We start from the raw sequence: 83,561 nt of genomic DNA, 5'->3' as shown, positions 1-83,561 counted from the left end.
AGTCCCACCACCCCGCACGACCACTGAACCCGCCCCTCCGCACAACCACTGAACCCGCCCCTCCGCACAACCACCGCCCCGACCCGCCACCCCGCGACCACCACCCACTTCGCACAACCACCAACCCGAGCGAACAGAACGTGTGACCGGGGCTCACGCGGTGCGGAGGGGGCGCTAGGCTGGAGCGGCCGGGCCACCCTGAACCGCGGGTGGCCTTCGTCGCTTTCCTAGAGAAGCCACGGCTGCGTCGCACGACGCGACCAACAGACCGGTGGCGAACAGATCGGTAGGCCCGGGAGATTCGGGTAAGGGGCATCTTCCGCCCTGAGGAGACGGCCGAGAAGATGCGGGGCCGCGAGAGGGCGGCCGGCGAACCGGACGGGTGAGCCGTCCGAGCATGTGACAGAGGACAGAAGTGAACAGAGAAGACGGGCGCGACGGCACGGGCCGTGGCGATGACAACCGCGATGAGAGCAGGGACCGATCCGGGCGCACCGGCGGCTTCCGCCCTGATGAGAGAAGCGGCGGCTCCGCAGGCCGCTACGGGGAGCGGCGTGACGCCCCCCGGGGAGATCGCGGCGACCGTGGCGAGCGCTCGTTCCGTTCCGACCGGCGCGGCTTCCGCGACCAGGGCCGGGGCGGAGGCTCCGGCGACCGTGACGCGCGCGGTGGGGGACGCTCCTACGGCGATCGCGACGGGTTCCGGAGCGGCGGTTCCCGGGATCGCGACGACCGCGGAGGTTACTCCCGCTCGGGCGACCGCGGCGGTTACGGCGACCGGGACAGGCCCCGCGCCTTCGGTTCCCGTGATGACGGCCGGGATCGGCGTGAAGGCGGTCCGGCCGACCGGCGGCCGCAGCGGCCGTTCGGCGAGCGCTCCTCTGGAGAGCGGTCCTACGGCGACAGGGATGCCGCTCGTGGTGGCTACGGTTCCCGCGGCCGCGATGACCGTCCCGGCCGTCCGCCCCGTTCCGGGGACCACAGCGACCGGCCGTTCCGGTCCGGGGACCGCGACGACCGTCGTGATCGTGGTGACCGCGGCGACAGGCCGTTCCGCTCCGACGACCGCCGTGACCGGCCGTTCCGGCCGGATGACCGGGGAGACCGCCCGTTCCGTTCCGGCCGGCCCTTCCAGTCGGACGACCGACGGGAGCGGCCGTACCGTTCCGACGACCGCGGCGACCGGCCGAGCCGGCCGGGCTTCCGCGAGGGCGGCGGGCGTGACGGTGGCGGCTTCGGCGGCGACCGTCCGCGCGGACAGGGCGGCGGTTTCGGCGGCAGGTACGGGTTCCGTGACGGCGCGCGCGACGGCTCCCGGGGTGGCTTCGGGTCGCGTGACGAGCGGAGCGACCGTGGCGGACGTCCGTCCGGCGAACGCCGCGAACGCTTCGACCGCGGCGACCGGCCTGACCGGCCCGAGCGGCGCTTCGAGGGTGGCGACCGGCCTGACCGGCCCGAGCGGCGCTTCGAGGGTGGCGACCGGCCGCGCTTCCGTGAAGGCGGCGCGCGTGACGGCGGTCGTCCGTATCGTGACCGCGACTCGGGTGCCGAGCGCGGCGACCGGCGGTACGGAGAGCGGGACAGCTTCCGAGGCGATGACCGCCCCCGGCGCGACGGCGACGACCGCCCCCGGCGCGACGGCGACGACCGGCCGCGTCGCTCCTACGGCGACCGCGACGGTTCTCGCGGCTTCCCCCGCCGTGACCATGGCGACGAGCGCGGCCGCGCCGGTTCCTACCGCGACCGTGAGGGGTCTCGCGGGTACGGGGACCGGGACGGCGGACGGCCCAGTCGCGGCCCTGGCGAGGGCGGACGTCCGTTCCATGAGCGTGGCGCAGGCTTCGGCGAGCGCCGGCAGCGTCCCTTCTCGGACCGAGGCGATCGAAGTGACCGAGGCGATCGGGGCGATCGCGGCGATCGCGGCGATCGCGGCGACCGTGGTGGCCGTCCCGCTGGTGGCGACCGCCCACGTCCGTTCAGCCGCGACGACGATCGGGGCGGCAGCCGTACCCGGTACGGCAAGCCGGCCGACTCGAAGCCGCGTGAGGAGATGCCCGAGCTGGAGGCGGACATCACGCCGGACGAGCTCGACCGCGAGGCCCGGGCCGAGCTGCGCTCGCTTCCGAACGACCTCGCCGACCTGGTGGCCAGCCACCTCGTGGCGGCCGGTCGAGCGCTGAGCGACGACGATCCCGAGCGGGCCTATGAGCACGCGAAGGTCGCCCGCCGCTTCGCCGCGCGGATCGGCGTCGTCAGGGAGGCCGCCGGCATCGCCGCGTACCACGCGGGGCAGTACGCCGAGGCCCTCGGCGACCTCCGCGCAGCCCGGCGGATGAACGGCTCGGACGAGTACCTTCCGGTGATGGCGGACTGCGAGCGCGGCCTCGGGCGTCCCGAGCGGGCGCTGGACCTGGTGCGTTCCCCGGAAGCCGAGCGTCTGAATCGGGCGGGCAAGATCGAGCTGGCCATCGTCGAGTCCGGCGCGCGCCGCGACCTCGGCCAGCACGACGCCGCCGTGATCACGCTGCAGCGTCTTCCCGAGCTGCGCGACCCTCAGCCGAAGCCCTGGTCGGCCCGGCTGGCCTTCGCCTACGCCGACGCCCTGGCTGACGCCGGGCACGAGGCCGCCGCCACGGACTGGTTCTCCCGGGCGATGACCTTCGACGAGAACGGCGAGACCGACGCGGCCGAGCGGTACGCCGAGCTCACCGGCGGCGTGATCGATGACATCGAGGACATCGAGGAGGATCACGACGAGGAGCTCGACGACCTCGGCGACGAGATCCCCGAGGACGTCGAGGACAAGCTCGTCGAGGACCTTGTCGAGGGCGCCGACGACGATCTCGACGACGATCTCGACGACGATCTCGACGACGCGGACGCGGCCGAGGATCTGGACGACCTCGACGAGGGCGACGAGGGCGACGAGGACGAGGTCGACGACCTCGAGGACGCAGTGGACTCCGAGGACGCCGACGCCGAGGACGCCGAGGCCGACCTCGCCGGGCAGGCTGCCGCCTCCCCGGCGGGCGAGACCGAGGACGAGGACGTCGCCGGCCAGGCCGATGAGGACACGTCCACGGACAGCGGCGACGAGCCCGAGACGACGGTCGACGCCGGTGGCCGTTCCGACAAGGACGAGGACGAGGAGGCCGAGACGACGAGCGCGGCGACGACCGGTGTACCGGCCTTCGGCCCCGCGTTCATCGAGCCCGACTTCGGCGACGTCCTGGACGACGCCGCCGACGATCGGACGAAGCGCCAGCCCTGATCGGCCTGTTTCAACGCGAGCGGTTCCGTACGACACCACGCCGTGCGGGACCGTTCGCGGACGGAATATGCGGTTTGCCGCGTCCGGCGCCTGTCGGTCGGCCGTGTCTTGTGACGAGGGCTCGAGGTGTGGCGTCAGGCGTCGGGGACGCGGTCGAGCCAGTGCATGATGCCCGCGACGTTGGACGGCGCGCCGCTGAGCAGCTCGAACTGCTCGGCCGTCGTCTCGTCCGCCCGTAGCGCGGCGTACCGTTCCCGCGTGCGGTCGCGGACCATGGCGACGGCGTGGTCCAGGTCCAAGCCTTCCGAGCGGGCCTGCTTGGTGAGGTCCACCCAGACGCGCAGTTCCTCGGCCGATCGTTCGAGCGTCGCGGGCACGTCGTCGACCGGCCCGTAGTGACTGAACAGCAGCCGCTGCGGGCCGAGCGCCGAGAACAGCGCGATCGAGTCGAGGGCGACCCCGAGGTCGAAGTCCGGCGGCGGGGTGGCCGGCCGCAGGTCGCCGGTCTCGGGGAGGTAGACGCCGGCCGCGTCGCCCACGTACAGGTCGCCGGTGAGCGAGTCCAGCAGCCCGACGTGGTGCTTGGCGTGGCCGGGGGAGTAGTGGCTGGCCAGGGTCCGGCCGTTGCCCAGGTCGATCGCGCCGGTGTCGCCGAGGGCGCGGATCCGCGCGGCGTCGGTGGGGGCGAGGCTGCCGAACAGCGTGTCGAGCTTGTCGCCCCACACCATCTTCGCGCTGGCCATGAGGCGTGAGGGGTCGGCCAGGTGCCGGGCGCCCTTCTCGTGGACGACGATCTCGGCTGAGGGGAAGTATCCCGCGATGTCCCCCACGCCGCCCGCGTGGTCGAGGTGGATGTGCGTCACCACGACGGTCGCCAGGTCGTCCGGGCCGACGCCGAGCGAGGCGAGGGCGTCCCTGACGACGGGCGCCGAGGTCGAGGTGCCGGTCTCGACGAGGCAGGGACGGTCGCCCAGGATCAGGTAGCCGGCGGTGATTCCGGAGTACCCGGCCATGCGGGTGTCGATCTCGTACACGTCGCCGCCGAGCGGTGTCACGTTGTCCACAGGCCACCTCGAGGTCGGTCCGGCATCCACAGAATGTCGTTCAGGTCGTCGACGCTCCAGCTTAATCGCCGACAGTGATCTCCTACGTAGGAGAGGAGATCACATGCACCGCAACGAGGTGGTGCTGGTCGGCCGGCTGTCGATGCGTCCCCTGCACCGGGAGTTGCCGAGCGGCACCCTGCTCACCCAGTGGCGGCTGGCCGTACGGCGGCCGGCCGGTCGCCCGGGACATCAGCGTTCGGACGCGATCGAGTGCGCCACGTTCGACGACGGCGTGCGGGAGATGCTCCTGGGCTGGGAGCTCGACGACGTCGTCCAAGTGGAGGGGGCGATGCGCCGCCGGTGGTGGCGCGGCGGCAGCCGCTACGAGGTCGAGGTGAGCACCGCCCGGCGCCTCCACGCCGCCGCCCGCACGCCTCCCGGCGAAACAGTGAAACCGGGCGCGGACCGGACGGCCGAGGTCGTGCCGGTTGTGCCGTTTGTGCCGGCCGAGCCGGCCGAGCCGGCCGACGTGCAGGCGCCCCGCCGCCCGGAGAGGGACGAGGATCTCGAGGTTTCCCGAATCGCCAACGCTCCGACACCGGACGAGGACGAAGGGTAAGGTCCATGGCTGTGGCGGAGACGGAGAGCAGGGTCGCGACGCTGGAGCGGGTGGCGGGCAAGCTGCTCCTGAACGGCGAGCACACGGGCGTGCGGCTGGAGCGAATCGAGGTCGGCGTGACCGATCTCGGCGATCGATTCGGCGGCCTCGACAAGAGGATCAGCGATCTCGACACGAAAGCAGACGAGGTCGTCACGAAGACCGCGGTGGTCGAAACGCGTCTGGGCAGCGTTGAGACACGGCTCGCCGGTGTGGAGTCGCGCCTGACGGGCGTTGAGACGCGTCTCGACGGCGTGGAAACCCGTATCACGGGCGTTGAGGTGCGGCTCGACGGCGTGGAATCGCGCCTGACGAGCGTTGAGACGCGTCTCGACGGTGTGGAGGCCCGTCTCACGGGCGTCGAGACGCGGCTCGACGGTATGGAAACCCGCCTTACGGGCCTCGAGACGCGGATGGGTCAGCTCGAAACCCGGATGGGAGATCTCGAAACCCGGATGGGCGATCTCGAGACGCGGATGGGCGATCTCGAGGACGCGGTGAAGGAGCAGACCAGGGTCGCGGACGCCCGTCACAAGGCCATGGTGGGCATGATCCAGGAGGTGCTCGACCGGCTGAAGGAACGCTGAGCCGCTGCCGACGTCCGGGTCACTCCGCGGCGAACGTCCGCATGACGAGCCCGGTCCGGGGCTTGGGGCCGAACGAGGTCGACTTGCGCGGCACCCGTTCGCCCTGGGCCGCCACGGTCAGGACGTCCGCCGTCGACAGCGGGTTCATCAGCACGGCCGTCCCGCCGTGCCGTTGAGCGAGCCGTACGGCGGCGAGGGGGTCGTGGTGCACGACCAGCACCGTGTCCTCGCTGTCGTCGATGCCCCAGACCTTCGGCAGCAGGAACAGCGTGAGGATGGACGTGGGCAGCGCCCGCCACCGCGCCGAGCGGCCAGGTGGCATCGCCCGTTCGACCTGCAGGGGGTCCGGATCGGTGAGCAGGTGGGAAGAACCCTCGCCGGCGAGCACGAACGCCGGCCCCGTCGCCGTCGCGAGGCCCGCCAGGGCGTCCTCCAGCGCGGCGAACTCGTGGACCTGCCAGGCGCCCTTGGCCCGGGCCGCCGCCTCCTCCAGGGGCAGGGCCGGGATCACCCGGTGGATCGCGCGCAGCTCCGGCGGGTAGTGCGTGGAGTCGACGAGGTAGGCGAGGCCGTAGTCCCAGGGCCCCGGGCCGAGGTGATCGGTCCGGAGGGCCTCGTACGTGGCGTAGCGGTGGTGGCCGTCCGCGATCAGGGCCTGCCGGTCGCGCAGGTCCTCGCCCACCGCGGCGATCTCGTCGGGATCGGTCAGCGCCCACAGCCGGTGATGGACGCCGTCCCGGGTCCGTACGTCGATCTGGGGGAAGCGCTGCGCCGCCACGTCGTCGACGAGGCGCGAGGCGGTCCCGCCGCCTTCGTACAGCAGGAAGATCGGTTCGAGGTTGGCCTGGGTGGCGCGCATGAGCGCGAGCCGGTCGGCGACCGGGCCCGGCATGACGTTCTCGTGGGGCAGCACCGACGTCGAGCCGACCCCCAGCGCGCCGATCAGACCACGCTGCAGGAATCCCACGCCGCTCTGCTCGTACACGTACAGCGCGGGCAGCGAATCGACGGTCAGCACGCCCGACGCCAGCCACTCGCTCAGCTCGGCCCTGGCTTCGCCGTAGTGCCCGGCACCGGGAAGGATCAGGCGCGCCACGTTGTTCGGATGACGACTGAGCAGTTCGCGGAATTCCTCGGGGGAGATCAGATCGTACGGTGGAGAGGTGACGGCGCCCAGATCGTCCACCGCGAATCGGACGCCACGGAACGGACGCAGCACCAGTCCCGTCCGTTCAGAACTCTCCATACCGGGCATGTTGCCATAAGGCCCGGACTCCCCGATGCTGCGGTGCCCGGTTCTTGATGAAATCGGATTGCAGGAGGGCTTACCCGATGATCCAGGGACGAAACGACGCGTCCGACTCCTCACCCGATCCGGGCGGCACGCCCTCCGGCGACGTCTACGACTGGTTCCGCCGCGGCACCAAGCTTCTGGAGGAAGGCAGTCCGGCCGCGGCGGCGGCAATTCTGGAACGGGCCGCGCAGGCCGAGCCCGAGTCGCGCAGCATTCGAGAGGCGCTGGCCCGGGCTCAGTTCAATTCCCGGCAGTACAACGAGGCCGCCGGCAGTTTCCGCTGGATAGTGGACGCCAATCCCGTCGAGGACTACGCGTATTTCGGGCTGGGCCTGGCATTGTGGCGTAGCGGCGACATCGAGGCAGCCCAGGAGCCGCTGGCGGTCGCCGTGGCGATGCGGCCCGACCAGCGGCACTACGTGTCGGCCTTGAAGCAGGTCCAGGCGACATTGCGCGCGAGGCGGGCATGACCCAGACCCTGGTCGACGCCTACGACACCCTGCTGCTCGACCTCGACGGCGTCGTCTACCTAGGCCGGCGGGCCGTCCTCGGCGCCCCCGAGGCGCTGGAGCAGGCCAGAGCCAAGGGCGCGAGGCTCGCCTTCGTGACGAACAACGCGTCCCGTACGCCGGGCGCCATCGCGCAGCACCTCACCGACCTCGGCGTCCCGGCCGGTCCCGAGGACGTCGTGACCTCCGCCCAGGCCGCAGCCCGCCTCATCGCCGAGCACGTCCCGGCCGGGTCCGCCGTGCTCGTCGTCGGCGGCATGGGCCTGCGCACGGCCCTGCGCGCCCACGGCCTGCGACCCGTCACGACGGCCCTCGACGAGCCCGCGGCCGTGGTGCAGGGCATCTCCGACACCCTGTCGTACGGGCTGATCGCGGAGGGCGCCCTGGCCGTGCGACGGGGCGCGTGGTTCGTCGCGGCCAACGGCGACGCCACCATGCCCACCGGGCGCGGCGAACTGCCCGGGAACGGGTCGATGAGCCGGGTGATCGCCACGGCCACCGGCATCGAGCCGGTCGTCGCGGGCAAGCCGGAGCCGCCTCTCCACCGCGAGTCGATGATCCGCACGCACGCCCGGCGGCCGCTCATCGTGGGCGACCGCCTCGACACCGACATCGAGGCGGCGACCCGCGCCGGGGTGGACGGCCTGCTCGTCCTGACCGGGGTGACCACCCCGCTCGACCTGCTCACCGCCGCTCCCCACCACCGTCCCGCCCACATCGCCGCCGATCTGGGCGGCCTGCACGCGGCCCCCGCGGAGGTGCGGCGCGAGGGCGGCGGCTGGTCGTGCGGCGGCTGGACGGCCCGGTGGGAGGGCCGGCAGCTGACACTGGACGGCGGCGGCGACCCCGTCGACGGGCTGCGTGCCGCCTGCGCGACGGCATGGGAGGCCGCGGGGGACGGCCGGGCCGACGAGGACGCCGTGAAGCCCGCCCTCACCGTCATCGGCCTCTGACCACGCCTCACTAGACGTCCCCGGACCTCGGCCCGCCGCCGGCTCCGGGGACGTCCGCACGTGGTGTGACGGGCGCACCCCTGCGTGGGCATGGGGAGGTGTGCGGAAGGCCGCTCGGTAGTGTGCTGTGGCTCAGCAGGAGGCACGGAGGATCGCCCCAGTCGCCCTGAGATGCCCTGCACCGCAGCGGGCGGGTTCGTCGAGGTCGATCGTGACGGGTCGCAGGCCGTGGGCGCGATGGGGCCGCCAGGAAGCGTCCGGCATCCCCGGAGGGCCGGCCGGGACGCGCGGAGGTCTCAGAGGAGTTTGCGGAGGCGGAGCAGGTCGCCGAGGCTGGCGTCGATCTTCACGCGGCCGCCCAGCAGGGCGCGGGCCATGTCCAGCTCGCCGTTCACCATGGAGATGAGGTCCTCGCTGCTGAGCGTGAGCTTGACCTCGGCGGGACGGCCGTCCTCCGGCGGCACGTCCTTGAACGGACCCAGCCCGTCGTGGTGGATGCGGCCGTAGAAGGTGACGCCGAGGTCGGAGATCCGGCAGGCGAGCCGGCGCTCGACCACGTGCTTCGCACGGTCCTCTTCGCTGATCTCCTGGAAGTGCTCGACCAGCTTCTCCAGCGCCGCCCTGCATTCCTCGACGGTCGCCATGCACCTGCCCTTTCCTCGCGATCCCCGGCCATGCCCTCTTTCTACCGACAGTAGCTTTCCACGAGACCGGCGCGCGAAATCCGCAACCCCGATGTGGAACAAACGGCGGGTCGCGGGCTGTTGGCCGCCCCAGGAGGCCGGGTTCGCGCCCCATCGTCCCGGAAGACGTACGGCAAGGGCCCGGAGGGCGGCGCGAGTGTCGGTGCCGTCCGATAGCGTCAGGGCGACCGGCAAGTGAGCGACGGCGACGGCGTCATGGGAAGGGGACCGATGACGGACAGCGGCATCGAGGCGGCCGAGGAACGCGAGCCGGGTCCTGGCTCGGCCGCCGGCGGCGTTCCGGGCCCTGTGAGCGTGCAGGCGGCGCTGGAGCCGCTTGGACGGCTCGGCCGGACGCCGGTGTCCGGTCACGTCGCCGTCTTCGAGGAGGTCCTCACCGGCCTGGAGGCGGTCCTCGCCTCGGTCGACGAACCCGCCGAACCCGCCGAACCCGCCGAATTCGCGAAGCCCGTCGCCGAGGGGCGCGCCGCTTCGGGTGTGGAGGTCGTCCGGTGACGAGGCTGCCACGCCCCTCGTCCCGCCTCCGTACGTCCGGAGGTCGGGGGTGAAGCGCGTCCGCCTCGACAGCGAACTGGTGCGCCGGGGGCTCGCCCGATCCCGTGAGCAGGCCGCGCAGCTGATCGAGGACGGCCGCGTGAGCGTCGGGGGGCGCGTCGCCGGCAAGCCGGCCACCCAGGTGGACACCGCCGCCGCGATCCTCGTCGCCGAGACCTCGGAGGGCCCCGACTACGTCTCCCGGGGGGCGCACAAGCTGCTCGGCGCCCTGCGGGCCTTCGAGGGCCTGACCGTCGAGGGCCGCCGCTGCCTGGACGCGGGTGCCTCCACCGGCGGCTTCACCGACGTCCTGCTCCGGCACGGCGCCGCCCACGTGCTCGCCGTGGACGTCGGGTACGGCCAGCTCGCCTGGTCGCTGCGCACCGACGAGCGCGTCACGGTCATGGAGCGGGTGAACGTCCGCGACCTGACGCCCGAGATGGTGGGGGAGCCGCCCACGCTGATCGTCGGCGACCTGTCGTTCATCTCACTCCGCCTGGTGCTACCTGCGCTGGTCGCCTGCGCCGCGGACGTCGCGGAGTTCGCCATGCTGGTGAAGCCGCAGTTCGAGGTCGGCAAGGACCGCGTCGGCGCCGGTGGCGTCGTGCGGGACCCGGCCCTGCGGGCCGAGGTCGTGCGCGACGTGGCCACGGCGGCCCAGGCGCTGGGCCTCACGGTCAAGGGCGTGACCGCGAGCCCGCTGCCCGGGCCGTCCGGGAACGTGGAGTACGTCCTCTGGCTCGGGAAGGGGACGGGGCACCTCGCCGTTCCCGATGTCGGAGAGGCCGTCGAGCGGGCGGTCGCGGAGGGACCTCGATGACCCCCACGCCCTTGGTCACGCGGACACCGGTGCGGGTGCCCGGGCCGAACGCCGCCGACGGGACGGCGGGCGATCGGTGCGAGCGGCTGGACCGAGGCGACGGGCGCGAGGGGCCGCGGCCGGCGGCGTCCACGAACTGGAGACGGTGAGCGACGGGTGAACATCAAGCGGACGATCCTCGTGACGGCGCACACGGGCCGCGAGGCGGCCGTGCTGAGCGCCAGGCTGGTCATGAACCGCCTCATCGACGCGGGCCTGAACGTCCGGGTGCTCGACGACGAGGCGGAGGAGATCGGCTGCGCCGGGGCCGACGTCGTCCCCGACCACGTCTCGGCTCTCGACGACGCCGAGCTGATCATCGTCCTGGGCGGCGACGGCACGCTGCTGCGGGCCGCCGAGCTCGCCCGCCCCGCCCGGGTGCCGCTGCTCGGGGTCAATCTCGGGCACGTCGGCTTCCTCGCCGAGGCCGAGGTCGAAGACCTCAACGTGGCCGTCGACCGGGTGGTCGAGGGCCGCTACGAGGTCGAGGAACGGATGACGATCGAGGTCCTCGTCCGCCTGAACGGCTCCGTGGTCGCGCAGACGTGGGCCCTCAACGAGGCCAGCGTCGAGAAGGTCGACCGCATGCTGGAGGTCGTCGCCGAGATCGACGGCCGTCCGCTGTCCCGCTGGGGGTGCGACGGCGTGATCTGCGCGACGCCGACCGGCTCGACCGCGTACGCGTTCTCCGCCGGCGGGCCGGTCGTGTGGCCGGAGGTCGAGGCGCTGCTGCTGGTGCCGAACAGCGCGCACGCCCTGTTCGCCCGGCCGATGGTCGTCTCCCCGCGGTCCACGCTGGCCGTCGAGATCATCCCGGAGACCAGCCCGGCGGTGCTGTGGTGCGACGGGCGCCGCCGCTTCGACATCCCGCCCGGCAGCCGCCTCGAGGTGCGGCGGGGAACCGTCCCCGTGCGGCTGGCCCGGCTGCTCGGGGCGGAATCGACCGGCGCGCCGTTCACCGACCGCCTGGTGGCCAAGTTCGGGCTGCCCGTGGAGGGCTGGCGCGGCCGCGTCCGCACCGGTTCGGCCCCGGGCGAACTCCCTGGGTGATACGCCTGGGAGTGATCTGTCCGCCGTCGATCCCGTTTGCCCGGTGACCAGCGGAGACTTGTCCACAGATCGCCGTTGAGGCGCCCACGGCGAACCCGACTCCTCGAAAATCTTGACGAGTAGCGCGTAGGATCTCTGGCGAGTTCGGTCGGCAAAACGGGAGGGACCAGTGCGGCCACGGGTCGAGGAGGTCCGCATCCAGGGGCTCGGCGTCATCGACGAGGCCGTTCTGGAGCTGTCACCGGGATTCACCGTCGTCACTGGTGAGACGGGTGCGGGCAAGACGATGGTCGTCACCGGCCTCGGCCTGCTGTTCGGCGGCCGGGCCGATCCCGCGCGGGTCCGTCCCGGAGCGGACAAGGCCCTCGTCGAGGGCACCCTCGTCATCGAGCCCGACGGGCGGGTGGCCCAGCAGGTCGCCGACGTCGGGGGTGACGTCGAGGACGGCCAGCTGATCATCTCGCGGTCCGTCTCCACCGAGGGCCGTTCCCGCGCCTGGCTCGGCGGCCGCTCGGTTCCGGTCGGGACGCTGACGTACATCGCGGACGACCTGGTGGCCGTGCACGGCCAGATGGACCAGCAGCGGCTGCTCCAGCCGGGCCGCCAGCGGGCGGCGCTGGACCGCTACGCGGGCGACGAGCTGGTCAAGCCGCTGCGGGCCTACGAGCAGACGTACAAACGGCACAGGCAGGTCGGCGAGCTGCTCCAGGAACTGACCGTCAAGGCCAGGGAGCGGGCGCAGGAGGCCGACGTGCTCCGGTTCGGCCTGGAGGAGATCGAGAAGGTCGAGCCCCGTTCGGGGGAGGACGCCGAGCTGAAGGAGGAGGCCGGGCGCCTGTCCCACGCCGACGCGCTGCGGACGGCCGCCACCACGGCCCACACGGCTCTCCTCGGCGACCCGATGTCGGGCGCGCAGGACCTGCAGGACGCCGTCTCACTGGTCGGCCAGGCCAAGGCGGCCGTGGAGTCGGTGCGCGACTTCGACCCGGCGCTCGCCGGGCTCGCCGACCGGCTGGCCGAGGCCGGATACCTGATCTCCGACGTGGCGACCGAGCTGGCCGCCTACGCCGAGTCCGTGGAGGCCGACCCGGCGCGGCTGGCCGCCGTCCAGGAGCGCAGGTCGCTGCTCACCGGGCTCACCCGCAAGTACGGCGAGGACGTGTCGGCCGTGCTGGCTTGGGCCCAGCGGGCCGCCGCCCGCCTCACCGAGCTCGACGGCGACGACGAGCGGATCGAGGAGCTCACCCGGGAGCACGCCGAGCTGACCGGCCGGATGAAAGAACTGGCCGGAGAGCTGACGGTGATCCGGCAGGCCGCGGCGGAGCGGTTCGGCGACGCCGTCACCGCGGAGCTCACCGCCCTGGCCATGCCCTACGCGCGGGTGAGCGTGGCCATCACGCCCGGGGAGTTCGGCCCGCACGGCGCCGACGAGGTGGAGCTGCGCCTCGCCTCCCACCCCGCGGCCCCGCCGCTGCCGCTGACCAAGGGCGCGTCCGGCGGCGAGCTGAGCCGCGTGATGCTCGCCATCGAAGTCGTGTTCGCCGGGGCCGACCCCGTGCCGACGTTCGTGTTCGACGAGGTCGACGCCGGTGTGGGCGGCAAGGCGGCCGTCGAGATCGGCAGGCGGCTGGCGAAGCTCGCCCGGACGGCCCAGGTGATCGTGGTCACCCACCTGCCGCAGGTCGCGGCCTTCGCCGACCAGCACCTGGTGGTGGAGAAGGCCAGTGACGGCAGCGTGGTCCGCAGCGGCGTGGTCGCCCTGACCCAGGAGGCCCGGGCGCGGGAGCTGTCCCGGATGCTCGCCGGCCTGGAGGACTCCGAGCTCGGCCGGGCCCACGCCGCGGAGCTGCTGTCCATCGCCGCCGCCGACAAGGCCGCCTGGGAGGAGGAGGCCGCCGCCCCCGCCAAACGCCGGGCCGGCTCCGCCGCCAAGCGCCCCGCCTGACTTGAGCCCGTCCGCCCGCCGCACCTCGGCCGCGCCAATCCTGCGCGGGGGGCGTGAGGGCGTACGTCGCCGGACGTGCCCGCTCAGCGGGCGTACGGGCGGCGGCGGAGCAGGAGGCCCGCGACAGACGCGAGAGTGATCAGGAGACCGGTCACCACCAGGGCGCGCCCGTCGGGCCCGGCGTCGCCGCCGCCCCCGGTCTCGGCCGCTCCCGCGGGCGTCGTGACGACGGCGTCCCGGCCGCGCCCGGACGACCGCGTACCCGTGCCGCCGTCGTCCGCCGTGGAGGCGGTCACGGTCGCGGTGACGGTGCGGGTCGGCCGGGGGCTCCCCGAGGAGGAACCCGGCGAAGGAATCGGCGTGACCGGAGGGCTGCTCGACGATCCGGCGGCCGTGACGATCAGCGGGTAGGCCGTCAGGGCGGCCGCGTTCAGCACCTCGCACTGGATCAACCGGTGCGTGGGCCCGTCCCCGACGTTGAGGGCGGCCGGCTTCACGCTCGCCGTTCCGGCGTTGGCCGAGGTCGTCCTCAGGGAGACCCCGTTCGGAGGCAGCGGGATGACCTGTCCCGCGCCGACCGGGCCGAGTGTCCCCACCCCGGTGGCGGACGTGAGCCGGCTCAGCCCGCTGATCGAGGCGTAGGCGTACAGATCCGCGCCGGTCAGGCCGGAGCACGCGGTCCGCACGGAGACGGGCAGACGCTCCCCACGTGGGTGGTTTGGGAGGGAAGGCGGCGGGCAGAGGGGACGTCCGGAACGGAGGGCCCGCATGGTGGAGCGCGGGACGTCGGGAACGGGGCAGACGTGGGCCTTCCGGGATGTCCGAACGCCCGAGGGCCGTCCTGACGGGGTGACGACATCCCTGACTTGCTCGAACAAAACCCGACGGGTCGTGGGGTGCGGGAGCGTGCCGGCCGTCGCCTCTGGCAGGATGGTCATGATGAAGGTCCCGAGCTTGAATGTTCCGGGCCTCCGCCGCAGGAAGGTCGACGACCTTCCCGGGGTGACGGCAGTGGCGAGAATCGACAGACGGACCAAGAGGCTGACCAAGCGCCTCCAGGCCGGGGAAATCGCGATTATCGATCACGTCGACATCGACCGGGTCAGCGGGGAGGCTCTGGTCGCGTGCGGGGTGGCGGCGGTCATCAACGTCGCCGCCAGCATCAGCGGCCGCTACCCCAACCTCGGGCCGCGCATCCTCCTCGACGCGGGAATCCCGCTCGTCGACGCCGCCTCCCCCGAGCTGTTCGAACGGATCAAGGACGGCGACGTCGTCCGCGTCCACGACGGCATGATCTACCTCGACGAGGAGCTGGTCGGCAAGGGCCAGGCCCAGACGGCCGAGACGATCGACGCCGCGATGACCGAGGCCCGCGCGGGCTTCGCCGTCCAGATCGAGGCGTTCGTCGCCAACACCATGGAGTACGTCCGCCGCGAGCGTGACCTGCTGATCGACGGCGTGGGCGTGCCCGACATCCGGACGTCCCTGGACAACCGGCACGTCCTCATCGTGGTCCGTGGGTACCACTACAAGGAGGACATCGCGACGCTCCGGCCGTACATCCGGGAGTACCGTCCGGTGCTCATCGGCGTGGACGGCGGCGCCGACGCGCTGCTGGAGGCCGGCTACGTCCCCGACATCATCGTGGGCGACTTCGACTCGGTGTCGGAGAAGGCCCTGTGCTGCGGCGCCGAGCTCGTGGTCCACGCCTACCGCGACGGCCGGGCCCCCGGCCTCGAGCGCGTGCACCGGCTCGGCCAGGAGGCGGTGGTGTTCCCCGCGACCGGGACGAGCGAGGACATCGCGATGCTGCTGGCCGACGACAAGGGCGCCTCGCTGATCGTCGCCGTCGGCACCCACTGGACGCTCGACGAGTTCCTGGACAAGGGCAGGTCCGGGATGGCGAGCACCTTCCTCACCCGGCTGCGCGTGGGCAGCAAGCTCGTGGACGCCAAGGGCGTCAGCAGGCTCTACCGCAGCCGGATCTCCACGCCCTCCCTGCTGTTGCTCGTGGCGACGACGATGGTGACCATCGGCGTGGTGCTGTCGGTCTCGCCGATCGGCCAGGTCTGGCTGAACGGCCTGCGCGTCGCCTGGAACGGCTTCGTCTTCTGGCTGGTCGGACTCTTCTCGTGATCGATTTCCGTTATCACCTCGTCTCGATCGTGGCGATCTTCCTGGCGCTCACGGTCGGCATCGTGCTGGGCAGCACGGTCCTCGAACCCACCTTCTTCAAGTCGGCGGAGGAGATGACCGCCTCGCTGCGGAAGGCGAACGAGAGCTACATCACCCAGATCTCCGATCTGCAGACCCGGGAGGAGGGCGGCGACTCCTTCGTCACCAACCACACCCCGGAGCTGGTCCGCGGCCAGCTCGCCGGGGAGCGGGTGGTGCTCGTGGAGGCCCCCGGCGCGCCCGCCGGCATGCGCGACCCGATCCAGAAGCTGATCAGCAGCGCCGGCGCCGTCTACACCGGCCGGGTCAGCCTGACCGACAAGTTCACGGCGAGCGACCAGGAGTCCGTGGTCGACAGCCTCGCCGCCACCGTCGCCCCCGCCGGCTTCCACTTCGCCGACGGCGCCACGGCGTACGACAAGGCGGCGGCGGTCCTGTCCGGCGCGATCGTGACGGGCGACCGCACCCAGGCCGGCCGCGCCAACCCCTCGATGACCGGCGTCCTGGAGGCGTTCCAGGCAGGCGACTTCCTGACCGTGAGCGGCAACCCCGACCAGCGGGCGACGATGGCGATCGTGCTCGCCCCGGCCCAGCCGTACGAGGGGGAGGACGCGGACAAGCAGACCGGAGCGATCGTGTCGGTCGCGGCCGGGCTCGACTCGTCCGACCTCGGGACCGTGCTGACGGGCACCACGACCGCCTCATCGGCGACCGGGGTCATCGGGGTCCTCCACGACACCGGCGAGGCCGCCTCGAACGTCTCCACCGTGGACACCGTCGATATCCCCGCGGGCCGCGTCGTGGTCGTCTACGCTCTGCGGGAGCAACTGGCCGGGCGTTCCGGAGCGTACGGCGTCGGGAGCGGGTCCACGGCCTTCGAGCCGGCCGTCGCCCCCACCCCCACTCCCAGCCCGGCGACGTCGCGAGGGTAGACGGCACGCGTCCGCCCCGCCCGGCAGCCACCCAGACGTCCCCGCGACCAGCGGGACCCCGAGAGAAGGAACCAGCCGTGGCCACACGCTCCCCGGCCGGGACGCGCGCAGCGGCCCTGATCGGCGCCGCGCTCGGCGCCGTCGCGGCCCGCGCGGCCTACGCCGCCTTCCGCCGCCGCCCGCCGCTCGGCGACGAGAAGACCGCCGACGAGTACTGGACCCGGGTCAACCACCGGGGCGAGCCGGTCACGCTGCTGGAGGGCCCGGCCTTCGTCGCCGGTACGGCCGCCGCCGTGGCGCTCACCCCCGGGCTGCCCCTGCGCGCCCGCGCCGCGGCCCTGCTGGCCGGGGCGGGCAGCGGCGTCCTCGGGGCGTACGACGACGTGACCGGGACGTCCTCCTCCAAGGGCTTCAAGGGCCACCTCGCGGCGCTCGCGCGGGGCGAGGTCACCAGCGGCGCCGTGAAGATCCTCGGCATCGGGGCGGCCGGGCTCGCGGCCGCCGCCCTCACCCCGCGCCCGCCGTCGTCCCCGGCGGTCAGGGCCGTCGACACGCTCGTGGACGGGGCGCTCGTCGCGGGCGCCGCCAACCTCGCCAACCTCTTCGACCTGCGGCCCGGCCGGGCGATCAAGGCGGGCGCGCTCGCCGGCGCGCCGCTGCTCGCCGCGTCGCTGGCCCGGCCCGGCGGCCCGCGCTCGCGGCAGACCGCGGCGCTGACGGGCGTGACGCTCGGCGCGGCGGCGGCGCTGCTGCCCGAGGACCTGGGGGAGCGGGCGATGCTCGGCGACGCCGGCGCCAACGCGCTCGGCGCCCTCCTCGGCCTCGCCGCCACCGCCCGTCTCGGCCGGACCGGGCGGCTCGTCGCGCTCGGCGCGGTCGCCGCGCTCACCGCCGCGTCGGAGAAGGTCAGCTTCACCAAGGTCATCGCCGGCAACCCGGTGCTGAACCGGATCGACATGCTCGGCCGCCGTCCTCCGCTGTCCCCGGCCGGAACGGCACGGCCGTCCGCGTGACCTCGGGCAGGGCCGCCGGGCCGTCGCGCGTCCGCCTCGCCGCACGGCTGGGCGGGAACGGCGGGCTCGCGCGGGGGGTCGCCGGGGCGGCGGTCCTGATCGGGGCCATCACGGTCCTCGCCCGCGTCACCGGCTTCGCCAAGCAGCTCGCGTTCGCCCGGGCGGTCGGCACGAACTGCCTGGCCACCGCCTACTACACCGCCAACCAGGTGCCGAACATCGTCTTCGAGGTCGTGGCGGGCGGGGCGCTGGCCGGCATGGTCGTCCCGGTCCTCGCCGGGTCCGCGGGGCGGTCCACGGAGGAGGCGCGGGCCGAGGCGGGCCGCATCGCGTCGGCGCTGATGACGTGGGTGGTGGTCCTGCTCGTCCCGCTGACCGTGATCACCGCGCTCGTCGCCGGTCCGGTGACGCGGCTGCTGCTCGGCGCCGCCGTCCCGGGCTGCGATCCGGCCCAGGTGGCCGCCGTCGCGACCCGGATGCTCGTCGTCTTCGCGCCCCAGATCCCGCTGTACGGCATGGCCGTCGTCCTGTACGGCGTGCTCCAGGCCCACCGGCGCTTCGCGGGACCGGCGCTCGCGCCGCTCGTGTCGAGCGTCGTCGTGATCGTCGCGTACCTCGCCTTCGTCCCGCTCAGCGGCGGCGACCGGGACCCCGCCTCGGTCCCCGGGCCGGCCGAGTACGCCCTGTCCGCGGGCACCACGCTCGGCGTGCTCGCCCTGGTCGTGACCGTCGCCGGGCCCGCCGCCGTGCTCCGGCTGCGGTGGCGGCCGGTCCTGCGCTTCCCGGACGGCGTGGCCGTGCAGGTGCGGCGGCTGGCGCTGGCGGGGCTGAGCGGGCTGCTGGCCCAGCAGGCGGCGATGGCGCTGGTGATCCCGCTGGCCAACCGCGAGGTGGGCGGCGGCGCCCTCGCGGCCTACAACTACGCCTGGGCCGTCTACCAGGTCCCGTACGCCGTGCTGGCCGTGCCGATCGCGACCAGCGCGTTCCCGGTGCTCGCGGCCCGGGCCGAGGGCGGGGACGGCGAGGGGTTCGCCGCGCTGTCGGCCCGCACGACCCGCGCCGTGGTGCTCGTCTGCGGGCTGGCCGCCGGAGCGCTGGCCGCCGCGGCCGGGCCGGTCGCGCACGTCTTCCTGAGCCAGGCGGACACGCGGGTCGCGCCGGAGGCGTTCGCCCGGGCGATCGCGCTGTTCGCCCCGGGCCTGGTCGGCTACGGGCTGACGGCCCACCTCAGCCGCGTCCTGTACGCGGCCGGGCGGGGGAGGGCGGCCGCCCGGGGCATGGTGATCGGCTGGCTCACCGCGGGCGCGGCGCAGGTGGCCTTCGCGCTGCTGCTGCCGGGCGAGTGGCGGCTCGGCGGGCTGGCCGCCGGTCAGGCCGTGGGAATGACGGTGGGCGGCGCGCTGCTCCTGGCCTCCGTGGCGGCGGCCCGCGGCGCGGACGCCGTGCAGGGGGTGCCTCGGGCGGTGGCGGCGGCCGTGCTCGGCGGCGGGGCCGGATTCCTCGCGGGCGCGGCGGCCGTGCGGCTGACCGGCGGGGAGGGCCCCTGGACGGCCCTGGCGACCGCCGCGCTGGCCGCGGTCGTGGCCCTGGCCGCCGGGGCCGCCGTCACGGCGGCGGCCGACCGGGAGGCCCTGGGGGCCGTCCTGACCAGGTTCCGGACGAGGGGAGGGGCCGCGTGACGCGGCTGGTGCTGGCGCTCGGGACGAGCGCGGGCGGCGTGGGACGCCACGTGCGGATGCTGGCCGAGGGGCTGGCCGCGCGCGGCCACGAGGTCGTCGTCGCGGGGCCGCGCGACACGGAGGAGGCATTCGGCTTCACCGGCGCGGGCGCCGAATTCGCCGAGGTGCCGATCGCGGACCGGCCCTCAGCGGCGGACCTGCGCTCCATCGTGCGGCTGCGGCGGGCCGCGCGCGGGGCCGGCGCCGTCCACGCGCACGGCCTGCGCGCCGGGGCCCTCGCGTCACTCGCCCTGCTCGGCGCGCGCCGCCGCCCCCGGCTCGTCGTCACCCTGCACAACGCGGTCACCGCCGCAGGCGTGGTCGGCGTGGTCTACCGGGTCCTCGAACGCATCGTCGCGCGGCGGGCCGGTCACGTGCTCGTGGTCTCGCCCGACCTCGGCGCGCGCATGCGGGCACTTGGCGCGCGCCGGGTGTCGTCCGCCGTGGTCCCGGCCCCGCCGCTGGGCGCGCCCGAGCGCGGCCCGGAGCAGGTGCGGGCCGACCTGGAACGGCTGCTCCCCGGAGCAGGGGCGGATCGCCCGATCCTGCTGACCGTGGCCCGGCTCGCGCAGCAGAAGGGCCTGGAGACCCTGCTCGACGCGGCGGCCGGGCCGTACAAGGGCGACCCGCTGTTCATGATCGCCGGCGACGGGCCGCTGCGGCCGCGGCTGCAGGCCAGGATCGACGCCGAACGGCTGCCGGTGATCCTCTACGGCTGGGCCCGCACGCCCGACCTGCTGCAGGTGGCCCACGCCGTGATCGTGCCCAGCAGGTGGGAGGGGCAGCCGCTGAGCGTGCAGGAGTCGCTGCGCGCGGGCCGGCCGATCATCGCCACCCGCGTCGGAGGCATCCCCGGCATGGTCGGCGACGCCGGCCTGCTCGTCCCGCCTGAGGATCCGGGCGCGCTGGCCCGCGAGATCGGCCGCCTGCTCGGCGACCCCGCGCTGGCGGCCCGGCTCGCCGACGCCGCCGCCCGGCGCGGGGCCGGGCTCGCGGGCGAGGCCGAGGCGGTCGCCGCGGTGCTCGACGCGTACGGCCTGCCGGCGGGCGACGGCGCGGCCTGACGCTCCGCGGTTCCCGGGCCCTTCGGCGGCCCGGGGACGCGTGTCTGAACGGGACATAACGGTCGGGCCGGCGTGCCGGGACCGAGGACCGAATCTCCTGGCCGGCCGGTCCCAGCAGCCTGTCCTGAGAGTGACAGTTGAGCCGCCAATGGGATACATCTCCGTGTTGGGCGCCTGGGTGATCGCGAAGCCGGCCGGGCCGGTCGACGGATTTCTGCCAGGGATTAGGTGAGGCTAACCCTGATCCATATACTGGACGAGTTGGGGGGGAGTATCCCTTCGCGACAGTCCCGTCATCACGGCGTTGCGCCCGGGGCTGGCGGTCCGCCACGGCGTGTGCGGGCGGGAGAGACCTCCGGCAGTGTGTTCGACGCGCGTGCCGGAGGGTTTGGACATGAATTTTCCCCTGTGGGTCTGGCTGGCCGTCATCCTGGGACTGATGGTCGTGGTCGCCGTCGACCTGTGGATCGTGGACCGTGGTGAGCCACGGGAGTTCTCCGTGCGGCAGGCGGGCATCTGGGTCGGCTTCTACGTCTGCCTCGCCGTGCTGTTCGGCGTGGTCTTGAGCATCTGGGCGGGTGGCCAGGCTGGAGGGGAGTTCTTCGGCGGCTATCTGACCGAGTACAGCCTCAGTATCGACAACTTGTTCGTCTTCTTCATCATCATGTCGCGGTTCGGGGTGCCGCGGATCTACCAGCACAAGGTCCTGCTGGTGGGCATCGTGCTCGCGCTCGTCATGCGCGGCGTCTTCATCGCCATCGGCGCCGCCGCGCTCACCCGCTTCAGCTGGCTGTTCTACGTCTTCGGCGTCTTCCTCGTCTACACCGCGTACACGCTGATCCGCGACCACGGCAAGGGCGAGGAGGAGTTCACCGAGAACCTGCTGCTGCGCTGGGCGCGCCGGCTGTTCCCGACCACCTCCGACTACGTCGGCTCACGGGTCACGGTACGGGTCGACGGCAGGCGCATGGTCACCCCGATGCTCATCGTGATGATCGCCATCGGGACCACCGACCTGCTGTTCGCGCTCGACTCGATCCCGGCCATCTTCGGGCTCACGAAAGACGCGTTCATCGTCTTCTCCGCCAACGCGTTCGCCCTGATGGGACTGCGTCAGCTCTACTTCCTGCTGGGCGGCCTGCTGCAGCGCCTGGTCTACATCAGCTACGGGCTCGCGTTCATCCTCGGTTTCATCGGGGTTAAGCTCATTGTTGAGCAGTTGCACGACAGCCACGTGTCATGGGCTCCCCAGATTCCCATCTGGGTCTCGCTGACGGTCATCGGCGCCACGATGACCGTGACGACCATCGCGAGCCTGCTCAAAGCCCGCAGCCGTGACGAGGTGGTCGCTCCGGCGGAAGCCTCGCAGGGCTAGCGAAACGGGCAATGACCCTGTTTGCTTGTCTCGTTTGTGCCGTGCGATGACCGTGGAATCGGTAACATCGATCGCTAACGCGCATTCCGGTCCATAGTCGCCTTCCGAGTACAAAGGTTCCCTGTGTCCAACGATTCGTTGCCCCGCGACCCCGGCTCCGGGTACGCGGCAAGTTCCCGGGGCCGCATCCGGCTCGCGCGGGGGGTCTCGCCGTGGCTGGCCCCGGCCGCCGCTGCCGCGGCCGTGACCACGCTCCTCACGCGCAGGTCGTCCCGCTGGGCGCTGGCGGCGGTGCCGCTCACCGCGCTCACCGGGGGGATGCTCTGGTTCTTCCGCGACCCCGAGCGCGTGCCCGGCGAGGGCCGGCTCATCTCGCCGGCGGACGGCGTGGTGCAGAGCATCGACCCGTGGCCGGACGGCCGGACGAGGGTGGCGATCTTCATGAGCCCCCTGAACGTCCACGTCAACCGGGCTCCGGCGGCCGGCGCGGTGACCTCCGTGGAGCACGTGGCTGGAGGCTTCGCACCGGCGTTCAACAAGGACAGCGACAAGAACGAGCGTGTGGTCTGGCACTTCGACACGGCTCTCGGCGACATCGAACTCGTGCAGATCGCGGGCGCCGTCGCCCGCCGCATCGTGCCGTACCTCGCGGCGGGAGCGAAGGTGTGGCAGGGCGAGCGGATCGGCCTGATCCGGCTCGGTTCCCGGGTGGACGTCTACCTGCCCGAAGGGGTGGCCCCCGCGGTCACCGTCGGCCAGCGCACGACCGCGGGGGTGACACGCCTTGACCACATCTGATCTCGGCGCCGACGCCGTCTGGCCCGTGGAGGAGTCGGACGAGCCGCGCGGCCCGGTCGGCAAGGCGTTCCGCCTGTCGGCCGCCGACTCCCTGTCGCTCGGCAACGCGCTCAGCGGCTTCCTCGCGGTCTGCGTGCTCGCCTGGTCGGCGATCACCGACCTCCAGTCGAGCCACAAGTTCGAGCCCGACCCCCGCTTCTTCGGGACGGCCGTGGTCCTGCTGCTCGTCGGCGCGACCTGCGACCTGTTCGACGGCCTGGTGGCCAGGAAGTTCCGCGCGTCCGCGATGGGCGCCGAGCTCGACAACCTGGCCGACGTGATCAGCTTCGGCTTCGCCCCGGCGTTCATGGTGGTGGTGTGGGGCGGGTTCTCCGGACGGCTCCCGCTGCTGCTCGTGCTGTTCGCGGCCGGGTCGATCCTGCTCGCCGGCGTCGTGCGGCTGGCCCGCTTCGCCTGTGTGAAGACGAAGAGCGGCGACTTCATGGGCCTGCCGATCCCGATGGGCGCCATGACCGTCGTGTCGATCGTGCTGCTCTTCCAGCCGAGCTACTTCACCATCGCGGGCATCGTCGCGGTGGCGTGGCTGATGGTGAGCCGCATCGAGTACCCGAAGCCGAAGGGCAACCTGGCCGCCGTCGTGCTCGCCTGGATGATGATCAACGTGGCCTGCCTGACGATCTGGGCGGCCCGTCTCGCCGGGGGCGACCAGCTGATCACCGTGGGCGCGACCATGCAGATCGCCATCGTCTCTGCCATCCCGTTGCGCGTTCTCATGTTCAAAAAGCAGCAGCGCAGGGAACGACGCTCGATGAACGTGGGCTGACGTCGGTGAGCGGACAGGGGCCCCGATCGGCGGGGCCCCTAGTCTTGGGCCCGGCCACCTCATCTGGAGACAACGCCTAGTCCAAAGACGGAGCCCTGGTCGACATGCCTCGTGAGCACACCCGGACGTATTTCCTCGGCAAGCTCGCACGCGAGCTGGAGATCCGCGGGCTGGAGGCGTCGCTGCGCCCCGACCCGCCCTCACTCAAGGTGCGCGATCCCGACGCGGCGCTGTTCAGCGAGACGGTCGACTGCGTGGCCATGTCGGACGGCTGGTTCTACCGCTGGTCCTGGGGCGACGTGGTGGAGAGCGCCGACGAGCCGGCCGCCGCGGCCGACCGCATCGTGAAGGTCTTCACCACGGGCGACCCCCGGCCGCATCCCAGCCTCGGCGAGGCCTGATCCCGCGTCCGCTCGGAGCCGGTCGGGTCAGACGACCAGGCCGAGCAGGAGCACGCAGGCGAACGACACCACAGAGATGATCGTCTCCATGACCGACCAGCTCCGGATGGTCTGCCCGACGGTCATCCCCAGATACTCCTTGACCAGCCAGAACCCCGCGTCGTTCACGTGGGAGAAGAACAGCGAGCCCGAGCCGATCGCCAGCACGAGCAGGGCGAGGTGCGCGGGGCTCAGCCCGGCCGCCAGCGGAGCGGCGATGCCGGCCGCGGAGATCGTCGCGACGGTGGCCGAGCCGGTGGCCAGCCGGATGCCGACGGCGATCAGCCATCCCAGCACCAGCACCGGCACGTGGGCGCCCTGAGCCGCCTGGCTGATCACCTTGCCGACGCCCGAGTCCACGAGCGTCTGCTTGAAACCGCCGCCCGCTCCGACGATGAGCAGGATCCCGGCGATCGGCGGCAGCGCGTCCGCGATCACGGAGGAGATCCGGTCGCGGCCGAACCCGGCGGCCCGTCCGAGCGTGAACATCGCCACGACCACCGCGACCAGCAGCGCGAGCAGCGGTGTGCCGAGCACGTCGAGCACGGCCCGGACGCCGTTGCCGTCCGGCAGCGCGATCTCGGCCACGGCCCGGCCCAGCATGAGCACCACCGGCAGCAGGATCGTGGCCAGCGTCACGCCGAACCCCGGCCGCCGCTCGGTCGCACCGTCCCTCGCCTCGGGGACGAGGCGCTCGGGCGGCACGGCGTCCACCCAGCGGGCGGCGAACCGGCCGAACAGCGGCCCCGCCACGATCACGGTGGGGACGGCGACCAGCAGACCCAGGCCAAGCGTGATGCCGAGGTCGGCCTTGAGCGTGCTGATCGCGACCAGCGGACCCGGATGCGGGGGGACGAGGCCGTGCAGCACCGACAGGCCGGCCAGGGCGGGCACGGCCACCAGCATCAGCGGCCGGGAACCGCGGCGGGCCACCAGCAGCACGACCGGGATCAGCAGGACCAGCCCGATCTCGAAGAACATCGGCAGGCCGATCAGCACGGCGATGAGCGTCATCGCCCACGGCAGCGCCCGCTCGCCGCTGCGGCGCAGAATGCCGTCCACGATCTCGTCCGCCCCGCCCGAGTCCGCGAGCAGCTTGCCCAGCATGGCGCCGAGCGCGATCAGCACGCCGACGCCGGCGACGGTCGTGCCGAGGCCGGTCGAGAAGCCGTCGATCAGCTTGGCGAACGGCATGCCGGCCGCCAGGCCGAGCACGCCCGAGCCCAGCGCGAGCGCGAGGAACGGGTGGACCTTCAGCTTGGTGATCAGCACCACGATGACGGCGATGCCCGCAAGGGCGGCCACGATCAGCCGGGTGTCGTGGCCGCTCCAGGCGGCGGCCGCGCTCGCGAGGGGGGTCATCCGGGGGCTCCTCCGACGAATCCGTGCCGGTGCCGCTGCCCGGAAAACACGTTAAATCACCAGATGTGCGCCCGCGTCTGCGTCGCCGGCCGTCCCGGCCCGCCCTCCCGCCGTGCGGCCGGCCGGCTGTGTCCCCGCCCGCCGGCCGCGGGCGTGCTCACCGGGTGGGGCCGTTCACCACCCGCGGGCCTTCCACTCCGGCAGGGACGGGCGCTCGGCGCCCAGCGTGGTGTCGCGGCCGTGGCCGGGGTACACCCACGTCTCGTCGGGCAGCCGGTCGAAGATCCGTTCCACGACGTCGGTGTAGAGCTGCTCGAACCGGGCCGGGTCCTTCTCGGTGTTCCCCACGCCGCCGGGGAACAGGGAGTCCCCGGTGAACAGGTGGCGGTCCTGGTAGAGCAGCGCGATCGACCCCGGCGTGTGGCCGCGCAGGTGGATGACATCGAGCGTGACGACGCCCACCGTGACCCGGTCGCCGTGCCCGACCTCCAGGGTGACCGGGACCGGCAGCTCCGGGGCGTCCAGCGGATGGGCCACCACCTGGGCGCCGGTCGCCTGGGCGACGTCCTTCAGGGCGCCCCAGTGGTCGAGGTGCCGGTGGGTGGTGACGATCGAGCTGATCGGCATGTCGCCGATCAGCTCCAGCAGCCGGTCCGGCTCGGCGGCCGCGTCGATCAGCAGGCCGTCGCCGGTCTCGGTGCAGCGCAGCAGGTAGGCGTTGTTGGCGAAGTCGCCGACCTCGATCTTCGAGATCGTCAGCCCGGGAAGCTCCCGGACGTCGGCGGGGCCGCCCCTCGTGACGTCTCCGGTGTAGCTCATGGTCCTCCCCATCTCTCTCAAGGGGTAACGCTAGTCATCGGCCGGGGGCCAGGACGGCGGGGGCTCGGCCGGCAGGCCGGGTGGCGCCGGCAGCGCCAGCCACGGCGGCGGCTCGGGCGGCCGGATGCTGAGGCCCTGGCCCGCCGAGCGGCCGGTCAGCCAGGCGAGCAGCTCCCGCGGCGCCCCCTCCACGGAGGGGCCGTCGCCGAGGCCGCGCCACACCCGGACTCTGGAGGAGCCCACGGGCGAGCCCGGCGGCGCCGGCTCCCGGGCGACGATCTCGCTCACCGGGCCCCGGCCGTACGGCCAGGAGAGCATGCTGTCGTACAGGTCCCAGCGGACGTACGCGTCCGGCCAGTCGCGCCAGCCGTACCCCGTGCCGAGGTCGGAGTGGTGCACCTCCACCTCCCGCAGCCGCCGCATCGGGACGTACCAGGCCGGGTGCGGGGGCGGGCGCATCGCGCTCACGGTCGCCCGCCAGGCCGAGGGAGGCGTGCTCTCGATCGCCCGCTCGAGCCGCTCGGCGCTCATCCGCAGGTCGTCCACCAGTTCCCGGACCGGCCGTACGGCTCCCGCCGCGATCGCGGCCTCACGCGCGTCGAGCGTCGGGTACTGCGGCGTGCGCACGCCGGTCCTCGCCCACGTGAGCAGGTTGACGTAGCTGTCCCCGTTCCGGGCGACGTGGGCGAGCACGTGCCCGATGGTCCACCCGGGCAGCAGCGACGGCGCGCGCACGTCTTCGTCGTCGAGCCCGGCCGCCGTCTCCAGCAGCCGCTCGGTGGACGCGGCCAGCTCGGCGCGGTAGTCCTCCATCACCGACATGAGGCAATCATGGACCAGCGGCTCCGGCGCGCGGCCACCGGGAAGACCGCGCAGCGGCGGGCGGTTCTACAAGCAGGGGTTTCCACCGGACGGCGGGCGCGGGTTTGACGGAAGCCATACCCTGAAAGAGCGGGGGCGTGACCGTCGAGACGGGTCGAGACACCCGGCCCCGCCCCGGCCGCCGGACGATGCCCCCGGAATTGTCGGTGGCTCTGGATAGCCTGCCCAAGCACCTCCATTCACACCATCGACCTATCGGGACCACCGTGGCTGACCGCCTGATCGTGCGTGGCGCACGTGAGCACAACCTGAAGGACGTCTCGCTGGACCTGCCGCGAGACGCTCTGATCGTCTTCACCGGGCTCTCGGGCTCCGGCAAGTCGAGCCTGGCCTTCGACACGATCTTCGCCGAGGGTCAGCGGCGTTACGTCGAGTCCCTGTCGGCGTACGCCCGGCAGTTCCTCGGCCAGATGGACAAGCCCGACGTCGACTTCATCGAGGGCCTGTCCCCGGCCGTCTCCATCGACCAGAAGTCGACCAGCCGGAACCCGCGGTCGACCGTCGGCACCATCACCGAGGTCTACGACTACCTCCGTCTTCTGTGGGCCCGGATCGGAAAGCCCCACTGCCCCCAGTGCGGCCGCCCGATCGCCCGGCAGACCCCGCAGCAGATCGTCGACCGCGTCCTGGAGCTGGAGGAGGGCACCCGGTTCCAGGTGCTCGCGCCGGTGATCCGCGGCCGCAAGGGGGAGTACGCCGAGCTGTTCCGCGAGCTGCAGACCAAGGGCTTCGCCCGGGCCAGGGTGGACGGCACGGTGGTCCGGCTGGAGGAGCCGCCCGCCCTCAAGAAGTACGAGAAGCACGACATCGAGGTCATCGTCGACCGGCTCGCCGTCAAGGAGAGCGCGCGGCGGCGGCTGACCGACTCGGTGGAGACCGCCCTGCAGCTGTCCGGCGGCACGATCACGCTCGACTTCGTCGACCTGCCCGAGGGCGACCCCAACCGGGAGCGGTTCTACTCCGAGCACCTCTACTGCCCGTACGACGACCTGTCGTTCGAGGAGCTGGAGCCCCGGTCGTTCTCGTTCAACTCGCCGTTCGGCGCCTGCCCCGAGTGCACCGGCCTCGGCACCCGCATGGAGGTCGACCCCGAGCTCGTCGTGCCCGACCCCGAGCGCACGCTGGGCGACGGCGCGATCAGCCCCTGGGCGAACGGGCACACCAGCGACTACTTCATCCGGCTCATCGAGGCGCTGGGCCACGCGCTCGGCTTCGACCTCGACACGCCGTGGGAGCGGCTGTCCAAGAAGGCCCAGAAGGCGATCCTGCACGGCCACGACGAGCAGGTGCACATCCGCTACAGCAACAGGTACGGCCGGCAGCGCTCCTACTACACGACGTTCGAGGGCGTCATCCCGTGGGTGCAGCGCCGCCACGCCGAGGCGGAGAGCGACAGCAGCCGGGAGCGGTTCGAGGGCTTCATGCGCGAGGTGCCCTGTCCGGCCTGCCGCGGCCGCCGGCTCAAGCCCGTCTCCCTCGCGGTCACGGTCGGGGACGCATCGATCGCCGGCGTGTCCGCCATGTCGATCGGCGAGTGCGCGGCCTTCCTGTCGGGGCTCAAGCTGTCCGACCGCGACATGCACATCGCCGAGCGCGTGGTCAAGGAGATCAACGCCCGGCTCGGCTTCCTGCTCGACGTGGGCCTCGACTACCTCACCCTCGACCGCGCGGCCGGCACGCTCGCCGGCGGCGAGGCGCAGCGGATCCGGCTGGCCACCCAGATCGGCTCCGGCCTGGTCGGCGTGCTCTACGTCCTGGACGAGCCGTCCATCGGCCTCCACCAGCGCGACAACATGCGGCTGCTGGAGACCCTGATCCGGCTGCGCGACATGGGCAACACGCTGATCGTGGTCGAGCACGACGAGGACACGATCGCGGCCGCCGACTGGGTGGTCGACATCGGGCCCGGCGCGGGCGAGCACGGCGGCCAGGTCGTCGTGTCCGGCACGGTCAAGGAGCTGCTGGCCAGCGAGCAGTCGCTCACCGGCGCCTACCTGTCGGGCCGCAAGTCGATCGTCGTGCCCGCGTCGCGGCGCAAGCGGGACCGCAAGCGCCAGCTCGTGGTCAAGGGCGCGCGGGAGCACAACCTGACCGGCGTCGACGTCGAGTTCCCGCTCGGCGTGTTCACCGCGGTGACCGGCGTCTCGGGCTCGGGCAAGTCGACCCTGGTCAACGACATCCTCTACAGCGCGCTCGCCAAGGAGCTGAACGGCGCCCGCACCGTGCCCGGGCGGCACTCCCGGGTGCTCGGCACCGACCTGGTCGACAAGGTCGTCCACGTCGACCAGTCGCCGATCGGCCGCACGCCCCGGTCCAACCCGGCCACCTACACCGGCGTGTTCGACCACGCGCGGAAGCTGTTCGCGGCCACGACCGAGGCGAAGGTGCGCGGCTACCTGCCCGGCCGGTTCAGCTTCAACGTCAAGGGCGGCCGCTGCGAGGCCTGCTCGGGCGACGGCACCATCAAGATCGAGATGAACTTCCTGCCGGACGTCTACGTCCCCTGCGAGGTCTGCCACGGCGCCCGCTACAACCGGGAGACGCTGGAGGTCCACTACAAGGGCAAGACGATCTCCGAGGTCCTCGACATGCCGATCGAGGAGGCGCTGGAGTTCTTCGACGCGATCCCCGCGATCCGCCGCCACCTGCAGACGCTCAACGACGTCGGCCTCGGGTACGTCCGGCTCGGCCAGCCGGCCACGACGCTGTCCGGCGGCGAGGCCCAGCGCGTCAAGCTGGCCTCCGAGCTCCAGCGGCGGTCGACCGGGCGGACGGTCTACGTCCTCGACGAGCCGACGACCGGTCTCCACTTCGAGGACATCCGCCGGCTCCTCGGCGTGCTCAACCGGCTCGTCGACGCGGGGAACACCGTGATCGTGATCGAGCACAACCTCGACGTGATCAAGACGGCCGACTGGGTCATCGACATGGGCCCCGAGGGCGGCTCGCGGGGCGGCAGGCTCGTCGCCACCGGGACGCCGGAGGAGGTCGCCCGGGTGGAGGAGAGCCACACCGGCCGCTTCCTCGAGAAGATCCTCGGCCTGTGACCTGGGCGTCCAGTGCGTATTTATCCGCAGTTTTATGGCCTTCCCTGCATCATGCTGAACCAGCATGGCGGCGAGAGCCGTACCTAACGACATAGGTGACGCATAGCGGTGCGGATCGGGCGCAGACGCCCGGGCCGGCCGTGGAGGGAAGGACGAGCATGACGGATACGACACGCCGCGCTGTGATCTTCGGTGCGGGAGGGGCCGGCCTGGCCGTGGCGCTGACGGCCTGCGCCGGATACAGCTCCGGCGATTCCCAGGCGGTGCCCGCGGCCGACCAGGGCACCGCGGACTCCACCGCCACCACGGCGGAGGGCGGCGGTGGCGGCGGCGACGCGATCGCCAAGACGTCGGACGTGCCCGTCGGCGGCGGCAAGGTGCTGGAGGACCAGAAGATCGTCATCGTGCAGCCCACGGCCGGCGACTTCAAGGCGTTCAGCGCCGTCTGCACCCACCAGGGCTGCACGGTCGGCAGCGTCTCCAACGGCACGATCAACTGCCCCTGCCACGGCAGCAAGTTCAGCGCCAAGGACGGCTCGGTCGCCAACGGCCCGGCCACGCAGCCGCTCGCCGAGAAGAAGATCACGGTGAACGGCGACAGCATCAGCCTGGCGTAGGCGCGCCGCGGACTCCGCCGTCGCGACGCGACTCCGGCGGATCCACGGGACGCGACCCACGCGGTGACGCCCCCAGCCCCTCGATCGGCGGCCGGGGGCGTCCGCGTCTCCCCGGCACGACCGGTCACCGCCGGATCGTGATCGTCGGCGGCCGGACTGTCGGTCGGGCCAAGTAGGCTTGCAGTTGTGGCGGATCCGGCAACCTACCGACCGGCGCCCGGATCGATTCCCGAATCGCCAGGCGTCTATCGCTTCCGCGACCCGGGCGGCCGGGTGATCTACGTGGGCAAGGCGAAGAGCCTGCGCCAGCGGCTGAACTCCTACTTCGCCGACTTCGCCGGGCTGCACCCGCGGACCCAGACGATGCTGACGAGCGCCGCCTCCGTCGACTGGACGGTGGTCAACACCGAGGTCGAGGCGCTCCAGCTCGAGTACTCGTGGATCAAGGAGTTCGACCCCCGGTTCAACGTGAAGTACCGGGACGACAAGTCGTACCCCTTCCTGGCCGTGACGATGGGGGACGACTTCCCCCGGGTCCAGGTGCTGCGGGGCGCCAAGCGCAAGGGCACCCGCTACTTCGGCCCGTACTCCCACGCCTGGGCCATCAGGGAGACGGTCGACCTGCTCCTGCGCGTGTTCCCCGTGCGCACCTGCTCGGCCGGGGTGTTCAAGCGGGCCGGGCAGATCGGCCGGCCCTGCCTGCTCGGCTACATCGACAAGTGCTCGGCGCCCTGCGTCGGCCGTGTCAGCCCGGAGCAGCACCGGGCCCTCGCCGAGGACTTCTGCGACTTCATGTCCGGCAACACCGGCCGGTTCATCAAACGGCTCGAGCGTGAGATGCGCGAGGCGGCGGCCGTCGAGGAGTACGAGCGGGCAGCCCGGCTGCGCGACGACGTCCAGGCCCTGCAGCGGGCGCTGGAGAAGCAGACGGTCGTCCTCGGCGACGGCACCGACTGCGACGTGATCGCCCTCGCGGAGGACCCGCTGGAGGCGGCCGTCCAGGTCTTCTACGTGCGCGGCGGGCGCATCCGCGGGCAGCGCGGCTGGGTGGTCGACAAGGTCGAGGAGGCCGCCACCGGCGAGCTCGTCGAGCACTTCCTGCTCCAGATGTACGGCGAGGCCTCCATCCCCAGGGAGATCCTCGTCCCGGCCCTGCCCCCGGAGACGGACGCGGTGATCGAGCTGCTGAGCGAGCAGCGCGGCGCCCGCGTCGACCTGCGCGTCCCGCAGCGCGGGGACAAGAAGAGCCTGATGGAGACGGTCGAGCGCAACGCGAAGGAGTCCCTGGCCCAGCACAAGCTGCGCCGCGCGAGCGACCTCACCACCCGCAGCCGCGCCCTCCAGGAGATCGCCGACGCCCTCGACCTCGACCAGGCCCCGCTCCGCATCGAGTGCTACGACGTCTCGCACATCCAGGGCTCCAACGTGGTGGCGTCCATGGTCGTCTTCGAGGACGGCCTCGCCCGCAAGAGCGAGTACCGCCGGTTCTCCATCAGGAGCGGCGACGGCGACGTCGCGTCGATCTACGAGGTGATCTGCCGCCGCTTCAAGCGCTACCTCGAGGAGCGCGTGGCCACCGGGGAGCTCGACGGCGAGTCCGTCACCGGCGACCTGGGCGAGAACGGCGACGGGCCGGGCGGCATGAACGACGCGGGGGCGGGCGGCGGCGTGAACGGCGCCTCGCAGGCCGACCCCGGCGCGGGCATGCCGATCGACCCGGAGACGGGCCGGCCGCGCAAGTTCGCGTATCCGCCCAATCTCGTCGTGGTGGACGGCGGACCCGCGCAGGCGGCGGCCGCGCAGCGCGCCCTCGACGAGCTCGGCATCGACGACGTCGCCGTGTGCGGGCTGGCCAAGCGGCTGGAGGAGGTCTGGCTCCCCGGCGACGACCAGCCGGTCATCCTGCCCCGCGCGAGCGAGGGCCTCTATCTCTTACAGCGCGTCCGCGACGAGGCCCACCGGTTCGCGATCAACTTCCACCGGGCGAAGCGGTCGAAGAGCCTCAAGGAGAGCGCGCTCGACCAGGTTCCCGGGCTCGGACCGGCCCGCCGCCAGGCGCTGCTGCGCCACTTCGGGTCGGTGAAGCGGCTCCGCGAGGCGACGGCCGAGGAGATCTGCGCGGTGCCCGGCATCGGCCCGTCGACCGCCGAGGCCATCGTGGCCGCCCTTCGCGGCGAGAGTCCCTCCCCCGCCGGGCAGGGGTCATGACCCTTACGATGCGGCGTGCCGGTGGCGGGGAGCAGCGCACAGATGACATGCTCCGGCACGTAGGCGCTGCTCCGGGACGGAGCGCGCCGCATACGGATGGGAGCGCGCCGCCCGCGGGCGTGGCGGTGCCGCCGATGTCGCCGATGTCGAGCAGGGCGGTGAGCGGGCGATGAGCACCAACGAGCCGGCGTTCGTTGTTGTCACGGGCATGTCGGGGGCCGGGCGCAGCACGGCCGCGAAGGCCCTGGAGGATCTCGGCTGGTTCGTCATCGACAACCTGCCGCCCGGGCTGCTGTCCTCGCTCGCCGAGGAGGCCGGCCGGGTCAACATGGCCACCGACCAGGTGGCGGCCGTGGTCGACGTGCGCAGCCTCGCGTTCACGACCGACCTCAACGCCGCGATCGAGGAGCTGGTCGCCCGCGGCGTCGGCGTCCGGGTGGTGTTCCTTGAGGCCAGCGACGAGGAGCTGGTCCGCAGGTTCGAGAACGTGCGCCGCCCCCACCCGCTGCAGGGCGACGGGCGTCTCGTGGACGGCATCGACCGCGAGCGGGGCATCCTGCGGGAGATCCGGGCCAACGCCGACCTCGTCATCGACACGTCCCTGCTCAACGTGCACGAGCTCCGCAAGAAGATCGTCTCGTTCTTCGGCGGCGACGACCGCCCCGGGCTCAAGGTCAACGTGGTGTCGTTCGGCTACAAGTACGGCCTGCCGGTCGACGCCGACATGGTGGTGGACTGCCGGTTCCTGCCTAACCCCCACTGGGTGCCGGAGCTGCGCCCGATGAACGGCCTCGACGCCCCGGTCCGCGACTACGTGCTCGGGCAGCCGGGCGCCAAGGAGTTCCTCGACGGGTACGAGGACGTCTTCGGCGTGGTCGCCGCCGGCTACGCCCGCGAGGGCAAGGGGTACGCCACCCTCGCCGTCGGCTGCACCGGCGGCAAGCACCGCAGCGTCGCCATGGCCGAGCAACTCGGCGCCCGCCTGCGCGAACGCGGCATGGACGTCCAGGTCAGCCACCGGGACGTGGGCCGCGAGTGACGCCCGCGACCGGCGGCCGTCCCGCGGGCGGCGGTACGGGCGGGCATCCCTGCGGCTCGCTCCCGGTTCGCCCCGGCCTCGGGAACGGTCCCGGATCCGCCCGCGTGAGGGCCGGCCTCGGGGACGCCTCCGGTTCCGCCCGTGCGAGGGCCGGCGACGGGGACGCCTCCGCATACGGCCGGCGGCGGCCCGGTGGCGCCGGGAACATGTCCGAGGCCGCCCGGGCGGGTTCCGGCGCCTCGTGGTGTCGGAGCCGTCCCCCGGCCGGTTCCCATGCGGGCGTCTCCCCTTCCGAGGGGCGCCCCCGGCCCGGTTCCCCGGGCCGCCAGACGACGACGGGGGCGCCCCAGCCCGCCGTCCTCGCCGTACTCGATCAGGACGACACGGCCCGTCGGGGCCCCGCGGCGCGGGGCTCGCGGCGAGGCGAGGAGGACGATGAAGGAGCCCGCCGAGCCCCCGGCCCCCCACCACCCCCCGGCTCCCCGAGGCGCGGCGCCGCCGCGCAACTCCCTTCACGCCGGCCGCGCCCCCAAGGTCGTCGCGCTGGGCGGCGGCCACGGCCTGTACGCCTCCCTGTCGGCCCTGCGCAACGTCACGACCGACCTCACGGCCGTCGTCACGGTGGCCGACGACGGGGGCTCCAGCGGCCGCCTCAGGCGTGAGCTGGGCGTCCTGCCGCCCGGCGACCTGCGGATGGCCCTCGCCGCGCTGTGCGGCGACGACGAGTGGGGCACCACGTGGAGCGAGGTGGTCCAGCACCGCTTCCGCAGCGAGGGGGAGCTGCACGGCCACGCCGTGGGCAACCTCCTCATCGTCGCGCTGTGGGAGCTGCTCGACGACCCCGTGGCGGGCCTCGACTGGGTGGGCCGCCTGCTGGGCGCCCACGGCCGGGTCCTGCCGATGGCGTCGGTACCCCTCGACCTCCAGGCGGAGGTCGAGCTGGACGGCGTCGTCACGACCGTGCGCGGCCAGGTCGCCTGCGCGCTGACCCCCGGCCGGGTGCGGTCGATCTCACTGCTCCCGCCCGACCCGCCGGCCTGCCGGGAGGCGGTGGAGGCCGTCGAGGAGGCCGACTGGGTGGTGTTCGGGCCCGGCTCGTGGTTCACCAGCGTGCTGCCGCACCTCAAGGTGCCCGAGCTGGCCGAGGCGCTGCACGCCACCAGCGCCCGGCGGATGGTGGTCCTCAACCTCGCCCCGCAGCCGGGGGAGACCGACGGCTTCTCGCCGGAGAAGCACCTGGAGGTGCTGCGGGAGCACTCGCCGTCCCTGCTGATCGACGTGGTCCTCGCCGACACGAGCGTGGTGGGCGACCTCAGGGCCCTGGAGAAGGCGGCCTGGTCGCTCGGCGGGCGTCTGGTCGTGGCGGACGTAGCCGCTTATGACGGATCTGCACGCCACGACGGACCACGACTTGCCGCGGTCCTGGACGAGATTTTCCGCGAGAAGCGGTGATTGCCCCCGCTCCACGTGCGAGAGACTTGCGGGCAGAGTCTGTTTGGGGGAGGACACGCGCAGATGGCCATGACGGGTGTGGTGAAGGACGAGCTGAGCCGCCTATCGGTGCTCAAGCCTTGCTGCCGCAAGGCGGAGGTGTCGACGCTGCTGCGGTTCGCCAGCGGCCTGCACCTGGTCGGCGGGCGGATTGTGATCGAGGCCGAACTCGACACCAACGTCACCGCCCGGCGGCTGATCCGGGACATCGGCGAGGTGTTCGGCCACAAGGCCGAGGTGCTGGTGCTCGCCCCCGCCGGCCTGCGCAAGGGCTCCCGGTACGTCGTACGGGTCTACAAGGACGGCGAGGCGCTGGCCCGGCAGACCGGCCTGATCGACAACCACGGGCGGCCGGTGCGCGGCCTGCCCCGCCAGGTGGTGTCGGGCGCCACGTGCGACGCGGAGGCGGCCTGGCGCGGGGCGTTCCTCGCGCACGGCTCGCTGACCGAGCCCGGCCGCTCGATGTCGCTGGAGGTCACCTGCCCGGGGCCGGAGGCGGCGCTGGCGCTGGTCGGCTCGGCCCGGCGGCTCAAGATCCACGCCAAGGCCCGTGAGGTGCGCGGCGTCGACCGGGTCGTGGTCCGCGACGGCGACGCGATCAGCGCGCTGCTGACCCGCCTGGGCGCCCACGACAGCGTGCTCGCCTGGGAGGAGCGGCGCATGCGCCGCGAGGTGCGGGCCACGGCCAACCGCCTGGCCAACTTCGACGACGCCAACCTGCGCAGGTCGGCCCGCGCCGCCGTGGCCGCCGGAGCCCGGGTGCAGCGGGCGCTGGAGATCCTGGGCGACGAGGCGCCCGAGCACCTCGTCGTCGCCGGGCGGCTGCGGGTGGAGCACAAGCAGGCGTCGCTGGAGGAGCTGGGCCAGATCGCCGACCCGCCGCTCACCAAGGACGCGATCGCCGGGCGCATCCGGCGGCTGCTGGCCATGGCCGACAAGCGCGCGCAGGACCTCGGCATCGCGAACACCGAGGCCAACCTCACCGCCGACATGCTGGCCCCCTGAACCGGTCCTGACGCACTGAGCCGGCGCTGACGTCGCCCCGGCCGGCCTGCCGTGATCCCCGTACGGAGGATCCCGGGGGAGCGGCCGGCGGCGGCCGGCGTGAGGGGAGCACGGGGCGGGCGTTGCCCCCGTTTGACCTGACGCGCCGCGAAGGCGCGGCCCGTTGGTCTACACCAATTTGGGTCCGATAAGGTCTGTCATTGAGGTTTAACACAGCCACGGCGCCGGTGTGCCGGCGCACGACGTACGAGGAGATCGGATCCGTGAGCATCCGCGTAGGCGTCAACGGCTTCGGCCGTATCGGCCGCAACTTCTGGCGCGCTGTGGCGGCCAGCGGCAAGGACATCGAGATCGTCGCGGTCAACGACCTTACTGACAACGCCACGCTCGCCCACCTGCTGAAGTACGACAGCATCCTGGGCCGCCTGCCGTACGAGGTGAAGGCCTCGGCGGACGAGATCACGGTCGACGGCAAGGCGATCAAGGCCTTCGCCGAGCGTGACCCCGCCAAGCTGCCCTGGGGCGACCTGGGCGTGGACGTCGTCGTCGAGTCGACCGGCCTGTTCACCGACGCCACCAAGGCCAAGGTGCACGCCGAGAACGGCGCCAAGAAGGTCATCATCTCCGCCCCGGCGAAGAACGAAGACGTGACGATCGTCATGGGCGTGAACCACGAGATCTACGACCCGGCGGCTCACACGATCATCTCCAACGCGTCCTGCACCACCAACTGCCTGGCCCCGATGGCCAAGGTCATCAACGACACCTTCGGCATCGAGAAGGGTCTGATGACCACCATCCACGCCTACACGCAGGACCAGAACCTGCAGGACGGCCCGCACAAGGACCTGCGCCGCGCCCGCGCCGCCGCCCTGAACATCGTCCCCACCTCGACCGGCGCCGCCAAGGCGATCGGCCTGGTGCTCCCCGAGCTCAAGGGCAAGCTGGACGGCTACGCGCTGCGCGTGCCGATCCCGACGGGCTCGGCCACCGACCTGACCGTCGAGGTCAAGCGTGAGACCTCGGTCGAGGAGGTCAACGCCGCCCTCAAGGCCGCCTCCGAGGGCGCGCTGAAGGGCTACCTCAGCTACACCGAGGACGAGATCGTCTCCAGCGACATCGTCACCGACCCGTCGTCCTGCATCTTCGACGCCGGCCTGACCAAGGTCATCGGCAACCAGGTCAAGGCCGTCGGCTGGTACGACAACGAGTGGGGCTACTCGAACCGCCTCGCCGACCTGATCGAGTTCGTGGGCGCCTCCCTCTGATGATCGGGATCGACGAGCTCGACGTGAAGGGCCGGCGCGTCTTCGTGCGCGCCGACCTCAACGTCCCCCTGGACGGGGAGACGATCACCGACGACGGCCGCATCCGCGCGTCGGTGCCGACGATCAAGAAGCTGCTCGAGCGGGGGGCCAAGGTCGTCGTGGCCGCCCACCTGGGCCGCCCGAAGGGGTCCCCGACGCCGAAGTACTCGCTCGCCCCGGTCTCCCGGCGGCTGGCCGAGCTGCTCGGCGAGGACGTCGCGTTCGCGAGCGACGTCGTGGGCGACTCGGCGAGGAGCACGGTCGAGGCCCTCCAGGACGGGCAGGTCGCCCTCCTGGAGAACCTGCGCTTCGAGCCGGGCGAGGAGTCCAAGGACGACGCCGTCAGGGGCGAGTTCGCCGACAAGCTGGCCGCGCTGGCCGAGCTGTACGTCGGCGACGGCTTCGGCGCGGTCCACCGCAAGCACGCGAGCGTCTACGACCTGCCCAAGCGCCTCCCGCACGCCGCGGGCGACCTGGTGCTGGCCGAGGTCGAGGTGCTCAAGCGGCTCACCGAGGACCCGGCCCGGCCGTACGTCGTGGTCCTGGGCGGCGCGAAGGTCTCCGACAAGCTCGGCGTCATCGCCAACCTGCTGTCCAAGGTCGACCGGCTGCTCATCGGCGGCGGCATGGCGTACACCTTCCTCAAGGCCCAGGGCCACGAGGTCGGTAAGTCACTGCTGCAGGAGGACCAGCTCGACCAGGTCCGCGGCTTCCTGAACGAGGCCGCCGCCCGGGGCGTGGACCTGGTGCTCCCCGTCGACGTGCTGGCCGCCACCCACTTCGCGGCCGACGCGCCGCACGAGGTGGTGGACGCCACCGCCATCCCGGCCGACCGGGAGGGCCTGGACATCGGCCCGCGGACCCGCGAGCTGTTCGCCGGCAAGCTGGCCGACGCGCGGACCGTGTTCTGGAACGGCCCGATGGGCGTGTTCGAGTTCGAGGCGTTCTCCGGCGGCACCCGCGCCGTCGCCGAGGCCCTCGTCCGCTCCGACGCGTTCACCGTGGTCGGCGGCGGCGACTCGGCCGCGGCCGTGCGGCAGCTCGGCCTGCCCGAGGACGGTTTCTCGCACATTTCCACCGGCGGCGGCGCCAGCCTCGAGTACCTCGAGGGCAAGACGCTGCCCGGACTCGCCGCGCTGGAGGAGTAGATGGCCCGCAAGCCGCTGATCGCCGGCAACTGGAAGATGAACCTCAACCACCTCGAGGCCATCAACCTGGTGCAGAAGCTGGCGTTCTCGCTCACCGACCGCGACCACGACGCGGTCGAGGTGGCGGTGCTCCCGCCGTACACCGACCTGCGCAGCGTCCAGACGCTCATCGACGCCGACAAGCTCCGCATCGTGTACGGCGCGCAGGACCTGTCGCGCCACGACGCCGGGGCCTACACCGGGGAGATCTCCGGGGCGATGCTGGCGAAGCTGGGCTGCACGTACACGCTGGTCGGGCACTCGGAGCGCCGCCAGTACCACCACGAGGACGAGGCGGTCTGCAACGCCAAGGTCAAGGCGGCCTACCGGCACTCGCTCACGCCCATCCTGTGCGTGGGCGAGGGCCTGCCGGTGCGGCAGGAGAGCCGCCACGTCGAGCACACGCTGGCGCAGCTCGACGGCGCCCTCGACGGGGTCCCGGCCGACCAGGCCAAGACGATCGTGATCGCATACGAGCCGGTGTGGGCGATCGGCACCGGCGAGGTCGCGACGCCGAAGGACGCCCAGGAGGTGTGCGGCGCGATCCGGACGCGACTCGCCGAGCTGTACGACGGCGAGGTGGCCGCCGCGATCCGTATCCTTTACGGAGGCTCGGTGAAGTCGGACAACATCGCCGGCATCATGGCGCAGCCCGACATCGACGGCGCTCTCGTGGGAGGGGCCAGCCTCGACCAGGGCGAGTTCGTCAAGATATGCCGCTTTGGCGAGATCTCCGGCTAGCTGGGCCGTTTGGGGGGTGCGACTTGACAACAGGTCGTACCCTCATAGAGCAAGATTGAATCGTCACGCCGATGGCATCGCGCGAGACGCGCGCGCCCGGACATAGGAACAGGTCTACGGTGACAATCGGAATCTCCATCGCCCTCATCCTGTCGAGCGTCCTGATGGTCCTGCTCGTCCTGCTCCACAAGGGCAAGGGCGGCGGCCTGTCGGACCTGTTCGGCGGCGGTTTCTCGTCGTCCTTCGGCGGTTCGTCGGTGGTGGAGCGTAATCTGGACCGGCTGACCATCATCACGGGTGTCGTCTGGTTCGTCTGCATCATCGCGCTGGGTCTGCTGCTCAAGCCGTAGCGAGCGCCGCCCGGCAACGCGTGACAGAGATTCACCTCCCCCCGTCCGCGGGGCGATCGAGCAAGGAGTTCTTCGGTGGGTAGTGGCAACGCGATCCGTGGCAGCCGAGTCGGCGCGGGCCCCATGGGGGAGGCCGAGCGAGGCGAGGCAGCCCCCCGCGTGCGGGTCTCGTTCTGGTGCGCCAACATGCACGAGACGCGCCCGAGCTTCGCCAGCGACGCGCCCGTCCCGGAGTTCTGGGACTGCCCGCGGTGCGGTCTGCCGGCGGGGCAGGACCAGTCCAGCCCGCCGGCTCCGCCGCGCAACGAGCCGTACAAGACGCACCTCGCGTACGTGAAGGAGCGTCGCAGCGACAAGGACGGCGCGCAGATCCTCGCCGAGGCGCTGGAGCGGCTGCGCTCCTCCTCCCGCCCGATCTACTAGGTCGCCCAGGCCGTACGGCAGGCGTCGCGAAGGCCCTTCCCGGATCTCCGGGGAGGGCCTTCCGTGCTTCCCGGGCTGAATGTTTCCCGGGCTCCGTGTTTCCGGTGCTCCGTGCTTCCCCGGCCCCGTTCCGAGGTCCGGGCTGAGCGTGGGTGAAAGGTGCAGGTCTGAGGAGGCGGCCGTCAGCGGGCCGCAGGCCGCCGGCCTGCGCGGACGTGGACGGACCGGGATCACGCTTAACCGGCCACGCTAGCCCGGCCGGCCGCGCGTTCCGGGTCGCCGTTTCACGCGGCCCGCCGGCCGAGGATGCCGGCATGAACGCGCTGCTGTGGACCGTCACGGTGCTGGGCGCCCTCCTCGCGCTCGCCGCCCTCGCCGTCGCCCTGCTGGCCGTCCGGCGCTGCCGGGACCTGTACGAGGTGGTCTCCCGCCGCACCGCCCGCGGCCCCGTCCTGCCCGAGGCCGGCACACCGGTGCCGCCGACACGGGTGGTCACAGTCGACGGCGCCGTCGTCGACCTGGCGGAGCGGGGCGAGGACGAGCGCGTCCTCGCCTTCCTCACCACCGACTGCCCCGCCTGCGAGGAGCTCGCCGGCGGGCTGCGCCGCGCGCTCGCCGCCCTGCCGGCCGGCGCGCCGAGGCCGCTCGTGGTCGTCTCCGGCGGCGCGGCCGGGCGTGCCGTACACGTGCGGGACTTCGCCCCGGTCGCGCACGTAGCGGACGCCGACGGGAGGCATCCGCTCGCGGACGCCCTCGGCGTCACGGCCTTCCCCACCGTCCTGGTCGTGTCGGAGGGCCGGGTCCGGCGCGCCGGTCACGGCCTCGCCCAGGCCGGCCTGGAGGCGGTGCGGTGAGGGCCGTCCGCCGGGACGGCCGGACGGCGGGGACCCCGCGCGATCTGGCGCGCGCCGCCGCGGCCGCCGCCCGCCTGGGGCTCGCCGCCGGGCGCGGCCCGGCTCTGGTCGTCCTCGCGCTGGCGGTGCTGGAGGGGCTGCTCCCGCCGGTGTCCGCCTGGTTCACCAAGCGGCTCATCGACGCGCTGGCCGGCGGCCCGGCCGGGAACACGGGCCGGGTGGCGGTCGCCGCCGCAGGTCTCGCGGCCGCCGGCCTGCTGTCCGGGGCGCACCGCGGGGTCGCGTCCTACCTGTCCGGGACGCTGGCCCGGTCGGCCAGGCTCGTCGCGGCGGACCGGCTGTTCCGCAGGATCAACGAGCACGTCGGGCTCGACCGGCTGGAGAGTCCCGCGTACCTCGACCGGCTCCGCCTGGCCACCCAGGCGGGCGGCCAGGCGCCCGGAGAGCTCACCCGCTCGGCCGTCGGGCTGATCCGCGCGGCCGTCCAGGGAACCGGATTCCTCGCCACGCTCGTGATGGTCTGGCCGCCGAGCGTGCTCGTGGTCCTCGCCGGGGCCGTGCCCGCCGCGATTCTGCAGACCGGGGCCGGCCGGCGCAGGGCCGCCCTCACCGTACGGCTGTCGCCGCTGGTCCGGCGCGAGGTGACGTACCAGATGCTGCTGACCGACGTCGGCGCGGCCAAGGAGATCAGGCTGTTCGGCCTTGGGCACTTCCTGCGTGAGCGGATGCTGGCCGAGGCCCGGGCGGCGAGCGACGCCGAGGGTCGCCTGGAACGGCGGCTGACCCGCACCCACACCGGCCTTGAGCTGCTGGCCGGGGCCGTCACGGTCGCGGGCGTTGTCACCGCGGCCGCCCAGGCGGCGGCCGGGCGGATCACGCTCGGCGACGTGGCGCTGTTCCTCGCCGCCCTGACGGGTGTCTATGGAGCGGCGACGACGGCGACCGACGGGGTCGCGGGGGCGTACAAGGCGCTGCTGCTCTTCGGCGCGTACCGCGAGATCATCGAGGAGCCGCCCGCCGGCCCGCCGGCCGGTTCCGCCCCCCTCGCGCCCCTGCGCCGCGCCGTCGAACTGCGGGACGTGTGGTTCCGGTACGGCGAGGGCGCGCCCTGGGTGCTGCGCGGCGTCGACCTCGTCATCCCGCGCGGCGCGCGGATCGGCCTCGTCGGTGTGAACGGGGCGGGCAAGAGCACGCTGGTCAAGCTGCTGTGCCGGATGTACGAGCCGGAGCGCGGCGCCGTCCTGTGGGACGGCCGGGACGTCAGGGAGGCCCACGCCGCCGATCTGCGGTCCCGGGTGACGGCCGTCTTCCAGGACTTCGTGGCCTACGACCTGACGGCCCGGGAGAACGTCGGGGCCGGCCGGCTCGACGCCCTGGACGACCTCGAGGCGGTCCGCCGCGCGGCCCGCGCGGCGGGGATCGACGAGGCGCTGGCGGCCCTGCCGCGCGGCTACGACACGCTGCTGAGCAGGGTCTTCGCCGGGATGGACGACCGCGACGCCGCCCAGCTGTCGGGAGGTCAGTGGCAGCGGGTGGCGGTCGCCCGGGCGTTCCTGCGGTCCGGCGCCGACCTCATGATCCTCGACGAGCCCAGCGCCGGCCTCGACCCCGAGGCCGAGCACGCCCTGCACGAGCGGCTGATGGAGCTGAGCCGCGGCCGGGCGGCGCTGCTCGTCTCGCACCGCCTCAACGCGCTCCGGGACGCCGACGAGATCGTCGTCCTGGACGGCGGCCGGGTCGCCGAACGCGGCACCCACGCCGCCCTGATCGATCTCGGCGGCGTCTACGCCCGCCTGTTCGCGCTGCAGGCGGGCGGCTACCGGGACCGCCAGGTGCCGTCGGCCGCCGGAGGGAGGTGAGCCCGCCAGTCCTAGGCACCGAGACCGCAGAACACATCCGCAACCCGAAGGAGGAACCATGTCCGCCCTGCGCGCACTGCTGACCCGCGTCCTGCCGTCCGTGGAGGCCCGCGCCTACCACTGCGGCGACTACTACTGCTACACCGAGCAGAACGTCATCGCTCCCGGCCGCTCGTGCTTCACCACCTGGTGCGGGCACGCCTGCTCCGGCGACTGGGTCTCCGTCAGTCACTACTGCCAGTAGACCGGCCGTCCCCGCCCGGCCGGAGGCCCCTGCCTCCGGCCGGAACCGGGGGAGAGGAGGACGTCGTGACCGCTCTGCCCGCGGCCCTCGCCGCGACGGCGCCCATCGTCGTGCCCATCGTCGTGCTCGCCGTCGTGCCCACTCTGGGGCCGACTCTCGTGCCCGCCGCCGCGCCCATCCTCGTGCCCGCCGTCGTGCTTGCCCTCGTGCTCACGGCCGCACTCGCGCGCCGGCTCCTTGTGGTCGTCACCGTGCGGGGCAGCAGCATGGCCCCCGCCTACCGCGACGGCGACCGCCTGCTCGCGGCCCGGCTGCCGCCCGTACGGGGACGCGCCGTGGTGTTCCTGCCCCCGCCGGGCTGGGCGATCGCGCCGCCGCAGGTCAGGCCGTACCTGGTGAAGAGGGTCGTGGCAGTCGGCGGGGACCCCGTCCCGGAGGCCGCACGGGCCGCGGTGGGCGCCGGGCGGGTGCCTCCCGGCCGCCTCGTGGTGTTCGGGGACGCGGAGTCGAGCGCCGACTCCCGGACCTGGGGGCTGGTGCCCGTGTCGGCTGTGGCCGGCGTGGTCGTCGGCGTGCTCGTGCGGCGAGCCGGGACGGCGGGAAGGAGGCCGTGATGGGATACCTGGCGCTGTCGCTGAGGATCGCCCTGTCGCTGGTCTTCGCGGCGGCCGTGGCGGGCAAGGCACGACACCCCTCGGCGTTCGCCGCCGCCGTCCGGGAGATCGGGCGGGTCCCCGGCACCCGGCTCTCCTCTGCGGCGGCCGCGCTCATCGCGGCGGCGGAGGCCGCGACGGCCCTGGCGCTGCCGTCCGGCGGGACCGCGCCCTACGGGCTCGCGGCGGCCGGAGCGCTGCTGGCCGCGTTCACCCCGGCCCTGGCCCTGGCCGTACGGCGAGGCACCCGCCGGGGCTGCGCCTGCTTCGGCGGCGCGCGGTCACCGGTCGGCCCGTGGCACCTGGTCCGCAACGGCGTCCTGCTGCTGGCCGTGGGCGTGGCGGCCGCGGCGGGCGGCGCGGCCGCGCCCCGTGACGCCGGGGAGGTGGCGGCCTGCGGCCTGGCCGGCGCGGCGGCGGCGGCCCTGCTGGTGGGCGGGGAGCGCCTCCTGGCCGTGCTCGCCGGGCTCACCGTGGCGGGGGAGTCCGTGAGCCCGGCGAGCGCCCGCCTCCCTGTGACCGCGACCGCAGGTCGGCGAGGCAGCGCCCGACATGGTCGAGGCGGCGCTCGATCTCCGGCAGGAACACCGGGTCGATGAGGTCCCGGCGGCGGCGCAGCCGGTCCCGCGCCTGCGCCGCCGAGGACTCCACCAGCCGGAGCACCTCCTCCCGCCCCCGCCGGAACCCCTCGGCCACCGCCCTGTCGTGCTCCCGCTCGATGACGTCGCCGAACGCGAGGTTCTCCTCGTCGAGCAGGTCGCGCAGGCTGGAGGCGCCGACGGTGAACGCCAGCGGCCACAGCAGGCCCAGCGCGTCCGCCGGCGACAACGGGACGGACAGCAGCGCGACCGACACGGCCAGGACTGCGCCGGCGGCCGACAGCGCCCCGGTTCGCCACCGCCACGACAGGTCCCGCAGGTACATCGTCGCCGTCGGCCCGGCGAACAGCAGGAAGTGCAGGTACGGCTGCCGGGTGATGCCGCCCGCGCGGAGCGTCGTCATCGTGGCCGTGGATACCACGGCGTCGAGCGCGCCGAAGGCGAGGCAGGCGGCGAGGACCCGGGGCCGGGCGGCGCTGCCGCGCGCGGCGATCTGCCGGTGCGCCCAGAGGCTCACCAGCAGGGCCACCGCCGTCAGGCAGGCGGCGACGGGCAGCGGCACGCCGTCCATCTCGCGCAGCGCGTGGGTGAGCGACCCGATCCCGCCGATCGCGATCACCATCGGCCCCGGGTCGAACGGCGGCACCCGCGACAGGGGGTCCTGGGGCAGTTCCACCCGGTGGGGCCCGACGGCCAGCACCTGCGGATGCCCGAGGGGCCGCGGTGTCCGGACGGACACCGGCACCCGTCCGCGCAGCCCCAGACCGGCCAGCGCCCCGTCCAGCGCGGCCAGCTGCGAGGGCGAGATCAGCAGCGGAGCCGCCTCCCGGGCGACCGCGAACTCCACGTCCCGGCGCAGCTCCGCGTGGGCCATGTTGTGCCGCTGCTCCCAGCGCAGCAGCGCGGTGCCCAGGTAGTCGGCCTGGTCCGCGGTCCGCTCGGCCAGCGCGTGCCGCCACGCCGCCAGGGGGAAGCCGATCGGCTCGCCCGGCACGGCCAGCAGCGGCCAGGTCCGGGTCAGCACGTCGAGCGCGGTGTCCGCGCCCACCGCGACGCTGTGCCGTCCGGCCAGCTCGGCCCGTCCGGCGGCGGCCTGCCGCTCCGCCTCCGCCTGCCGCAGCCGCTCGTGCACCCGGCCCTGCAGGTACCGGCTGAGCAGCAGCCCGCCGAGCATCCCCAACGCGGGCAGGGCGAAGGCGGGGAGCACGGTGAGCGGTCCGCCGGTCCGGCCTTGGAGGGCCAGCAGCGCCGCCACGGTCGCCGAACCGGACAGGGCCGGTACGGCGAGGGCCCGCCACCCCCGCCACAGGGCGGCCTCCATCGCGAGGGGCGCCACGATCAGCGCCGCGGGCGCGAGCGGGGACACGAGCGCGGCGGACCAGCCGGCGGCGTCGGCGGCGTCCGCCGCGAGCCGCAGGCGGTGCGGCACCGGCACGCCCCGGCGCAGGACGCAGAACAGGGCCACGTCGTAGGCGACGAAGAGGGCGGCGGCGGCGATCACGACGTGCGGCGCGGCCGGCCTGCGCAGCAGGAGCGCCGTCGTGCACGTCAGCCGGGACGAGATCCGCAGGTTCAGCAGGAACCGGTGCGAGGCGAAGGTGGCCGAGCGCGCCGCGACCTCGGTGAACGCCGGAAGCCCCGCCATCGGCGACCCGGCCCGGGATCAGCCGCGGCCGTCGAGGCGGCCGGGGTAGGGCGACTTCACCCGGGTCGCCCAGCGCAGGAAGCGGGCGATCTGCGGGAGTGAGGGCAGGTCCTGCTCCCGGTCGGGCGCGCGGCCGTCGCAGGTCATCGCGTGCAGCCCGGCATGCCGGTTGAACTCCCGCCGCAGCCGCTCCCAGGCCCGTGACCGGGGGTTGCGCCGCTCGGCCAGCCGTCCGGGGAGGTCCGCGGCCATCGCGTGCGACACGGCGGCGTTCACCGTGCTCCGCCGGGACACGCCGTGCCGGATCTCCTCCTCGGGGTCCTCCGGACCGGGGACCGGGCGGCCCGTGCCGCCCAGCACGACGGCGCGGAGCGTGGCGGCCTCGGCCAGCTCGCCGCGGTGGAAGAACAGGTCGGCCCCGGCCTCCCGCATGCGCCGCCGTACGGCGCCGTCGAAGAAGTGGCCGGTGAAGACGATCACCAGCGCCTGGGGGCGGTGCCGCCGCACCTGCTCGACGACGGCGACGCCGGGGAACTGGTCCCCCTCACGCCGCTCGTCGGCCGCGTCGACCAGCACCACGTCGGCGTCGCGCCAGCGCCCGCCCCACCCGGCCGCGTCCTCGTGGGTGAGAGCCGCGACCAGGCGCAGCCCCGGCACACCGGTGAGGATCACGGCGACGCCGTTGCGGCTGATGTCGTCGTCGTCCACGACGACCACCCGCTTGTCCACGCCGCACCCCCGGTCGCCTCATCGGCCACGCCAACGACTCCCCGGTCCTGACATATACCGAAGAAGCGGGATGATGGCGAGGGGGCTGGGTCAGCCGTGCACGGGGACGCCGTCCACGAACGTCATCCGCACCCCGGTGGTCCAGATCTCGCCGGGCTCGAGCGCGAACGGGTCGCGGTCGAGGACGGCGAGGTCGGCCGGGCGGCCCTCCTCGATCACGCCCGCGGGGGAGCGGTTGAGCCAGGCGGAGCCCGCCGTGTAGGCCGTCATGACGGTGCGCAGGTCCAGGCTCTGCTGAGGCAGGAACGGCGTGAGGGCCGTCGGGTACGACACGTGGACCGAGCCGCCGGGCTCGGTGCGGTTGACGGCTACGTGCATGGCCTGCAACGGGTCGGCCGAGGACACGGGCCAGTCGGAGCCACCGGCCAGCCGGGTGCCGTGCCGCACCAGGTCGGCGAAGGGGTACTGCCAGGACGAACGCTCCTCGCCAAGGTAGGGGATGCACAGCTCGTCCATCTGGGCGTGGTGGGTCGCCCACAGCGGCTGCAGGTTCGCGGTCACCCCCAGCGCGGCGAAGCGCGGCACGTCCTCCGGCGTGATGATCTGCAGGTGAGCGATGTGGTGCCGGTTGTCCGGGTCCGTCCCCGACAGGGCGTCCAGCGCCTCCCGCACCGCCCGCTCGCCGATGGCGTGGAAGTGCACCTGGAACCCCAGCGCGTCCAGCTCCTTGACGTACCGGTCGAGCAGCGCGGGCTCGACGTACGACAGGCCGGTGCCGCCGCAGCGGCAGTAGGGCTCGATCACGGCGGCCGTGAAGTTCTCCGCGATGCCGTCCTGCATGATCTTGACGGACGTGGCGCGGAAGCGGTCGAGTCCCTCGGCCATGGCCCGGCGCTCGACCAGGCCGGGGATCTGCTCGGCCCCGCGCGTGCGGTCCCACCACAGCGCGCCGACCACCCTCGCCCGCAGCCGGCCCGAGGACGCGGCCGACAGGTACGCGGGCAACTGGTCGTCCGACCCCGCGTACGAGCCGACGATCGCGTCCTGCCAGCCGGTGATGCCGAGCGAGAAGAGGTACTGCTGCGCGTCCAGGAGGGCGTCCAGGAGGTCGCCGGCCGTGGGACGGGGGGTGAGCAGGCCGACCAGGTCCATCGCGCCCTCGTGGAGCACGCCGCTCGGCGTGCCGTCCGGGTCGCGCTCGATGCGCCCGTCGGCCGGGTCAGGGGTGTCGCGGGTAATGCCGGCCAGCTCCAGCGCCCGGGTGTTGACCCAGGCCGCGTGGTGGTCGCGCTGGATCAGGTACGCCGGACGGTCGAGGAAGTCGAGCTGCGACCGGTGGGGCAGGCCGCCGGGGAAGGCCGACATGTCCCAGCCGCCGCCGTCGACCCACTCCCGGTCAGGGTGGGCCTCGGCGTAGGACGCGATCCGCGCCAGGTAGTCGTCGAGGCCGTACACCTCCGACAGGTCGCACTTGGCCCGCTCCAGCCCCGCCTGGACGGGGTGGATGTGCGCGTCGGTGAAGCCGGGGACGAGCAGGCCCCCGTCGAGGTCGACCGGCTCGGCCCCGGGCGCGAGCCGGGCGAGGTCGGACTCGGGGCCGGCCGCGGCGATGACGCCGCCGGAGACGAGGACCGCCTCCGCGAATCCGCCGGGGACGAGGGCGCGGCCGCCGCGGAACAGGATGTGCGAGGTCAAAACGGGTGAGGCCCTTCTCGGATCAGTGACCGGTGATCATATCGGCGATCTTCGCCAGCGCGGACGTCCTCGTCCCGCCCCTGCTCTCGCGCGCGTCGGCGATGCGGTAGAGGCGGTACATGGAGTGGACGCCGAGCCACCGCAGCGGCTCGGGTTCCCACGAGCGCACCCGCCGGTCCACCCAGGGCAGGCGGCTGAGGTCGGTGTCCCGCCGCAGGACGAGGTCCCGCAGGGTGCGGCCGGCCAGGTTGGCCGTCGTGACGCCGTGGCCGGTGTACCCGCCGGCCCAGCCGAGGCCGGTCGCCGGGTCCACGTGGACGGTGGAGCACCAGTCGCGGGGCACGCCGAGCACGCCCGACCAGGCGTGGGCCACCCGCGAGGCGGCGACCGCCGGGAAGAACGAGGTCAGCAGCTCCCACAGCGCGTCGACCGTCCAGCCGTGCGTGTGCCCGCGGTCGTCGACGCGGGAGCCGTACAGGTAGGGCCTGCCCCGGCCGCCGAAGGCGATGCGGTCGTCGGCCGTCCGCTGGGCGTACATGTAGTAGTGCGCCATGTCCCCGAGCAGCTCGCGGCCGTCCCAGCCGATCGACGCCCACACGTCCGCGGGCAGGGGCTCGGTCACGATCATCGAGCTGTTCATGGGGAGCCAGTCGCGGTGGTGGCCGGGGATGGTCGCGGTGAACCCCTCGGTGCAGCGCAGCACGTGGGCCGCCGTCACCGTGCCGTACGGCGTGACCGCCCGGCCGGGGGCGATCTCCGTCACGGGCGTCCCCTCGGCGACCTCCACGCCCAGGCGCCGGACGGCCTCGACCAGGCCGCGGACCAGCTTCGCCGGCTGGATGCGCGCGCAGTGGGGGCTCCACGTCGCGCTGAGGGCGCCCGCCACCTGCAACCGCCCGTCCATCTCGTCGCGCGACAGCAGGCGGACGTCGTCCTCGTCCCAGCCCCATTGGCGCTGGCCGGCCAGCTCCTCCCGCAGCCGGGCCGCCTGCGCCGGGCCCCGGGCCACGGTGAGCAGCCCGCCCTTCACGATGTCGGCGTCGATGCCCTCCTCGGCGGCGACCGCGACGACCTCGTCGATCGCCTCGAACATCGACCGCTGGAAACGCCGGGCGGCCTCCGGTCCGTGCGTCTTCGCGTACCGGTCGGCCGAGCCGGCGAGCGCGCCGGTGAGCCAGCCGCCGTTGCGCCCGGACGCCCCGAACCCCGCGAACTCCTTCTCCAGGACCACGATCCGCAGGGAGGGGTCGGCCTTCTTCAGGTAGTAGGCCGTCCACAGGCCGGTGTAGCCGGCTCCGACGACCGCGACGTCGGCCTGCACGTCGCCCTTAAGGGGCTCACCGGGGCGGGGGACGCCGAGGGACCGATACCAGAAGGACACCTCGCCGTTGCGGAAGTCCGGCGACAGGGGAGCGCTCATGGTGCACATCCTGCTATATCCGTGCTGTTGGCGACATCAGGCGACGAAACTCGTCGAAGAACCGCGACAGGCATGCGGATAACAGTAGTCGTAACGTGGCAGACCGGAAAGAAACGGTCGGCTCACTGCTCTGTAGCAAACGTGTAACAGCCCTCCGGCATGCTGAAGCCCGGCACAACGGAGGGAGCGATAACCGATGGGGTTCTTCCGGATCCGGACCACGGTCGACGAGCGTCCGGGGCGGCTCGCGTCGCTCGCGACGGCCCTCGCGGACAAGGGCGGGAACATCCTCGGCCTGTCCGTGCAGCCCGACACCGACGGGACCGTGGACGAGTTCGTCACCGACATCCCCGCGTCCCCCGCCGTGGTGCGCGAGGCCCTGGAGGCCGCGGGCGGCCGCCGGGTGCAGATCGTCCCCGCCACCGCCCACGAGCTGACCGACGAGCCGACCCGGGCGCTGCTGCTGGCCGCCCGGCTGCGCTCGGCGCCCTGGCGGCTGCCGGAGATCCTCGCCGAGCTGCTGCGGGCCGACGACGCCCGATGGGTGTACGGCGCGCTCCCGCCGCGCCGGCAGGCCGCCGCGGTGTCCTCCGGGGACGGCTCCGCACCGGCGGGCGCGGCCGCCTCGTCAGGGGCGGCGGCCGCGCGCGACGAACCGGACGACCGGGGGGTGGAGCTGCCCGACCCCACGCTGCTCGTGGTGCCGGTGGCGCCCCGCCGCGCCATCCGCCTGCGCCGCGCCGGGCTGCCGTTCACGCTGACCGAGGCGGCCCGCGCCGCCGCGATGGTGCGGCTGGCCCAGCCGCCCGCCGAGACGACCTCCCCGGACGGCCCGGTGCGGCTGGCCGACGGCGCGGAGGTGCAGGTCAAGCCGCTGACGTCGCTCTACCGGGAGGCGCTGCGCGACCTGCACGAGCGCTGCTCGCCCGAGAGCCGCAGGTTCCGCTACTTCACCGCCAGCCCCTCGCTGCCGCCGCGGGTCTTCGACCGGATGTGCGACCGCGCCAAGGGCCAGTCGCTCGTCGCCGGCCACGACGGTCAGGTGGTGGGCGTGGCGTCGCTGATGTTCACCGCCGACCCCGGCATCGCGGAGATCGCCTTCCTCATCGAGGACCGGTGGCAGGGCCGCGGGCTGGGCACGGCCATGGCCCGCATGATCCTGCGGCAGGCGAGGGACCTCGGCTTCGCGGAGGTGCGGGCCACCCTGCTGTACGACAACACGCGCATGCGCAGGCTTCTCGGCTCCCTCGGCGCCACGCTGACCCACACCGAGGATCCCGGTGTGATGGAGGCGCGGCTGGCCGTGGGCGTGATGGCGGCGGCTTCCCCGAGCTGACGCCATCCGTGAGCGTCCCGGTCCGGTGTTGCTCAGGGCACCGGGCCGGGACGATCCTTCACCCCGTACGGCTTCCGCCCCCGGCGGTCGCGCGTGGGGCAGAATCGTGCCTCGTGAGCGACGTCCTCCCCGAAGCGCCGCCGGACCACGACGCGGGCCCGGCCCGTGGCCATGACGCGGACCGCGGCTCGGACGACGGCTCTGGTCACGACCCCGATCGCGACCTCGGCCTGGCCCGCGACGGCGACGGCGCCGCGTTCGGCCGCCTCGTGGCGCCGTTGCGCCGTGAGCTGCACGCCCACTGCTACCGCATGCTCGGCTCCACGCACGACGCCGACGACGCCCTCCAGGACGCCCTGCTCCGGGCCTGGCGGGGGCTCGGCCGCTTCGAGAGCCGCGGCTCGCTGCGCTCCTGGCTCCACACCGTCGCCACCCGCACCTGCCTCGACCTCGCCGAGGCGCGCGGCCGGCGGGCCATGCCCGTCGACCTCGGCCCGTCGAGCCCCCGTGCGGTGCTCGACGCGGCCCCGGCGCCCGGCGTCGCCTGGCTGGGCCCGTACCCCGACGCCGGTCTCGCGGACGGCCCGGCCGCGCCCCACGCCCGCTACGAGCAGCGCGAGGCGGTCGAGCTCGCCTTCGTGGCCGCCCTCCAGCACCTGCCGGGAAACCAGCGGGCGGCCCTGCTGCTCTTCGAGGTCCTCGGCTTCTCCGCCGCCGAGATCGCGGCCGCGCTCGACACCTCGGCCGCGTCGGTCAACTCCGCCCTCGCCCGGGCCCGCAGGGTGCTCGCCGAGCGGGTTCCGTCCCCCAGCCAGCAGCGCGCGCTGCGGGCGATCGGCGACACCCGCGTGCGGGAGATCGTCGCCGGCTACGCCGCGGCGCTGGAACGCGGCGACGCGGACGCCCTCGTGGCCCTCCTCACCGAGGACGTCACCTGGTCCATGCCGCCGATGCCCCACTGGTACCGGGGGATCGAGGCCGTCACCGACTTCGCCGTACGGCTGCCCCTCACGAGCTGCGGCTCCTGGCGGCACCTGGCCACGAGCGCGAACGGCCAGCCCGCCGTGGGCTGCTACCTCAGGCGCGGCGACGCCGGCCCGCACCTCGCCTGGTCGGTGACCGTGCTGACCCTGCGCGGGACGCGGATCGAGCGGCTGACCTCGTTCGTCGGGCCCGGCTACGTCGCGCCGTTCGGGCTGCCCGACCGCCTGCCCTGAGCCGTACGAGCGGCGGTGGACGGGAGGCGGCGGGCGGGGTACAGGTGATCTGTGGACCTCGACGAGGCGGCCGGCCGCCTGTACGGGCTGACGCCCGATGAGTTCACGGCGGCCAGGGACGCCCTGGCGAAGGAGGCGAAGGCCGCGGGCGACGCGGCGCTCGCCAAGGGGATCCGCGCGCTGCGGCGGCCGACCGTGGTCGCCTGGGCCGTCAACCAGGCGTCCCGGCGGCATGCGGAGGAGCTGGACGCCCTGCTCGACGTGGGACGGCGGCTCCGCGCGGCCTGGCAGACCCAGGACGCCGACGCGCTCGCCGAGCTGGGCCGTGAACGCTCGGCGGCGACGGCCCGGCTCACCCGGGCCGTTCGCGACGACGCCGAGGCGGACGGACGGCCGCTCTCGTCGTCCGGAGAGGTGGAGGTGGAGCAGACGCTCGACGCCGCCGTGGTGGACGAGGACGCGGCCGGGCAGGTGCGCGAGGGCCGCCTCGTGCGTCCGCTGAGCTACAGCGGCTTCGCGCCCGCTCCCGTCGTCCGCGAGCCCAGGGAACGGCGGACGGCGGCGCCGGCCCACCCCGGCAAGGAAGACCGCGAGGCCGCCGCGGCCGAGCGGGAGCGCAGGGCCGCGGAGCTCGAACGCGCGCTGGAGGAGGCGGAGCGGGCCGCGGCCGAGGCGGAGGAGGCGCGGACGGCCTGGGAGGCCGAGCTGGCCGACGCCGCGCGCGAGCACGACGGCAGGTCGGCCAAGGTACGGGAGCTGTCGGACGCCCTCGCCGCGGCCAAGGAGGAGCTGGCGACGGCCGGGCACCGGCTGGAGGTCGCCCGCCGCGAGGAGGCCGCCGCCGGCCGGACCGCCCGTTCCGCCCGGGCCCGCGCCGACCGCGCCGCGCAGGCCCTCCACGACGCCCGATCCTGAGGACCGGCCGCGCGGGCCCTCTGCGACGTCCGGTCATGGCGGCCGCGTTCCGTTGGGCCTCCGCCGCGTCCGATCGTGCGGCGGAGCCCCCGGAGGCGGCCGTCCCCGGCGGGGCCTCCGGGGCCCGCGGCTCGTCAGGGCGACGCGAGGCGGCCCATCGTGGGCGGGATCTTGGTGGCGGCCGCCCGGTCGAGCAGGAACAGCGTCGTGCGCCGTCCCCGCGCCCCCGCGGCCGGGATCTGGAACGGCCCCGCGTCCGAGAGGGCGAGGTGCACGACCTGCGCCTTCTCGGCCCCCGCCGCCACGATCCAGACCTCGCGGGCGGCCCGGATGGCCGGGAACGTCAGCGAGATCCGCGTCGGCGGCGGCTTGGGCGAGCCGTGCACCGCCACGACCGGCCGTTCCTCCTCGTAGAGGGCCGGCTGGCCGGGGAACAGCGAGGCGACGTGGCCGTCCGGCCCCATCCCGAGCAGGAGCACGTCGAACGACGGCACCGGCCCGTGGTCCTCCGGACGGGACGCCTTGCGCAGCTCCTGCGCGTACGCCTCGGCGGCCTCCTCGGCCGTCAGCCCGGAGTCGGCGGCCGGCATCGGGTGCACCCGGGCCGGGTCCACGTCGACGTGGTCGAGCAGGGCCTGGCGGGCCCCGGTCTCGTTGCGCTCCGGGTGCCCGGACGGCAGGAACCGCTCGTCGCCCCACCAGACGTCCAGCGCCCGCCAGTCGATCGCGTCGTGCGCCGGCGTGCCCGCCAGCGCGGCGAGTGTGGCGATGCCGATCGTGCCGCCGGTCAGCACGAGGTGGGCCGAGCCGCGGGCCGCCTGGGTGTCGACCAGCCGCGTGATGAGCCGCGCGGCGACGGCCTGGGCGAGCACCTCGGCGTCCCGGTGGACGATGACGGTCGGGACGCTCACGACGCCCCCTCGCGCATGCTCCTCGGGCCGCTCACAGCCGTCCCTGCTCCGCCATCGCGGCGAGGCGGCGGATGGCCGTCGCGTACACCTCGTCGGGGTCGAGCCTGCGCAGCTCCTCGGCGAGCAGCTCCGAGGTCGGCCGCCGGGCCAGCGCCACCCGGCGGTCGGGCTGCCCGGGCCGGGACAGCGTGGCCAGCCGGGCGTCGCCCCGGCTCACGACGAGCTCGCCCGAGCCCTCCACCTCCAGCCGCACCCGGGTGAGCCCCGGGCCGCCGGACTCGGCGACCTCCATCGGCACGTCGAACCGCTCGCACAGCCAGGCCGCGAGCAGCGGCGCGCTCGGGTTGCCCGCGGCGCCCTCGACGACACCCCGGACGACCTTGCCCACGGGCTGGTCGAACGCGGCCGCCAGCAGGCTGCGCCACGGGGTCAGCCGCGTCCAGGCGAAGTCGGTGTCGCCCGGAAGGTACGACGACGCCCTGCCGGTGATCGCGGCGACCCCGTCCCTGGCGGACCGGGCGTCGGTGATGCGGCGGCCGGCCAGCGCGCCGATCGGGTCCTTGGCGGGGATCTCCGGGCACTCGCCCGGCCACCACGCGACCACGGGGGTGTCGGTCAGCAGCAGCGGCATGATCACCGAGTCGGCGTGGCCGGTCAGCTCGCCGTACAGGCGCAGCAGCACGACCTCGCCGGGCGACGACTCGCCGACCCGGATCTCCGCGTCGAGCCGGTCCGGCTCGGCGGCGTCCCGCTTGATGACCACGAGGATGCGCGAGGGGTGCTCGCGCGCCGCGTCGGTGGCCGCCCGCAGCGCGTCGTACTGGCCGGCCTCGTCGACGACGGTGACCAGCGTCAGCACCATGCCGACGGCGGGGGCGCCCATCTGGTGGCGCAGCCGGGTGAGCGTCGAGGAGATCTTCGACGCCGTCGTCTCGGTCAGGTTGAAGGTCGTCACCGGGTCCTCCGCTCGCTCCGCGCCGGGCGGCGGCGGGCGGCGGCCCGCTGCCCGCTCACAGCCGCCTCCAGGCGCGCCCGTCCCTGGCCAGCATCGCGTCGGCGGAGGCGGGCCCCCAGGTGCCCGACGGGTACTCCTCGGGCTTGCCGTGATCGGCCCAGAACTCCTCGATCGGGTCGAGGATCATCCACGACAGCTCCACCTCCCGCTGGTGCGGGAACAGCGGAGGGTCGCCGATGAGGACGTCGAGCAGCAGCCGCTCGTACGCCTCCGGAGACGACTCCATGAACGACTCGCCGTAGGCGAAGTCCATGTTGACGTCCCTGACCTCCATGGCGCTTCCGGGCACCTTGGAGCCGAACCGCACGGTGATGCCCTCGTCCGGCTGGACCCGGATGACCAGCGCGTTCTGCCCGAGGATCTCGGTGTCGTCCTTGCTGAACGGCAGGTGGGGCGCCCGCTGGAAGACGATCGCGACCTCCGTCATCCGGCGGCTGAGGCGCTTGCCGGTGCGCAGGTAGAACGGGACGCCCGCCCAGCGGCGGTTGGCCACCTCCAGCCGCACCGCGGCGTAGGTCTCCGTGGCGGAGTCGGGCGAGATGCCCTGCTCCTCCAGGTAGCCGACGACCGGCTCGCCGCCCTGCCAGCCGCGAGCGTACTGGCCGCGGGCCGTGCCGGTGGCCAGGTCCGTGGGCAGCTTGACGGCCCGCAGCACCTTCTCCTTCTCGCGCCGCAGCGAGTCGGCGTCGAAGGACGTGGGGTCCTCCATCGCGACCAGGGCGAGCAGCTGGAGCAGGTGGTTCTGGATGACGTCGCGGGCCGCGCCGATGCCGTCGTAGTAGCCGGCCCGGCCGCCGACGCCGATGTCCTCGGCCATCGTGATCTGGACGTGGTCGACGTACCCGCGGTTCCAGATCGGCTCGTACAGCGTGTTGGCGAACCGCAGGGCCAGGATGTTCTGGACGGTCTCCTTGCCCAGGTAGTGGTCGATCCGGAAGACCGACTTCTCCGGGAAGACCGCGCTGGTCACCTCGTTCAGCTCGCGCGCGCTCTGCAGGTCGTGCCCGAACGGCTTCTCGATGACCACCCGCCGCCAGGAGCCGTCGGGCGCCTGGGCCAGGCCGGTCCGCTTGAGCTGCTCGATGACGGTCGGGAAGAACTTCGGCGGGACGGCGAGGTAGAAGGCGTAGTTGCCGCCGGTTCCCCGGGTCTCGTCGATCTCCTTCAGCATCATCGACAGGACGTCGAACGCGCCGTCGTCGTTGAACTCGCCGGGGCAGAAGTGGATGCCCTCGCTGAGCTGCTTCCAGACCTCCTCGCGGAACGGCGTCCGCGCGTGCTCCTTGACCGCCTCGTATGTGACCTGGGCGAAGTCCTCGTGGGCCCAGTCGCGCCGGGCGAAGCCGACGAGGGAGAAGCCCGGGGGCAGCAGCCCCCGGTTGCCCAGGTCGTAGATCGCCGGCAGCAGCTTGCGCTTCGCCAGGTCCCCCGTCACGCCGAAGAGCACGAGCACGCACGGCCCCGCCACCCGCGGCAGTCGCTTGTCGCGCGGGTCGCGCAGGGGATTCGCCTCGACCGTCGTCGCGGTCGTCGCGGTGGTGGCCGCCTGGGCGGCCGCCAGGACGGCGGTCTCCGCGTGCACCCCCGGGGTGGCCGCCGCCTGTTCGGTCTCCTCGACCTGCGGGGCGTCAGTCTCGCTCATCGGTCCCTCCTGCCGGCGCCCCCGTAGCCAGTTACGCATCGCATGGTCAGAGCTCCTCCGCCACGGAGAGCAGGTGCCGGACGCCGGCGACGCGGTCGGTCAGGTGGAGGCGGACCGCCGGCCTGCCCCGCGAGGTCAGCGCGCCGAGGTCGCCGAGCGCCTGGGCGAGCTGCAGCCTGCCCAGCGTGTACGGCTTGCCCGGCACCTCGACGTCGTCGGTGACGGCGCCGGTGATCTGCAGGAACACCCCGTTCTGCGGGCCGCCCTTGTGGTACTGGCCGGTCGAGTGCAGGAACCGGGGACCCCACCCGAAGGTCACGGGCCGGTCGGTCCGGTAGTCGAGCAGCGCGCGGAGCGTCGCGACGTCCGCGCCCGCCCAGGTCTCCGTCATCTCCTCGAACGAGGCGTCCCCGACCGTCGCCGCGTCGAAGGCGGCCTCCCGGTCCAGGTACGCCATGATCGCCAGGTAGCCCCGCTCGGGCACGGCCCGCAGCAGCCACGTCAGCACGTCGGCCAGGTTCTTCGGGTCGCCCGGCACGTCGCCGTAGACCTCGACCGGGCCGTCCGTGAGGAGCGGCGTGCCGGCGGGCAGCGGCCCGTCCCCGGCCTCCTGCAGGATCCTCGTGGTGTTCTCCTTCGACTCGGCCACGTTCGGCTGGTCGAAGGGGTTGATGCCGATGACGCGGCCGGCGATCGCCGTGGCGTACTCCCAGACGAGGAACTGCGCGCCCAGCGGGCCGTCGACGGCGGTGCCGCCGTCGGGGCCGATGGACACCACGTACTGGTCGTCGTCCTCGGCCGCCTCCGCGCCGACGACCGGGAGGATGCCCTTGCCCTCCTTGCCGGTCGACTCGGCGATGAGCTGCTCGATCCAGTCGGGCAGGCCCGTGATGTCGGACATGCCGTCCCGCAGGATCAGCTTGTCGCGCCCGCGCAGCGCCTCGGCGCCGAGCACGGCGCCGAGGTCGAGACCGGGGTTGCCGGCGTCCTGGGCCAGCAGCGCCCGGACGGCCTCGGCCTCGTCAAGGAGGCGGCGCACGTCGGCCCCGGCGAGGGCGCTCGGCACCAGCCCGAACGCCGTGAGGGCGCTGTAGCGGCCGCCGACGTTGGGGTCGGCGAGCACGACCGGGTAGCCGGCCTCGTTGGCCGACTGCTCCAGGGGCGAGCCGGGGTCGGTCACGACCACGATGCGGGTGGCGGGGTCGATCCCGGCGTCCCGGAAGGCCTTCTCGTAGATCCTGCGGTGGCTGTCGGTCTCGATCGTGCCGCCGCTCTTGCTGGCGACGACCACGAGCGTGCGCTCCAGCCGGTCCGTCAGGGCCCGCCGCACCTGGTGCGGGTCGGTCGTGTCGAGGACGGTCAGCGGCACGTCGTAGGTGGCGCAGATCACCTCGGGGGCGAGCGACGAGCCGCCCATCCCCGCCAGCACCACGTGGTCGAGGCCCTCCGCGCGGGCCCGCTCGACCAGCTTGTCGATCTCGGGCAGCAGTTCGCGGCTGCTCTGGGGGAGGTTCAGCCAGCCGAGGCGGATCGTCGCCTCCGGCTGCGCCTGCGGACCCCACAGCGAGGGATCGCCCGCGGCGAGCGCCGCGGGCACCCCCTCCGCCACGAGCTTGTCCCTGACCGCCTCGACCGAGTCCACCTCGTCGCCGAGGGTCACCTCTACAGTCATCGCGCTCAGGCCTTCCGCAGCTCGGCGTCGACGGTCTCGAGCAGCTCGTTCCAGGACGTCTCGAACTTCTGGACGCCCTCCTCCTCCAGCACCCGGACGACGTCGTCGTAGTCGATGCCGGTCTGCTTGAGCGAGGCCATCACGTCCCAGGCCTGCTGGTAGAACGGCCGGATCGTGTCGCCGGAGATCTTCGCGTGGTCGGCCGCCGAGTCGAGCGTCTTCTCCGGCATCGTGTTGACGACGCCGGCGGTGACGAGCTGCTCGACGTACAGCGTGTCGGGGTAGTCCGGGTTCTTGACGCCGGTCGAGGCCCACAGCGGCCGCTGCGGGTGGGCGCCGGCCGCGCGCAGCGCCTGCCAGCGCGGCGAGCTCACGACCTCCTCGAAGGCGGCGTACGCGAGGCGGGCGTTGGCCACGCCGGCCTTGCCCTTCAGCTCCAGCGCCTCCGGCGTGCCGATCTTGTCGAGTCGGGCGTCGATCTCGGTGTCCACCCGGCTGACGAAGAACGAGGCCACCGACTCGATGCCGGACAGGTTGAGGCCGTTCGCCTTGGCCTGCTCGAGGCCGGCCAGCCACGCGTCCATCACCTGGCGGTACCGCTCCAGCGAGAAGATCAGCGTGACGTTCACGCTGATGCCCTCGGACAGGGCCTGCGTGATCGCGGGGAGGCCCTCCACCGTCGCCGGGATCTTGACGTGCAGGTTGGGCCGGTCGACGAGCCACCACAGGGCACGGGCCTCGGCGATCGTGGCGTCGGTCCGGCGGGCCAGCCGCGGGTCCACCTCGATCGACACGCGGCCGTCGACGCCCTGCGTCGAGTCGTAGACGGGCCGCAGCACGTCGGCGGCCCACCGGATGTCGAACGTCGTGATCGCCCGTACGGCCTCCTCGACCGTGACGCCGCGCACCGCGAGGTCGCGGATCTGGGCGTCGTAGGCGTCGCCCTTGCTCAGCGCCGAAGCGAAGATCGTCGGGTTGGACGTGACGCCCGACACGTACTTCTCGCGGATCAGGGTGGCCAGATTGCCGGTGCGCAGGCGCTCCCGGCTGATGTCGTCGAGCCAGATGGAGACCCCGGCGTCGGTCAGCCGCTTCAGATTCTCACTCATCGTCATCCCTCAGTTTCCGGTCGTCTCGCCCTTGTCGGCGCCGGTCTTCGCCAGCGTCGCCTTGGCGGCGGCCACGACCCGCTCGGCCGTGAGGCCGAACTGCTCGAAAATCGTCTTGTAGGGGGCGGAGGCCCCGAAGTGCTCCAGGCTCAGGATCTCGCCCTCATCCCCCACGAACTCCCGCCAGCCGAGGCCGATTCCCGCCTCGACGGCGACGCGGGCGCGGACGGCCGGGGGCAGCACCGTCTGCCGGTACGCCGCGTCCTGGTCCCGGAACCACTCGACGCACGGCATCGACACGACGCGCGCCGTGATGCCCTCGGCCTCCAGGATCTCGCGGGCCTCGACGGCGAGCTGGACCTCGCTGCCGGTGCCGATCAGTACCACCTGCGGCTGGCCGTCGGACGCGTCCTCCAGGACGTAGCCGCCCTTGGCGACCTTGTCCGGGTCGGCCGTGCCGGCATAGGTCGGGACGTTCTGGCGGGTGAGGGCGAGACCGGCGGGCCGGTCGTTGTGCTCCAGCACCGTCTTCCAGGCGGCGGCCGTCTCGTTGGCGTCGGCCGGGCGGACCACGTCGAGGCCGGGGATCGCGCGCAGCGCCCACAGGTGCTCGACCGGCTGGTGGGTCGGGCCGTCCTCGCCGAGGCCGATGGAGTCGTGGGTCCAGACGTAGGTGACCGGGAGCTTCATCAGCGCGGCCAGCCGCACCGACGGGCGCATGTAGTCGCTGAACACCAGGAACGTGCCGCCGTACGGGCGGGTGCCGTCGTGCAGCGCGATGCCGTTCAGGATGGCGCCCATGCCGTGCTCGCGGATGCCGAAGTGCAGCGTCCGGCCGTACTTGTTCCCGGGGAACTCCTTGGTCTGGTACTCGTCCGGGATGAAGGACGGCTCGCCCTTCATGGTCGTGTTGTTGGACTCGGCGAGGTCGGCCGAGCCGCCCCACAGCTCGGGCAGCACCGGCGCGAGCGCGTTCAGCACCTCGTTGGACGCCTTGCGGGTGGCGATCGAGGTGCCGGCGTCGAACGACGGCAGCGCCTTGTCCCAGCCGTCCGGGAGCCGGCGGTGCCGCATCCGGTCGAACAGCTCGACCCGCTCGGCGTTGGCCTCCCGCCAGGCGCGGTAGCCCTCCTCCCACTCCGCGCGCAGGGCACGGCCGCGCTCCACGACCTTCCGGGTGTGCGCGAGGACCTCGTCCGGCACCTGGAAGCTCTTCTCCGGGTCCATGCCCATGATCCGCTTGGTGGCGGCCACCTCGTCGGCGCCGAGCGCCGAGCCGTGGGCCTTGCCCGTGTTCTGCTTGTTGGGGGCCGGCCAGGCGATGATCGTGCGCAGCTTGATGAACGTCGGACGCTCGGTCTCCGCGCGGGCCGCCTCCAGCGCCTCGTACAGCGCGTGGACGTCCTCCTTGTACTCCCCGTCGCTGCGCCAGTCGACCTCCAGGACCTGCCAGCCGTACGCCTCGTACCGCTTGGCGATGTCCTCGGAGAGGGCGATCTGGGTGTCGTCCTCGATGGAGATCTGGTTGGAGTCGAAGATCACGCAGAGGTTGCCGAGCTTCTGGTGGCCCGCGATGGAGCTGACCTCGTGGCTGATGCCTTCTTCGATGTCGCCCTCAGAGGCGATGACCCAGATCATGTGGTCGAACGGCGAGGAGCCGGCGGCGGCGTCCGGGTCGAACAGGCCGCGCTCGCGCCGGGCGGCCATGGCCATGCCCACCGCGTTGCCGAGGCCCTGGCCCAGCGGCCCGGTGGTGGTCTCCACGCCGACCGTGTGGCCGTACTCCGGGTGGCCGGGGGTGAGGCTGCCCCACTGCCGCAGCCCCTTCAGGTCGTCGAGGGTCAGGCCGTAGCCGGACAGGTACAGCTGGATGTAAAGAGTGAGGCTGCTGTGCCCGGCGGAGAGCACGAACCGGTCCCGTCCCACCCACTTCGGGTCCGACGGGTCGTGGCGAAGGACCCGCTGGAACAGAAGGTAGGCGGCCGGGGCGAGGCTCATCGCGGTGCCCGGGTGTCCCGAGCCCGCCTTCTCCACGGCGTCCATCGCCAGGGCGCGCACGACGTCGACGGCCTGTCGATCGAGATCAGTCCAATCAAGGCTTGCGCTGCTCAAAATGCTCGATCTCCTCTGGTTTTAGCGCTGGTTGTGGCAGTTCCCGCCCATAGGGGACCCTAACGGGTCGGCTCTCATACCGTCCGGTAGGCACCGCGGTACGGCTACCCTGCCCAGGCCCCTCAACGCCGCCCATTCGGCCCCGATTCCTGGACCACCTGCCGCGCCGACTACAGTGTTTGCGCAAGTGCCGGCAGCTGCCCGGAGATCCGCTCCTATCAGAGGTTACGCGTTGACCCCGCACGTGTTGGAAGTGCCTTGACGGTCCTGACGAACAAGCAGACGATGGCCCCGCTCGGGACCCCCGCGACGGCCACGGCCCCCCGCTCCGCCGGGGCGCTCGTGAAGGCGTACGTGGCGCTCACCAAGCCCCGGATCATCGAGTTGCTGCTGATCACGACCCTTCCGGTCATGTTCCTCGCGGCGCACGGGCTCCCCGACCTCTGGACCGCCGGGGCGACGATGCTCTTCGGCACGTTGTCCGCAGGCAGCGCGAACGTGCTGAACTGCTACATCGACCGGGACATCGACCGGACGATGCGGCGCACCCGGCGGCGCCCGCTGGCCAAGCACGACGTGTCGCCCACGGGCGCGCTGGTCTTCGGCGTGGTCCTCGGGGTGCTGTCCACGCTCGGCCTGGCGCTCACGGTCAACGTGCTGGCGGCCGGGCTGTCGCTCGGCGCGATCCTCTTCTACGTGTTCGTGTACTCGCTGGTCCTCAAGCGGCGCACCTCCCAGAACATCGTCTGGGGCGGCATCGCGGGCTGCATGCCGGTGCTGATCGGCTGGGCGGGCATCACCGGGAGCGTGTCGTGGGCGCCGGTCGTGCTGTTCGGCGTCGTGTTCTTCTGGACGCCCCCGCACACGTGGACGCTCGCCATGCGCTACCGCGAGGACTACGCCGCCGCCGCGGTGCCGATGCTGCCCGTGGTGGCCACCGAGCGCCGGGTCGTCCAGCAGGTCGTCGCCTACACCTGGGCCACCGTGCTGTGCTCGCTGCTGCTGTGGCCCGTCGCGGGGACCTCGCTGCTCTACCCGGCCGTCGCCCTGGTGCTCGGCGCGGTCTGCCTGGCCGAGGTCTACGGCCTGCTCGGCCGGGTCAAGGCCGGCAAGACGGGCGTGGACCTGCGGCCCATGCGCTTCTTCCACTGGTCGAACGTCTACCTGGCCCTGCTCTTCCTCGCCGTCGCGCTCGACTCGCTGTTCGCCTGAGCCCCCGCGGCGGCCGGAGCCGCCGCGGGCGGGCTCAGTAGACCTTCCCGACGTTGTCCACGGGCTCGGGCAGCCGGCCGGCGGCCGGGCCCTCGGCGAAGCCGCGCAGCAGGTTCTCGGTGACCGCCGTCACGAAATGCCGCGTCCTGCCGTCGATGCCGTGCGCCTGCGGGCTGTCGCGGGTGCCGGCCATCAGGGCCTCGGCCCACCGCATGGTCCCCGTGGCGAAGACGCCGGCCCCCGAGGGGGCGGTGTAGTACGCCGAGTCGGAGAAGCTCGGCCGGCCCACGCAGGTGAGCGGCGAGTGGGCGAGGATCTCCAGCGGCCGCGGGGTCGGCACGTCGGGGGTCACCCGGTCGTACTCCACCCCGACGAGGTGGGGGAAGGCGTCCCCCTTGGCCACCCCGGTCCCGGCGAACAGCCAGTGGCGGGGCGCGTGGACGACGTAGGGGGCGTCGGCGGGGAACCCGTCGTAGTAGACGCCCACCAGGGACGACTCCGGGTCCGCCGCGGGGGCGGCCCGGTAGTCCGTGGTCACGAGCGAGGGATGCCTGCCGTACATCGGGTCGCCGGACGCGTCGGTCTTGTAGCAGACGACGTCCCGGGCGTCCTTCTCCAGCCGGATCCTGCGGTAGCAGGTGTTGGCGCCGAGGAAGGCGAGGTTGGTCCCCGCGTCCCGGGCGGCGGTCACGCGGCGGCGGGTCTCCGGCGTCCAGTACTCGTCGTGGCCCAGGAAGACGACGGCCGACGCGCCGTCGAGGACGCCGTCGCCCCCCGCGTCGAGGTCCACGCTCGTCGTGTACGCCACGGGCGTCCCCAGCCGCTCGGCGAGCTCCACCACCGGCCGCTCGTGGACGAGGAACTTCTTGATGCCCGTCTTGTCGTACGGCCGGTCGAAGCTGACCACCAGCGAACGGCTGTAGTACTGGCCGTTCTCCCCGTAGTAGAGGCTGTATCCGCCCCACCGGTTGTAGGCCTGCCAGGTGGGCGCCGCGTGCACGAGCACGGTCCTGCCCGCGCCCGAGGCCGAGCGCACGACCAGCGGCACGTAGCGCTGCGGGCCGCCCTCCGCGTCCAGACGCAGCAGGTAGGCCCCCTCGGGCCAGCCCTCGGTGGGCACGTCGAGGGTGCGCCGCCAGCCGGCCGTGACCGTCCGGGTGCCGGCGGCGAACGCGGCCGGGCCCTGCCGGAGCCCCGGCGTCCAGGGGGAACGCCAGACGGCGCGGGCCAGCGCCCCGCCGTACCAGCCCATGCGGTACGCCGTGACGCGGAACCGGCCGGCTGTCGTCGACACGTGCAGGCCGGCCGTCTCTCCGGGGAGCACGCTCACCCGGTCGCAATAGCCCTCGATCGCCTCCTGGGGGCCGTACCGGCGCAGCCGCCAGTCGGGGTCGCCGGGCAGCAGCCGCTCGGGGACGGCCGACGGCGCCGGGGAGGGGGCGGGTGAGGGCGCGGTCGCGGCGGCGGCGGACGGGGGAGGGGAGGCCGTGACGGGTGTGCCGCCGGCGGGCGCCCCCCAGCCGGCCACGGATCCGGCGGCGGCCGCCCCCGCCACCCGGAGGAAGCGGCGCCGGCCCAGCCCGCCGCCCGATGTCTCAGCCATGAACCCGCCCACTCGTCCCGTGCCGTGTGCCGTCGTGATCGCGACGGTACCGTGTCCCACCGCCGCCCTTCACGGAAGCCGTGCGGTTACGTACCGTTCGGGAGGGCAGCGTCACAGGAGACGGGGATCTTCGGGGTCGGAGGGGACCGGGGGGCCGTGGTCGGTTACAGTCGCGGAATGGCGAGCCTCGATCCGCGGGGGGTGCTGAAGGAGCGCCCATCGGTCGGCCTGATAGCCGGTCTGGTCGTCGCCGGGATCTGCGCGCTGGTGTCGTTCTCCTTCGACATCCTCAACGGCGATCCCGTGCAGTTCTTCATCGCGCTCGGGCTCGCGGTCGCGCCGGTCCCGCTGCTGCTCGCGGGCGTCCTCGCGCTCGACCGGATGGAGCCCGAGCCACGCGGCAACCTCGTGTTCGCCTTCGCCTGGGGGGCGGGCATCGCCGTCCTGCTCGCCGGCATCCTCAACTCGCTCAACCTCGTCTACGTCGCCCACACGCTCGGGGACGCGGCCAACGCCCGCAACCTGGTCGCCACGTTCGGCGCGCCGCCCGTGGAGGAGACGCTGAAGGGCCTCGTCCTGCTCGGGCTGCTGTGGTTCCGCCGCCAGGAGCTCGACGGCCCCACCGACGGCATCATCTACGCCAGCATGGTCGGCCTCGGCTTCGCCATGTCGGAGAACGTCAGCTACTACCTGGCCGCGCTGGAGCAGAACGGCGCCCAGGGCCTGGCCGCCACGCTCGTGCTCCGGGCCGTGCTCTCGCCGTTCGCCCACCCGCTGTTCACCTCGCTGATCGGCATCTCCGTGGCGTACGCCGCCCAGCGCCGGGGCGCGACCGGCGTGTTCGTCATCGTCGTCGGCTGGATCGGCGCGATGGCCCTGCACGGCATCTGGAACGGCTTCGCCTCCTTCGGCGGGCTCGGCGGGCTGGCCCTCGCCTACCTGCTGCTGATGATCCTGCTCGTGGTGGAGCTCCTGGTGATCTTCAGGGACAGGAAGCGGATCGTGGGGCTCATCCACTTCTACCTGCCTCCGTACGAGCGGAACGGGCTGGTCAACCAGGCCGACATCTTCATGCTGTCGTCGCTGCGCCGCCGGCGGCAGGCGCGCGCGTGGGCCAAGGCGCACGGCGGCCGGGCCGGCGCCCGGGCGATGAGCGACTACCAGCTCGCCGCCACCGAGCTGGGGCTGCTGCACGCCCGGGCGGCCAGGGGCGGGGTCGACGAGCCCGCGTTCCGGACCACCCAGCGCTCGCTGGCCGACCTGATGGCCTACGCCCGGCTGTCGTTCCCGCTGCCCGAGCACCACCGGGCCCGGGCCGCCCGGGGAGTGCCGCCGCCGGGCTACGCGCCGGGCGCCCCGCCCCCCTTCCAGCAGGGAGCGCCAGGAGCGGCGCCGCCCGGGTTCGGCCCCGGCCACCCCGGGTTCCCCGACCCCGGCCCGTACGGCGGCCCGCCGGGAAGCCCGCCGCAGGGGCCCTACGGCGTCCCCCCGGGGCCCGGGGGGCCCTACGGCGGCCCGCCCGCCGACCCGCCGCACCGGCGCTACTGAAGGACCTCGAGGAGCCGTTCGGCCAGGACGGCCGCCGAGGCGGGGTTCTGCCCGGTGAACAGGGTGCGGTCGACCACCGTGTAGGGCTTCCACATCTCGCCCTTGGTGAAGTCGGCGCCGAGGTCGACGAGTTCGTCCTCCAGCAGCCACCGGGCCTTCGGGCCGAGCCCGACCGCGTTCTCCTCTTCGTTGGTGAACGCGGTGATCCGGCGGCCGGCGAAGGGCGACACGCCGTTGATCCTGGTCGCCAGCATCGCGGCCGGGGCGTGGCAGACGACGGCGAGGGGCTTGCCTGAGGCGAGCGCAGCGGTCAGCAACCGGCCGGCGTCCGCGTCGGCGCACAGGTCTTCCATGGGGCCGTGGCCGCCGGGGAAGTAGACGGCGTCGTAGTCCTCCAGGCGGGCGTTCGCCAGCCGGATCGGCCGCCGCATCACCTCCGCGGAGCGGATCACCGCCTCAAGATCGAGGGCGATCCGCGCGCCGCCGGCCATGCCGGGGCGCAGGCTCATCATGTCCACGGTGGGGACCACCCCGCCGGGGGTGGCGACCACGATCTCGTGGCCGGCCTCGGTGAGCGCCCTGTACGGGGCCGCGAACTCCTCGGCCCAGTACCCCGTCGCGTGTCTGGTGCCGTCCTTGAGCGTCCAGTAGGACGCCCCGGTCATCACGAAAAGCAGCTTCGCCATCGGACAACCGCCTCCTCGCCCGCATCCGCCGCGGCCGGCGCGGCCGGCGCGGTCCAGGCCCGCCCACCAGCCTATGTCCCGTGTGACCTGGGTCACATCCGGGGCACCGCACCGCCCACGCCGGGCCTTTGCCCGGAAGGCCGCGTCCGTGTTTCAATCACGGTGCGCGATGGCCACCCGATGGGTGGGCTCAGGAGGGCGTGCGGCGATGCCGCACGCGGTTTTCGCCCGTACCACAGCCGATTTCGGCGCGCCCTCCGTCATGCCCATCACGAGGAGAACCCCCTGTGAGATCCAGGCGCAAAATCGCCGTCCTCACCGCGATCACGGTGGTGCTCACCGGCGTCACCGCCGTCCTGTTCCAGCGCGCGGCCGACGCCCACGGCGCCCTGCAGGCGCCCGCCAGCCGCACCTACGCCTGCTACGTCGACGGCCTGACCGGCGGCCAGATCATCCCCAACAACCCCGCCTGCAAGCAGGCCGTCGCCCAGGGCGGCACCCAGCCGCTGTACGACTGGTACGGCGTGCTGCGCTCGGACGGCGGCGGCCGCACCCGCGGCTTCATCCCCGACGGCCAGCTGTGCAGCGGCGGCTTCGCCAAGTACGCGGCCTACGACGCGCCGCGGACCGACTGGCCGACCACCACGCTCAAGGCCGGCGCGTCCTACGACTTCGTCTACGGCGCGTGGGTCCCGCACCCCGGCGGCTTCAAGCTCTACGTCACCAAGGACGGCTACGATCCGACCAAGCCGCTCACCTGGGCCGACATGGAGGAGCAGCCGTTCCTCACCGTCGACCCCGAGCCCGCGGTGAGCAACGGCGCCTACCGGTTCTCCGGCCGGCTGCCGAACAAGCACGGACGGCACATCATCTACGCGGTCTGGTACCGCTCCGACAGCCAGGAGACGTTCTACGGCTGCTCCGACGTGAACTTCGTCGACGGCGGCACGCAGAGCCCCTCTCCCAGCCCCTCGCCGAGCCCGTCGCCCAGCCGCACGCCCACCCCGCCCGTCTCGCCGAGCGCCTCCCCGTCGGCGAGCCCGACCATCGTGCCGACGTCGTGCAGCGCGACCGTGCGCGTGACCAACTCGTGGCAGGGCGGCTTCCAGGGCGAGGTGACGATCAAGAACACCGGATCCGCGCCGATGAACGACTGGTACGTCCAGTGGCAGCTGCCGGCGGGCGCCACCCTGACCCAGGCGTGGAACGGCACCTCCATGCAGAGCGGCCCGTTCGCCATGATCCACGCGCCCTCGTGGAACGCCACGCTGGCGCCGGGCGCCTCGGCCACGGCCGGGTTCCTCGCCGGCACGACCGCGACCACGCCGCCGACGTTCACCGACATCTCCTGCGGCTGACACCAAAGGAGACGCCCGGGGCCGGCCGTGACGGCGGCCGGCCCCGGGCGTCCTGCGCGATGGGCGGGCGGAGGAGGTTCCGCCGCGTACCCGCGGTGCGATTGGCCACTGGGAGAGGGCCTCACCTCCCGCACGAGTCTTGGGAGCGCTCCCATCGGCTGGTCGCCGGAACCCTAACCGCCGCGTCGCGCGCCAGGCCAGGCCGCGGAGCCGTACGGGAGCCGTCCACGCAGCTCAGGGACGGCGGCCCGATGAAAGTTTCGGCTGACTCAGGAGGCGAGGGCGCGGTCGAGCGTCGTCTCGCGGGGGCCGAGGAACCGCGGGCCGGAGCGCAGCACCAGGGCGTCGAGCACACCCTTGGCCGCCGCGGGCAGCTCCCGCGCCCCGAAGACGAGGGTCTCGAACGGCCAGTAGCGGCTGGAGTCGTCGCCCACGCCGTACGCGTCGATGCCGGCCGCGCGGCACAGCGCGACCGCCCGGGGCAGGTGGAACGCCTGCGTCACGACGACCAGCCGGGAGGCGCCGAAGATCTGCCGCGCCCGGACGCAGGAGTCCCAGGTGTCGAATCCGGCGTAGTCGAGCGCGATCCTCCCGGCGGGGACGCCGCGTGCGACGAGGTAGTCGCGCATGGCCGTGGGCTCGTCGTACTGCGACCGGCTGTTGTCGCCCGACAGCAGCAGCGCGCGGACCCGGCCGGCCCGGTAAAGCCCGACCGCGAGGTCGAGCCGGCCGCGCAGCAGCGCGCTCGGCCGGTCGCCCGTCAGTCCGGCGCCGAGCACCAGGGCCGCGGGCATCACGGGGACCTGGGCGGTCCAGCGGCCGTCGGGCTCGGCCACCACCCGATGGCCGGAGCTCGCCAGCCAGGCCCAGGTCATGGACGCGATCGGCAGGACGCTCAGCGCGACGAGCCCCTGGAAGCCCCGTCGCAGGGTCGTGCGGGACAGCCCCCGCAGCCGGCGAGGCGGCCGCACGGTGGTCAGGCCGCGGCGTGGTGCAGCTCGGGCCGCTCGGAGGCCGGGGCCTCCGCCGGGCCGCGGGAGCGCAGCAGGAACACCACCCGGAGCGTGGCGATCCAGACGAGGGTCGAGCCCAGGACGTGGAAGCCGACCAGCAGCGCCGGGACGGCCAGGAAGTACTGGACGTAGCCGATCACGCCCTGGGCCAGCTCCACGCCGAGCAGCACCAGCGCGGCCCGCCGCGCCCGGCCGGGGGAGTCGGTCACGTGCAGCGCGAACAGCAGGGCGAACGTCAGCCCGACCACGACGTACGCCACGTCGGTGTGCAGGCGCACCACGCTCTGGATGTCGAAGCCGAACCGGGAGGCCGCCTGGTCGCCCGAGTGGGGCCCGGTGCCGGTGACCACGACGCCGGCGATCAGCAGCACGAACACGGCCGCCGTCAGCACGAACCCGAGCGTGCGGATGTCGCGATGGACCAGCCGCCGCGGCGGGCCGTCGCCCTCGCCCGAGCGGGCCAGCAGCGCGCAGGCCGCGGCCATCATGCCGATCGACAGCAGGAAGTGGACGCTGACCGTGACCGGGTTCAGCATGGTCCGCACGACGAGACCGCCCCACAGGGCCTGCAGGACGACGCCGGCCGGCTGCAGCGCGGCCAGCCGCACGAGCACCGGGCGGGGCCGGTCGTACCCGGGACGGCCGAGCCGTACGGCGGCGATCACGCAGGCGGCCGCGACGGCCAGCACGAGGAACGACAGCAGCCGGTTGCCGAACTCGATCGACATGTTCAGCGGGGAGTGCAGGTCGTTGCGGGCCGGGACGAAGCTCGTCGGCGTGCACCGCGGCCAGGTCGGGCAGCCGAGCCCCGAACCGGTGAGCCGTACGGCGGCGCCGGTCACCGTGATCCCCGCGTTGACGACGACCGCGGCCACCGCCCACCGCCGCAGCGTCTCGCCCGTCGGGAACGCGAACGAGCGGTAGAAGGCGATCGCGAGTGTGCGGAGTCGGTCGGCGTGCTGGTTCACGGCATTCATGCTAGGCGGCGGGGGCCGTGGTCCCGCCGCCGGGCCGCGGGGAGCGGTGATCGTTTGTCGGGGCCGGAAGGTACGATCGCAGCACGGGCGGGGCCGAGGAGGACGATGGGCGGCGGACCTTACCGGGCGCAGCGTCCCGGGCGTCCCGGTCTGCCTTCCGGGCGTCCCGGCCTGCCGCCCGGCGGCGAGCGCCGGAGCCTGCGCGAGCGGGTCGCCGAGGGCATCAGGGACGCCCTGACGGCGGGGGAGATGCGTCCCGGCGTGGTGTACTCGGCGCCCGCGCTGGCCGCCAGGTTCGGCGTGTCGGCCACCCCGGTCCGGGAGGCGATGCTCGACCTGGCCAAGGAGGGCCTCGTCGAGGCCGTGCGCAACAAGGGCTTCCGGGTCGTGGAGCTGTCCGAGCGCGACGTCGGCGAGGTCATGGAGATCCGGCGGCTGCTGGAGGTGCCGGCGGTGGCCGGGCTGGCCGGGCGCCTGCGCCGCGAGGAGGTCGAGGAGCTCAGGGCCCTGGCCGAGGAGGCAGCGGCGGCCGCCCGCGACGGCGACCCGCTCGCCTACGCCGCCGCCGACCAGCGGTTTCACCTGGCGCTGCTGGAGATGGCGGGCAACGCCCGGCTCGTCGAGATCGTCCGCGACCTGCGCGGCCGCACACGGTTGTTCGGCGCGCGCGGCGGAGCGCCGCCAGCCGGCGCCGACCGCGAGCACCTCGACCTCCTCGACGCCCTCGCCCGCGGCGACGCGGACGCCGCGGGCCGCATCATGGAACTCCTCCTCCGCCGCCCCTGACCGGCGCGGCCCTGTGGCGCAGTGGGGATGTCAGCGGCTTCGTGGTCCTTCCCCGCAGGCGGGTGGTGGAGAGGGATCAGTCGCCTGGCGTGCGCTCCTCGCCTTCCTGGACGGTCCAGTGCACGTCGTGGGGCAGGAGGGAGTGCAGGAAGGCGGCGGGCTCGTAGGCCTGGGCCGGAGCGAGCACCCCCGGCTCGGCCGAGTCGGCGACCAGGCGGCGGACGCTCTCGACGGCGATCACCGCGGTGGTGCCGTAGGTGTCCCGGCCTTCCACCACGCCGCGGGCCCGGCGGCCGTCGAGCGCGACGGCGTCGATCACGCAGGTGAAGCGTTGGGTGGCACGGGCCTGCCCGGCGGGCCCCTCGGGCAGGCCGACGATGATCGACGGGTCGACGGGAACGCTCAGCCGGGCGGCAAGCGCGGCCTCGGCCAGCCCTTCGACATGCCGGACCTGGACGTGGCGGGGGATGGTCACGACCTCCGGCAGGGGGAACCTCGCCACCGGAACCGCCTGCGCGCTCCTGGGCGCAATGATCGAGGTCGTCCGCGCGGGGAGGCCGACCCGCCAGTCGCCGTCGTGATAGACCAGGCCGCCGGCCCTGATGATGTCGATGCTTTCGATCACTGAGCGGAGTGATCCACGGGATGGTCCGCCGCCGCCGGCGATGAGGTGGACGCCGATGATCTCCTTCAGCGGTCCCAGGCGCTCGGCGAGAAGGGCCGCGACCAGATCTCCCGGAACGCAGCCGTCGTTCGCGGCGGGCAGCACGGTGACCCCGGCGGCCCGCGCCTGTGCCCCGAAGGTGTCGAAGACGGCCTTGACATAGGGCTGCTCGCCGGCGGTGTCGACGTAGTGGCGGCTCGCGGCGATCGCCGCCCGGACCACCGCGGCCCCGGTCGGGGTGAAGGGGCCGGCGCAGTTGACGACCGCGTCGGCCGCACTGAAGGCGGCGACCAGGGCGTCGTGGTCGTCGGCACGGGCAAGGCGTATGTCGGGGCTGGACAGGTCGACCGCGGCGGCGTGCCGCAGGCGCACGGCGTCGCGGCCGACGAGCACCACGCTCAGGCCGCGCCGGACGGCCTCGGCCAGGACAAGCCTGCCTTGGTACCCACTCGCGCCATAGACGGCGATCTTCACCTGAATCTCCCCTGTGCAGGATCAGTGCTGGTTCGACCCACCGTAGACAGCGCGATCAAGACGCCCAATACGCCGAAAGCTCAGTTGTTTGCTTTATCGTCTTCACGCATGGACGTCCTGTCCGACGTGATCACCACTATGCGCACCGGCCTGCCCCACTCGGCCCGCGTCGACCGCGGCGCCCCGTTCGGCCGCAGGTTCCCCTCCGGCGACGCGGCGGGATTTCACGTGGTCCTGCAGGGCACCGCCTGGCTGATCCCGGACAACGGTGATCCCGTCTCCCTCGGGCCGGGAGATGTGGTGTTCCTGCCCCGTGGTGCCGGGCACGGACTGGCCGACAGCCCCTCCACCCCGCTTGCCGACGGGCCGGCGTCGTCGGCGCAACCGCGGTCCGGTTCGCAGGAGACCCCAGTGCCGGGCGCCGCCCCGGTCACGGTCATGCTGTGCGGGGCCTACCTGCTCGACCGCTCACGCACGCATCCACTCCTGCGGGAGTTGCCCGACGTCGTCCATCTGCCGGCCCGGGCCGGCCGCCGCCCGCACCTGCGCGCGGCACTCGATCTCCTCGGCGGAGAGCTGGAAGGCGTACGTCCGGGCTGCGACGCCATGGTGCCCGCACTGCTGGACGTGCTCCTGCTCCACATCCTTCGCGCCTGGTTCGAGGAGCGCGAGGACGCCCCCACCGGCTGGACCGCCGCCTTGAACGATCCGCCCGTCGCGGCCGCCCTGCGCGCCATGCACGGCGAGCCGCAACGGCAGTGGAGCGTCCAGGAGCTGGCCGGGCACGCGGGGCTGTCCCGGGCGGCCTTCGCCCGGCGGTTCACCACGCTGGTCGGGCAGCCGCCGCTGGCCTACCTCACCTGGTGGCGCATGACCGTCGCCGCCAGGCTCCTGCGTGCCTCCGACGTGCCCGCGAACGCGGTGGCCGGCAAGGTGGGCTACACCTCTGAATACGCGTTCGCCCACGCCTTCAAGCGCGCCTACGGCCGGCCCCCGGGCGCGTACCGCCGAGAGGGCCGTCACCGTCAAGCGCCTACCAGCTGACGGGGACTCCGAGACCGTCGGGCGTGTCAGCCGCCGGACCGGGTGGCGCCGATGGAGGCGACGACGACGCAGCCGACGGCCGCCCACTCCCGCACGCCCAGCACCTCACCCAGCACGAACAGGCCGACGAGGGCGGCGACGGCGGGTTCGAGGCTCATCAGGATCCCGAAGACCCGCTTGGGCATCCGGCGCAGCGCCTGCAGCTCCAGCGAGTACGGGATCACCGACGACAGCAGGCCGACGCCGGCGCCCAGCAGCAGGATCTCCGGGCGCAGCAGGCCGGCGCCGCCGGTCGCGATTCCGACCGGGGTGACGACGATCGTGGACACGATCATGGCGAACGACAGCCCGCTCGCCCCCGGGAAGCGCGCCCCGGTGGCCGCGGCGAAGACGATGTAGGCCGCCCAGAACGCCCCGGCCAGCGCGGCGAACCCGATTCCGGCCCAGCTCGCGGCGCCCGCGCCGTCCCAGGGCGCGAGGAGCAGGACCCCGGCCGCGGCCAGCAGGACCCACAGGAGGTCGAGCCGCCGCCGCGAGGAGACCACCGCCAGCGTGAGCGGCCCGGTGAACTCGATCGCCACCGCGATCCCGATGGGCAGCCGCGCCAGGGCCTCGTAGAACGACAGGTTCATCAGCCCGAGGCTCACCCCGAACGCCACCCCGACCGCGAGGTCGCGCCGCGACAGCCCGCGCACCCGGGGACGGACGACGACGAGCAGCATGAGGGCCCCCGTCGCGATCCGCAGGAAGACGACCGCGGTCGGCGGGAGCTCGGCGAACAGGTTCTTCGCCAGACCGGCGCCCACCTGCACCGACAGGATCGCGAGCAGCACCAGCCCGGACGGCGGCACCGCGTCCGACGCGGCCCGCAACGCCTTCGCCGGCCCGAACCGGTACGGCTCGGCGGCCCCGGACAACGACTCAGCGGTCATGCGGACGGCTCCTGGAACGAGGTGATCACGGGGGACGCGATCGAGGGGGAACGGGTCACCGGGACACGCAGCACTATGCCGCATCCTCCGATGCGCCCCCAAAACCACCCGCGGCGGCCGCCTATTCCCAGCGGAAGGTGCGGGCGGCGAGGGCCAGGGTGACCGCGGCCCAGCAGGCGAGCACCAGCAACGGCCCGCCGGGGAAGCCGCCGCCCCCGGCGAGGACGGACCGCATGCCGTCCGTGAGCGCCGTGATCGGCAGCGCGTCCAGCACGGGCCGCACGCCCGCGGGGAACCTGTCCAGCGGGAACAGCACCCCGCCGAGCCCGAGCAGGACCAGGTAGACGAGGTTGGCCGCCGCCAGCGTGGCCTCGGCGCGCAGCGTGCCGGCCATGAGGAGGGCGAGCCCGCTGAACGCGGCCGTGCCGAGCAGGATCAGCGCCGCCACCCACAGCGGGTTGCCGTGAGGCGACCAGCTCAGCGCGAGCGCCACGACGGCGATCACGACGACCTGGAGCACCTCGACCCCGACGACCGCGACCGTCTTTGCCAGCAGCAGCCCGGCGCGCGAGAGCGGGGTCGCCCCGAGGCGCTTGAGCACGCCGTACCGCCGCTCGAAGCCGGTGGCGATCGCCTGGCCGGTGAACGCGGTGGACATCACGGCCAGCGCGAGGATGCCGGGCGTCACGAAGTCGACCCGCGGCCCGCCGCCGACGTCCACCAGAGGCGCGACGGAGAAGCCGACCAGCAGCAGGATCGGAATGATCATGGTGAGCAGGAGCTGCTCGCCGTTGCGCAGCGTGGCGCGCGCCTCGGCGCCCGCCTGGGCGAGCACCATGCGGGGGAGCGGCGCGGCTCCCGGCCTCGGGGTGAAGTCGAGTGTCGTCATCGCAGCTCCCGCCCGGTGAGCTCGAGGAAGACGTCCTCCAGCGTGCGGCGCTCGATGCGCAGGTCCTCCGTCGTGACGCCTTCGGTGGCGCACCACGCGGTGACCGTGGCCAGCAGCTGGGGGCCGACCTGACCCTCGATGATGTAGTGCCCCGACGGGGACTCCTTGGCGGCGCTCCCCGGGGGAAGCGCGCACAGCAGCTCGTCGAGGTTGAGGCCGGGGCGGGCGCGGAAGCGCAGCTGCCGCTCGGCCCCCGTGAGAGCCTCCGGGGTGCCCTCGGCCACCACCCGGCCGTGGTCGATGACGACGACCTGGTCGGACAGCTTCTCCGCCTCGTCCATCTGGTGGGTGGTCAGCACGACCGACACCCCGGCGTCGCGCAGCGCGGTCACCACGTCCCAGCAGGCGTGCCGGGCCTGCGGGTCGAGGCCCGCGGTCGGTTCGTCGAGGAAGACCAGCTCCGGCCGTCCGATGACGGCCGCCGCGAGCGACAGCCGCTGCTGCTGGCCGCCCGACAGGCGCCGGTACGGCGTGCGGGCGTGCCCGGTCAGCCCGAGCAGGTCGAGCAGCGCCGCGGGGTCGAGGGGGTCGGCGTGGAAGCGGGCCACCACGCGCAGCCACTCCCCGGCCCGTACGGCAGGGGGGACGCCGCCCGCCTGGAGCATGACCCCGAGACGCGGCCGCAGCGCCCGGTCGGCCGGGTCGAGGCCGAGCACGCGCACGGTCCCGCCGTCCGGCCTGCGGAAGCCCTCGCAGATCTCGACGGTGGTGGTCTTGCCGGCGCCGTTGGGCCCGAGTATCGCCGTGACCTCGCCCCTGGCGCAGGTCAGGGTCAGCCCGTCGACGGCCGTGGCGCGCCCGTACCTCTTGACCAGACCGCGGATCTCGACGGCGGGACCGCCGCCGGAGGCGCTGCCAACCCCGCGCACGTCACCGGCCTCCCCTCGCCTGTGCGGGACCGCCAGGAACGGGCCGGGGACCGGGTCGCCCTGTTGGTCGTCGATTGAATCGAGTCTAGGGACGCAATCGCCAGGTCTCGTCGGCGGATGCCGCACATGGGGGCGGGGAGCGGGTAAAGCCTTGGTACGTTTCCGGCAGGGGGTGGTGGCGCCGTCCCGCGAGAGCCCCGCCCGGGCGCGTGCCCGGGCGTCCGTGAGCGGCGTATCCGCAGGTTAGGTAAGCCTTCCCTGCGTGAGAAATTGCATTCCTGTGGACATGGCCTTGGGTTTGTCGTGCGGGAAGGAATTACGGCACACTGATGTTGTGAAATACGTGCCCGGGAAGACGAACGCGCAGGAGACCGCGGTGACGCGGTCCGCCGGCGTGCCTCCCGAGCGCCCCGACGCCCCCGCCCCCCACCTCGCCGGCACCGCGTCGGCGCAGATCTCCGCCGAGCGCGGCACCCGGGCGCGGGTGGCCCGGCTCATCCTGGAGCACGGCCCGGTCACCGCGGCCGCGCTCGGGGAGCGGCTGGGCCTGACCCCCGCCGCGGTGCGCCGTCACCTCGACGCGCTGCTCGCCGACGGGATGATCGAGCCCCGCACGGCCCGGCCGCGCGGCCAGCGGGGGCGCGGCCGGCCGGCGAAGATGTTCGCGATCACCGACGCGGGCCGCAGCGCCTTCGTCCACGCCTACGACGACCTGGCCGGCAGCGCCCTGCGCTTCCTGGCCGAGCGGATGGGCGGCGAGGCGGTGTCGGAGTTCGCCAGGGCACAGGTGTCCGGCCTGGTCAGCAGGCTGGAGACACTGATGCGCGAGGTCCCCGCCGACCAGCGGGTGCGCGTGCTGGCCGAGGCGCTGTCGGCAGAGGGCTACGCTGCCTCGGCGACCAAGACGGGCAAGGGCGGCGAGCAGCTGTGCCAGCACCACTGCCCCGTCGCGCACGTCGCCGCGGCGTTCCCGCAGCTGTGCGAGGCCGAGACGGAGGCCTTCGCCCGGCTGCTCGGCACGCCCGTCCAGCGGCTGGCCACGATCGCCAACGGCGACGGGGTCTGCACGACCCATGTCAGTTCACACGCGCTGGCCGGACGGCAGGCGCGTGCCCATGAATCGAGCACAACGACGAGCAAGGAGACCGGAAGGTGACTGTCACCGACCGCCCGGAGCTGGAAGGCCTCGGGAATTACAAGTTCGGCTGGGCCGACTCGGACGAGGCCGGGGCCGCGGCCCGGCGTGGGCTGTCCGACGAGGTCGTCCGCAACATCTCCGCGCTCAAGAACGAGCCGGAGTGGATGCTCGACCTGCGCCTGAAGGGCCTTCGGCTGTTCGAGAGGAAGCCCCTGCCGACCTGGGGGTCCGACCTCACCGCCATCGACTTCGACAACATCAAGTACTTCGTCCGCTCCACGGAGAAGCAGGCCGCGTCCTGGGACGAGCTGCCGGACGACATCAGGAACACCTACGACAAGCTCGGCATCCCGGAGGCGGAGAAGCAGCGCCTCATCGCCGGCGTCGCCGCCCAGTACGAGTCCGAGGTCGTCTACCACAAGATCCGTGAGGACCTCGAGGAGAAGGGCGTCATCTTCGTCGACACCGACACCGGCCTGCGCGAGCACGAGGACCTGTTCAAGGAGTACTTCGGCTCGGTCATCCCGGTGGGCGACAACAAGTTCGCCGCGCTGAACACCGCCGTATGGTCGGGCGGGTCGTTCATCTACGTGCCGCCGAACGTGAACGTCGAGATCCCGCTGCAGGCCTACTTCCGGATCAACACCGAGAACATGGGCCAGTTCGAGCGGACCCTGATCATCGTGGACGAGAACTCCTACGTCCACTACGTCGAGGGCTGCACCGCGCCGATCTACTCGTCCGACTCGCTGCACTCGGCGGTCGTCGAGATCATCGTGAAGAAGGGCGCCCGCTGCCGGTACACGACCATCCAGAACTGGTCGAACAACGTCTACAACCTGGTCACCAAGCGCGCCGTGGCGTACGAGGGCGCGACCATGGAGTGGATCGACGGCAACATCGGCTCCAAGGTCACGATGAAGTACCCGGCCGTCTACCTGATGGGCGAGCACGCCAAGGGCGAGACGCTGTCGGTCGCCTTCGCCGGCGAGGGTCAGCACCAGGACGCGGGCGCCAAGATGGTGCACCTCGCGCCGAAGACGTCCTCGACGATCGTGTCCAAGTCCGTCGCCCGCGGCGGCGGCCGCACGTCCTACCGCGGCCTCGTGCAGATCGAGGAGGGCGCGGCGGGGTCGGCCTCGACCGTGAAGTGCGACGCGCTGCTGGTCGACCAGATCAGCCGCTCCGACACCTACCCGTACGTCGACGTCCGCGAGGACGACGTGTCGATGGGTCACGAGGCCACGGTCTCCAAGGTGTCCGAGGACCAGCTGTTCTACCTGATGAGCCGCGGCCTCAACGAGGACGAGGCGATGGCGATGATCGTGCGCGGCTTCGTCGAGCCGATCGCCCGCGAGCTCCCGATGGAGTACGCCCTTGAGCTCAACCGCCTGATCGAGCTGCAGATGGAAGGAGCCGTCGGCTGATGGGCCTGGAGACGAAGCCGCTGTCGACCCTCCACGAGGTCTCGTCGTACAGCGTCGAGGACTTCCCCGTGCCCACCGGCCGCGAGGAGGAGTGGCGGTTCACCCCGCTGTCCCGCCTGAAGGGGCTGCACAACGGCACGGCGGCCGGGACCGGCGCCGTCGTGGTCGACGTGGACGCCGCGCCCGAGGTGACTGTCGAGACCGTCGCCCGCGACGACGCCCGGCTCGGCAAGGCGTACGTGCCCGCCGACCGGGTGAGCGCGCAGGCGTTCACCTCGTTCGAGAAGGCCACCGTCCTGACCGTGCCGCGGATGACCGCCGCGTCCCGGCCGACGGTGGTCAACGTGCGCGGCGCCGGGGCCGGCGCGGCCTACGGCCACATCCTCGTCACGCTTGAGCCGATGGCCGAGGCCGTGCTGGTCCTCGACCACCGCGGCAGCGCGGTCTACGCCGACAACGTCGAGTTCGTCGTCGGCGACGGCGCGACGCTCAAGGTCGTCAGCCTGCAGGACTGGGACGACGACGCCGTCCACGTGTCCCACCACCACGCCAGCCTCGGCAAGGACGCGACGTTCCGGTCGTTCGTGGTCACCCTCGGCGGCGACCTCGTACGGCTGTCGCCCTCGGTGTCCTACACGGCCCCCGGCGGCGACGCGGACCTGACCGGCCTGTACTTCGTGGACGCCGGGCAGCACCTAGAGCACCGCCTGCTCGTCGAGCACACCGTGCCCAACTGCCGCAGCAACGTGACCTACAAGGGCGCGCTGCAGGGCGACGAGGCCCACGCGGTGTGGATCGGCGACGTGATCATCCGCGCGGAGGCCGAGGGCACCGACACCTACGAGCTGAACCGCAACCTCATCCTCACCGACGGCGCCCGCGCCGACTCGGTGCCGAACCTGGAGATCCTCACCGGCGAGGTCGCCGGGGCGGGCCACGCCTCCGCCTCCGGACGCCTCGACGACGAGCACCTGTTCTACCTCCAGGCCCGCGGCATCCCGTTCGATGAGGCCCGCCGCCTGGTCGTCCACGGCTTCTTCGCCCAGCTCATCGACCGGATCGAGGTCCCCGAGATCCGCGAGCGGGTGCTGTCGGCCGTTGAGGCGGAGCTGGCGCGATGAGCGCCGACACCGCCCGGTGGGAGAAGGTCTGCCAGGTCGGCGACATCCCGGACCAGGGCGTCATCGGCCTGGAGGTCGGCGACGTCCCGGTGGCGCTGGTGCGCACCGGCCAGGAGGTCTTCGCCCTGCACGACGTCTGCTCCCACGCCGAGGTCCGGCTCAGCGAGGGCGACGTGTACGACCACACGCTGGAGTGCTGGCTGCACGGCTCGTGCTTCGACCTGCGCACCGGCAAGCCCACCGGACCGCCCGCCATCAAGCCCGTGAACGTATACCGAGTCAAGATCGAAGGCGACGACGTGTACGTCTCGCTCTCGAAGGAGTAATACACGTGTCCACCCTTGAGATCCGCGACCTGCACGTCTCCGTCGGCGACAAGGAGATCCTCCGCGGCGTCGACCTGAAGGTCAGCTCCGGCGAGACCCACGCCATCATGGGCCCCAACGGCTCTGGCAAGTCGACGCTCGCCTACGCCGTCGCCGGCCACCCCAAGTACACGATCACCTCCGGCAGCGTCCTGCTCGACGGCGAGGACCTGCTGAGCATGTCGGTCGACGAGCGCGCCCGCGCCGGCCTGTTCCTCGCCATGCAGTACCCCGTCGAGGTGCCCGGCGTCAGCGTGTCGAACTTCCTGCGCTCGGCCATCACCGCCGTGCGCGGCGAGGCGCCGAAGCTGCGCGAGTTCGCCAAGGACCTGAAGGCCGGCATGGATGCGCTGTCCATCGACCCCGCCTTCGCCCAGCGCAACACCAACGAGGGCTTCTCCGGCGGCGAGAAGAAGCGCCACGAGATCCTCCAGCTGGAGCTGCTCAAGCCGAAGATCGCGGTGCTCGACGAGACCGACTCCGGCCTCGACGTCGACGCGCTGCGCGTGGTGTCCGAGGGCATCAACCGGTTCCGCTCCCGCGAGGACACCGGCGTGCTGCTGATCACGCACTACACCCGCATCCTGCGGTACGTCACCCCCGACTTCGTGCACGTCTTCGCCGGCGGCCGCGTGGTCGAGGAGGGCGGCCCCGAGCTGGCCGAGAAGCTGGAGGCCGAGGGCTACGAGGCGTACACGAAGGCGTCGGCCTGATGAACGCTCCGAGCCTCGACGTGGAGAGGATCAGGAAGGACTTCCCGGTCCTCGCCCGCGAGCTTCCCGGCGGCCGGCCGCTGGTCTACCTCGACTCCGGGAACTCCTCCCAGAAGCCGACCCAGGTCATCGAGACCATGCGCGAGCACCTGGCGTCGCACTACGCGAACGTGGGCCGCGCGCTGCACACCCTCGGCGCCGAGTCGACCGACGCGTACGAGGCGGCGCGGGAGAAGGTGGCGGCCTTCGTCGGCGCGCCGTCCCGCGACGAGGTGATCTTCACCAAGAACGCCTCCGAGGCCCTCAACCTCGTGGCGTACTCCTTCGGCAACCCGGCCAACACCGACGACCGGTTCCGCCTGGGGCCGGGCGACGAGATCGTCATCTCGGAGATGGAGCACCACTCCAACATCGTGCCGTGGCAGCTGCTCGCGCAGCGGACCGGCGCGACGCTGCGCTGGTTCCCGGTCACCGACGAGGGCCGCCTCGACGTGAGCGGCCTGGACGAGCTGGTCACCGAGCGCACGAAGATCGTCTCGATCGCCCACCAGTCGAACGTCCTGGGCACGGTCAACTCGGTCTCCCCGATCCTGGCCCGCGTCCGCGAGGTCGGCGCGCTGATGATGCTCGACGCGTCGCAGTCGGTGCCGCACCAGCCGGTCGACGTGCGCGAGCTCGGCGTCGACTTCGTGGCGTTCACCGGTCACAAGATGGTCGGGCCGTCCGGCGTCGGCGTGCTGTGGGGCCGCCGCGAGCTGCTCGACGCCATGCCCCCGTTCCTGGGCGGCGGCGAGATGATCGAGGCGGTCTGGATGGACCACTCGACGTACGCGCCGGTGCCGCACAAGTTCGAGGCCGGGACCCCTCCCATCGTGGAGGCGATCGGCCTCGGCGCGGCCGTCGACTACCTCACCTCGGTCGGCATGGACGCGATCAAGGCGCACGAGAAGGAGCTGGTCTCCTACGCCCTGGAGGCGCTGCCGGAGATCCCCGGGCTCAGGATCATCGGGCCGCGCACACCCATCGCGCGGGGCGGGACGATCTCCTTCACGCTGGAGGGGATCCACCCCCACGACGTCGGGCAGATCCTCGACGACGTGTACGGGATCGCGGTGCGGGTAGGTCATCACTGCGCCCGGCCGCTCCATCTGCGGTTCGGAATCCCGGCGACGACACGGGCGTCTTTTTACCTGTACAACACGACGGCCGAGATCGACGCACTGGTCCGCGGCCTCCACCACGTGCAGAAGGTGTTCGGCTGAGCCATGATCGCTGAATCCATGTACCAGGAGCTGATCCTGGAGCACTACAAGCATCCCCAGGGCCGGGGCCTGCGTGAGCCGTACGACGCGGAAGTGCACCACGTGAACCCCACCTGCGGCGACGAGGTCACCATGCGGGTGAAGCTCGCCGACGGCGGCAAGGTGCTCGACGTGTCCTACGACGGGCAGGGCTGCTCGATCAGCCAGGCCGCGGCGTCGGTGCTGCACGAGCTGGCCACGGGGTCGACGGTGGACGAGTCGCTGTCGGTGGTGGACGAGTTCACCCGGCTCATGCAGGGCAGGGGCCAGGTGGAGCCGGACGAGGACGTGCTGGGCGACGCGGTGGCCTTCGCCGGCGTCGCGAAGTTCCCCGCCCGCGTCAAGTGCGCGCTGCTGGCCTGGATGGCCTACAAGGACGCGGTGATCAGGAGTCAGGGATGACCGGCCGCCCCGGCCGCGTTGCACAGGGAGGCGGCGCCGCCACGACGGCGGGCGGGCCGCGACGGGAGAAGAGGACGACGTGAGCAAGCCGACGCAGACCCCCACCGGGCCCGCAGCCACCCCCGGGTTCGACGGGGACACCGCCCTCGACGACGTGCTGGAGGCGCTGAAGGACGTCGTCGACCCGGAGCTCGGGATCAACGTCGTCGACCTCGGCCTGGTCTACGGCGTCAACCTCGACCCGGCGGGGGAGGGCGAGCGCCCGATCGCGACCATCGACATGACGCTGACGAGCGCCGCGTGCCCGCTGACCGACGTCATCGAGGACCAGGCCAACTCGGCGCTGGCCGACCTGGTGTCCAACGTGGTGATCAACTGGGTGTGGCTCCCGCCGTGGGGACCCGACAAGATCACCGACGAGGGCCGCGACCAGCTGCGCATGCTCGGGTTCAACGTCTGACCCCTCCCGGGGTCCCCGGCCTCCGACCGGCGTGTCGACGAGCTCGGCCCGCCGGACGGCTGTTCCGCCCGGCCGTACGGCTCTGTGCGCCGGCCGGGCTGCTCCGCGGCGCGTGCCGACGCTTCGGGTGGCCTGCGCCGGTGCTTGACGCGGCGGTCGCCGCGCCGGATCGCCTCGTGCGGCCGGGCGGCCGTTCCGCCGTGATTTCTGGGACGAACGGTGATGCCGTATAGTTGCCGTTTGACTCTCCACGCGCGACGTGCGTCGCAGGTGTCCGTGGGATGGCCGTCACGATCGGATCGACGGCCTCCACTTCTGCGGGACGCCCGGCGTCGCGCAGTGAACCGGTGCCGTTCCGCCGACCATGCGAGTGCGGGGCACCGACCGGACGCGGATCTCCCTTCCGCCGCGTCCCGGTGAGTACGGCTCGGCCGTACGTGTAACGGCTCGTCCTTTCGCAGAAGTGACGCGCCCACGTGTTTCGGCACGTCATCTTCGACGAAAGGCACGACTTCGTGACCACGCTCACCCCTGGCGAGACCTCTCGCGAGGAGTTCGCCCAGCTCGGGCTGCCCGCGCCGCTTGTGGCCGGACTGGCCCGGCGGGGCATCACCGCGCCGTTCCCGATCCAGCGGGCGGCCATCCCCGACATCCTGGCCGGGCTCG

General features: G+C 73.1%; 75 protein-coding genes and 1 pseudogene (1 of these 76 running past the window's edge). 51 read left to right on the top strand and 25 right to left on the bottom strand.

The window, feature by feature from the left end; translation table 11 throughout:
- Nucleotides 1-1,708: pseudogene (locus Mco01_RS26060) on the bottom strand (hypothetical protein); the annotation flags it as partial.
- 342 nt (nucleotides 1,709-2,050) lie between these two features.
- Between Mco01_RS26060 and Mco01_RS26055 the strand changes: the two are divergent.
- Complete coding sequence (locus Mco01_RS26055) at nucleotides 2,051-3,271, top strand: tetratricopeptide repeat protein (protein WP_204059493.1); 1,221 nt, start codon at nucleotides 2,051-2,053, stop codon at nucleotides 3,269-3,271.
- A 134-nt stretch (nucleotides 3,272-3,405) separates the two neighbouring features.
- On the opposite strand, the gene Mco01_RS26050 is transcribed toward Mco01_RS26055, so the two are convergent.
- Nucleotides 3,406-4,335 (bottom strand): MBL fold metallo-hydrolase, encoded by a 930-nt coding sequence (locus Mco01_RS26050; protein ID WP_239103924.1) that lies wholly within the window; start codon nucleotides 4,333-4,335, stop codon nucleotides 3,406-3,408.
- Between the two features lie 103 nt (nucleotides 4,336-4,438).
- Here Mco01_RS26050 and Mco01_RS26045 point away from each other — a divergent pair, with 103 nt between their 5' ends.
- Both Mco01_RS26045 and Mco01_RS26040 read left to right on the top strand, forming a co-directional pair.
- A complete protein-coding gene (locus Mco01_RS26045; RefSeq protein WP_204059492.1) occupies nucleotides 4,439-4,936 on the top strand; it encodes a single-stranded DNA-binding protein in 498 nt (165 codons plus the stop codon).
- Nucleotides 4,937-4,941: 5 nt separating this feature from the next.
- Entirely contained in the window at nucleotides 4,942-5,562 is a 621-nt protein-coding gene (locus Mco01_RS26040; protein WP_204059491.1) for a coiled-coil domain-containing protein, read from the top strand.
- 19 nt (nucleotides 5,563-5,581) lie between these two features.
- Here the strand turns inward: Mco01_RS26040 and Mco01_RS26035 are convergent, their stop codons facing one another.
- Nucleotides 5,582-6,808: a DUF1015 family protein gene (locus Mco01_RS26035; protein WP_239103923.1), complete on the bottom strand. Its 1,227-nt coding sequence runs from the start codon at nucleotides 6,806-6,808 to the stop codon at nucleotides 5,582-5,584.
- A gap of 86 nt (nucleotides 6,809-6,894) precedes the next feature.
- Between Mco01_RS26035 and Mco01_RS26030 the strand changes: the two genes are divergently transcribed.
- Nucleotides 6,895-7,326, top strand: coding sequence for a tetratricopeptide repeat protein (locus tag Mco01_RS26030; RefSeq protein WP_204059489.1), 432 nt, complete (start codon nucleotides 6,895-6,897; stop codon nucleotides 7,324-7,326).
- Nucleotides 7,323-8,318 carry an HAD-IIA family hydrolase gene (locus tag Mco01_RS26025; protein ID WP_204059488.1) on the top strand — a complete coding sequence of 332 codons (996 nt, stop codon included), beginning with the start codon at nucleotides 7,323-7,325 and terminating at the stop codon, nucleotides 8,316-8,318. Before Mco01_RS26030 ends, Mco01_RS26025 begins: the two co-directional genes overlap by 4 nt.
- 296 nt (nucleotides 8,319-8,614) lie before the next feature.
- Here Mco01_RS26025 and Mco01_RS26020 read toward each other — a convergent pair whose 3' ends face one another.
- Nucleotides 8,615-8,962: an SCP2 sterol-binding domain-containing protein gene (locus tag Mco01_RS26020; protein ID WP_204059487.1), complete on the bottom strand. Its 348-nt coding sequence runs from the start codon at nucleotides 8,960-8,962 to the stop codon at nucleotides 8,615-8,617.
- A gap of 270 nt (nucleotides 8,963-9,232) precedes the next feature.
- On the opposite strand from Mco01_RS26020, the gene Mco01_RS26015 reads away from it, so the two are divergent.
- From Mco01_RS26015 to recN, 4 genes are all read left to right on the top strand, one after another.
- Entirely contained in the window at nucleotides 9,233-9,517 is a 285-nt protein-coding gene (locus Mco01_RS26015) for a hypothetical protein (protein WP_204059486.1), read from the top strand.
- A 49-nt stretch (nucleotides 9,518-9,566) separates the two neighbouring features.
- On the top strand, nucleotides 9,567-10,376 hold the full coding sequence (locus Mco01_RS26010; protein WP_204059485.1) for a TlyA family RNA methyltransferase: 810 nt from the start codon (nucleotides 9,567-9,569) through the stop codon (nucleotides 10,374-10,376).
- Nucleotides 10,377-10,532: 156 nt separating this feature from the next.
- Entirely contained in the window at nucleotides 10,533-11,465 is a 933-nt protein-coding gene (locus Mco01_RS26005; protein WP_204059484.1) for an NAD kinase, read from the top strand.
- A 169-nt stretch (nucleotides 11,466-11,634) separates the two neighbouring features.
- Nucleotides 11,635-13,410: a DNA repair protein RecN gene (gene recN / locus Mco01_RS26000; RefSeq protein ID WP_204059483.1), complete on the top strand. Its 1,776-nt coding sequence runs from the start codon at nucleotides 11,635-11,637 to the stop codon at nucleotides 13,408-13,410.
- A gap of 83 nt (nucleotides 13,411-13,493) precedes the next feature.
- Here the strand turns inward: recN and Mco01_RS25995 are convergent, their stop codons facing one another.
- Nucleotides 13,494-14,096, bottom strand: coding sequence for a hypothetical protein (locus Mco01_RS25995; RefSeq protein ID WP_204059482.1), 603 nt, complete (start codon nucleotides 14,094-14,096; stop codon nucleotides 13,494-13,496).
- Between the two features lie 253 nt (nucleotides 14,097-14,349).
- Here Mco01_RS25995 and steA point away from each other — a divergent pair, with 253 nt between their 5' ends.
- The 9 genes from steA to Mco01_RS25950 all read left to right on the top strand — a co-directional run bounded on the left by steA (nucleotide 14,350) and on the right by Mco01_RS25950 (nucleotide 23,709).
- Complete coding sequence (steA, locus tag Mco01_RS25990) at nucleotides 14,350-15,546, top strand: putative cytokinetic ring protein SteA (protein WP_204059481.1); 1,197 nt, start codon at nucleotides 14,350-14,352, stop codon at nucleotides 15,544-15,546.
- Entirely contained in the window at nucleotides 15,543-16,517 is a 975-nt protein-coding gene (locus Mco01_RS25985; protein ID WP_204059480.1) for a copper transporter, read from the top strand. The genes steA and Mco01_RS25985 overlap by 4 nt, the downstream gene beginning before the upstream one ends.
- Before the next feature lie 77 nt (nucleotides 16,518-16,594).
- Complete coding sequence (locus tag Mco01_RS25980) at nucleotides 16,595-17,530, top strand: hypothetical protein (RefSeq protein ID WP_204059479.1); 936 nt, start codon at nucleotides 16,595-16,597, stop codon at nucleotides 17,528-17,530.
- On the top strand, nucleotides 17,527-19,209 hold the full coding sequence (murJ, locus tag Mco01_RS25975; protein ID WP_239103922.1) for a murein biosynthesis integral membrane protein MurJ: 1,683 nt from the start codon (nucleotides 17,527-17,529) through the stop codon (nucleotides 19,207-19,209). The genes Mco01_RS25980 and murJ overlap by 4 nt, the downstream gene beginning before the upstream one ends.
- Nucleotides 19,206-20,312, top strand: coding sequence for a glycosyltransferase family 4 protein (locus tag Mco01_RS25970; RefSeq protein WP_239103921.1), 1,107 nt, complete (start codon nucleotides 19,206-19,208; stop codon nucleotides 20,310-20,312). Before murJ ends, Mco01_RS25970 begins: the two co-directional genes overlap by 4 nt.
- A 394-nt stretch (nucleotides 20,313-20,706) precedes the next feature.
- Nucleotides 20,707-21,687: a TerC family protein gene (locus tag Mco01_RS25965; protein ID WP_204059478.1), complete on the top strand. Its 981-nt coding sequence runs from the start codon at nucleotides 20,707-20,709 to the stop codon at nucleotides 21,685-21,687.
- Between the two features lie 123 nt (nucleotides 21,688-21,810).
- Complete coding sequence (locus Mco01_RS25960; protein WP_372444989.1) at nucleotides 21,811-22,485, top strand: phosphatidylserine decarboxylase; 675 nt, start codon at nucleotides 21,811-21,813, stop codon at nucleotides 22,483-22,485.
- Nucleotides 22,472-23,308, top strand: coding sequence for a CDP-diacylglycerol--serine O-phosphatidyltransferase (gene pssA / locus Mco01_RS25955; protein ID WP_036318460.1), 837 nt, complete (start codon nucleotides 22,472-22,474; stop codon nucleotides 23,306-23,308). Before Mco01_RS25960 ends, pssA begins: the two co-directional genes overlap by 14 nt.
- A 104-nt stretch (nucleotides 23,309-23,412) precedes the next feature.
- Nucleotides 23,413-23,709, top strand: a complete 297-nt coding sequence (locus Mco01_RS25950) for a hypothetical protein (RefSeq protein ID WP_036318462.1) — start codon at nucleotides 23,413-23,415, stop codon at nucleotides 23,707-23,709.
- A 27-nt stretch (nucleotides 23,710-23,736) separates the two neighbouring features.
- Here the strand turns inward: Mco01_RS25950 and Mco01_RS25945 are convergent, their stop codons facing one another.
- The 3 genes from Mco01_RS25945 to Mco01_RS25935 all read right to left on the bottom strand — a co-directional run bounded on the left by Mco01_RS25945 (nucleotide 23,737) and on the right by Mco01_RS25935 (nucleotide 26,751).
- On the bottom strand, nucleotides 23,737-25,110 hold the full coding sequence (locus Mco01_RS25945; RefSeq protein WP_204059477.1) for a GntT/GntP/DsdX family permease: 1,374 nt from the start codon (nucleotides 25,108-25,110) through the stop codon (nucleotides 23,737-23,739).
- A 174-nt stretch (nucleotides 25,111-25,284) separates the two neighbouring features.
- The gene (locus tag Mco01_RS25940) at nucleotides 25,285-25,929 is read right to left on the bottom strand and encodes an MBL fold metallo-hydrolase (protein WP_204059476.1); all 645 of its coding nucleotides are present in this window, start codon (nucleotides 25,927-25,929) and stop codon (nucleotides 25,285-25,287) included.
- 30 nt (nucleotides 25,930-25,959) lie between these two features.
- Nucleotides 25,960-26,751, bottom strand: a complete 792-nt coding sequence (locus Mco01_RS25935) for a maleylpyruvate isomerase family mycothiol-dependent enzyme (RefSeq protein WP_204059475.1) — start codon at nucleotides 26,749-26,751, stop codon at nucleotides 25,960-25,962.
- Between the two features lie 266 nt (nucleotides 26,752-27,017).
- Between Mco01_RS25935 and uvrA the strand changes: the two genes are divergently transcribed.
- From uvrA to Mco01_RS25860, 16 genes are all read left to right on the top strand, one after another.
- Nucleotides 27,018-29,858, top strand: a complete 2,841-nt coding sequence (gene uvrA, locus Mco01_RS25930) for an excinuclease ABC subunit UvrA (protein WP_204059474.1) — start codon at nucleotides 27,018-27,020, stop codon at nucleotides 29,856-29,858.
- A 158-nt stretch (nucleotides 29,859-30,016) separates the two neighbouring features.
- Nucleotides 30,017-30,475 (top strand): Rieske (2Fe-2S) protein, encoded by a 459-nt coding sequence (locus Mco01_RS25925; protein WP_204059473.1) that lies wholly within the window; start codon nucleotides 30,017-30,019, stop codon nucleotides 30,473-30,475.
- Between the two features lie 186 nt (nucleotides 30,476-30,661).
- Nucleotides 30,662-32,683, top strand: a complete 2,022-nt coding sequence (gene uvrC, locus Mco01_RS25920; protein ID WP_204059472.1) for an excinuclease ABC subunit UvrC — start codon at nucleotides 30,662-30,664, stop codon at nucleotides 32,681-32,683.
- Between the two features lie 169 nt (nucleotides 32,684-32,852).
- Nucleotides 32,853-33,722, top strand: coding sequence for an RNase adapter RapZ (gene rapZ, locus Mco01_RS25915; protein ID WP_204059471.1), 870 nt, complete (start codon nucleotides 32,853-32,855; stop codon nucleotides 33,720-33,722).
- 435 nt (nucleotides 33,723-34,157) lie between these two features.
- A complete protein-coding gene (locus tag Mco01_RS25910) occupies nucleotides 34,158-35,174 on the top strand; it encodes a gluconeogenesis factor YvcK family protein (RefSeq protein ID WP_204059470.1) in 1,017 nt (338 codons plus the stop codon).
- 63 nt (nucleotides 35,175-35,237) lie between these two features.
- The gene (gene whiA / locus Mco01_RS25905; protein ID WP_036318474.1) at nucleotides 35,238-36,218 is read left to right on the top strand and encodes a DNA-binding protein WhiA; all 981 of its coding nucleotides are present in this window, start codon (nucleotides 35,238-35,240) and stop codon (nucleotides 36,216-36,218) included.
- A 263-nt stretch (nucleotides 36,219-36,481) separates the two neighbouring features.
- Nucleotides 36,482-37,486 carry a type I glyceraldehyde-3-phosphate dehydrogenase gene (gap, locus tag Mco01_RS25900; protein ID WP_036322583.1) on the top strand — a complete coding sequence of 335 codons (1,005 nt, stop codon included), beginning with the start codon at nucleotides 36,482-36,484 and terminating at the stop codon, nucleotides 37,484-37,486.
- Nucleotides 37,486-38,673 carry a phosphoglycerate kinase gene (locus Mco01_RS39290; RefSeq protein ID WP_239103920.1) on the top strand — a complete coding sequence of 396 codons (1,188 nt, stop codon included), beginning with the start codon at nucleotides 37,486-37,488 and terminating at the stop codon, nucleotides 38,671-38,673. The genes gap and Mco01_RS39290 overlap by 1 nt, the downstream gene beginning before the upstream one ends.
- On the top strand, nucleotides 38,674-39,453 hold the full coding sequence (tpiA, locus tag Mco01_RS39285) for a triose-phosphate isomerase (RefSeq protein WP_239103919.1): 780 nt from the start codon (nucleotides 38,674-38,676) through the stop codon (nucleotides 39,451-39,453).
- A 119-nt stretch (nucleotides 39,454-39,572) separates the two neighbouring features.
- On the top strand, nucleotides 39,573-39,803 hold the full coding sequence (gene secG, locus Mco01_RS25890) for a preprotein translocase subunit SecG (RefSeq protein WP_036318479.1): 231 nt from the start codon (nucleotides 39,573-39,575) through the stop codon (nucleotides 39,801-39,803).
- Between the two features lie 75 nt (nucleotides 39,804-39,878).
- Complete coding sequence (locus Mco01_RS25885) at nucleotides 39,879-40,226, top strand: RNA polymerase-binding protein RbpA (RefSeq protein WP_084369337.1); 348 nt, start codon at nucleotides 39,879-39,881, stop codon at nucleotides 40,224-40,226.
- A 314-nt stretch (nucleotides 40,227-40,540) separates the two neighbouring features.
- A complete protein-coding gene (locus Mco01_RS25880) occupies nucleotides 40,541-41,080 on the top strand; it encodes a TlpA family protein disulfide reductase (protein WP_204059469.1) in 540 nt (179 codons plus the stop codon).
- Nucleotides 41,077-42,939, top strand: a complete 1,863-nt coding sequence (locus Mco01_RS25875; RefSeq protein ID WP_204059468.1) for an ABC transporter ATP-binding protein — start codon at nucleotides 41,077-41,079, stop codon at nucleotides 42,937-42,939. Before Mco01_RS25880 ends, Mco01_RS25875 begins: the two co-directional genes overlap by 4 nt.
- A gap of 58 nt (nucleotides 42,940-42,997) precedes the next feature.
- Nucleotides 42,998-43,183, top strand: a complete 186-nt coding sequence (locus tag Mco01_RS25870; protein WP_204059467.1) for a hypothetical protein — start codon at nucleotides 42,998-43,000, stop codon at nucleotides 43,181-43,183.
- Between the two features lie 65 nt (nucleotides 43,184-43,248).
- A complete protein-coding gene (locus Mco01_RS25865) occupies nucleotides 43,249-43,797 on the top strand; it encodes a S26 family signal peptidase (RefSeq protein WP_204059466.1) in 549 nt (182 codons plus the stop codon).
- Nucleotides 43,797-44,435: a MauE/DoxX family redox-associated membrane protein gene (locus Mco01_RS25860; protein WP_204059465.1), complete on the top strand. Its 639-nt coding sequence runs from the start codon at nucleotides 43,797-43,799 to the stop codon at nucleotides 44,433-44,435. Before Mco01_RS25865 ends, Mco01_RS25860 begins: the two co-directional genes overlap by 1 nt.
- Nucleotides 44,436-46,098: 1,663 nt before the next feature.
- Here Mco01_RS25860 and Mco01_RS25855 read toward each other — a convergent pair.
- The 3 genes from Mco01_RS25855 to Mco01_RS25845 all read right to left on the bottom strand — a co-directional run bounded on the left by Mco01_RS25855 (nucleotide 46,099) and on the right by Mco01_RS25845 (nucleotide 49,924).
- Nucleotides 46,099-46,809 carry a response regulator transcription factor gene (locus Mco01_RS25855; protein ID WP_204059464.1) on the bottom strand — a complete coding sequence of 237 codons (711 nt, stop codon included), beginning with the start codon at nucleotides 46,807-46,809 and terminating at the stop codon, nucleotides 46,099-46,101.
- 90 nt (nucleotides 46,810-46,899) lie between these two features.
- Nucleotides 46,900-48,504: an amidohydrolase gene (locus Mco01_RS25850; protein ID WP_204059463.1), complete on the bottom strand. Its 1,605-nt coding sequence runs from the start codon at nucleotides 48,502-48,504 to the stop codon at nucleotides 46,900-46,902.
- 22 nt (nucleotides 48,505-48,526) lie between these two features.
- Nucleotides 48,527-49,924 carry an NAD(P)/FAD-dependent oxidoreductase gene (locus Mco01_RS25845; RefSeq protein WP_239103918.1) on the bottom strand — a complete coding sequence of 466 codons (1,398 nt, stop codon included), beginning with the start codon at nucleotides 49,922-49,924 and terminating at the stop codon, nucleotides 48,527-48,529.
- 196 nt (nucleotides 49,925-50,120) lie between these two features.
- On the opposite strand from Mco01_RS25845, the gene Mco01_RS25840 reads away from it, so the two are divergent.
- From Mco01_RS25840 to Mco01_RS25830, 3 genes are all read left to right on the top strand, one after another.
- On the top strand, nucleotides 50,121-51,260 hold the full coding sequence (locus tag Mco01_RS25840; protein ID WP_204059461.1) for a GNAT family N-acetyltransferase: 1,140 nt from the start codon (nucleotides 50,121-50,123) through the stop codon (nucleotides 51,258-51,260).
- Nucleotides 51,261-51,373: 113 nt separating this feature from the next.
- Nucleotides 51,374-52,477, top strand: a complete 1,104-nt coding sequence (locus tag Mco01_RS25835) for a sigma-70 family RNA polymerase sigma factor (RefSeq protein ID WP_239103917.1) — start codon at nucleotides 51,374-51,376, stop codon at nucleotides 52,475-52,477.
- A 51-nt stretch (nucleotides 52,478-52,528) separates the two neighbouring features.
- A complete protein-coding gene (locus Mco01_RS25830) occupies nucleotides 52,529-53,392 on the top strand; it encodes a hypothetical protein (RefSeq protein ID WP_204059460.1) in 864 nt (287 codons plus the stop codon).
- A 134-nt stretch (nucleotides 53,393-53,526) separates the two neighbouring features.
- Here the strand turns inward: Mco01_RS25830 and pgl are convergent, their stop codons facing one another.
- The 6 genes from pgl to tkt are packed head-to-tail and all read right to left on the bottom strand — an operon-like array spanning nucleotide 53,527 to nucleotide 61,853.
- A complete protein-coding gene (pgl, locus tag Mco01_RS25825) occupies nucleotides 53,527-54,303 on the bottom strand; it encodes a 6-phosphogluconolactonase (protein WP_204059459.1) in 777 nt (258 codons plus the stop codon).
- 31 nt (nucleotides 54,304-54,334) lie between these two features.
- Nucleotides 54,335-55,258 carry a glucose-6-phosphate dehydrogenase assembly protein OpcA gene (locus Mco01_RS25820; protein ID WP_239103916.1) on the bottom strand — a complete coding sequence of 308 codons (924 nt, stop codon included), beginning with the start codon at nucleotides 55,256-55,258 and terminating at the stop codon, nucleotides 54,335-54,337.
- Nucleotides 55,259-55,313: 55 nt separating this feature from the next.
- Nucleotides 55,314-56,960 carry a glucose-6-phosphate dehydrogenase gene (zwf, locus tag Mco01_RS25815; RefSeq protein ID WP_204059458.1) on the bottom strand — a complete coding sequence of 549 codons (1,647 nt, stop codon included), beginning with the start codon at nucleotides 56,958-56,960 and terminating at the stop codon, nucleotides 55,314-55,316.
- A gap of 46 nt (nucleotides 56,961-57,006) precedes the next feature.
- Complete coding sequence (locus tag Mco01_RS25810) at nucleotides 57,007-58,632, bottom strand: phosphoglucose isomerase-related protein (RefSeq protein WP_204059457.1); 1,626 nt, start codon at nucleotides 58,630-58,632, stop codon at nucleotides 57,007-57,009.
- A 5-nt stretch (nucleotides 58,633-58,637) separates the two neighbouring features.
- Nucleotides 58,638-59,741 (bottom strand): transaldolase, encoded by a 1,104-nt coding sequence (gene tal, locus Mco01_RS25805; protein WP_204059456.1) that lies wholly within the window; start codon nucleotides 59,739-59,741, stop codon nucleotides 58,638-58,640.
- A gap of 9 nt (nucleotides 59,742-59,750) precedes the next feature.
- Complete coding sequence (tkt, locus tag Mco01_RS25800; RefSeq protein ID WP_275410572.1) at nucleotides 59,751-61,853, bottom strand: transketolase; 2,103 nt, start codon at nucleotides 61,851-61,853, stop codon at nucleotides 59,751-59,753.
- Between the two features lie 285 nt (nucleotides 61,854-62,138).
- Here tkt and Mco01_RS25795 point away from each other — a divergent pair, with 285 nt between their 5' ends.
- Nucleotides 62,139-63,065 (top strand): heme o synthase, encoded by a 927-nt coding sequence (locus tag Mco01_RS25795; protein WP_204059503.1) that lies wholly within the window; start codon nucleotides 62,139-62,141, stop codon nucleotides 63,063-63,065.
- 34 nt (nucleotides 63,066-63,099) lie between these two features.
- Here the strand turns inward: Mco01_RS25795 and Mco01_RS25790 are convergent, their stop codons facing one another.
- Nucleotides 63,100-64,668 (bottom strand): N,N-dimethylformamidase beta subunit family domain-containing protein, encoded by a 1,569-nt coding sequence (locus Mco01_RS25790; protein WP_204059455.1) that lies wholly within the window; start codon nucleotides 64,666-64,668, stop codon nucleotides 63,100-63,102.
- A 177-nt stretch (nucleotides 64,669-64,845) separates the two neighbouring features.
- On the opposite strand from Mco01_RS25790, the gene Mco01_RS39880 reads away from it, so the two are divergent.
- On the top strand, nucleotides 64,846-66,216 hold the full coding sequence (locus Mco01_RS39880) for a PrsW family intramembrane metalloprotease (protein WP_204059454.1): 1,371 nt from the start codon (nucleotides 64,846-64,848) through the stop codon (nucleotides 66,214-66,216).
- On the opposite strand, the gene Mco01_RS25780 is transcribed toward Mco01_RS39880, so the two are convergent.
- The gene (locus Mco01_RS25780; protein ID WP_204059453.1) at nucleotides 66,210-66,902 is read right to left on the bottom strand and encodes a type 1 glutamine amidotransferase domain-containing protein; all 693 of its coding nucleotides are present in this window, start codon (nucleotides 66,900-66,902) and stop codon (nucleotides 66,210-66,212) included. The genes Mco01_RS39880 and Mco01_RS25780 overlap by 7 nt on opposite strands.
- 287 nt (nucleotides 66,903-67,189) lie before the next feature.
- Between Mco01_RS25780 and Mco01_RS25775 the strand changes: the two genes are divergently transcribed.
- Nucleotides 67,190-68,260, top strand: a complete 1,071-nt coding sequence (locus tag Mco01_RS25775; protein ID WP_204059452.1) for a lytic polysaccharide monooxygenase auxiliary activity family 9 protein — start codon at nucleotides 67,190-67,192, stop codon at nucleotides 68,258-68,260.
- Between the two features lie 269 nt (nucleotides 68,261-68,529).
- On the opposite strand, the gene Mco01_RS25770 is transcribed toward Mco01_RS25775, so the two are convergent.
- Both Mco01_RS25770 and Mco01_RS25765 read right to left on the bottom strand, forming a co-directional pair.
- Complete coding sequence (locus Mco01_RS25770) at nucleotides 68,530-69,231, bottom strand: SanA/YdcF family protein (protein WP_239103915.1); 702 nt, start codon at nucleotides 69,229-69,231, stop codon at nucleotides 68,530-68,532.
- A 5-nt stretch (nucleotides 69,232-69,236) separates the two neighbouring features.
- The gene (locus tag Mco01_RS25765) at nucleotides 69,237-70,250 is read right to left on the bottom strand and encodes a COX15/CtaA family protein (protein WP_204059451.1); all 1,014 of its coding nucleotides are present in this window, start codon (nucleotides 70,248-70,250) and stop codon (nucleotides 69,237-69,239) included.
- Between the two features lie 105 nt (nucleotides 70,251-70,355).
- Here Mco01_RS25765 and Mco01_RS25760 point away from each other — a divergent pair, with 105 nt between their 5' ends.
- The gene (locus Mco01_RS25760; RefSeq protein ID WP_204059450.1) at nucleotides 70,356-71,036 is read left to right on the top strand and encodes a GntR family transcriptional regulator; all 681 of its coding nucleotides are present in this window, start codon (nucleotides 70,356-70,358) and stop codon (nucleotides 71,034-71,036) included.
- 76 nt (nucleotides 71,037-71,112) lie between these two features.
- Here Mco01_RS25760 and Mco01_RS25755 read toward each other — a convergent pair whose 3' ends face one another.
- Nucleotides 71,113-72,174 carry a saccharopine dehydrogenase family protein gene (locus Mco01_RS25755; protein WP_204059449.1) on the bottom strand — a complete coding sequence of 354 codons (1,062 nt, stop codon included), beginning with the start codon at nucleotides 72,172-72,174 and terminating at the stop codon, nucleotides 71,113-71,115.
- 108 nt (nucleotides 72,175-72,282) lie between these two features.
- On the opposite strand from Mco01_RS25755, the gene Mco01_RS25750 reads away from it, so the two are divergent.
- Nucleotides 72,283-73,218, top strand: a complete 936-nt coding sequence (locus Mco01_RS25750; RefSeq protein WP_204059448.1) for an AraC family transcriptional regulator — start codon at nucleotides 72,283-72,285, stop codon at nucleotides 73,216-73,218.
- A gap of 26 nt (nucleotides 73,219-73,244) precedes the next feature.
- On the opposite strand, the gene Mco01_RS25745 is transcribed toward Mco01_RS25750, so the two are convergent.
- The 3 genes from Mco01_RS25745 to Mco01_RS25735 form a co-directional block, all read right to left on the bottom strand.
- On the bottom strand, nucleotides 73,245-74,150 hold the full coding sequence (locus Mco01_RS25745) for an EamA family transporter (protein ID WP_204059447.1): 906 nt from the start codon (nucleotides 74,148-74,150) through the stop codon (nucleotides 73,245-73,247).
- Nucleotides 74,151-74,271: 121 nt separating this feature from the next.
- Complete coding sequence (locus Mco01_RS25740) at nucleotides 74,272-75,039, bottom strand: ABC transporter permease (RefSeq protein WP_204059446.1); 768 nt, start codon at nucleotides 75,037-75,039, stop codon at nucleotides 74,272-74,274.
- The gene (locus Mco01_RS25735; RefSeq protein ID WP_204059445.1) at nucleotides 75,036-75,968 is read right to left on the bottom strand and encodes an ABC transporter ATP-binding protein; all 933 of its coding nucleotides are present in this window, start codon (nucleotides 75,966-75,968) and stop codon (nucleotides 75,036-75,038) included. Before Mco01_RS25735 ends, Mco01_RS25740 begins: the two co-directional genes overlap by 4 nt.
- 334 nt (nucleotides 75,969-76,302) lie before the next feature.
- Between Mco01_RS25735 and Mco01_RS25730 the strand changes: the two genes are divergently transcribed.
- From Mco01_RS25730 to Mco01_RS25690, 9 genes are all read left to right on the top strand, one after another.
- On the top strand, nucleotides 76,303-77,124 hold the full coding sequence (locus Mco01_RS25730; protein WP_239103914.1) for a helix-turn-helix transcriptional regulator: 822 nt from the start codon (nucleotides 76,303-76,305) through the stop codon (nucleotides 77,122-77,124).
- The gene (gene sufB, locus Mco01_RS25725; RefSeq protein WP_204059443.1) at nucleotides 77,121-78,533 is read left to right on the top strand and encodes a Fe-S cluster assembly protein SufB; all 1,413 of its coding nucleotides are present in this window, start codon (nucleotides 77,121-77,123) and stop codon (nucleotides 78,531-78,533) included. The genes Mco01_RS25730 and sufB overlap by 4 nt, the downstream gene beginning before the upstream one ends.
- Nucleotides 78,533-79,654 (top strand): Fe-S cluster assembly protein SufD, encoded by a 1,122-nt coding sequence (sufD, locus tag Mco01_RS25720; RefSeq protein ID WP_204059442.1) that lies wholly within the window; start codon nucleotides 78,533-78,535, stop codon nucleotides 79,652-79,654. The genes sufB and sufD overlap by 1 nt, the downstream gene beginning before the upstream one ends.
- The gene (locus Mco01_RS25715; RefSeq protein ID WP_036318516.1) at nucleotides 79,651-79,980 is read left to right on the top strand and encodes a non-heme iron oxygenase ferredoxin subunit; all 330 of its coding nucleotides are present in this window, start codon (nucleotides 79,651-79,653) and stop codon (nucleotides 79,978-79,980) included. The genes sufD and Mco01_RS25715 overlap by 4 nt, the downstream gene beginning before the upstream one ends.
- Nucleotides 79,981-79,985: 5 nt before the next feature.
- Nucleotides 79,986-80,732 (top strand): Fe-S cluster assembly ATPase SufC, encoded by a 747-nt coding sequence (sufC, locus tag Mco01_RS25710; RefSeq protein ID WP_204059441.1) that lies wholly within the window; start codon nucleotides 79,986-79,988, stop codon nucleotides 80,730-80,732.
- Complete coding sequence (locus tag Mco01_RS25705) at nucleotides 80,732-81,994, top strand: cysteine desulfurase (protein WP_036318519.1); 1,263 nt, start codon at nucleotides 80,732-80,734, stop codon at nucleotides 81,992-81,994. The genes sufC and Mco01_RS25705 overlap by 1 nt, the downstream gene beginning before the upstream one ends.
- 3 nt (nucleotides 81,995-81,997) lie before the next feature.
- Nucleotides 81,998-82,435, top strand: a complete 438-nt coding sequence (gene sufU / locus Mco01_RS25700) for a Fe-S cluster assembly sulfur transfer protein SufU (protein WP_204059440.1) — start codon at nucleotides 81,998-82,000, stop codon at nucleotides 82,433-82,435.
- A gap of 79 nt (nucleotides 82,436-82,514) precedes the next feature.
- The gene (locus Mco01_RS25695; RefSeq protein WP_036318522.1) at nucleotides 82,515-82,895 is read left to right on the top strand and encodes a metal-sulfur cluster assembly factor; all 381 of its coding nucleotides are present in this window, start codon (nucleotides 82,515-82,517) and stop codon (nucleotides 82,893-82,895) included.
- Nucleotides 82,896-83,371: 476 nt separating this feature from the next.
- On the top strand, nucleotides 83,372-83,561 hold the start of the coding sequence (locus Mco01_RS25690) for a DEAD/DEAH box helicase (protein WP_239103913.1). The gene runs 1,352 nt beyond the window's last position; 190 of the gene's 1,542 nt are visible here — the first part of the coding sequence; the start codon lies at nucleotides 83,372-83,374; the stop codon falls past the right edge of the window.

The sequence above is a fragment of the Microbispora corallina genome (assembly GCF_016863035.1).
Taxonomy (GTDB): domain Bacteria; phylum Actinomycetota; class Actinomycetes; order Streptosporangiales; family Streptosporangiaceae; genus Microbispora; species Microbispora corallina.
The sequence above is the reverse complement of the archived record's forward strand: the minus strand, read 5'-3'. Positions and strand labels throughout refer to the sequence as shown.

Bases quoted from the DNA above. Each gene is read 5' to 3' on its own strand.
- Mco01_RS25945 (WP_204059477.1), bottom strand. From the start codon at position 25,110: ATGACCCCCCTCGCGAGCGCGGCCGCCGCCTGGAGCGGCCACGACACC.
- Mco01_RS26020 (WP_204059487.1), bottom strand. From the start codon at position 8,962: ATGGCGACCGTCGAGGAATGCAGGGCGGCGCTGGAGAAGCTGGTCGAG.
- Mco01_RS26025 (WP_204059488.1), top strand. From the start codon at position 7,323: ATGACCCAGACCCTGGTCGACGCCTACGACACCCTGCTGCTCGACCTC.
- Mco01_RS25715 (WP_036318516.1), top strand. From the start codon at position 79,651: ATGAGCGCCGACACCGCCCGGTGGGAGAAGGTCTGCCAGGTCGGCGAC.
- Mco01_RS25935 (WP_204059475.1), bottom strand. From the start codon at position 26,751: ATGTCGGTGATGGAGGACTACCGCGCCGAGCTGGCCGCGTCCACCGAG.
- Mco01_RS25750 (WP_204059448.1), top strand. From the start codon at position 72,283: ATGGACGTCCTGTCCGACGTGATCACCACTATGCGCACCGGCCTGCCC.
- Mco01_RS25950 (WP_036318462.1), top strand. From the start codon at position 23,413: ATGCCTCGTGAGCACACCCGGACGTATTTCCTCGGCAAGCTCGCACGC.
- Mco01_RS25765 (WP_204059451.1), bottom strand. From the start codon at position 70,250: ATGAATGCCGTGAACCAGCACGCCGACCGACTCCGCACACTCGCGATC.
- Mco01_RS26040 (WP_204059491.1), top strand. From the start codon at position 4,942: ATGGCTGTGGCGGAGACGGAGAGCAGGGTCGCGACGCTGGAGCGGGTG.
- Mco01_RS26015 (WP_204059486.1), top strand. From the start codon at position 9,233: ATGACGGACAGCGGCATCGAGGCGGCCGAGGAACGCGAGCCGGGTCCT.
- Mco01_RS25795 (WP_204059503.1), top strand. From the start codon at position 62,139: ATGGCCCCGCTCGGGACCCCCGCGACGGCCACGGCCCCCCGCTCCGCC.
- Mco01_RS26035 (WP_239103923.1), bottom strand. From the start codon at position 6,808: ATGGAGAGTTCTGAACGGACGGGACTGGTGCTGCGTCCGTTCCGTGGC.
- Mco01_RS25810 (WP_204059457.1), bottom strand. From the start codon at position 58,632: ATGACTGTAGAGGTGACCCTCGGCGACGAGGTGGACTCGGTCGAGGCG.
- steA (WP_204059481.1), top strand. From the start codon at position 14,350: ATGAAGGTCCCGAGCTTGAATGTTCCGGGCCTCCGCCGCAGGAAGGTC.
- Mco01_RS25705 (WP_036318519.1), top strand. From the start codon at position 80,732: ATGAACGCTCCGAGCCTCGACGTGGAGAGGATCAGGAAGGACTTCCCG.
- Mco01_RS25870 (WP_204059467.1), top strand. From the start codon at position 42,998: ATGTCCGCCCTGCGCGCACTGCTGACCCGCGTCCTGCCGTCCGTGGAG.
- tal (WP_204059456.1), bottom strand. From the start codon at position 59,741: ATGAGTGAGAATCTGAAGCGGCTGACCGACGCCGGGGTCTCCATCTGG.
- Mco01_RS26030 (WP_204059489.1), top strand. From the start codon at position 6,895: ATGATCCAGGGACGAAACGACGCGTCCGACTCCTCACCCGATCCGGGC.
- Mco01_RS25780 (WP_204059453.1), bottom strand. From the start codon at position 66,902: ATGGCGAAGCTGCTTTTCGTGATGACCGGGGCGTCCTACTGGACGCTC.
- Mco01_RS26055 (WP_204059493.1), top strand. From the start codon at position 2,051: ATGCCCGAGCTGGAGGCGGACATCACGCCGGACGAGCTCGACCGCGAG.
- Mco01_RS26045 (WP_204059492.1), top strand. From the start codon at position 4,439: ATGCACCGCAACGAGGTGGTGCTGGTCGGCCGGCTGTCGATGCGTCCC.
- Mco01_RS25845 (WP_239103918.1), bottom strand. From the start codon at position 49,924: ATGAGCGCTCCCCTGTCGCCGGACTTCCGCAACGGCGAGGTGTCCTTC.
- rapZ (WP_204059471.1), top strand. From the start codon at position 32,853: ATGAGCACCAACGAGCCGGCGTTCGTTGTTGTCACGGGCATGTCGGGG.
- Mco01_RS25965 (WP_204059478.1), top strand. From the start codon at position 20,707: ATGAATTTTCCCCTGTGGGTCTGGCTGGCCGTCATCCTGGGACTGATG.
- Mco01_RS25860 (WP_204059465.1), top strand. From the start codon at position 43,797: ATGGGATACCTGGCGCTGTCGCTGAGGATCGCCCTGTCGCTGGTCTTC.
- Mco01_RS25840 (WP_204059461.1), top strand. From the start codon at position 50,121: ATGGGGTTCTTCCGGATCCGGACCACGGTCGACGAGCGTCCGGGGCGG.
- sufU (WP_204059440.1), top strand. From the start codon at position 81,998: ATGATCGCTGAATCCATGTACCAGGAGCTGATCCTGGAGCACTACAAG.
- Mco01_RS25910 (WP_204059470.1), top strand. From the start codon at position 34,158: ATGAAGGAGCCCGCCGAGCCCCCGGCCCCCCACCACCCCCCGGCTCCC.
- Mco01_RS25880 (WP_204059469.1), top strand. From the start codon at position 40,541: ATGAACGCGCTGCTGTGGACCGTCACGGTGCTGGGCGCCCTCCTCGCG.
- zwf (WP_204059458.1), bottom strand. From the start codon at position 56,960: ATGAGCGAGACTGACGCCCCGCAGGTCGAGGAGACCGAACAGGCGGCG.
- Mco01_RS25740 (WP_204059446.1), bottom strand. From the start codon at position 75,039: ATGACGACACTCGACTTCACCCCGAGGCCGGGAGCCGCGCCGCTCCCC.
- Mco01_RS25745 (WP_204059447.1), bottom strand. From the start codon at position 74,150: ATGACCGCTGAGTCGTTGTCCGGGGCCGCCGAGCCGTACCGGTTCGGG.
- Mco01_RS25760 (WP_204059450.1), top strand. From the start codon at position 70,356: ATGGGCGGCGGACCTTACCGGGCGCAGCGTCCCGGGCGTCCCGGTCTG.
- Mco01_RS39880 (WP_204059454.1), top strand. From the start codon at position 64,846: ATGGCGAGCCTCGATCCGCGGGGGGTGCTGAAGGAGCGCCCATCGGTC.
- tpiA (WP_239103919.1), top strand. From the start codon at position 38,674: ATGGCCCGCAAGCCGCTGATCGCCGGCAACTGGAAGATGAACCTCAAC.
- Mco01_RS25790 (WP_204059455.1), bottom strand. From the start codon at position 64,668: ATGGCTGAGACATCGGGCGGCGGGCTGGGCCGGCGCCGCTTCCTCCGG.
- sufD (WP_204059442.1), top strand. From the start codon at position 78,533: ATGGGCCTGGAGACGAAGCCGCTGTCGACCCTCCACGAGGTCTCGTCG.
- whiA (WP_036318474.1), top strand. From the start codon at position 35,238: ATGGCCATGACGGGTGTGGTGAAGGACGAGCTGAGCCGCCTATCGGTG.
- Mco01_RS25940 (WP_204059476.1), bottom strand. From the start codon at position 25,929: ATGAGCTACACCGGAGACGTCACGAGGGGCGGCCCCGCCGACGTCCGG.
- Mco01_RS25925 (WP_204059473.1), top strand. From the start codon at position 30,017: ATGACGGATACGACACGCCGCGCTGTGATCTTCGGTGCGGGAGGGGCC.
- Mco01_RS39290 (WP_239103920.1), top strand. From the start codon at position 37,486: ATGATCGGGATCGACGAGCTCGACGTGAAGGGCCGGCGCGTCTTCGTG.